Origin of the sequence: Curtobacterium sp. NPDC090217 (assembly GCF_044746705.1) — a bacterium.
GTDB lineage: Bacteria > Actinomycetota > Actinomycetes > Actinomycetales > Microbacteriaceae > Curtobacterium.
Genome location: NZ_JBIVCR010000001.1, coordinates 282269 through 395762 on the forward strand (window position 1 = coordinate 282269; position 113494 = coordinate 395762).

112 protein-coding genes (2 of these 112 cut by a window edge) are annotated in these 113494 nt (G+C 69.7%); 33 read left to right on the forward strand and 79 right to left on the reverse strand.

Annotation, left to right across the window (positions count from 1 at the left end):
- Nucleotides 1-96: the 3' portion of a type I pantothenate kinase gene (gene coaA / locus ACIPJ2_RS01365; protein WP_402727241.1), read on the forward strand. The gene continues 849 nt to the left of window position 1, outside the view; the window shows 96 of its 945 coding nt (coding positions 850-945); its start codon lies off the left edge, out of view; it ends in the stop codon at nucleotides 94-96.
- 128 nt (nucleotides 97-224) lie between these two features.
- On the opposite strand, the gene glmM is transcribed toward coaA, so the two are convergent.
- The 7 genes from glmM to ACIPJ2_RS01400 form a co-directional block, all read right to left on the reverse strand.
- Nucleotides 225-1598: a phosphoglucosamine mutase gene (glmM, locus tag ACIPJ2_RS01370; RefSeq protein ID WP_402727242.1), complete on the reverse strand. Its 1374-nt coding sequence runs from the start codon at nucleotides 1596-1598 to the stop codon at nucleotides 225-227.
- A 22-nt stretch (nucleotides 1599-1620) separates the two neighbouring features.
- Entirely contained in the window at nucleotides 1621-2106 is a 486-nt protein-coding gene (rpsI, locus tag ACIPJ2_RS01375) for a 30S ribosomal protein S9 (RefSeq protein WP_281265988.1), read from the reverse strand.
- A 37-nt stretch (nucleotides 2107-2143) separates the two neighbouring features.
- On the reverse strand, nucleotides 2144-2590 hold the full coding sequence (gene rplM / locus ACIPJ2_RS01380; RefSeq protein ID WP_022906970.1) for a 50S ribosomal protein L13: 447 nt from the start codon (nucleotides 2588-2590) through the stop codon (nucleotides 2144-2146).
- Nucleotides 2591-3013: 423 nt separating this feature from the next.
- On the reverse strand, nucleotides 3014-6088 hold the full coding sequence (locus tag ACIPJ2_RS01385) for an ExeM/NucH family extracellular endonuclease (protein WP_402727243.1): 3075 nt from the start codon (nucleotides 6086-6088) through the stop codon (nucleotides 3014-3016).
- A 106-nt stretch (nucleotides 6089-6194) separates the two neighbouring features.
- A complete protein-coding gene (locus tag ACIPJ2_RS01390) occupies nucleotides 6195-6476 on the reverse strand; it encodes a hypothetical protein (protein ID WP_402727244.1) in 282 nt (93 codons plus the stop codon).
- A gap of 29 nt (nucleotides 6477-6505) precedes the next feature.
- On the reverse strand, nucleotides 6506-7252 hold the full coding sequence (locus ACIPJ2_RS01395; RefSeq protein ID WP_402727245.1) for an MBL fold metallo-hydrolase: 747 nt from the start codon (nucleotides 7250-7252) through the stop codon (nucleotides 6506-6508).
- A complete protein-coding gene (locus ACIPJ2_RS01400) occupies nucleotides 7249-8151 on the reverse strand; it encodes a tRNA pseudouridine synthase A (protein WP_402727246.1) in 903 nt (300 codons plus the stop codon). The genes ACIPJ2_RS01395 and ACIPJ2_RS01400 overlap by 4 nt, the downstream gene beginning before the upstream one ends.
- Nucleotides 8152-8240: 89 nt before the next feature.
- Between ACIPJ2_RS01400 and ACIPJ2_RS01405 the strand changes: the two genes are divergently transcribed.
- Both ACIPJ2_RS01405 and ACIPJ2_RS01410 read left to right on the forward strand, forming a co-directional pair.
- Nucleotides 8241-9236, forward strand: a complete 996-nt coding sequence (locus ACIPJ2_RS01405; protein WP_402727247.1) for an ATP-binding cassette domain-containing protein — start codon at nucleotides 8241-8243, stop codon at nucleotides 9234-9236.
- Nucleotides 9233-10063, forward strand: a complete 831-nt coding sequence (locus ACIPJ2_RS01410) for an ABC transporter permease (RefSeq protein ID WP_281265993.1) — start codon at nucleotides 9233-9235, stop codon at nucleotides 10061-10063. The genes ACIPJ2_RS01405 and ACIPJ2_RS01410 overlap by 4 nt, the downstream gene beginning before the upstream one ends.
- Before the next feature lie 3 nt (nucleotides 10064-10066).
- Here the strand turns inward: ACIPJ2_RS01410 and ACIPJ2_RS01415 are convergent, their stop codons facing one another.
- Complete coding sequence (locus ACIPJ2_RS01415) at nucleotides 10067-13273, reverse strand: BTAD domain-containing putative transcriptional regulator (protein WP_402727248.1); 3207 nt, start codon at nucleotides 13271-13273, stop codon at nucleotides 10067-10069.
- A gap of 80 nt (nucleotides 13274-13353) precedes the next feature.
- On the opposite strand from ACIPJ2_RS01415, the gene ACIPJ2_RS01420 reads away from it, so the two are divergent.
- Nucleotides 13354-14493 carry a hypothetical protein gene (locus tag ACIPJ2_RS01420; protein ID WP_402727249.1) on the forward strand — a complete coding sequence of 380 codons (1140 nt, stop codon included), beginning with the start codon at nucleotides 13354-13356 and terminating at the stop codon, nucleotides 14491-14493.
- Here ACIPJ2_RS01420 and ACIPJ2_RS01425 read toward each other — a convergent pair.
- From ACIPJ2_RS01425 to infA, 7 genes are all read right to left on the reverse strand, one after another.
- On the reverse strand, nucleotides 14483-15610 hold the full coding sequence (locus tag ACIPJ2_RS01425) for an aromatic acid exporter family protein (protein WP_402727250.1): 1128 nt from the start codon (nucleotides 15608-15610) through the stop codon (nucleotides 14483-14485). The two genes, ACIPJ2_RS01420 and ACIPJ2_RS01425, sit on opposite strands and share 11 nt — an antisense overlap.
- A 119-nt stretch (nucleotides 15611-15729) precedes the next feature.
- Nucleotides 15730-16323: a 50S ribosomal protein L17 gene (gene rplQ / locus ACIPJ2_RS01430; RefSeq protein ID WP_402727251.1), complete on the reverse strand. Its 594-nt coding sequence runs from the start codon at nucleotides 16321-16323 to the stop codon at nucleotides 15730-15732.
- Nucleotides 16324-16389: 66 nt separating this feature from the next.
- Entirely contained in the window at nucleotides 16390-17385 is a 996-nt protein-coding gene (locus ACIPJ2_RS01435) for a DNA-directed RNA polymerase subunit alpha (RefSeq protein WP_066656999.1), read from the reverse strand.
- A gap of 205 nt (nucleotides 17386-17590) precedes the next feature.
- The gene (gene rpsK / locus ACIPJ2_RS01440) at nucleotides 17591-17989 is read right to left on the reverse strand and encodes a 30S ribosomal protein S11 (RefSeq protein WP_017885507.1); all 399 of its coding nucleotides are present in this window, start codon (nucleotides 17987-17989) and stop codon (nucleotides 17591-17593) included.
- Nucleotides 17990-17998: 9 nt separating this feature from the next.
- The gene (rpsM, locus tag ACIPJ2_RS01445; protein WP_144760579.1) at nucleotides 17999-18373 is read right to left on the reverse strand and encodes a 30S ribosomal protein S13; all 375 of its coding nucleotides are present in this window, start codon (nucleotides 18371-18373) and stop codon (nucleotides 17999-18001) included.
- Between the two features lie 181 nt (nucleotides 18374-18554).
- Nucleotides 18555-18671: a 50S ribosomal protein L36 gene (rpmJ, locus tag ACIPJ2_RS01450; RefSeq protein ID WP_022903266.1), complete on the reverse strand. Its 117-nt coding sequence runs from the start codon at nucleotides 18669-18671 to the stop codon at nucleotides 18555-18557.
- 70 nt (nucleotides 18672-18741) lie between these two features.
- Complete coding sequence (gene infA / locus ACIPJ2_RS01455; RefSeq protein ID WP_017885509.1) at nucleotides 18742-18963, reverse strand: translation initiation factor IF-1; 222 nt, start codon at nucleotides 18961-18963, stop codon at nucleotides 18742-18744.
- Between the two features lie 262 nt (nucleotides 18964-19225).
- Between infA and ACIPJ2_RS01460 the strand changes: the two genes are divergently transcribed.
- Nucleotides 19226-20464, forward strand: a complete 1239-nt coding sequence (locus ACIPJ2_RS01460; protein WP_402727252.1) for an LCP family protein — start codon at nucleotides 19226-19228, stop codon at nucleotides 20462-20464.
- A gap of 49 nt (nucleotides 20465-20513) precedes the next feature.
- Here the strand turns inward: ACIPJ2_RS01460 and map are convergent, their stop codons facing one another.
- The 45 genes from map to ACIPJ2_RS01685 form a co-directional block, all read right to left on the reverse strand.
- The gene (gene map, locus ACIPJ2_RS01465; protein WP_402727253.1) at nucleotides 20514-21347 is read right to left on the reverse strand and encodes a type I methionyl aminopeptidase; all 834 of its coding nucleotides are present in this window, start codon (nucleotides 21345-21347) and stop codon (nucleotides 20514-20516) included.
- A 7-nt stretch (nucleotides 21348-21354) separates the two neighbouring features.
- Nucleotides 21355-21945, reverse strand: coding sequence for an adenylate kinase (locus tag ACIPJ2_RS01470; protein WP_402727254.1), 591 nt, complete (start codon nucleotides 21943-21945; stop codon nucleotides 21355-21357).
- Nucleotides 21942-23264 carry a preprotein translocase subunit SecY gene (gene secY / locus ACIPJ2_RS01475; protein WP_281266001.1) on the reverse strand — a complete coding sequence of 441 codons (1323 nt, stop codon included), beginning with the start codon at nucleotides 23262-23264 and terminating at the stop codon, nucleotides 21942-21944. The genes ACIPJ2_RS01470 and secY overlap by 4 nt, the downstream gene beginning before the upstream one ends.
- Nucleotides 23265-23441: 177 nt before the next feature.
- Nucleotides 23442-23906, reverse strand: coding sequence for a 50S ribosomal protein L15 (rplO, locus tag ACIPJ2_RS01480; protein ID WP_281266002.1), 465 nt, complete (start codon nucleotides 23904-23906; stop codon nucleotides 23442-23444).
- Nucleotides 23903-24088, reverse strand: a complete 186-nt coding sequence (gene rpmD, locus ACIPJ2_RS01485; RefSeq protein ID WP_082517835.1) for a 50S ribosomal protein L30 — start codon at nucleotides 24086-24088, stop codon at nucleotides 23903-23905. The genes rplO and rpmD overlap by 4 nt, the downstream gene beginning before the upstream one ends.
- A complete protein-coding gene (rpsE, locus tag ACIPJ2_RS01490; RefSeq protein WP_281266003.1) occupies nucleotides 24088-24903 on the reverse strand; it encodes a 30S ribosomal protein S5 in 816 nt (271 codons plus the stop codon). Before rpsE ends, rpmD begins: the two co-directional genes overlap by 1 nt.
- Nucleotides 24900-25277, reverse strand: a complete 378-nt coding sequence (rplR, locus tag ACIPJ2_RS01495) for a 50S ribosomal protein L18 (protein ID WP_281266004.1) — start codon at nucleotides 25275-25277, stop codon at nucleotides 24900-24902. The genes rpsE and rplR overlap by 4 nt, the downstream gene beginning before the upstream one ends.
- 2 nt (nucleotides 25278-25279) lie before the next feature.
- Nucleotides 25280-25816: a 50S ribosomal protein L6 gene (rplF, locus tag ACIPJ2_RS01500; protein ID WP_281266005.1), complete on the reverse strand. Its 537-nt coding sequence runs from the start codon at nucleotides 25814-25816 to the stop codon at nucleotides 25280-25282.
- 6 nt (nucleotides 25817-25822) lie between these two features.
- Entirely contained in the window at nucleotides 25823-26221 is a 399-nt protein-coding gene (rpsH, locus tag ACIPJ2_RS01505; protein ID WP_281266006.1) for a 30S ribosomal protein S8, read from the reverse strand.
- Between the two features lie 153 nt (nucleotides 26222-26374).
- Nucleotides 26375-26965, reverse strand: coding sequence for a 50S ribosomal protein L5 (gene rplE / locus ACIPJ2_RS01510; protein WP_281266007.1), 591 nt, complete (start codon nucleotides 26963-26965; stop codon nucleotides 26375-26377).
- Nucleotides 26965-27324 (reverse strand): 50S ribosomal protein L24, encoded by a 360-nt coding sequence (rplX, locus tag ACIPJ2_RS01515; protein ID WP_144760603.1) that lies wholly within the window; start codon nucleotides 27322-27324, stop codon nucleotides 26965-26967. Before rplX ends, rplE begins: the two co-directional genes overlap by 1 nt.
- A 3-nt stretch (nucleotides 27325-27327) precedes the next feature.
- Nucleotides 27328-27696, reverse strand: coding sequence for a 50S ribosomal protein L14 (gene rplN, locus ACIPJ2_RS01520; protein ID WP_071299494.1), 369 nt, complete (start codon nucleotides 27694-27696; stop codon nucleotides 27328-27330).
- A 35-nt stretch (nucleotides 27697-27731) separates the two neighbouring features.
- Nucleotides 27732-28016, reverse strand: coding sequence for a 30S ribosomal protein S17 (gene rpsQ / locus ACIPJ2_RS01525; protein ID WP_071276754.1), 285 nt, complete (start codon nucleotides 28014-28016; stop codon nucleotides 27732-27734).
- Nucleotides 28016-28336 (reverse strand): 50S ribosomal protein L29, encoded by a 321-nt coding sequence (gene rpmC, locus ACIPJ2_RS01530; protein ID WP_281266008.1) that lies wholly within the window; start codon nucleotides 28334-28336, stop codon nucleotides 28016-28018. Before rpmC ends, rpsQ begins: the two co-directional genes overlap by 1 nt.
- Nucleotides 28336-28755: a 50S ribosomal protein L16 gene (gene rplP / locus ACIPJ2_RS01535; protein WP_123654821.1), complete on the reverse strand. Its 420-nt coding sequence runs from the start codon at nucleotides 28753-28755 to the stop codon at nucleotides 28336-28338. The genes rpmC and rplP overlap by 1 nt, the downstream gene beginning before the upstream one ends.
- 2 nt (nucleotides 28756-28757) lie before the next feature.
- A complete protein-coding gene (rpsC, locus tag ACIPJ2_RS01540) occupies nucleotides 28758-29582 on the reverse strand; it encodes a 30S ribosomal protein S3 (RefSeq protein WP_402727255.1) in 825 nt (274 codons plus the stop codon).
- On the reverse strand, nucleotides 29582-29977 hold the full coding sequence (gene rplV / locus ACIPJ2_RS01545; RefSeq protein ID WP_123654823.1) for a 50S ribosomal protein L22: 396 nt from the start codon (nucleotides 29975-29977) through the stop codon (nucleotides 29582-29584). The genes rpsC and rplV overlap by 1 nt, the downstream gene beginning before the upstream one ends.
- Nucleotides 29978-30002: 25 nt before the next feature.
- Nucleotides 30003-30284: a 30S ribosomal protein S19 gene (rpsS, locus tag ACIPJ2_RS01550; protein WP_017885529.1), complete on the reverse strand. Its 282-nt coding sequence runs from the start codon at nucleotides 30282-30284 to the stop codon at nucleotides 30003-30005.
- An 11-nt stretch (nucleotides 30285-30295) separates the two neighbouring features.
- Nucleotides 30296-31135 (reverse strand): 50S ribosomal protein L2, encoded by an 840-nt coding sequence (rplB, locus tag ACIPJ2_RS01555; protein WP_281266010.1) that lies wholly within the window; start codon nucleotides 31133-31135, stop codon nucleotides 30296-30298.
- Nucleotides 31136-31154: 19 nt separating this feature from the next.
- A complete protein-coding gene (gene rplW, locus ACIPJ2_RS01560) occupies nucleotides 31155-31454 on the reverse strand; it encodes a 50S ribosomal protein L23 (RefSeq protein WP_111009849.1) in 300 nt (99 codons plus the stop codon).
- On the reverse strand, nucleotides 31451-32110 hold the full coding sequence (gene rplD / locus ACIPJ2_RS01565) for a 50S ribosomal protein L4 (protein ID WP_281266011.1): 660 nt from the start codon (nucleotides 32108-32110) through the stop codon (nucleotides 31451-31453). Before rplD ends, rplW begins: the two co-directional genes overlap by 4 nt.
- Before the next feature lie 2 nt (nucleotides 32111-32112).
- Entirely contained in the window at nucleotides 32113-32769 is a 657-nt protein-coding gene (gene rplC / locus ACIPJ2_RS01570) for a 50S ribosomal protein L3 (protein WP_281266012.1), read from the reverse strand.
- 13 nt (nucleotides 32770-32782) lie between these two features.
- Entirely contained in the window at nucleotides 32783-33091 is a 309-nt protein-coding gene (rpsJ, locus tag ACIPJ2_RS01575; RefSeq protein ID WP_017885534.1) for a 30S ribosomal protein S10, read from the reverse strand.
- A gap of 600 nt (nucleotides 33092-33691) precedes the next feature.
- Nucleotides 33692-34519: a DarT ssDNA thymidine ADP-ribosyltransferase family protein gene (locus ACIPJ2_RS01580; RefSeq protein ID WP_281266013.1), complete on the reverse strand. Its 828-nt coding sequence runs from the start codon at nucleotides 34517-34519 to the stop codon at nucleotides 33692-33694.
- A 92-nt stretch (nucleotides 34520-34611) separates the two neighbouring features.
- Complete coding sequence (locus tag ACIPJ2_RS01585) at nucleotides 34612-35589, reverse strand: DNA topoisomerase IB (protein ID WP_402727256.1); 978 nt, start codon at nucleotides 35587-35589, stop codon at nucleotides 34612-34614.
- A 193-nt stretch (nucleotides 35590-35782) separates the two neighbouring features.
- Nucleotides 35783-44299: an isopeptide-forming domain-containing fimbrial protein gene (locus ACIPJ2_RS01590; RefSeq protein WP_402727257.1), complete on the reverse strand. Its 8517-nt coding sequence runs from the start codon at nucleotides 44297-44299 to the stop codon at nucleotides 35783-35785.
- 257 nt (nucleotides 44300-44556) lie between these two features.
- Nucleotides 44557-44808, reverse strand: coding sequence for an antitoxin (locus tag ACIPJ2_RS01595; protein WP_402727258.1), 252 nt, complete (start codon nucleotides 44806-44808; stop codon nucleotides 44557-44559).
- A 175-nt stretch (nucleotides 44809-44983) separates the two neighbouring features.
- The gene (tuf, locus tag ACIPJ2_RS01600) at nucleotides 44984-46171 is read right to left on the reverse strand and encodes an elongation factor Tu (protein ID WP_281266017.1); all 1188 of its coding nucleotides are present in this window, start codon (nucleotides 46169-46171) and stop codon (nucleotides 44984-44986) included.
- Nucleotides 46172-46329: 158 nt separating this feature from the next.
- On the reverse strand, nucleotides 46330-48447 hold the full coding sequence (gene fusA / locus ACIPJ2_RS01605; protein ID WP_281266018.1) for an elongation factor G: 2118 nt from the start codon (nucleotides 48445-48447) through the stop codon (nucleotides 46330-46332).
- 97 nt (nucleotides 48448-48544) lie between these two features.
- Complete coding sequence (gene rpsG / locus ACIPJ2_RS01610) at nucleotides 48545-49015, reverse strand: 30S ribosomal protein S7 (RefSeq protein WP_144760634.1); 471 nt, start codon at nucleotides 49013-49015, stop codon at nucleotides 48545-48547.
- Between the two features lie 5 nt (nucleotides 49016-49020).
- Nucleotides 49021-49389: a 30S ribosomal protein S12 gene (gene rpsL, locus ACIPJ2_RS01615; protein WP_058728453.1), complete on the reverse strand. Its 369-nt coding sequence runs from the start codon at nucleotides 49387-49389 to the stop codon at nucleotides 49021-49023.
- Between the two features lie 369 nt (nucleotides 49390-49758).
- Nucleotides 49759-50931 (reverse strand): hypothetical protein, encoded by a 1173-nt coding sequence (locus ACIPJ2_RS01620; protein ID WP_402727259.1) that lies wholly within the window; start codon nucleotides 50929-50931, stop codon nucleotides 49759-49761.
- A gap of 64 nt (nucleotides 50932-50995) precedes the next feature.
- Entirely contained in the window at nucleotides 50996-51418 is a 423-nt protein-coding gene (locus tag ACIPJ2_RS01625) for a DUF6121 family protein (RefSeq protein WP_402727260.1), read from the reverse strand.
- Nucleotides 51419-51520: 102 nt separating this feature from the next.
- A complete protein-coding gene (locus tag ACIPJ2_RS01630; protein ID WP_402727261.1) occupies nucleotides 51521-52072 on the reverse strand; it encodes a hypothetical protein in 552 nt (183 codons plus the stop codon).
- 229 nt (nucleotides 52073-52301) lie between these two features.
- Nucleotides 52302-53015: a hypothetical protein gene (locus ACIPJ2_RS01635; RefSeq protein ID WP_402727262.1), complete on the reverse strand. Its 714-nt coding sequence runs from the start codon at nucleotides 53013-53015 to the stop codon at nucleotides 52302-52304.
- Complete coding sequence (locus tag ACIPJ2_RS01640) at nucleotides 53012-53557, reverse strand: hypothetical protein (protein WP_402727263.1); 546 nt, start codon at nucleotides 53555-53557, stop codon at nucleotides 53012-53014. Before ACIPJ2_RS01640 ends, ACIPJ2_RS01635 begins: the two co-directional genes overlap by 4 nt.
- A gap of 182 nt (nucleotides 53558-53739) precedes the next feature.
- Nucleotides 53740-54792, reverse strand: coding sequence for a type IV pilus assembly protein PilM (pilM, locus tag ACIPJ2_RS01645; protein WP_281266024.1), 1053 nt, complete (start codon nucleotides 54790-54792; stop codon nucleotides 53740-53742).
- Nucleotides 54793-54827: 35 nt separating this feature from the next.
- Nucleotides 54828-55658 (reverse strand): prepilin peptidase, encoded by an 831-nt coding sequence (locus tag ACIPJ2_RS01650; RefSeq protein WP_402727264.1) that lies wholly within the window; start codon nucleotides 55656-55658, stop codon nucleotides 54828-54830.
- Nucleotides 55655-57562 carry a hypothetical protein gene (locus ACIPJ2_RS01655; protein ID WP_402727265.1) on the reverse strand — a complete coding sequence of 636 codons (1908 nt, stop codon included), beginning with the start codon at nucleotides 57560-57562 and terminating at the stop codon, nucleotides 55655-55657. The genes ACIPJ2_RS01650 and ACIPJ2_RS01655 overlap by 4 nt, the downstream gene beginning before the upstream one ends.
- Nucleotides 57559-58251: a type II secretion system protein J gene (locus ACIPJ2_RS01660; protein WP_402727266.1), complete on the reverse strand. Its 693-nt coding sequence runs from the start codon at nucleotides 58249-58251 to the stop codon at nucleotides 57559-57561. Before ACIPJ2_RS01660 ends, ACIPJ2_RS01655 begins: the two co-directional genes overlap by 4 nt.
- An 8-nt stretch (nucleotides 58252-58259) precedes the next feature.
- Nucleotides 58260-59714, reverse strand: a complete 1455-nt coding sequence (locus tag ACIPJ2_RS01665; protein ID WP_281266028.1) for a prepilin-type N-terminal cleavage/methylation domain-containing protein — start codon at nucleotides 59712-59714, stop codon at nucleotides 58260-58262.
- 79 nt (nucleotides 59715-59793) lie between these two features.
- Nucleotides 59794-60222: a type II secretion system protein gene (locus ACIPJ2_RS01670; RefSeq protein ID WP_348639033.1), complete on the reverse strand. Its 429-nt coding sequence runs from the start codon at nucleotides 60220-60222 to the stop codon at nucleotides 59794-59796.
- 193 nt (nucleotides 60223-60415) lie between these two features.
- Entirely contained in the window at nucleotides 60416-61639 is a 1224-nt protein-coding gene (locus ACIPJ2_RS01675; RefSeq protein ID WP_402727267.1) for a type II secretion system F family protein, read from the reverse strand.
- Nucleotides 61639-63249 (reverse strand): type IV pilus twitching motility protein PilT, encoded by a 1611-nt coding sequence (locus ACIPJ2_RS01680; RefSeq protein WP_402727268.1) that lies wholly within the window; start codon nucleotides 63247-63249, stop codon nucleotides 61639-61641. Before ACIPJ2_RS01680 ends, ACIPJ2_RS01675 begins: the two co-directional genes overlap by 1 nt.
- A gap of 17 nt (nucleotides 63250-63266) precedes the next feature.
- The gene (locus ACIPJ2_RS01685; protein WP_402727269.1) at nucleotides 63267-64937 is read right to left on the reverse strand and encodes a GspE/PulE family protein; all 1671 of its coding nucleotides are present in this window, start codon (nucleotides 64935-64937) and stop codon (nucleotides 63267-63269) included.
- A gap of 230 nt (nucleotides 64938-65167) precedes the next feature.
- On the opposite strand from ACIPJ2_RS01685, the gene ACIPJ2_RS01690 reads away from it, so the two are divergent.
- Nucleotides 65168-65566, forward strand: coding sequence for a VOC family protein (locus ACIPJ2_RS01690; RefSeq protein WP_402727270.1), 399 nt, complete (start codon nucleotides 65168-65170; stop codon nucleotides 65564-65566).
- Between the two features lie 149 nt (nucleotides 65567-65715).
- Nucleotides 65716-66867 carry a hypothetical protein gene (locus ACIPJ2_RS01695; protein WP_402727271.1) on the forward strand — a complete coding sequence of 384 codons (1152 nt, stop codon included), beginning with the start codon at nucleotides 65716-65718 and terminating at the stop codon, nucleotides 66865-66867.
- A 75-nt stretch (nucleotides 66868-66942) separates the two neighbouring features.
- On the opposite strand, the gene ACIPJ2_RS01700 is transcribed toward ACIPJ2_RS01695, so the two are convergent.
- From ACIPJ2_RS01700 to ACIPJ2_RS01725, 6 genes are all read right to left on the reverse strand, one after another.
- A complete protein-coding gene (locus tag ACIPJ2_RS01700) occupies nucleotides 66943-70824 on the reverse strand; it encodes a DNA-directed RNA polymerase subunit beta' (RefSeq protein WP_281266034.1) in 3882 nt (1293 codons plus the stop codon).
- A gap of 47 nt (nucleotides 70825-70871) precedes the next feature.
- The gene (gene rpoB, locus ACIPJ2_RS01705; RefSeq protein ID WP_281266035.1) at nucleotides 70872-74360 is read right to left on the reverse strand and encodes a DNA-directed RNA polymerase subunit beta; all 3489 of its coding nucleotides are present in this window, start codon (nucleotides 74358-74360) and stop codon (nucleotides 70872-70874) included.
- A gap of 368 nt (nucleotides 74361-74728) precedes the next feature.
- The gene (locus ACIPJ2_RS01710; RefSeq protein WP_402727272.1) at nucleotides 74729-75301 is read right to left on the reverse strand and encodes a hypothetical protein; all 573 of its coding nucleotides are present in this window, start codon (nucleotides 75299-75301) and stop codon (nucleotides 74729-74731) included.
- Between the two features lie 332 nt (nucleotides 75302-75633).
- The gene (locus ACIPJ2_RS01715) at nucleotides 75634-76305 is read right to left on the reverse strand and encodes a response regulator (protein WP_402727273.1); all 672 of its coding nucleotides are present in this window, start codon (nucleotides 76303-76305) and stop codon (nucleotides 75634-75636) included.
- Nucleotides 76302-77591: a sensor histidine kinase gene (locus ACIPJ2_RS01720; RefSeq protein WP_402727274.1), complete on the reverse strand. Its 1290-nt coding sequence runs from the start codon at nucleotides 77589-77591 to the stop codon at nucleotides 76302-76304. Before ACIPJ2_RS01720 ends, ACIPJ2_RS01715 begins: the two co-directional genes overlap by 4 nt.
- A complete protein-coding gene (locus tag ACIPJ2_RS01725) occupies nucleotides 77588-78088 on the reverse strand; it encodes a hypothetical protein (RefSeq protein ID WP_281266039.1) in 501 nt (166 codons plus the stop codon). The genes ACIPJ2_RS01720 and ACIPJ2_RS01725 overlap by 4 nt, the downstream gene beginning before the upstream one ends.
- A 130-nt stretch (nucleotides 78089-78218) precedes the next feature.
- On the opposite strand from ACIPJ2_RS01725, the gene ACIPJ2_RS01730 reads away from it, so the two are divergent.
- The 5 genes from ACIPJ2_RS01730 to ACIPJ2_RS01750 all read left to right on the forward strand — a co-directional run bounded on the left by ACIPJ2_RS01730 (nucleotide 78219) and on the right by ACIPJ2_RS01750 (nucleotide 82045).
- A complete protein-coding gene (locus ACIPJ2_RS01730) occupies nucleotides 78219-79061 on the forward strand; it encodes a spermidine synthase (RefSeq protein ID WP_402727275.1) in 843 nt (280 codons plus the stop codon).
- A 96-nt stretch (nucleotides 79062-79157) separates the two neighbouring features.
- Complete coding sequence (locus ACIPJ2_RS01735) at nucleotides 79158-79931, forward strand: DUF4064 domain-containing protein (protein WP_402727276.1); 774 nt, start codon at nucleotides 79158-79160, stop codon at nucleotides 79929-79931.
- A gap of 55 nt (nucleotides 79932-79986) precedes the next feature.
- Entirely contained in the window at nucleotides 79987-80829 is an 843-nt protein-coding gene (locus tag ACIPJ2_RS01740; protein WP_402727277.1) for a hypothetical protein, read from the forward strand.
- The gene (locus tag ACIPJ2_RS01745; protein WP_402727278.1) at nucleotides 80826-81332 is read left to right on the forward strand and encodes a SprT-like domain-containing protein; all 507 of its coding nucleotides are present in this window, start codon (nucleotides 80826-80828) and stop codon (nucleotides 81330-81332) included. Before ACIPJ2_RS01740 ends, ACIPJ2_RS01745 begins: the two co-directional genes overlap by 4 nt.
- A 17-nt stretch (nucleotides 81333-81349) precedes the next feature.
- The gene (locus tag ACIPJ2_RS01750; RefSeq protein ID WP_402727279.1) at nucleotides 81350-82045 is read left to right on the forward strand and encodes a CGNR zinc finger domain-containing protein; all 696 of its coding nucleotides are present in this window, start codon (nucleotides 81350-81352) and stop codon (nucleotides 82043-82045) included.
- Between the two features lie 231 nt (nucleotides 82046-82276).
- Here ACIPJ2_RS01750 and ACIPJ2_RS01755 read toward each other — a convergent pair whose 3' ends face one another.
- The 7 genes from ACIPJ2_RS01755 to ACIPJ2_RS01785 form a co-directional block, all read right to left on the reverse strand.
- Nucleotides 82277-82840 carry a hypothetical protein gene (locus tag ACIPJ2_RS01755; protein ID WP_402727280.1) on the reverse strand — a complete coding sequence of 188 codons (564 nt, stop codon included), beginning with the start codon at nucleotides 82838-82840 and terminating at the stop codon, nucleotides 82277-82279.
- 82 nt (nucleotides 82841-82922) lie between these two features.
- Nucleotides 82923-83720, reverse strand: coding sequence for a hypothetical protein (locus tag ACIPJ2_RS01760; RefSeq protein ID WP_402727281.1), 798 nt, complete (start codon nucleotides 83718-83720; stop codon nucleotides 82923-82925).
- Nucleotides 83710-84348 carry a hypothetical protein gene (locus ACIPJ2_RS01765; RefSeq protein ID WP_402727282.1) on the reverse strand — a complete coding sequence of 213 codons (639 nt, stop codon included), beginning with the start codon at nucleotides 84346-84348 and terminating at the stop codon, nucleotides 83710-83712. Before ACIPJ2_RS01765 ends, ACIPJ2_RS01760 begins: the two co-directional genes overlap by 11 nt.
- A 111-nt stretch (nucleotides 84349-84459) precedes the next feature.
- On the reverse strand, nucleotides 84460-84819 hold the full coding sequence (locus ACIPJ2_RS01770; RefSeq protein WP_281266048.1) for a hypothetical protein: 360 nt from the start codon (nucleotides 84817-84819) through the stop codon (nucleotides 84460-84462).
- An 86-nt stretch (nucleotides 84820-84905) separates the two neighbouring features.
- Nucleotides 84906-85337 carry a roadblock/LC7 domain-containing protein gene (locus ACIPJ2_RS01775; RefSeq protein WP_402727283.1) on the reverse strand — a complete coding sequence of 144 codons (432 nt, stop codon included), beginning with the start codon at nucleotides 85335-85337 and terminating at the stop codon, nucleotides 84906-84908.
- Nucleotides 85337-85927, reverse strand: coding sequence for a GTP-binding protein (locus ACIPJ2_RS01780; RefSeq protein ID WP_402727284.1), 591 nt, complete (start codon nucleotides 85925-85927; stop codon nucleotides 85337-85339). The genes ACIPJ2_RS01775 and ACIPJ2_RS01780 overlap by 1 nt, the downstream gene beginning before the upstream one ends.
- Nucleotides 85927-86628: a hypothetical protein gene (locus ACIPJ2_RS01785; RefSeq protein ID WP_402727285.1), complete on the reverse strand. Its 702-nt coding sequence runs from the start codon at nucleotides 86626-86628 to the stop codon at nucleotides 85927-85929. Before ACIPJ2_RS01785 ends, ACIPJ2_RS01780 begins: the two co-directional genes overlap by 1 nt.
- A 162-nt stretch (nucleotides 86629-86790) precedes the next feature.
- Here ACIPJ2_RS01785 and ACIPJ2_RS01790 point away from each other — a divergent pair, with 162 nt between their 5' ends.
- The 15 genes from ACIPJ2_RS01790 (at nucleotide 86791) to ACIPJ2_RS01860 (ending at nucleotide 104771) form a co-directional block, all read left to right on the forward strand.
- A complete protein-coding gene (locus ACIPJ2_RS01790; protein ID WP_402727286.1) occupies nucleotides 86791-88080 on the forward strand; it encodes an Ig-like domain-containing protein in 1290 nt (429 codons plus the stop codon).
- A complete protein-coding gene (locus ACIPJ2_RS01795; RefSeq protein WP_402727287.1) occupies nucleotides 88077-92405 on the forward strand; it encodes an FtsK/SpoIIIE domain-containing protein in 4329 nt (1442 codons plus the stop codon). The genes ACIPJ2_RS01790 and ACIPJ2_RS01795 overlap by 4 nt, the downstream gene beginning before the upstream one ends.
- A gap of 82 nt (nucleotides 92406-92487) precedes the next feature.
- Entirely contained in the window at nucleotides 92488-93057 is a 570-nt protein-coding gene (locus tag ACIPJ2_RS01800; RefSeq protein ID WP_402727288.1) for an FHA domain-containing protein, read from the forward strand.
- Entirely contained in the window at nucleotides 93054-93857 is an 804-nt protein-coding gene (locus ACIPJ2_RS01805) for a hypothetical protein (RefSeq protein WP_402727289.1), read from the forward strand. Before ACIPJ2_RS01800 ends, ACIPJ2_RS01805 begins: the two co-directional genes overlap by 4 nt.
- A 93-nt stretch (nucleotides 93858-93950) precedes the next feature.
- Nucleotides 93951-94661 carry a hypothetical protein gene (locus ACIPJ2_RS01810; protein ID WP_402727290.1) on the forward strand — a complete coding sequence of 237 codons (711 nt, stop codon included), beginning with the start codon at nucleotides 93951-93953 and terminating at the stop codon, nucleotides 94659-94661.
- A 5-nt stretch (nucleotides 94662-94666) separates the two neighbouring features.
- Nucleotides 94667-94996, forward strand: coding sequence for a hypothetical protein (locus ACIPJ2_RS01815; protein ID WP_402727291.1), 330 nt, complete (start codon nucleotides 94667-94669; stop codon nucleotides 94994-94996).
- Nucleotides 94997-95179: 183 nt separating this feature from the next.
- A complete protein-coding gene (locus ACIPJ2_RS01820; protein WP_071299535.1) occupies nucleotides 95180-95470 on the forward strand; it encodes a WXG100 family type VII secretion target in 291 nt (96 codons plus the stop codon).
- Nucleotides 95471-95567: 97 nt separating this feature from the next.
- Complete coding sequence (locus ACIPJ2_RS01825; RefSeq protein ID WP_402727292.1) at nucleotides 95568-96044, forward strand: WXG100 family type VII secretion target; 477 nt, start codon at nucleotides 95568-95570, stop codon at nucleotides 96042-96044.
- The gene (locus ACIPJ2_RS01830) at nucleotides 96037-96345 is read left to right on the forward strand and encodes a hypothetical protein (protein ID WP_402727293.1); all 309 of its coding nucleotides are present in this window, start codon (nucleotides 96037-96039) and stop codon (nucleotides 96343-96345) included. Before ACIPJ2_RS01825 ends, ACIPJ2_RS01830 begins: the two co-directional genes overlap by 8 nt.
- A gap of 31 nt (nucleotides 96346-96376) precedes the next feature.
- Nucleotides 96377-99811 (forward strand): hypothetical protein, encoded by a 3435-nt coding sequence (locus tag ACIPJ2_RS01835; RefSeq protein ID WP_402727294.1) that lies wholly within the window; start codon nucleotides 96377-96379, stop codon nucleotides 99809-99811.
- Between the two features lie 425 nt (nucleotides 99812-100236).
- A complete protein-coding gene (locus ACIPJ2_RS01840; RefSeq protein ID WP_402727295.1) occupies nucleotides 100237-100956 on the forward strand; it encodes a hypothetical protein in 720 nt (239 codons plus the stop codon).
- Nucleotides 100957-101006: 50 nt separating this feature from the next.
- On the forward strand, nucleotides 101007-101939 hold the full coding sequence (locus tag ACIPJ2_RS01845; protein ID WP_402727296.1) for a hypothetical protein: 933 nt from the start codon (nucleotides 101007-101009) through the stop codon (nucleotides 101937-101939).
- Complete coding sequence (locus tag ACIPJ2_RS01850) at nucleotides 101924-102898, forward strand: hypothetical protein (protein ID WP_402727297.1); 975 nt, start codon at nucleotides 101924-101926, stop codon at nucleotides 102896-102898. The genes ACIPJ2_RS01845 and ACIPJ2_RS01850 overlap by 16 nt, the downstream gene beginning before the upstream one ends.
- A 2-nt stretch (nucleotides 102899-102900) precedes the next feature.
- Nucleotides 102901-103371: a hypothetical protein gene (locus ACIPJ2_RS01855; protein ID WP_402727298.1), complete on the forward strand. Its 471-nt coding sequence runs from the start codon at nucleotides 102901-102903 to the stop codon at nucleotides 103369-103371.
- A gap of 143 nt (nucleotides 103372-103514) precedes the next feature.
- Nucleotides 103515-104771: an Nramp family divalent metal transporter gene (locus ACIPJ2_RS01860; RefSeq protein ID WP_402727299.1), complete on the forward strand. Its 1257-nt coding sequence runs from the start codon at nucleotides 103515-103517 to the stop codon at nucleotides 104769-104771.
- Nucleotides 104772-104810: 39 nt separating this feature from the next.
- Here ACIPJ2_RS01860 and ACIPJ2_RS01865 read toward each other — a convergent pair whose 3' ends face one another.
- Together ACIPJ2_RS01865 and ACIPJ2_RS01870 are read right to left on the reverse strand one after the other, a co-directional pair.
- Nucleotides 104811-105113 (reverse strand): DUF427 domain-containing protein, encoded by a 303-nt coding sequence (locus ACIPJ2_RS01865; protein WP_281266066.1) that lies wholly within the window; start codon nucleotides 105111-105113, stop codon nucleotides 104811-104813.
- 46 nt (nucleotides 105114-105159) lie between these two features.
- Nucleotides 105160-105774, reverse strand: coding sequence for a hypothetical protein (locus ACIPJ2_RS01870; RefSeq protein ID WP_281266067.1), 615 nt, complete (start codon nucleotides 105772-105774; stop codon nucleotides 105160-105162).
- 95 nt (nucleotides 105775-105869) lie between these two features.
- Here ACIPJ2_RS01870 and ACIPJ2_RS01875 point away from each other — a divergent pair, with 95 nt between their 5' ends.
- Nucleotides 105870-106502, forward strand: coding sequence for a GNAT family N-acetyltransferase (locus tag ACIPJ2_RS01875; RefSeq protein ID WP_402727300.1), 633 nt, complete (start codon nucleotides 105870-105872; stop codon nucleotides 106500-106502).
- Nucleotide 106503: 1 nt separating this feature from the next.
- Here the strand turns inward: ACIPJ2_RS01875 and ACIPJ2_RS01880 are convergent, their stop codons facing one another.
- Together ACIPJ2_RS01880 and ACIPJ2_RS01885 are read right to left on the reverse strand one after the other, a co-directional pair.
- Complete coding sequence (locus tag ACIPJ2_RS01880) at nucleotides 106504-107304, reverse strand: carbonic anhydrase (RefSeq protein WP_402727301.1); 801 nt, start codon at nucleotides 107302-107304, stop codon at nucleotides 106504-106506.
- 97 nt (nucleotides 107305-107401) lie between these two features.
- Nucleotides 107402-108184: a carbonic anhydrase gene (locus ACIPJ2_RS01885; protein WP_402727302.1), complete on the reverse strand. Its 783-nt coding sequence runs from the start codon at nucleotides 108182-108184 to the stop codon at nucleotides 107402-107404.
- 64 nt (nucleotides 108185-108248) lie between these two features.
- Between ACIPJ2_RS01885 and ACIPJ2_RS01890 the strand changes: the two genes are divergently transcribed.
- From ACIPJ2_RS01890 to ACIPJ2_RS01900, 3 genes are all read left to right on the forward strand, one after another.
- Nucleotides 108249-108725, forward strand: a complete 477-nt coding sequence (locus tag ACIPJ2_RS01890) for a hypothetical protein (RefSeq protein WP_402727303.1) — start codon at nucleotides 108249-108251, stop codon at nucleotides 108723-108725.
- Between the two features lie 145 nt (nucleotides 108726-108870).
- Nucleotides 108871-109440, forward strand: a complete 570-nt coding sequence (locus ACIPJ2_RS01895) for a DUF1684 domain-containing protein (protein ID WP_281267641.1) — start codon at nucleotides 108871-108873, stop codon at nucleotides 109438-109440.
- Between the two features lie 10 nt (nucleotides 109441-109450).
- Nucleotides 109451-109816 (forward strand): GntR family transcriptional regulator, encoded by a 366-nt coding sequence (locus ACIPJ2_RS01900; RefSeq protein WP_281266072.1) that lies wholly within the window; start codon nucleotides 109451-109453, stop codon nucleotides 109814-109816.
- 13 nt (nucleotides 109817-109829) lie between these two features.
- Here the strand turns inward: ACIPJ2_RS01900 and ACIPJ2_RS01905 are convergent, their stop codons facing one another.
- A complete protein-coding gene (locus ACIPJ2_RS01905; RefSeq protein WP_402727304.1) occupies nucleotides 109830-110660 on the reverse strand; it encodes an endo alpha-1,4 polygalactosaminidase in 831 nt (276 codons plus the stop codon).
- A gap of 322 nt (nucleotides 110661-110982) precedes the next feature.
- Between ACIPJ2_RS01905 and ACIPJ2_RS01910 the strand changes: the two genes are divergently transcribed.
- Nucleotides 110983-112656 (forward strand): DEAD/DEAH box helicase, encoded by a 1674-nt coding sequence (locus ACIPJ2_RS01910; RefSeq protein WP_402727305.1) that lies wholly within the window; start codon nucleotides 110983-110985, stop codon nucleotides 112654-112656.
- A gap of 123 nt (nucleotides 112657-112779) precedes the next feature.
- The gene (locus ACIPJ2_RS01915) at nucleotides 112780-112980 is read left to right on the forward strand and encodes a CsbD family protein (RefSeq protein ID WP_111105972.1); all 201 of its coding nucleotides are present in this window, start codon (nucleotides 112780-112782) and stop codon (nucleotides 112978-112980) included.
- Nucleotides 112981-113063: 83 nt separating this feature from the next.
- On the opposite strand, the gene ACIPJ2_RS01920 is transcribed toward ACIPJ2_RS01915, so the two are convergent.
- Nucleotides 113064-113494, reverse strand: partial view of an NUDIX hydrolase family protein gene (locus ACIPJ2_RS01920; protein ID WP_402727306.1) — the 3' portion only. The gene runs 112 nt beyond the window's last position; 431 of the gene's 543 nt are visible here — the last part of the coding sequence; the start codon falls outside the window, past its right edge; its stop codon occupies nucleotides 113064-113066.

The window sequence follows — 113494 nt, forward strand, 5'->3', positions numbered from 1 at the left end:
GTCGAGAACGTGCTCCCCACGCGCTCGCGGGCGACGCTCGTGCTGAAGAAGGCCGCCGACCACAAGGTCTCGTCGGTCCTCCTCCGCAAGATCTGAGGCGGAGGGGCGGCGGGGCCGCGCTGGGCTGAGTTGCGCCCAGCCACGAACATCGCGCCCCGTCCCGACGGGGCGCGATGTTCATGGTGGGGTGCGAAATGGACCGGGCCGGCCCCAGCCGGACGCTCCTACGCGGCGTCGAGCGCCAGGCGGTCGGACACGACCGCGGCGAGCTCCTCGGCGATCCGCTGGGCGTCGTCCTGCGAAGCGGCCTCGACCATGACGCGGACGACGGGCTCGGTGCCGGACGGGCGCAGCAGCACGCGGCCGGTGTCGCCGAGCGACTCGGTGGCCGATGCGACGGCGTCCTGCACACCCTGGTCCGCCAGGCCGTGCCGGTCGACGCCCTTCACGTTGAGCAGCACCTGCGGGAACACCGTCATGCACGACGCCAGCTCGCCGAGCGTCTTGCCGGTGCGCGCCATCTCGGCGACGAGGTGCAGCCCCGTGAGGATGCCGTCGCCCGTCGTGGCGTACTCCTGGAAGATGATGTGCCCGGACTGCTCGCCACCGAGCGAGAAGCCGCCGGCGTTCATCTTCTCGAGCACGTAGCGGTCTCCCACTCCGGCTTCGATCACGGTGATGCCCGCGTCCGCCATGGCGCGCTTGAGTCCGAGGTTCGACATGACCGTCGCGACGAGCGTGTCGTCCTGCAGGTGTCCGCGCTCCTGCAACGACAGCGCGAGGATCGCCATGATCTGGTCGCCGTCGATCGCGTTGCCGTCGGCGTCCACCGCGAGGCAGCGGTCCGCATCGCCGTCGTGGGCGATCCCGACGTCGGCGCCGTGCTCGAGCACCGCACGCGCGAGGTTGTCGATGTGCGTGGACCCGACGCCGTCGTTGATGTTGATGCCGTCGGGGTCGGCGCCGATCAGCGTGACCTCGGCACCCGCGTTGACGAAGACCTCCGGCGAGACGCCGGCAGCGGCACCGTTCGCACAGTCGAGCACGACGTGCAGCCCGTCGAGACGGTGCGGCAGCGTGCCGAGCAGGTGCACGACGTAGCGGTCCTCGGCATCGGCGAACCGGGTGATGCGACCGACGTCGGCGCCGGTGGGGGTCGGTGCCGAGTGGTCGTGCATCGCCGCTTCGATGCGGTCCTCGACCTCGTCGGGGAGCTTCCGGCCGCCTGCGGCGAAGAACTTGATCCCGTTGTCCGGCGCCGGGTTGTGCGACGCGGAGATCATCACGCCGAAGTCGGCGTCGATGTCCGCGACGAGGAACGCGGCAGCAGGGGTGGGGATGACCCCGGCGTCGAGCACATCGACGCCGGCGGAGGCGAGCCCGGCCGCGACAGCGGCACCGAGGAACTCGCCGGAGACGCGCGGGTCGCGCGCCAGGACCGCGCGGGGGCGCGGTCGACCGGACGCCCGGCGGGCGTCGGCATGGTGTCCGTGTGTGAGAACGGCCGCGCTCGCCTGGGCAAGACCCAGTGCGAGCGCGGCCGTCAGCTCGCCGTTGGCGAGACCACGAACCCCGTCGGTACCGAACAGACGCGGCATTGCGATCCTCAGCCGGTGACGACTAGCGCTTCGAGAACTGCGAAGCCTTGCGGGCCTTCTTGAGACCGGCCTTCTTGCGCTCGATGACGCGGGCGTCACGGGTGAGGAAGCCGGCCTTCTTGAGGGTGGCGCGGTTGTTCTCGCGGTCGATCTCGTTCAGCGTGCGTGCGATCGCGAGGCGGAGGGCACCGGCCTGACCCGAGGGGCCACCACCCGTGATGCGGGCGGTCACGTCGTAGGCGCCGAGGAGCTCGAGCACCTTGAACGGGTCGTTGATGAGCTGCTGGTGCAGCTTGTTCGGGAAGTAGTCCTCCAGCGAACGGCCGTTCACCGTGAACGAGCCGGAGCCCGGAACGAGGCGAACGCGCGCGATGGCCTCCTTGCGGCGCCCGACGGCACCGCCGGAGACGTTGAGGATCTGACGGGGAGCGGCCTCGGCAGCGGCGGGTGCGCTCTCCGTGGTGAAGCTCTCCGGGGTCTGGTCGAGGGAATCAGCGATCTGAGCCATGAGTTTCTCTATGTCCTTGAAGTCGTCGTGGCCGGAACTACTGTGCGACCTGGTCGAAGGTGTACGCCTTGGGCTGCTGCGCGGAGTGCGGGTGCTCCGCGCCGGCGTAGACCTTCAGCTTCTTGAGCTGCTCGCGACCGAGGGTGTTCTTCGGCAGCATGCCGCGGATCGCCTTCTCGACGGCGCGGGTGGGGTGCTTCTCGAGCATCTCCGGGTAGGAGGTCGCCGTGAGGCCGCCCGGGTAGCCCGAGTGGCGGTAGTAGACCTTCTTCGCGAGCTTGGAGCCGGTGAGGGCGACCTTGTCCGCGTTCACGATGATGACGTAGTCACCCATGTCCATGTGCTGGGCGAAGGTGGCCTTGTGCTTGCCGCGCAGGAGCGCAGCGGCGTGGGTGGCGAGACGGCCGAGGACGACGTCGGTCGCGTCGATGACGATCCAGTCGTGCTGGACGTCTGCCGGCTTCGGTGAGAACGTGCGAGTCACAGGAGTGCTGCTTTCGTGTCGAGGTGAGGAGTCCGTGAATCCCGCTCCGGTCGGGGTTCCCCGCGGCAGAAGCCGGCGGAACGCCCGGGTGGAGGGCTCATCTGACTGTCCGGCGCACATGGCGCGCAGACCAAGGTGAGAGCCTACCGGACCGGCCTCCCGCTGGTCAAACGCGGCCGGATCGGTCCGGGTGGCCGAATCGCGCGTAGGAGGTCGAAACGCGCGTACGTGGCCCGGACTTCCGACCACCTACGCGCGTTTCCGCTTTCCACCGCGCACGCCATGGGTTGCAACGCGCGCACACGGCGGACGGGAGGCACGGTGCCAGCTGGCACCGTGCCTCCCGTTCGGCATCTGGTCACGCCCAGGGCGAGACTCGCGCCCGGCGACGGTCCTCGCGGCCCGCACCGCGAGGGCCGTCCCTCACGCTGAGACTCGGCCCCGCACCCCACGGCGGCGGCGCGCCACCAGCACACCGGCACCAGCGGCGAGCAGCAGCAGCGCTGCGGCGATCCCACCCGTGAGGTCGGCACCCGTGAACGCCAGCGCACCCGTGACCGGATCGATCGTGATCGTCGTCCACCCGATCAGCGTCCCGTCAGCCACCGTCACCACGATCCGGTGCGGCCCCGCCGGAGCATCCGCCGGGATCGTCACCCGCACGCTCCCGTCAGCCGCGACCGTCACCGTCCCGAGCAGCGTGGGCGTGGAGAACATCCACACGCTCACCCGCTGCCCAGCGTACTGCGCCCCCACACCGATCGTGATCGTCTCCCCCGGACGCGCCGACGACGGCGCCGACACCGTTCCACGGTTCGCATCCGTCAGCGACGACTCCGACGGAGCAACCGGCGCCGAACCAGCACCAGGAGTCGGAGCCGGGGTCTGACCGGCACCCGGAACCGTGCCAGGGTCCGACGGGCCGGTCGGATCGGTGCCCGGGTCCGTGGGGTCCGTGCCCGGGTCCGTCGGGGTGGTGTCGCCGGTCAGGTCGAAGCCGACCAGGATCGGGTCGTGGTCGCTCGCCCGGTACACGTCGTCCGTGTACAGGTTCGTCGCGTTGTAGTTGTAGCGGCTGTACTCCAGCGCCACCGACTCGACCGAGTTGATGTTCCAGATGTCCACACCCGTCACCGTCGCGAGTGCCGCTGGCGAGGCGAGCACGTGGTCGAGCGACCCGCTCAGGCCGCTGTACACGTACGACCACTCCGACGAGTCGAGCGCCGGCCCGAGGTCCGTGTAGCCGGCATCGTCGAGGACGACCATCGGGTCCTCCTGGCTGTAGGCGTTGAAGTCGCCGAGCATGAACACCTTGTCGGTGCCGTACTGCGTCTGCATCTTCGTGGAGAACGCGGCGAGCGCCGTCGCCTGCTTCACGCGGTCGGCGTTCGACGCCCCCTGGCCGTCACCCTGGTCGGCGTTCTCGCCGGTGCCGGACCCCTTCGACTTGAAGTGGTTCGCGATCACGAGGAACTCGTCGTCCGCCGTGCCCCCGACCGGACGGAACGCGTCCGCGACGGGCTGACGGGCGTTCGTGAACGCCGGGTCGATGAGGATCGTCGACTCTCCCGTGGGTGCGACCCGGTCCTTCTTGTAGATCAGTGCCAGGCGGATGACGTCCTCGCTCGCGGGGAGCGTCTTCGGGGACTTGACGTACGCCCAGGTGTCGGCACCGGTCGCGGCGTTGAGCGCGCCGACGAGGGTGGCCACGGCGGCGTCGCGGTCCTGGCCGAACTCGGCGGAGTTCTCGATCTCCTCGAGCGAGACGACGTCGGCGCCGAGACCGTTGATCCCCTTGACGATCTTGACCTGCTGGCGCTCGAAGTCCTCCTGCTCGGCGGCGCCGCGGGCGTCACAGCCGGAGTTCACCGTGACGGGGTCGCCGTCGCGGTCCGTGTAGTACGAGCAGCCGGTGAGCTGGTCGCCGGTCGTCGGGAAGTAGTTGAGGACGTTGAAGCCGGCGAGCTTGAGGTCGCCGCCGACGTCCTGGGGCTTCGCCGTGCGGACGTTCGAAAAGGTCGCGGGCAGATCGGTCTTCGCGGTCGCGCCGGTGATCGGCGACGTGGGTTGGAACTTCCACGAGTCGTTGCGGTAGTCGAGGACGACGGGCTTCGTGAAGGTCGCCGCTGCTCCGACGGTCACGGGCCCCTGCGTCAACCAGGACACCGGGATCGACTTGTTCGCCTGGGTCAGGAAGTTCGTGCTGCCGCCGTCGTCGAGCGTGACCTTGCGGGCGGCGTTGTCGGCCTCGACCGCCTTGGCCGCTGCACTGCCTGGACGGGCGACCTCGGTGGGCTGGATCAGCCGCTTCGTGCCCGACGCCAGGACGATCTCGCCGTACTGGTTCGTCGTGTAGTTGTCGGCGACGGTGTAGTCGCCCTGCGGTGCGACGAGCATGCTCTCGAGGGACTCGCGCTGTGCGTCCGAGGCCGGGAAGGCAACGGTGGCGGGCTGCGGAGCCGGCACGGTCTCGGTGAGCTTCGTCATGCCGCCGGCGGCGACGTTGAGCTCGGTGAGGCCGTAGTACTCGCTCACCGAGCCGGTGAGTTCGACGTAGTCGCCCGCTGCGACCCGGGACGCGGTGGCCGAGGAGAACACGAAGACGCCGTCGGACGCGGTGTGCGTGCCGAGGTCGATCGCACCGCCGGTGCCGGGGGTCTGCACGGTGTAGCCGTTGAACCCACCGGTGGCGTACACGGCGGTGACAACGCCCTTCGTGACGACGGTCTTGCCGACGTACGGCGAGGTGTCCGTCGTGCCCTGCAGCTGCGCGATGGTGACGGCCTCGGCAGGAGCACCGGGGTCTGTCGGCTCAGTCGGGTCCGTCGGGTCCGTCGGCGTCGTCGGCGCGGTCTCGCCGGCTGCGTTCGTCGGCGTGAGCGTCGTCGTGACGGAGAAGTCCGCGGCGTTGTCGTCGCTGTCGACCGTGCCCTGGCGAACCAGGCCGTTCGGGACGGTGTTCCCACCGTCGACGGTGCGCACATGACCCTCGAAGGTGTTCGACGCACCGTAGCCGAGGAGGTCCACGACCCCGGCGGTGTCCGCCGCGAGCGCGCCGGTCGGCAGGGTGAGCGCCTGGGACTGGTCGGACAGGACCAGCGTGCCCGTGGTGCCCGAGGTGTTCAGGGTCGCGGTGTCGTCCGCGGCGGGCAGATCCGCACCCGTCGCGCCGTTGCCCGCCATCGTGACGAGGAACGTCCCGTTCGCGGGGACGGTGCCCGCGAGGCCGCTGGTGCTGAACGCGGCCGAGCCGGTCGCCGAGCGGTACTGCAGCGACCAGCCGTCGACCGAGACCGGGGCGTCGGTCGGGTTCGCGATCTCGACGAACTTCTTGTTGAAGACGGCGTTCGCGCTGCCGCCCTTCAGGTAGGCCTCGGCGATGACGAGACCCGTCCCTGCGGTGTTCGCACTGGCGACGGAGACGGAGGCGAGTGGCGCTGCGAGGAGTGTCGCGGCCACCGTGGCGCACAGCAGAGTGCGGCCGACGATCTTGGGCATGCTGACCTTCTGGTCGGAGACGTGGATGGTCAGACCGTACCGACCTGCAGAGTCCCTCAGGTTGCGCCCAGGTAAATGATTGCGATCGACAACATCGTCGTCGGCCTCACTCCCCGGCGAGGAGGCGCAGCACCATCACGCCCGCGGTCACCACGTACCAGCCCGCGAGGTTCCCACGCTTCTTCGCGAGCACCAGCGACGGTGCGGCTGTCGCGCCGGCCACGGCGAGCGCGATCCAGCGGATCACCGGATCCTGCCCGGCCACCCCGACCGTGAACAGGGCCACCGTGGCGACGACGACGAGGAACGCGACGAGGGCCTGCCTGGCACTCCACGGCGTCGGCGGCTGCGTGTCAGGGGCACGGAGGACGTCGTCGGGTTCGCGCATCGGTCCAGAATGTCACATTCCACCGGTCATCACGACCCGACGGGTACCCACTCCCGCCCGACCCGGTGCACCGCCGGCCCGTGCCCCGGCAGCACGATCTCCGGGATCGGCAGCGCGCGGGCGGACTCGAGCGCCACTGCCTGGTCCGCCGTGAAGAACGGCGTGATCATCCGCGGCCTGGGCGTCCACGACGCCGGCTGCGTGTCGTGCCGCGAGACGACCGCGTCACCCGTGACGATCGCGTCCGCGGCCGGCAGCAGGTACGCGGTGGACCCGTCGGTGTGCCCGGTCGCCGGGAACGGCGTGATCGCCCGGCCCTCGAAGTCCGCTCCAGTGAAGGCCCGGACGCTCGGTACCGTGGTCGGCCGGAGCGCGTCGGACCGGATCGCGCGGGCGAGCCACCTGAGCACCCGCGCCGACGCCAGCCGGCCGCCGATCTCCGCCGGCGTGACCTGCTGCCGCGAGGGTCCTCGGACGTTCGACAGCTCGTCCGCGTGCGCCAGGACCTCGACGTGCGGGTGCTGTTCGAGGATGCCGGGGATGCCACCGACGTGGTCGACGTGTCCGTGCGTGACGTAGATGCGGCGGAGGTCGTCGAGATCGTGTCCGGCGTAGCGAACGGTGTCCAGCACCAGGTCGGTGTCAGCTGGGTAGCCGGCGTCGATGAGGGCGACGCCGTCTTCTTCCGCGAGGACGACCCAGTTCGAGACGGGGCCCTCGACGAAGACCACCCCTGGTGCCACGGAGACGACGGACCGGGGTTCGCTGGAGCTCATCCCCCGACGCTATCCGAGCCGGACGGTGCGGAGCGCCGCGCCCGCGTCTGCGATGCCCGCGCGGCGAGCTCGTCGTCGGCCGGGTAGCCCACCTCGGTCAGGGTGAGACCGCGTGCCGGCGCGACCTTGAAGGCGCTGGTCCGCTCCCCCGCGATGCGCAACTCCTCGAGACGGTCCGGTCCGAAGCGCCCCTCGCCGACGGCGATGGTCGCCCCCACCATCGCGCGCACCATCGAGTGGCAGAAGGCATCGGCCTGGAGGCTCGCCACCAGCACGCCGTCCGGCTCACGGTCCCAGCGGAACTCCTGCAGCGTCCTGATGGTCGTCGCGCCGTCGCGCGGCTTGCAGAACGCCGCGAAGTCGTGCAGCCCGAGCAGTGTCAGCGCACCGCGCTCCATCGCTCCCGGGTCGAGATGCCCCGGGTACCAGGTCGTGTGCCCCCGACGGAGTGGATCGCGGGGTGCGTCGAGGTCCGCGACGCGGTACGTGTAGCGGCGCCAGAGCGGGGAGAACCGGGCGTCGAACCCGTCGGGCGCGATCGAGACCCGGCTGACGACGACGTCCCCGAGCGGCCCCGCGAGCCCGTTCAGGCGCTTGACGAGCCCGTCCAGCGGCGAGCGCCCGGATCCCCGCTTCGTGCTGAGCGCACCCCACTGCTCGGCGGACAGGTCGAGGTGCGCGACCTGCCCGGTGGCGTGCACTCCGGCGTCGGTGCGTCCGGCGACGGTCAGCTGCGGCGCGCTCCCCCAGCGGCTGAACACGGTGACGAGCGCGTCCTCGAGCGCGCCCTGCACCGTCCGCAGTCCCGGTTGCTTGGCCCACCCGGAGAACGCGGCGCCGTCGTACGCGACGTCGAGCCGCAGCCGCACCCCGCTCTGCAGCCCGTCGCTCTCGCTCACACCCCAACGGTACCGATGTCAGCGCCGCGTCAGTGCCGTGTGAGCGCCCGGCGGCAGCATCGTCCTCGACATCGACGAAAGGAACTGCGATGACGACGACACCACTCGCGGTGGAGGCCACCGGCCTCGTCAAGACCTTCGGGCAGAACCGCGCCGTGGACGGAGTCGACCTCCGCGTCGAGGCCGGCACCGTGTACGGCGTGCTCGGCCCGAACGGCGCCGGCAAGACGACCACGATCAGCATGCTCGCGACCCTGCTCAAGGCGGACGCCGGCGAAGCCAGGATCTTCGGCCACGACGTCAGGCGGGAGCCCCAGGAGGTCCGCCGGCTCATCGGCGTGACCGGCCAGTACGCCAGCGTCGACGAGACGCTGAGCGCGACCGAGAACCTGGTCGTGTTCTCGCGGCTGCTCGGGCTGTCCCGGGCCGAGTCGAAGCGGAAGTCCGCCGAGCTCCTCGAGCGGTTCGGCCTGACCGAGGCGGCGAAGCGTCCGCTGAAGAACTTCTCCGGCGGCATGCGTCGTCGGCTCGACCTGGCGGCGAGCCTCATCGCGCAGCCGCCGCTCATCTTCCTCGACGAGCCGACGACGGGCCTCGACCCGCGGACCCGCGCGCAGATGTGGGACACGATCCGGGAGCTCGTCACGACCGGCTCGACGGTGCTCCTGACGACGCAGTACCTCGACGAGGCCGACCAGCTCGCCGACCGCATCGCCGTGATCGACCACGGCAGGGTCGTCGCAGAGGGCACCGGCGACGAGCTCAAGGCGTCGATCGGCACCGCGTCGCTGCAGCTCCGGCTCGCCGATGCGCTCCGACTCGACGCGGCGAGGACCATCGTGCGCCAGACGCTCGGCGTCGACGCCGTCGCGAGCCCCGAGGGGTCCCGGCTGACCGCGCCGATGGCCGAGCCGGACCGTGTCACCGACCTGCTCGTGTCGTTCCGCGACGCGGGCATCTCCCTCGCCGAGATGAGCGTGCAGAAGCCGACGCTCGACGAGGTCTTCCTGACCATCACGGGCAAGCCGACCGCCGACGCGGCGGACGAGGACGCCCAGCGCGAGCTCGAAGGGAGCATCGCATGACCACGCTCACCCCGCAGGCTCCGACCACCCCACGCATCACCCCGCGACCCGGGGTCGGCGGCACGGGCATCGGTGCCACGATCCGGCAGTCCTTCACGATGGCGTACCGCGGCCTGATCAAGGTCCGTCGCACCCCGGAGCAGCTCTTCGACGTGACGCTGATGCCGATCGTCTTCACCGTGATGTTCACGTACATCTTCGGTGGCGCGATCTCCGGCAACGTGGCGTCCTACCTGCCGATCATCATCCCGGGCATCCTCGTGCAGACGAACATCACGTCGTCGATCGTCACCGGCGTCCAGCTCCGCGAGGACATGGACAAGGGCGTGTTCGATCGCTTCAAGTCGCTGCCGATCGCCCGCATCGCCCCGCTGGCCGGAGCGCTGCTCGCCGACACCGTCCGCTACGCCATCGCGACGACGATCACGTTCATCACCGGCTTCGCGATGGGACTCCGACCAGAGGGCGGCTTCGGCGCGGTGGTCCTCGCCGGTCTGCTGGTCATCGTCGTCGCGTGGGCGATCAGCTGGATCTTCGCCTACTTCGGCGTCGTCGCCCGCACCGCGTCGAGCGTCTCGGGCATCTCGAACCTCGTGCTGTTCCCGCTGACGTTCCTGTCGAACGCGTTCGTCCCCGCCGACACACTGCCGGACTGGCTGCGCTGGTTCTCCGAGGTCAACCCGATCTCGCACCTCATCACCGCGGTCCGTGAGCTCGTGAACCACGGAGCCGTCGGCGGCGACCTGGTGTTCTCGCTCGTCGGCGCAGCGGTCGTCGTCGCGGTGTTCGCCCCGCTGACGGTCCGCGCCTACATGCGGAAGGCGTGACGATCAGGCGCTGAAGCGCAGCTCCTCGAGCAGCACGCGCGCCCGCGAGACGGCCTCGGCCCGGTCCCATCCGGCCGAGGCCGTCTCGGCGTCCGCGAGGGGTCCGGCACCGACGACGGCGCCGAGGACCTCGCGCAACCGGACGTGGGCGAGGACCGCGAAGTCCTGTCGCGAACCGAGCCGTCGTGCGAGGCCCCAGCACCTGGCCGCGTGGTCCGTCGCACCCTGCCGGGCGGCGGCGACCGCCAGCCCGAGCAGCGTGGTCCCGATGACGGGCAGGTCGATCCACCACGGGTGCAGTCGGAGCATCACGAGCGCGCCGACCCGCAGGCGACGCGACACGTCCGATCCGAACGGGAGGCCCGGTTCGGCTCCTGCGGGTCGGCTCGCCGCCGCCTCGTCCTCTGCCGCGATGCGTGCCGCGCCCGCCATCAGTGTCCAGTTCGGCGTCTGCTTGCGATGCGCGGTCACGGCGTCCCAGGCCCGCGCGTACTCGGCCGCCCCTGAGGCCACGTCGCCGTCGCTCCGTGCGCACTCGGCGGCGATCGCGATCGCGAGGACGGCCATCTGCACGGCTTCCCCGTCTGGACCACCGCGGTTCGCCACCGGCTGGTTCGCGAGGTCCGCTGCGACCTGCCGCGCGCGGACGACGTCGCCCGTCGCCGCCGCGCACAGCCCGACGGTCCAGCCGATCTCGTAGAGGTCGTCCTCGGCGCCGAACACCTCGAGGCGGGTGCGCGCGACGTCGGCGACGACGAGCGCGTCCGCGTGCCGTCCGGTCTGCGCGAGCAACTGGGTCATCGTGACCGCACCCGACCCCAGTGCCCATGCGTCGTCGGTCCTGGTGGCGAGTGCCTCGGCGCGCTGGGCGTAGCGGAGCGCGTCGTCGAACTCCCCGTCGTTCTCCGCCAGCGGGGCGCTCAGCATGCACGCAAGGCAGGCCACGCCGTCGTCCGGGTCGTCACGGAGCGCGGCGAGCATCCGCAGCCCGTCGTCCGGGCGGCCGAGCGTGAGCAGCAGTGCCGCCTGCGCGTCGAGGACCGGGAAGCCGGTGGTCCCCTGCCGGACGACCCGGCGGAGCATCGCGATCGCGCGCACGGAGGTCCTGCGGTCCGAGAACGCCGTGGAACCGCCGATCAGGACGAGACCCAGGGTCGTGGCGGCTCGGTCGCCGGAGGACGGCTCCGCGGTCCTGAGCAGCGCGACGACCTCGGCGGCGACCGCGACGACCTCGCCGTGGGCACCGCGCAGGGTCCAGTACCCGCCGAGGGCCGCGAACACCTGCGCGAGCGCCGACCGGTCCTCGGCGACGAGGCTCCAGCGCAGCAGCGTCACGAGGTTGTCCGCCTCGCGGCCGATCTCGCGGAACCACCGTCGCTGCGGTTCCCCGGTCGCGGTGAAGACGTTGCGGGTGGCGGCGAAGTCCCGCCCCCAGCGGATCATCGCCGCGCGGACCTCGTCGGTGCGCCCGCGTTCGTCGAGGCGGGCGGCACCGAACTCGCGGACGGTCTCGAGCAGCCGGTACCTGATGTCGGCACCCTCGTGCTCGACGAGCTGGACGAGGGACTGCTCGACGAGCTCGGCGAGGGCGTCGAGTGCGTCGTCCGGCTGCTCGGGTGCCGCGACGGCCTCGACCGCGTCGACCGCGAGGCCGTCCGGGAAGAGCGCCAGCCGGGTCAGCAGGTCCTGGGCACCGTCGTCGAGGAGCCGCCAGCTCCACTCGATGACGGCGAGCAGGGTGCGGTGCCGCTCGGGTGCGCTCCGGTCGCCGCCACGGAGCAACGCGAAACGGTCGTCGAGCCGCCGTTCGATCTCCTCGACGCTCATCCCGCGGATCCGCGCGGCGGCGAGCTCGATCGCGAGCGGCGACCCGTCGAGCCGCGTGCAGATGCGCCGCACGGTGTCGAAGGGCAGGACGGCACCGGGGCGGGCGGCTCGTGCGCGGTCGGTGAACAGCCGGACCGCCGCGCCGTCCGCGTCGACGGGCAGCGGCGCGAGGGGCGCGACGACCTCGCCGGCGATGGCGAGCGGTGCACGCGACGTCGTGAGGATGCGGAGGGACGGGAGCTGGGCGAGCAGGTCGGCGGCGAACGCGGCGACGTCCTCGACGAGGTGCTCGCAGTTGTCGAGCACGAGCACGGTTGGTTCCTCACCGAGCGCACGGAACACGCGGCCCCGCAGGTCGGCGACGATGGCGTCCCGCAGCGCCCGGGCGGACCGTACCTCGGCGATCCCGAGCAGCGCGCCGAGGGCGGGGACGACGTCCTCGCCGGCGGCCAGTGGTGCGAGCTCGAGCACCACGACGCTGCGGTTGGCCGGGAGCGCCGCCGCGACCGCCTGCGCGAGCCGGGTCTTCCCGAGCCCACCGGCACCGAGGACGGTCACCAGCCGTTCGCGGGACAGGAGGTCCGTGACGGCGGCGAGGTCGGCCTCCCGTCCGACCAACGCGTTCGGCGCGGCACGCAGGCCGATCCGTCGGACGCCCCCGGAGGCGGACGCCGTCCGGCGGAGCAGGTCGGCGTTCAGCCGCACCAGGTCGGCGGACGGGTCGGCACCGAGCCCGTCAGCCAGCCGCTCCCGGTGGGCCGCGAAGACCGCGAGCGCTTCGCTGGTCCGGCCGGCGGCGGCGAGCGCGCGCATCGATCCCGAGACCGCGACCTCGTCGAACGGGTCGGAGGCCGCTTCCTCGTGCCACAGCCCGACGGCCGCGTCGGCGTCACCGGCGTCGAGCATCGCCGTGCCGAGCGCCCGGCGGAGCGCACGTCGCGCCGCCTCGGCTCGTTCGGCGAGCGCCGTCCCGAGGTCGCCGTCGACATCGGCGCCCGGATCACCCCGCCACAGGGCGAGCGCCGCCCGACTCGTGTCGTCGGACGTGTGCCGGGCCGCGGCGACGTGTTCGGCACGGACGAGGTCGACGTCGTCCGGCCGGACGTCGAGCGCGTACCCGGTGCTCGTCGACACCACGAGCCCCTCGGCCGTGCTCCGTCGGAGCCGGGACACCAGCGTCTGCAGGGCCGCCCGCGCGCCCTTCGGCGGTGCGTCGGTCCAGAGCTCGTCGATGAGCGCGTCGGCCGTCATCGCATGACCGCGGGCGAGCACGAGGGCCGTCAGGAACGCCCGCGGGAGCGCCCCGGGGACGGGCACCGCCGCGCCGGACGGGTCCTCGACGAGGACCGGTCCGAGGACGGCGATGCGGGGCTGCTGCGGCACGCAGCGAGTCTACGGACGGTGTTGTGCGATCGTGATGCGCGCACCGATCGGCGGGCGCCACGGCGGCCTAGCCTGTGCGTGTGCACATCTTCACGAGGGGGGTCGTGGCCGTGGCGCTCGCGACCACGGCGATCGTCACCGTCGCCGGTTGTTCCACCGCGTCGTCCGCAGGGCCGACACCGGCACCGTCACGCAGCGCCGCACCGTCGGCCACGCCGACCGAGACGGCCTCCGGCGTCGACTTCGGTCCGTCGCCGGAGTCCGACGGCGTGCCGACCTGTGCGCAGCTGCTGCCGTCGCACCTCGTCACCCGAGCGGTCCCCGGCACCACCGTGCTCGATCCGATGACGACGCAGGACCACGTCCTCGGCGCCTGGACGACCGCGACGACCAGTGGCGGTACCGACTGCTGGAGCACCAACGGTGTCTCGCTCCTCGACGACGTCAGCCCCGGCGAGCAGGGCGATCCGATGTACGAGGGCGTCGGGCTCTCGGTGCTGCCGGACGCGGCCCCCGAGCACGCCGATGCCACCGAGCACGTCGATCCGTCAACGGACCCCGCGTCGGTGTACTGCGGGGCCTCCGACGCCGCCCGGGTGAGCTGCAGCGGGCGTGCGCTCGCCGGGAACGCTTGGATCGACCTCTCCCTGACCCGCCTGCAGACCACGGCCGACGCCACCCCGGAGCAGGTGCAGCCCGCGTTCCAGGCGCTGCTCGACCACGTCGAGGAGACCGTCGCCGCGGCACCGGTCGCGGGGGTGCAGACCGAACACGATGCAGCGTCCTGGAAGCCGAGCACCTGCACGGCCGACCGGGTGAACGCCGTCACCGCCGTCGCACTGGTCGACCCGTGGTCGCTCGGCTCCGACGTCGGCGCCGAGCCGACCTACTACGCGCTGAACCGTCTGGGTGCCGCGGCGTGCTCGTTCGGTCCTGCCGAGCAGCCGTTCTCACGGACCGGAGCCTCGTACTCCTCGATGCCCGACTCGGGATGGGTCGTCAGCGCCCGCCTCGGCAACGGACTCATCGACCGGCACGACCGGCTCGAGCTCGACGGTCTCGCGGAGGACGCCGCCGCCTGGCGCACCTGCGACGAGGCCGCGTGCTCCGTCGACGTCGTGCAGGACGGCACCTGGACGCACTACGTCCTGTTCTCCTGGGCCGCTCCGAACACGAGCTCGGCGATCGAGCGCTGGGCGGAGTCGTCCCTCACCGCCTGACGTCGCGCCGGTGACCGAACGCGGACGGCCCCGTCGACGTCGCGAGGTCGGCCGTCGCCCGCCGCTCGGACTCCACGATCCCCCGGAGCGACACCAGCGCAGCCGACGTCACCGCGACGTGCGACGGGTCCTCCTTGCTCGCGTCGAGGGCCCGCTCGACCTCGGCGATCGCGTCGTCCCCGGCGCTCTCCGGGCACTCGCCGCGGATCATGCACGCGAGTTCGTGGAACGCCTTCGCGAGCGGTTCGGCGAACGCCGGGTCCGGGCGGCCGAGTCCGTCGGACACCGGACCCGAGCGGGCGACGAGCTCGGTGAGGTCCGTCGTGTACCAGGCGGCCCGCTCGAGCGCCCGGAACCGCGCGCCGTCCTGCTGCAGCCGAGCCCGTGACCCGCGGAGCGCCCCGCGGGGGTTCAGCTTCCGGCTCTCGTGCGCGATCGAGACCCGGGACCGGACGTCGGCGATGGCCCGGTCGAGCCGGTCCTGCTGCTTGTCCCATGCCTTCTCGTCGCGCTCGTCGGCCTCGAGCACCGCGGCGAGGCCGTCGAGGTGGTCGGCGAGCACCTCGTTGACCGCGTCGATCCGGTGTTCGGCGTCCCAGAAGCGCAGCGGCGGGAAGACCAGGAAGTTGACGAGCAGGCCGACCGCGACGCCGACGGCCATCTGCACGAGGTACCCGAGCGAGTACCCCTCCGCGTGCGCACCGCCGACGAGCAGGACGAACAGCGCCGCGGTGGACACCCACGAGCTGCCCTCGCCGAGGATGCGGAACCCGCCGACGAGCACCCCGATCCCCACGGCGAGGGCGATCGCGATGAACCCGGGGTCGCCGATCCACATCGTGAACCCGGCGATCACGATCCCGAGGCCGATACCCACGAGGGTCTGGATCCCGCTCCTGAGCCCCGCGAACACCGTCGTCTGCATCGCGACCACGGCCCCGAGCGGCGCGTAGTAGGGGTAGTCCGACGCGACCCCTGGCACGTGTCGAGCGATGAACCAGGCGAGACACGCGGCGAACGCGGCTTTCCCGGCGTGCAGCAGGCGCGGCTGTGTGCCCGAGGTCCGGCTCCAGCGCCAGATCCTCGTTCCCACCCCCGCGACGTGTTCGAATCCCATGGGTCCTCCGGTGTCGGCCCGCACCCGATGGGCCGACGGGTCACCCTACGATGCCGCGGCTGGGAACGACTCGGCCCCCACAGCATGCGCTGCGGGGGCCGGGTCGTGTGGTGTTGGGGTTACTTGTCGTCCGACTTCTCGTCCGACTTGGCCTCGGCGTCTGCCTCGACCTCGGCGGCAGCCTCGGTCTCGGTCTCCTCCGCGACGGGAGCCGACTCCTCGGTGGTCTCGGTCGACTCGACCGGGGCCTCCTCGGTCGTCTCCTCGGCTGCGGGCTCCTCGGCTGCGGGCTCCTCGACCGGCGCGGCGGCGGCAGGAGCCGACTTGCGCGAGACGGGGGCCGGCGTGCCCGAGACGGGCTCGAGGACGAGCTCGATCGACGCGAGGGGAGCGTTGTCGCCCTTGCGGAAGCCGAGCTTGGTGATGCGGGTGTAGCCACCCTGGCGGTCCTCGACCTGCGGAGCGATCTCGGTGAACAGCGTGTGCACGACGGTCTTGTCGCGCAGGATGCTGATCACGCGACGACGCGCGTGCAGGTCGCCACGCTTCGCGAACGTGATGAGACGCTCGGCGACCGGGCGGAGGCGCTTGGCCTTCGTCTCGGTGGTCGTGATGCGACCGTGCGTGAAGAGGGCGTTGGCGAGGTTGCTCAGGAGCAGGCGCTCGTGGGCGGGGCCGCCACCGAGGCGGGGGCCCTTGGTGGGCTTCGGCATGTCAGTTCTCCAGTGGTGAAAGTGGTGCGCGCTGCGTCAGCGGCACGCGTGCGCGTGAGCGCGAGGTCAGTTGTTGGACTCGTCCTCGTCGTACCCGCTGTAGAAGTGGGCGCCGTCGAATCCGGGGACGGTGTCCTTGAGGGACAGGCCGAGCTCGGTGAGCTTGTCCTTGACCTCGTCCACCGACTTCTGACCGAAGTTGCGGATGTTCATGAGCTGCGTCTCCGACAGGGCGACGAGCTCGGACACCGTGTTGATGCCCTCCCGCTTGAGGCAGTTGTAGCTGCGGACCGACAGGTCGAGGTCCTCGATCGGGGTCTGCAGCTCGTTCGAGAGCACTGCGTCGACCGGCGCGGGGCCGATCTCGATGCCCTCTGCCGCCGTGTTGAGCTCACGGGCGAGACCGAAGAGCTCGACGAGCGTCCGACCGGCCGACGCGATGGCGTCGCGCGGCGTGATGGCCGGCTTCGACTCGACGTCGACGACCAGACGGTCGAAGTCCGTGCGCTCACCGGCACGCGTCGCCTCGACGCGGTAGGTGACCTTGAGGACGGGCGAGTAGATCGAGTCGATCGGGATCTGACCGGCCTCGCTGAACTCCGAGCGGTTCTGCGTCGCCGAGACGTAGCCGCGGCCACGCTCGATGGTGAGCTCGAGCTCGAAGCGCGCGGTGTCGTTCAGGGTCGCGATGACGAGGTCCGGGTTGTGGATCTCGACGCCGGCCGGTGCGGAGATGTCCGCAGCGGTGACCTGACCGGCACCCTGCTTGCGCAGGTACGCCGTGATGGGCTCGTCGTGCTCGCTGGAGACGACCAGGCTCTTGATGTTGAGGATGATCTCCGTGACGTCTTCCTTCACACCGGGAACGGTGCTGAATTCGTGGAGGACGCCGTCGATACGGATGCTCGTGACCGCAGCACCGGGGATCGAGGAGAGGAGCGTGCGGCGCAGCGAGTTCCCGAGGGTGTAGCCGAAGCCAGGCTCGAGCGGCTCGATGACGAAGCGCGAGCGGTGCTCGGAGATCGACTCCTCGGTGAGGGTGGGGCGCTGTGCAATGAGCACTGTGGGATTCCTTTCGGCGAAGTGTCCGCTATATGACACTTGGCGGTACGACGGGGCCGGCGAGGCCCCGACGGGTCTGTTGAGTTGTGATCACGCGCACCGGAGTGCGCGATCGAACGACCAGGAATGGCCGTCCCCGCTCGTTCCCGTCAGACGGGTCTTCCCCGTCAGGGACCGAGCAGGGGACGGCCGGTTGCTCCTCGCGTCAGACGCGACGGCGCTTGGGCGGGCGGCACCCGTTGTGCGCCTGCGGCGTGACGTCGTTGATCGAACCGACCTCGAGGCCGGCGGCCTGGAGGGAGCGGATCGCGGTCTCGCGGCCCGAACCCGGACCCTTCACGAAGACGTCGACCTTCTTGACGCCGTGCTCCTGCGCCTGACGCGCAGCGGACTCGGCGGCGAGCTGCGCCGCGAACGGCGTCGACTTGCGCGAACCCTTGAAGCCGACGGCTCCGGAGGACGCCCAGCTGAGGACGGCACCCGACGGGTCGGTGATGCTGACGATCGTGTTGTTGAACGTGCTCTTGATGTGAGCCTGGCCCACTGCGACGTTCTTCTTCTCCTTGCGGCGCGGCTTGCGCGCGGCAGTCTTAGGGGTAGCCATCGGGGTCTCCTATCGAGCCTTCTTCTTGCCTGCCACGGTGCGCTTCGGGCCCTTGCGGGTACGAGCGTTGGTCTTGGTGCGCTGACCGCGCACCGGGAGACCACGACGGTGGCGAAGACCCTCGTAGCTACCGATCTCGACCTTGCGGCGGATGTCGGCGGCCACCTCGCGGCGGAGGTCACCCTCCACCTTGAAGTTGCCCTCGATGTAGTCGCGGAGGGCGACGAGCTGGTCGTCGGTGAGGTCCTTGACGCGGATGTCACCGGAGATACCGGTGTCCGCGAGCGTCTTGACCGCGCGAGTGCGGCCGACGCCGTAGATGTACGTGAGTGCGATCTCCACGCGCTTCTCGCGCGGGATGTCGACGCCTGCTAGACGTGCCATGTGCTGGCTGCTCCTGTTGTCGATGGAGGTGTGGCGCAGTGCCGGTGCTCGGGCCTCCGACCCGAGGTGTCCCCCTGTGCACGGCCGGAGCCGGACCAGGGTTCTGGTACTGCGTTTGCGGTGTTCAGTTGTGGATCCTGCGCAGGCCGCCTGTCGGCGTCCGGTCAGGCAGTTCCGGGGACTAGCCCTGGCGCTGCTTGTGACGCGGGTTGCTCTTGCAGATCACCATGACGCGGCCCTTGCGGCGAATCACACGGCAGTGCTCGCAGATGGGCTTGACGCTGGGGTTGACCTTCATTGCTGTTTCCTCGTGCTCGCTGGCTTCGTGCCCGGCAGGGTTGCCGAGTCGTTCCTTTCCAGCTCGCGGATCACTTGTAGCGGTAGACGATCCGGCCGCGGGTCAGGTCGTACGGGCTCAGCTCCACGATCACGCGGTCCTCGGGGAGGATGCGGATGTAGTGCTGGCGCATCTTCCCGGAGATGTGCGCGAGGACCTTGTGCCCATTGGTCAGCTCAACGCGGAACATCGCGTTGGGCAGAGCTTCGAGCACCGAGCCTTCGATCTCGATGACGCCGTCTTTCTTGGCCATAGCCTCACTGTCGCTTGGTTGGATTACCGGTGTGATCCCCGAGCCGGTCTGCGGGTCGGTCGCCACGCCGAGAGGGCATGACACACCAAAGAGCGATCTTATGGGAAAGTGGTCCGATTGCCAAGTGCAGCCGGCGCGCCCCCAGAGCTGGGGTGTTCCTGAGGGACGGGCCAGCGTTCCACAGTGGTTCCACGGCGCGTTCGAGGGGATGGACATGGGTCCAGCCCTACGGTGACGATGCAGCCACCCGAACGGAGACCACGTGCCCGACGCCTCTCGGCCCTTCGCTCGTCACGGACGACTCCCGCGACGACGAGCCTGGACGACCCTCCTGTCGATCGTCGCCTCCACCCTCGCGGTGGTGCTCATCAGCGGGACGAGCGTCGCGGCCATCGCCGGCGCGCAGCTCGCCGGCGCGCCGACGTCCGTGAAGCTCAGCACCGACGACCAGAGCGCCGCGAAGACCGCCGACATCACGGCCATCAAGGGCGGCGCGAACATCCTGCTCATCGGCAGTGACACCCGCGTCGGGCAGTTCGACGCGAACGAGGACGTCGAGGGCGCACGCAACGACGTGACGATGCTCATCCACGTCTCGCAGGACCACACCCAGCTGACCGCGGTGAGCTTCCCCCGCGACCTCATGGTGCCGATCCCCGCGTGCACCAACCCGGAGACGGGCACGAGCTACCCCGCAGCGACCTCGGCGCAGTTCAACACCGCACTCGGCAACGGCGGCGTCTCCTGCGTGGTGGACACCGTCGAGAACCTCACGGGACTGAGCATCCCGTACGCGGGCCTCATCACCTTCGATGGCGTGATCGAGATGTCGAACGCGCTCGGCGGCGTCGACGTCTGCGTCGCGAAGGACATCGACGACACCTACACGGGACTGCACCTCACCGCGGGGTCGCACTCGCTCGAGGGCTCCGACGCGCTCGCCTTCCTGCGGACCCGACACGGCGTCGGCGACGGCAGCGACCTCGCCCGCATCAGCTCGCAGCAGGTGTTCCTCTCGGCGCTGCTCCGCAAGGTCACCTCGGACGGCACCCTCTCGAACCCCATCACGCTCTACAAGCTCGCCGGCGCGGCCCTGAACAACATGGTCCTGTCCGACGGGCTCAACCAACCGAAGACGCTGGTCGGCCTCGCGAGCATGCTCCGCGGGATGAGCACGTCGAGCATGCTGTTCGTCCAGTACCCCGTCGCCGACGACCCCGACGACAGCGCACGCGTCATCGTGGACCAGACGACCGCCCACACGCTCAACGTCGCGCTGCAGACCGACGAGAAGACGACCCTGAGCGACTCGTCGACCGGTCGCGCATCAGAGGACCAGAGCGGATCCTCCGGCACCGCCCCGTCGTCGGCTGCGACGCCGTCGAGCGAACCGACCGGCACGAGCACCAGTACGAGCGCAGCGAGTCCGTCGTCGACGCCGTTGCCGTCGTCGATCACCGGACAGAGCGCGGCGGAGGAGACCTGCTCCGTCGGCAACTGACGCCGACGGGGCGGGGCCGAGCCGAGCCTCCAGGCCCTGGAGGCTCGGCCTACGGGATCGGGACCGGCGTCACTCCCAGCGGGGCCAGGGCAGCCGCCCCACCGTCGCTGGCCGTGAGGACCCAGATGCCGTCCGCGTGGACCGCGACGCTGTGCTCCCAGTGCGCCGCGTCGGCGCCGTCCAGGGTCCGGACCGTCCACTCGTCGTCGTCCGTCGTGCTGTCGATCGTGCCGGCGGTGACCATCGGCTCGATCGCGACCACCAGCCCGGGACGGACAGCGGGGCCCGCGCCACGGACGCGGTAGTTGAAGACCGGGGGTTCCTCGTGCATCGACCGGCCGATGCCGTGTCCGGTGTAGTCCTCGACGATGCCCCAGGCGCCGGTCTCGTCGATGGCGTCCTCCACCGCGTCGCCGACCTCGTTGAGGTGCTTGGCGTGGGCCAGCGCGGCGATGCCGTGCCAGAGCGACCGCTCGGTCGTGTCGCAGAGCGTCTGGCGCGCCGCGGTCACACCGGCGTCGCCACCGGGCACCACCGTGGTGAAGGCGCTGTCGCCGTTCCAGCCGTCGACCTCGGCGCCCGCGTCCACCGACACGATGTCGCCCGGTTGCAGGACACGGTCACCGGGGATGCCGTGCACGATCTCGTCGTTCACGGACACGCACAGCGTGTGGCGGTACCCGGGCACCAGCTGGAAGTTCGGGATGCCGCCGCCGTCACGGATCGTCCGCTCGGCGATGGCGTCGAGCTCACCCGTGGCGACCCCCGGTCGGATCGCCGAACGGACCGCGTTCAACGCCGCCTCGGTGAGGAGTCCAGGGCGCACCATGGCGCGGAGCTCCTCGGGCGTCTTGTAGATCGAGGGCTTGCGGAACCGGACCACGCCGGGGTCAGACGCCGGCGGTGAGCCCGCGCGACGCGAGCGCTGCCTGGATGCGGTCGCCGACCTCGTCGATGGCGCCGAGGCCGTCGACCTCGACCACGAGACCGCGCTGCTGGTACGCCGCGACGATCGGGGCGGTCTGCTCGACGTAGACCTGCTGGCGACGACGGATCGTCTCCTCGTTGTCGTCGCTGCGGCCCTGCTCCTCGGCGCGCTTCAGGAGGCGCCCGACGAGCTCGTCCTGGTCGGCGACGAGCTGCACGACGGCGTCGAGGCCGGTGCCCTGCTCGGCGAGCAGCGCGTCGAGGTACTCGACCTGCCCGACGGTGCGGGGGTAGCCGTCGAGCAGGAAGCCGCTCTCGGCGTCGGCCTCGCCGAGGCGGGACTTCACGAGCTCGTTCGTCAGCGAGTCCGGGACGTAGTCGCCCGCGTCCATGATCGCCTTCGCCTGGACCCCGAGCGGCGTGCCCTCCGAGACGTTCTTCCGGAAGATGTCACCGGTGGAGACGGCGGGGATCCCGAAGGACTCGGCGATGCGGCCGGCCTGGGTTCCCTTTCCCGCTCCGGGAGGTCCGACGATGATGAGACGTGCGCTCAACGGAGAAGCCCTTCGTAGTGACGTTGCTGCAGCTGCGAGTCGATCTGCTTCACGGTCTCGAGACCGACACCCACGATGATGAGGATGCTCGCGCCACCGAACGGGAAGTTCTGGTTCGCGCCGAACAGCGCCAGTGCTGCCAGCGGGATGAGCGCGATGAGACCGAGGTAGAGCGAGCCGGGCAACGTCACCCGGGTCAGGACGTAGTCGAGGTACTCGGCGGTGGGACGACCGGCACGGATGCCGGGGATGAACCCGCCGTACTTCTTCATGTTGTCGGCGACCTCTTCGGGGTTGAAGGTGATCGCGACGTAGAAGTAGGTGAACCCGACGATGAGCAGGAAGTACAGGACCATGTAGAACCAGTTGTCACCCGAGGTCAGGTTGTTCTGGATCCAGGTCACCCACGCGGCCGGCTCCGAGCCGTCGGAGGGCTGGTTGAACTGCGCGATGAGGGCCGGCAGGTAGAGCAGCGACGAGGCGAAGATGACGGGCACGACGCCGGCCATGTTCACCTTGATCGGGATGTACGTGTTGTTGCCGCCGTAGGTCCGGCGACCCACCATGCGCTTGGCGTACTGCACGGGGATGCGGCGCTGTGACTGCTCGACGAACACGACGGCCATCATGATCACCAGGCCGACGAGGATCACGAACAGGAAGAGCTCGAAGGACTGCGACTGCTCGATCGCCCAGAGCGCCGACGGGAACTGCGCTGCGATGGACGTGAAGATGAGGAGCGACATGCCGTTGCCGATGCCGCGCTCGGTGACGAGCTCGCCCATCCACATGATGAGGCCGGTACCGGCGGTCAGGGTGACGACCATGAGCATGATCGCGTACCAGCTGTCGTTCGAGATGATCGACGAGCAGGAGGCGCTGGCGTTCGTGCCGAAGAGCTGGCCGGAACGGGCCACCGTGATCAGCGTGGTGGACTGCAGCACACCGAGCGCGATCGTGAGGTAGCGCGTGTACTGCGTCAGCTTCGCCTGGCCGGTCTGGCCCTCCTTGTAGAGGGCGTCGAAGTGCGGGATCACGACGCGCAGGAGCTGCACGATGATCGACGACGTGATGTACGGCATGATGCCGAGCGCGAAGACCGAGAGCTTCAGCAGCGCGCCACCGGAGAACAGGTTGATCAGGTCGTAGAGACCGCCGGAGGACGATGCGCTCGCGAGGCAGGTCTGGACGGCGGCGTAGTCCACGTACGGGGCCGGGATGTACGACCCGAGCCGGAACAGCGCGATGATCGCCAGGGTGAAGCCGATCTTCTTGCGAAGATCGGGGGTGCGCATGATGCGCGCGACCGCTCTGAACACGAGAACTCTCCGAACTACTGGGACCGGTCTTGCCGATCGAGCCGGGCGAGGCCGCCCGTGGCCGGGACGCCGACCGCGCGACCCGGGACCGTCGGCACGTGGCCGACCAGCTCCGGGTCTGTCATCAAGGAAACCGTAACGGCGGCCCGTGCGCAAACGCACGGGCCGCCGACGGGACTACTGGGAGACGGTGCCGCCCGCAGCCACGATCTTGTCCTGGGCGGAGCCCGAGACCTTGTCGACCGTGACGGTGAGCTTCACGCTGATGTCACCCTGACCGAGAACCTTGACCTTCTCGTTCTTGCGGACGGCGCCCTTGGCGACCAGGTCCGCAACGGTGACGTCGCCACCGTTCGGGTAGAGCTCCGCGAGCTTGTCCAGGTTCACGACCTGGTACTCGACGCGGAACGGGTTCTTGAACCCGCGGAGCTTCGGGGTGCGCATGTGCAGCGGCATCTGCCCACCCTCGAAGCCGACGCGGACCTGGTAACGGGCCTTCGTGCCCTTGGTACCGCGGCCCGCGGTCTTGCCCTTCGAGCCCTCACCGCGACCCACACGGGTGCGGTCCTTCTTCGAGCCAGCGGCCGGACGAAGGTGGTGCACCTTCAGGATCTGGACGCGCTCGTTCTTCTCGTCGCTCATGCGTCGACCTCCTCGACCTTCACGAGGTGCGCCACCGTCGCGATGTACCCGCGGTTCTGGGAGTTGTCCTCGCGCAGGACCGTACGGCCGATGCGCTTGAGACCCAGGCTGCGGAGCGTGTCGCGCTGGTACTGCTTCTCGCTGATGACGGACTTCGTCTGCGTGATCTTCAGCATGGCCATCAGGCACCTGCCTTCTCGGTCGCTGCGGCACGTGCTGCCGCCTCGGCCTTCAGGAGGCGAGCCGGCACGACGTGGTCCACGTCGAGGCCACGACGTGCGGCGACGGCGCGGGGTTCCTCGAGCTGCTTGAGGGCCTCGACCGTGGCGTGCACGATGTTGATGGTGTTCGACGAACCGAGCGACTTGCTCAGGACGTCGTGGATGCCGGCGCACTCGAGCACGGCGCGGACCGGACCACCGGCGATGACACCGGTACCGGCAGCGGCCGGGCGCAGGAGGACGACGCCAGCGGCGGCCTCACCCTGGACCGGGTGCGGGATCGTGTTGCCGACGCGCGGGACGCGGAAGAAGTTCTTCTTCGCCTCTTCGACGCCCTTGGAGATCGCCGTGGGGACCTCCTTGGCCTTGCCGTAGCCGACGCCCACGAGGCCGTTGCCGTCACCCACGACGACGAGCGCCGTGAAGCTGAAGCGACGACCACCCTTGACGACCTTCGAGACGCGGTTGATGGTCACCACGCGCTCGAGGAACTGGCTGTCGCCACCGCGGTTGTTGCGGTCGCGGCCCTGCTGACGGTCACGACCGCCACCACGACGGCCACGGTTGTCGGCCGAGTCGCGGTTGTTGGACGCGGAGCCGGCAGCGGTCTCGACCGGACGCTCGGCGACGGGGGCAGCAGCCTCCGCCTTGGCGTCGGTGGACTTGGTCTCCTCGGCGCTGGTGGCCTCGGTGGTCTCCTCAGCGCTGGTGGCCTCGGTCGTCTCCTCGACGGCCGGGGTCTCCTCGGCGTTGCTGTTGTTCGCGATGTCGCTCACAGGTTCAGCCCTCCTTCACGGGCACCATCGGCGATCGCGGCGACGCGACCGGCGTACTTGCTACCACCGCGGTCGAACACGACGGCTTCGACACCGGCGGTCTTCGCACGCTCGGCGAGGAGCTCGCCGACGCGACGCGCCTTGGCGGTCTTGTCGCCGTCGAACGAGCGGAGGTCGGCCTCCATCGTCGACGCGCTGGCAAGGGTGTGACCCTTGGAGTCGTCGATGACCTGCACGAACACGTGACGTGCCGAGCGGGTGACGGCGAGACGCGGACGTGCCTCGGTGCCGGTGATCTTCTTGCGGAGGCGGTTGTGGCGACGGGCCTTGGCAGCCGCCTTGCTCTTGCCTCGGGTACGAGTTCCGATAGCCATGATCACTTACCTGACTTTCCGGCCTTGCGGCGCACGTTCTCGCCCGCGTAACGGACACCCTTGCCCTTGTAGGGCTCGGGCTTCCGCAGCTTGCGGATGTTCGCAGCGACCTCGCCGACGGCCTGCTTGTCGATGCCGTTGACGGTGACCTTGTTGTTGCCCTCGACGGCGAAGCTGATGCCCGCCGGCGGCTCGACCGTGATCGAGTGGGAGTAGCCGAGCGCGAACTCGAGGTTCGAGCCCTTCGCCTGGACGCGGTAACCGGTGCCGACGACCTCGAGGCCCTTGGAGTAGCCCTGGGTGACGCCGATGATCTGGTTCGCGATGAGCGTGCGGGTCAGGCCGTGGAGCGACCGGGACTCACGCTCGTCGTCCGGGCGGGTGACGAGGACCTGGTTCTCCTCGACGTTCGCCTGGATGGGCTCCGCGACGACGAGCGCGAGCTCGCCCTTCGGGCCCTTGACCGCGACGTTCTGACCGTCGATGGAGACGGTCACGCCAGCGGGGATGTCAATGGGAAGACGTCCGATTCGTGACATGTTCGATCACCAAACGTAGGCGAGGACTTCCCCACCCACGCCCTTCTGCTCGGCTTCGCGGTCGGTCAGGAGACCCGACGAGGTGGACAGGATCGCCACGCCGAGGCCACCGAGGACCTGGGGGATCTCCGTCGACTTCGCGTAGACCCGGAGACCGGGCTTCGACACGCGCTTGATGCCGGCGATCGAACGCTCGCGCTCGGGGCCGTACTTGAGCTCGATGGTGAGGGTCTTGCCCACGCGGGCGTCCTCGACCTTCCACTCGGTGATGTAACCCTCGCGCTTGAGGATGTCAGCGATGGTGGTCTTGAGCTTGCTGCTCGGAAGCGAGACGGCGTCGTGGTGCGCCGAGTTCGCGTTCCGCAATCTGGTCAGCATGTCTGCGACCGGATCGGTCATCGTCATGATGTGATTCCGTTTCTCGCCTGGTTTCGACACCCGTTCCACGAATGCCGACCTGAGCGATCGAGTGACTCCAGGGCGATTCCCCGGAGTCTGTGTTCGTGCGTGCGGGCCGGAGGACTCGAGAGTCCTTCGGCCCGCAGCGCCCGAAGTAGTTTAGACCGTCTGCTCGGCAGAGCGGAACGGGAAGCCGAGCTGCTTGAGCAGGGCGCGTCCCTCGTCGTCCGTCTTCGCGGTGGTCACGACGGTGATGTCGAAGCCGCGGACACGGTCGATGCGGTCCTGGTCGATCTCGTGGAACATGCTCTGCTCCGTGAGACCGAAGGTGTAGTTGCCGTTGCCGTCGAACTGGCGGTCGCTGAGACCACGGAAGTCGCGGATACGGGGAAGCGCCAGCGAGAGCAGGCGGTCCAGGAACTCCCACGCGCGATCGCCACGGAGGGTGACGTGCGCGCCGATGGCCTGGCCCTCACGCAGCTTGAACTGCGCGATGGACTTGCGGGCCATCGTGACCTGCGGCTTCTGACCGGTGATCGCCGTGAGGTCCTTGATGGCCCCCTCGATGATCTTCGAGTCGCGAGCTGCCTCGCCGACACCGGTGTTCACGACGACCTTGACCAGGCCGGGGACCTGGTGGACGTTCGCGTAGCCGAACTGCTCGGTCAGCGCCGCCTTGATCTCGTTCTTGTACTTCTGCTTCAGGCGCGGCTGGACCTTGTCAGCCGTCGCGGCAGTCGTGTCAGTCATCAGAGCTTCTCACCAGACTTCTTGGCGTAGCGGACTCGGACGGTCTTCTTGACACCGTCCTTCTCCACCTCTTCGGTGCGGAAGCCGACGCGGGTCGGCTTCTTCGTCTTGGGGTCGACGATCGCGACGTTCGACACGTGGATCGGGGCCTCGTGCTGCTCGATGCCGCCGGTCTTCGAACCACGCTGGGTCTGGCCGACGCGGACGTGCTTCGTGACGAAGTTCACGCCCTCGACGACGACGCGGTTCTTGTCCGTGAGGACCTCGATGACCTTGCCCTGCTTGCCACGGTCGCCGCCACGCTCCTGCGTCGCGCCCGTGATGACCTGGACCAGGTCACCCTTCTTGATGTTCGCCATGGCTTACAGCACCTCCGGCGCGAGCGAGATGATCTTCATGAACTTCTTGTCACGAAGCTCGCGACCGACCGGACCGAAGATGCGCGTGCCGCGCGGGTCGCCGTCAGCCTTGAGGATCACTGCCGCGTTCTCGTCGAACTTGATGTAGGAGCCGTCGTTGCGACGGGTCTCCTTCTTGGTGCGAACGATGACCGCCTTGACGACGTCACCCTTCTTCACGTTGCCGCCGGGGATGGCGTCCTTCACCGTGGCGACGATGACGTCACCGAGACCGGCGTAGCGACGACCCGAGCCACCGAGCACGCGGATGGTCAAGATCTCCTTGGCACCCGTGTTGTCGGCGACCTTCAGGCGGGATTCCTGCTGAATCACTGCTGTCTCCTATTTCCGCAAGCGGGCCGCGAGGCCTACTTGGCCTTCTCGAGGATCTCGACCAGGCGCCAGCGCTTGGAGGCGCTGAGGGGACGGGTCTCGCTGATCACGACGAGGTCGCCGACACCGGCCGAGCCGGCCTCGTCGTGTGCCTTCACCTTGGAGGTGCGGCGGATGACCTTGCCGTAGAGGGCGTGCTTCACGCGGTCCTCGACCTCGACGACGATGGTCTTGTCCATCTTGTCGCTCGTCACGTAACCACGGCGCGTCTTGCGGTAGCCGCGGGTGAGGGCGGCGGAGTCCTTCTCTTCGTTCGCCATCAGTTCTCCTCGGCGGTCTCGGCCTCGGTCGACTCGACCGGCTTGTCAGCCTTCTTCGTCGACTTCTTGGCCTTGGTTGCGGTCTCGACGGGCGCGGGGGTGGCACGGATGCCGAGCTCGCGCTCGCGGAGGACGGTGTAGATCCGGGCGATGTCGCGCTTGACGGCACGAAGACGACCGTGGCTCTCCAGCTGGCCGGTGGCCGACTGGAAGCGGAGGTTGAAGAGCTCCTCCTTGGCCTTCTTCAGCTCGTCAGCAAGACGCTCGTTCTCGAACGTGTCGAGCTCCGTCGGACGGAGCTCCTTGGAACCGATCGCCATTATGCGTCGCCCTCCTCGCGCTTGATGATGCGTGCCTTGAGGGGCAGCTTGTGAATTGCACGGGTCAACGCCTCGCGGGCGATGTCCTCGCTGACGCCGGAGAGCTCGAAGAGCACGCGGCCCGGCTTGACGTTCGCGATCCACCACTCGGGGGAACCCTTACCGGAACCCATTCGGGTCTCGGCAGGCTTCTTCGTGAGCGGACGGTCCGGGTAGATGTTGATCCACACCTTGCCGCCACGCTTGATGTGACGCGTCATGGCGATACGAGCGGACTCGATCTGACGGTTGGTCACGTAAGCGGGGGTCAGGGCCTGGATGCCGTAGTCACCGAAGGAGACCTTGGTGCCACCGGTCGCCTGACCCGAACGCTTCGGGTGGTGCTGCTTGCGGTGCTTGACTCGACGGGGGATAAGCATGGTTACGCCTCAACTCCTGCGCCGGCCGGCGCGTCCTGCGGGGCCTGCTGCTCGCGGCCGCCACGGTCGCCGCGGTCGCCGCGGTCGCCGCCACGACGGTCACCGCGGTCGTTGCGGTCGCCACGCGGGCCTCCACGACGCTCGGGGCGCGACGAACGCTGGTTCGCCTGCTCGCGAGCGAGCTCCTTGTTCGTGATGTCGCCCTTGTAGATCCACACCTTCACGCCGATGCGACCGAACGTCGTCCGGGCCTCGTAGAAGCCGTAGTCGATGTTGGCGCGGAGCGTGTGCAGGGGCACGCGGCCCTCGCGGTAGAACTCCGAGCGCGACATCTCGGCGCCGCCGAGACGGCCGGCGACCTGGATGCGGACACCCTTGGCACCGGCGCGCTGTGCACCCTGGAGGCCCTTGCGCATGGCGCGACGGAACGCGACACGGGCGGAGAGCTGCTCCGCGATGCCCTGCGCGACGAGCTGGGCCTCGGTCTCGGGGTTCTTGACCTCGAGGATGTTGAGCTGGATCTGCTTCTTGGTGAGCTTCTCGAGCTCGCCACGGATGCGCTCCGCCTCGGCGCCGCGGCGACCGATGACGATGCCGGGACGCGCCGTGTGGATGTCCACGCGGACACGGTCACGGGTGCGCTCGAGCTCGATGCGGGCGACGCCGGCACGGTCGAGGGTCTTCTTCAGGTACTGACGCACCTTGATGTCCTCGGCGACGTAGTCGGCGTAGCGCTGACCCGGCTTCGTGCTGTCGGTGAACCAGTGCGAGACGTGGTCCGTCGTGATCCCGAGGCGGAAGCCGTACGGGTTGACCTTCTGGCCCATTACTTGCTCGCCTTCTTGCTCGTCGCGGCAGCAGCCTCGGCCTCGTCAGGGGTCGCGAGGACCACCGTGATGTGGCTGGTGCGCTTGTTGATCCGGAAGGCCCGGCCCTGAGCACGCGGCTGGAACCGCTTGAGGGTCGTGCCTTCGTCGACGAAGACGCGGCTCACGTAGAGGTCGCGCTCGTCGAGGAAGCTGTTCGTCGAGTCCGCCTTGACACGTGCGTTGGCGATCGCCGAGGCGACCAGCTTGTACACGGGCTCCGAAGCGCCCTGGGGGGCGAACTTCAGGATGGCGAGCGCCTCGTGGGCCTGCTTGCCGCGGATCAGCTCGATGACGCGACGGGCCTTCTGAGGCGTGACGCGGATGTGTCGCACGCGTGCGATCGACTCCACCATTTCGTTCCTCCTCTGCGTCGCCGCCTTAGCGGCGACGGCCCTTCTTGTCGTCCTTCACGTGACCGCGGAAGGTACGGGTCGGCGCGAACTCGCCGAGCTTGTGACCGACCATCGATTCGGTGACGAACACCGGGATGTGCTTGCGTCCGTCGTGCACCGCGATGGTGTGCCCGAGCATGTTCGGAACGATCATCGAGCGGCGCGACCACGTCCGGATCACGTTCTTCGTGTTGGCCTCGTTCTGCGTGACGACCTTGCGAAGCAGGTGCTCGTCGACGAAGGGGCCCTTCTTCAGACTGCGTGGCATCTTCTGAACTCCTACTTGCGCTTCTTGCCGGCGTTACGGCGACGGACGATGAGCTTGTCGCTCGGCTTGTTCGGCTTGCGCGTGCGACCCTCGGCCTGGCCCCAGGGGCTGACCGGGTGACGACCACCGGACGTCTTGCCCTCACCACCACCGTGCGGGTGGTCGATCGGGTTCATCGCGACACCACGCACGGTCGGGCGGACGCCCTTCCAGCGCATGCGGCCGGCCTTGCCCCAGTTGATGTTCGACTGCTCGGCGTTGCCGACCTCGCCGATGGTGGCGCGGCAGCGGGCGTCGACGTTGCGGACCTCGCCCGACGGCAGACGGAGCTGCGCGTAGGGGCCGTCCTTGGCGACGAGACGCACCGAGGCGCCGGCCGAACGCGCGAGCTTGGCGCCGCCACCGGGGCGGAGCTCGATCGCGTGGATGACCGTACCCACGGGGATGTTGCGCAGCGGCAGGTTGTTGCCGGGCTTGATGTCGGCGCCGGGGCCCTGCTCGACGACGTCGCCCTGCTTGAGCTTGTTCGGCGCGAGGATGTAGCGCTTGGTGCCGTCCACGAAGTGCAGGAGCGCGATGCGCGCCGTGCGGTTCGGGTCGTACTCGATGTGCGCGACCTTGGCGTCGACGCCGTCCTTGTCGTGACGACGGAAGTCGATCACGCGGTACTGGCGCTTGTGGCCACCACCGATGTGACGGGTCGTGATGCGGCCCGAGCTGTTCCGGCCACCGGTCTTCGGCAGCGGACGAAGCAGGGACTTCTCCGGCGTCGAACGGGTGATCTCGGCGAAGTCGGCGACCGACGAGCCGCGACGACCCGGGGTCGTCGGCTTGTAGTTACGAATAGCCATGATGTTTTCCCTCTGGTCCTCAGCCGACAGCCGTGAAGATGTCGATCGAACCGGACTTGAGCGTCACGATGGCGCGCTTGGTGTCCTTGCGCTTGCCGATGCCGAAACGCGTGCGACGGGTCTTGCCAGGACGGTTCAGCGTGTTGATGCCGGCGACCTTGACGTCGAAGATCTTCTCGATGGCGAGCTTGATCTCGGTCTTGTTCGCGCGGGGGTCCACGAGGAACGTGTACTTGCCCTGGTCGATGAGGCCGTAGCTCTTCTCCGACACGACGGGCGCGATGATGATGTCGCGCGGGTCCTTGTTGAAGCCGCTCATGCGGAGATCTCCTTCGCGGTCTTCGACGCGATGAAGGCGTCGAGGGCGCTCTTGCTGAAGACGATGGCGTCCGAGACGAGGACGTCGTATGCGTTCAGCTGGCCGTACGAGAGCGCGTGGACGTTCGGCAGGTTGCGGATCGACTTGAGCGTGAGCTCGTCGTCCGACTCGAGCACGACGAGCACGTTCTTGACGGGCGCGACCTTCTCGAGGAGCGTGCGGGCGGTCTTGGTCGACGGCACCTCGGCCGCGACGAAGCCCTCCACAGCGGAGATACGGCCACCGCGGGCACGGTCCGAGAGCGAGCCGAGCAGCGCAGCGGCGATCATCTTCTTCGGGGTGCGCTGCGAGTAGTCGCGCGGGGTCGGTCCGTGGACGACGCCACCGCCGGTGTGCTCGGGAGCACGCACCGAACCCTGACGGGCGCGGCCGGTGCCCTTCTGCTTGAACGGCTTGCGACCAGCACCGCGGACCTCGCCGCGGTTCTTGGTCTTGTGGGTGCCCTGACGCGACGCCGCGCGCTGCGCGGTGACGACCTGGTGGATCAGCGGGACGTTGGTCTCGACGTCGAAGAGCTCGGCGGGGAGCTCGACGGAGCCGGACTTGACGCCAGAGACGTCGAGGACGTCGATCGTGGTTGCAGTCGTGGTGGCCATGATCACTTACCCTTCACGGCGGTGCGGACGAAGACGGAGCGACCGCGAGCACCGGGGACGGCGCCCTTGACGAGCAGCAGACCCTTCTCGGCGTCGACGGCGTGCACCGTGAGGTTGAGGACGGTCACGCGCTCTCCACCCATGCGACCGGCCATGCGCATGCCCTTGAAGACACGCGACGGGGTCGAGGAAGCACCGATCGAGCCGGGCTTGCGGTGGTTGCGGTGGGCACCGTGCGATGCGGAGACGCCGGCGAAGCCGTGGCGCTTCATGACACCCGCGAAGCCCTTGCCCTTGCTCGTGCCGACGACGTCGACCTTCGCGCCGGCTTCGAACGTGGCGTCGACGGTGAGCTCCTGGCCCAGCGTGTACTCGCCCGCGTCCGACGTGCGGATCTCGGTGAGGGTGCGGCGCGGGGTGACCCCGGCGGCCTCGAAGTGGCCAGCGGCCGGCTTGTTCACCTTGCGGGGGTCGATCTGGCCAGCGGCGATCTGGATCGCCTCGTAGCCGTCGCGCTCCACGTTGCGGATCTGGGTGACCACGTTCGGGCCGACCTCGATCACGGTGACGGGGATGAACTTGTTGTTCTCGTCCCACACCTGGGTCATCCCGAGCTTCTTGCCGAGGAGGCCCTTGACGGTCTTGGTTGTGTTCGCCATCAGTTCAGCCCCCTTACAGCTTGATCTCGATGTTGACGTCGGCCGGGAGGTCGAGACGCATGAGCGAGTCGACGGCCTTCGGCGTCGGGTCGACGATGTCGATGACCCGCTTGTGCGTGCGCTTCTCGAAGTGCTCGCGCGAGTCCTTGTACTTGTGGGGAGAACGGATCACTGCGATCACGTTCTTCTCGGTGGGGAGCGGCACCGGGCCGACCACGGTCGCACCGGCACGGGTCACCGTGTCGACGATCTTCCGGGCCGACGTGTCGATGACCTCGTGGTCGTACGACTTGAGCCGGATGCGGATCTTCTGTCCCGCCATGTGTTCTCTGTCCTCTCTGCGCCGCGCACCCTCGGGCCGCCTGACGCCGCCGGGTTCCGCCCTGTGCGGACCTGGCTGTTTGCGTGAATCACCGGACGCATCCGCTGGGGATGACCGCTGTTCTCCTGTCAACCGCGCGGACGGTCATGCCGTGTTGCACACGACGGCCCGCGTGGACGTATCGCCACCCCGGCTGAAGGACACGGATGTCCGTCAGGTTGTGGGGCTTCGATGTGTTCTGCTGCCTGCGGCCCAACCCAGCCCTGCTGGACAGGGGGGTTGTGCACTGCCAGTGCAGTGATCCTTCGGGGCGCGAACGCCCCCGGAATTTCGGAACCGGACAAGTCTCCCATAGCCCGGGGTTCCGTGCAACCCGGGCGTGTCGCGTTTCCCCGGGCGTGTCGAGACCAGCGTACTTCCCCGGTCCGCCGCGGATCCACCGGCCTGGAGGCCCGGCTCGCGTCCGCCCCGCAGCGCACGTCCCGAGACGCCTCGGCCGCCCCCGCCGACATGCGTCGCGCCCCCTCCCGGACATCGCGCCCCGGTGCGGCGGGGTGCGGTGTTCGTGAGGGGGCGCGATGTGCAGCCGGGGCGCTCGGGTCAGTCCTCGTCGGGGACGACCGGCGGCACGAACCACGGCGGGAAGACCGCGACGCGCGGGACGTGCCCGCCGTGCTCGGACAGGATGTCCTTCACGGCGTGGCGTGCACGGTCGTTCGGCACGCCGATGACCGCGACCGAGGAGAACGGCACGCTCGGCCCGGCGAGGACCTCCACGCCGTGCATCTCCGGGTCGGTGAGGTCCGTGCGACGCAGCAGGTTCGCCGCTGCCTCCGGACCGACGGCGAACCGGACGTCCTCGGCGTCGGCGTCCGTGTCCGCCAGGATCACCGATGCACCGAAGGCCGCGGTGGGGACGACGAGCACGACGTAGTCGACGCCACGGGCGTGCCGGGCGGCGTCGGACCAGCGCTCGGTGTCGTGCGCCCCGCGACGGACCTCGTCCCAGCGCGCGCCGTCGGGCGAGAGCGAGAACGGGACGTGGCTGGCGACGCTCGACCCGTCGGGAGCGGTCGCCGCAGCGCGCGCCGCGCGGGCAGCAGGGGCGCTGATGTCGTACGACGGTGTGACGGCGTCGGACGCGAGGATCGCCCCGTCCGCGACGATCCCGTCGAAGTTGTCGATGTGGGTCACGTGGTGTGCGCGCAGGGCGCCGAAGACCCGGGCGGCCGGCATGTCCGGCTCAGCCGTGCGCAGCGCGGTCGCCTTCGCACGGGCGGGCGAACCGCCGGGGGTCGACCGCAGCGAGGTGCTGACGCGGGTGCGCCGCGGCGCAGGGGCCTTGGGGACGTCCGGCACCTCGCGCTGTCGAGGCGCGCAGATGTCGCAGAGTTCGGTGGGGAATCCGTGGATGCACTCGTCGGTCACGACTGATGTGGGTCCTTCCGTGCCGCGTGGGGGTGGGACGGCACGAGGGTCAACGGTACGTCATCCCGGACGCGTCGCGGCACCGATGCAGGTCATTGGCGGTAGAGCAGCGCCCGGACCTCGGACTCCGCGGCGTGCTCGCGCTTCGGATCGATGGTCTCGCCGTGCTCGTACGCGTCGAGCAGGCGGGGGTCGACGTAGCTCTGCCTGGCCACCGTCGGGGTGTTGCCGAGGACCTCGCTCGCCGCCTTGACCGCGTGCGACACCGCACGCTTCCGCTTCGCCTCGCTGGACTGCGGCCCGGTCTCCGCCAGGTCGATCGCCGCCGCGACCGTGCCGTGCAGCGTCCGGAAGTCCTTCGCGGTGAACTCGTCCCCTGCACGCTCCTTGACGTAGGCGTTGATGTCCTCGGCCGACAGCGGCTCCCAGTCGGCTCCCCTGGTCGGACGGAAGGACAGCAGCCGCGCGGTGGGTCCGCGTCGCTTCATCCCGGCGATCACGCTCGACAGGTCGGCGTCGTGGATGGACGACGACCACTCCTGCCCGCTCTTGCCGGGGAAGGAGAGCTCGATGTCGTCACCGGACACGTGCGCGTGCGCGCAGAGCAACGTGGAGAGACCACGGCTGCCGTGCTCGGTCGCGTACCGTTCCGACCCCACCCGCAGCGATCCCTGGTCGAGCATCCGGAACGCCGCAGCGAGCGCGCGTCGCCGGTCCGGCTCGGGGCGTCGCAGGTCGAGGGTGACACCGCGGCGTGCGCTCGGGAGCGACTCCGCCAGGGCGAGCGCCCGGTCGTACTTGATGCGGTCCATCCGCTCGCGCCAGGACGGGTGGTACATGTACTGCCGTCGTCCGACCGCGTCGATGCCGGTGGCGAGGACGTGGCCGTTGTCGTACGGCGAGATCCAGACGTCCTCCCACGCCGGCGGCACGACGAGGTCCTCGAGGCGCTGACGGACACCGGGGTCCGTCACGGTCTGCCCGTCGGGGTCGCGGTACGAGAAGCCCTTGCCCGAGCGGACGCGGTGGTAGCCACGACCGTTGGTCGCGGATCTGCGGAGGCGTGTCACCCCTCCGAGCAAACACGACCCGCCTCAGCGGGGCAGCAGGAAGCGACGGATCGCGCACCGCGGCCCGGCGGATCCCACCGGCCGGCGGGCGGTGGCGACCGGTGGCGGACGGGAGGACCGGTGCGGGCGTGCACCGGTCCTCCCGTCCGTCAGGCGGTCACCGCCCGCCGCTCGGTCGCCGCCCGCCGCTCCGTCATCGTGCGTCGCGTCGGCGGCGGAGCAGGAGCAGCAGCAGGCCGACCGAGAGCGCGAGCAACGCGAGCGCTCCACCGAGCCCCAGGCCCGCCGCACCGGTGAACGCGAGCTCACGGGGCTGCGGGTAGGCGCGGACCGGAGCCGGGTCGCTCGCGCGGAGCGGATCCGTCGCGACCGCACCGGTCACCTGCGTCGTCGCGGACCGGACGGTCGCGACGTTGGTGATGCGGTCGGGGGCGTCCGGGGCGACCCGGACGGTCAGCTGGATCGCGATCCGGTCACCGCTGGCGAGCGGCTCGTCGAGCGTGCAGGACACCGTCGATCCCGTCGTGCAGGTGGCGGCGCGGTCGTCGACGCTCACGAAGGACAGTCCCGTCGGCAGTGCGTCGGTGACCACGACGGGGCCAGGGTCCTCGGTGGGCCCGGCGTTCCTGACCGTGATCGTGTACCCGACCGTGCTCCCCCGGACCAGCTCGCCGGTGTGCGTCTTCGTCACGGAGAGGCTCGAGAGCGGCTGGACCGCGAGCTCGTCGTCGGCGGCGTTGTCCGCCAACGTCGTCTCGGTGGTCGTCGTCGCGACCGTCGCCGTCGGCGTGACGCCGGGGTACGCCGCAGCGGTCGGCGTCTGGTGCACCGTGATCGCCGGCGCCAGCGTGCCGGCCGGCAGCGTGCCGCTCAGCGCGAACGACACCGTCGTGCTGCCGTCGGCGTTCGTGACGACCCCGGTGACCGTCCAGGCCGGATCCGCCTCGGTCGAGACGTACGTCAGGCCCTTCGGCAACGTGTAGGTCGCGGTGACGGCCGCCGCGTCGGAGAGCCCGGCGTTCCGGACCTGCACCGTCTCGGGCAGGTCCTTCCCGATGACGGCCTTCCCGCTCTGCCCGATGCTGATCTGCACGTTCGCCACGGCGGCGACGGGCAGCGGGGCCACCGCGGTCCCACCGTTCGTCCCGATCGGCTCCGGCGTGCCCTGCGCGGTGATCGCCGCGCGGTTCTCGATCGCACCGGCCGTGTAGCCAGATGCGATCGCCGTGGTCAGCCAGAGTCCCGGCGCGTCGGTACCCGCCAGGACGGTCGACCCCAGCGTGCACGTCACGACGGTGGTGTCCGTGGTGCCGTCGCACGTCCAGGCCGCACCGTCGGACTCCGCGGCCACGAACCGCATGCCCTCCGGCAGCTGGTCGGTGACGACGGTGTCCGGCTGCTCGTCGGACGGTCCCTCGTTGCGCACCTGCAGGTACCAGACCTGCTGGGCGCCGGCAGTGGTCGTCGTGGAACGGTCCGTCGACCCGGTCCGGTCGACCGGGGTCTTCGACAGCGTCAGCGCGGCGTGCGTGGTCACGTCGACGTCAGCCCCCGCGGTGTCGTCCGAGGGGTCGGGGTCGTCCGTCCCCGACGAGACCGTCGCCGTGTTCCTGAGCGTGCCGGCTGGCGTCCCCGAGGCGATCGCCGCCGTCACGTGGAACGTGGCGGATGCACCGGATGCGAGCGTGCCGGTGGACCAGGAGGTCGGGTCGGCGCCCTGTTGCCACCCGTCGTCGTCCGTGGTGACCGCGGTCACGGTCATCCCGGCCGGAGCCGAGTCGGTCCACGTGACGCGCTGGGCGTCCGAGGGGCCGGCGTTCGTCACGGTCACGTCGTACGTCACGTCCGTACCGGCGTCGGCCGTGGCCGCGCTGGTCCTGGTCTTCGTGATCGACAGGTCCGCGGAGGTGGTGACGTCGACGGTCGCGTCGTCGTGCGCGGTCTCCCCCTTCGCGGTGACCGGCGCGGCGGTGGCGGTGTTCACGATGGACGAGCCACGGAACGAGGCGGGGACGTGCACCACGACGCCGATGGTGTCCGGATCGGTGGCACCAGCGGCGATGCCGTCGGTGCTCACGAGGGTCAGGACGCCGTCGACGTTCGACTCCACGGTCCAGTGCGCGGCGGTCCCGTCGGTCAGCCCGACGTACTCGACACCGACCGGCAGCGTGTCCTGCACGCGGACGCTCGGGGTGGTCGCGTCGCCCGCCGGCAGGTCGGACGGCCCGTCCGGGTTCGCGACCTGGATCGTGTAGGTGACGTCCTCACCGGCGTCGACCGACTGGACGTCCGCGGTCTTCGTGACCCGCAGTCCGACCGTCTGCGTCGCGGCGCTCGAGGTGCTCGCGGTCTGTGTGGCCGCGTTGTCCGACCGCACCACGGCCGTGTTCGCGAGGGTGCCGGAGAGGCCGGCAGGCGTCGTCACCGTGATGGTGAACGACGACGACGTCCCGGCACGCAGGGTGCCGTCGAGCACGCAGGAGACCGTGTCGTCCGACGTGCAGGTCCAGTCGCCGTCGGTCTGGGACCCGCCCTGGAGGCTCGTCCCCGACTCGAGCGCGTCGGTCACGACGACCTTCCGCGCGTCGGCCGTGCCGGTGTTCCGGACCGTGATGGTCCAGTCCGCCGGCTCGCCCGCCACGAGGCGGTCGCTGGAGAACGCCTTCGCGATCGTCAGCGAGGTGGTGTCGTCGACCGGGGTGCTCGTGTTGCTGACGTCGTTCGACGCCTTCGGGTCGGTCGTCGACGGGTCGACGGCGACGCGGGCGGTGTTCGCGATCGTCTGCGACGCCGTCGTGTCCGGCCGCACCGTCGCCGCGACGGTGATCGGCGGTGCGGTCGTCCCGTTCGCCAGGCCGTCACGGGTGCAGGTCAGGGTGTTGCCGTCGGTGTCGCACGTCCACCCGCTGTCGTCCGCGACGGTCACCTGCTCGAGCCGCACGGTGCTCGGCAGCGTGTCGGTCACGGTGACGGTGCCGCGGGCGTCGGAGACGCTCTGCTCGGCCGGGTCACGGACGTTCTGCACCGAGAGGGTCCACGTCGCGATCCCACCGGCGGTGAACCGGTCGGCTGCTGCCGTCTTCGTGATCGCGAGGTCCGCGATCGCGACCGGGGTGGTGCTCGCCGAGTCCGAGTCGTTCGCGTCGTTCGGGTCGAAGGTCTGGCCGGTGCCCTGGTGGATCGTCGCGCTGTTGCGGATCGCCGTGAGCGGGGCGTCGGCGGGCAGCGTCAGTGCGACGTCGAGCTCCGGGAACGCCGAGCCCGACGCGACCACAGCGCCGTTGACGCAGGTCTGCTCGTCCGTACCGGTCGTCGTGCACGTCCAGCCCGAGCCGGAGAACCGCAGGGTCGCACCGTCCGGGAGCCCGGCGACGGTGTCCACCACGGTCGTGCCGTGAGCGGCGTCCCCGCCGGTGTTCGTGACCACGATCGTCCAGGCCTTCGCCGTCGTCGCGCCGGCCACGACGTCCGCGGTCGTCGCCTTCTTGGCGATCGACAGGTCGGCCGCGGCGATCGAGGCGGTCGCGGTCGCGTCGGTCCCCTTCGTGCCGTCCTGCTGCTTCGGGTAGGTGGTGAACGAGCCGGCGCCGCCGTCGTACCCGGTGCCGCCGGAGGCGTCCGTGATCGTCGCGGTGACGTGGTTCGTGTGCTTCGTCGCCGTGCCCGCCGCGGTCGCGGCGGCCGTCGTCGGGGTCGCGCGGTAGTGCAGGGTCAGGGTCTCGTTCGTCCCGAGTGCCCCGAGGTCCGCCCAGGTGAGCGTGGTCCCGGCCACCGACGGGTCGGGAGCTGCCGTGCTGGCGCCTCCGTTCCTGGCGGTCGTCGAGCTCCCGGCGTCGTAGCTCCACCCGTCGGGCAGGACGTCTCGCGCGGCGACGGAGGTCGCGGCACTGCCCGTGTTCGTGAACGTCACCGTGAAGTCGGACGGGACGCCGAGGTAGGACAGCCCGCCGGCGGTGTCGTTCGACTTCGCCACGGCGACGGACGGGAACGACGGGGTCACCGACGCGCTCGCGGTGGTCGGGCCGTACGAGCCGCCGTCACCGTCCGGGAGCGAGGTGTACGTGCCCGTCGAGGCGGTGTTCACCAGGGCGTCACCGGTCAGCTCCGCGTCCTCGGCGAGCACGGCGTGGTACGTGTACGTGGTCGTGGAACCGGTGCCGAAGGTCGTGCTCGGCCAGGTGATGACGCCGCCGCCGCACTTCGCGTCGGTGCTGAGCGTGCCGCCGCCGGAGATCCGTGCGGGGTCGACCACGATGCCGTCCGGCACGCAGTCGGTGACGCTCGTGCCGTACGCGGGCGAACCGGAGCTCGAGACCGTCACCGCGTAGGTGATGTCCTGGCCCGGCTCGGCCTTCGCGGTGGTCGTCGTCTGCCCGGCCACCGTCGCCGACTTCGCGATCGCGAGCGACGGGGTCACCGCGGTCGCGTTCGCCTGGTTCGACGTCGTCGATGCGTCGGTCGGCTCGGCGCCCTTCGCCGCCCGGTCGTAGGCGAGCTTCGCCGTGTTCGAGTACGCGGTGCCGGACGACTGACCGGCACCGACCCGCACCGGGACGTCGACCGTGATCGTCAGCGGTGCGCCGAGCCCCGACGCGATGTCGGAGATCCGCACCGTGACGGTCCCGGAGGCGACCGATGGGGTGACCGTGACCGAGGAGTCGCTCGCGGTCGCGGTCGGGGTCCCGACCGCCGTCATGCCCTTCGGCAGGGTGTCCGTGATCCGGCCGTCGTACATCGCGACGTTCGCCGGGACGGTCGCGGTGATGCGGTAGGTCGCGGTGTCGCCCCCGCGGATCGGGAGCGCGTTCTTGCTCGCGGGGTTCGTCGTCGCGGTGCCCGTGCCGGCCCCGGTCGTGGCGTTCCACGTCGGCGCGGTGAGCGTCTTCGCGATGGACGGTCCGGACACGGTCACGGTGTTCGTCGTGGTCCCGACCTGCACGAACGACGTGTTCGCCGTGGCGTAGTCGGTGTCGAGGCTGGACGCGAGGACCCTGGCGGTGTTCACGTACTGCCGTCCGGCGGGGGCGGCCGTCCCCACCGTCGCGGTGACGGTGATCGTCGCGGAGGCGCCGGCGGCCAGGGTGCCCACCGACCACGTGTGCAGCGTGGTGCCGGTCGGACAGGAGCCCAGTGCACTCCGCTGCGCGCCCGTCGGCGTGCTCTCGGCACGTGAGCTGCTCGTGAGGGTGAGGTCGTCGGGGAAGCAGTCCGCGATCACGGTCGACCGCGCGTCCGCGGTGGACGCGGTGTTCTTCGCCGTCAGCGTCCACGTCACGGTGTCCCGACCGGCGACGGTCCGGCCGCCCAGGTTGTTGGTCTTCGTGATGCCGACCTGTGGGGGCTGGACCGCGATCGTCTTCGCGGCGGTGCTCGTCGACGGGGTACCGTCGGCCGGCTTCGACGAGAACGTCGCCGTGTTCGTGACCGTGCCGGGGGCGGTACCGGACGCGTCGTACTTCCCGACCCCCTTCGTCACCACGAGCCCGGACGCGGTCACGGAGAAGATCGCGGTCGAGTCCCCGGCGTTGTCGAAGGTCGTGGGGAAGACGACGGCACCGGCACCGAGCGTGTTCCCCGTCCCGGTCAGCGTGAAGGTCTGTCCGGCGTAGGTCCCGTCGACGTCGGTCGACTGCGCCGAAGCCGGCACGGTGATCGTGCTGCCGTCCGGGAAGGTCAGGGTCCAGCTGCTCGCGGACGTCGTCGAGACGCCGGTCGGCAACGGGTCACTGAGCGCGCCGTTGCCGACGCTCGTGTGCGCCGGGACGGTGGCGGAGTAGGTGTACGTCACGCCCTGCCCGGGTGCCGCGGTGTCACCGGAGAGGTTCGTCGTGGAGTCGGCGACCGCGCTCCCGCGCTTCTCGACCGCCACGGCCGGGATCGACACGGCTCGCGAGGCATCGGCGTTCGGCGCAGTCCCCTGCCCTGCCCCAGGCGTCGCGGTGAAAGTGCTCCCAGCGGTCTTCGCCGGGATCCAGGTGGTCGTCGTGTCCGCGTTCGTCGTGGTCGTGAAGCTCGTGACCGATGCCGTGTTGGCGTACGCCGTGCCGACGTACCCCGGGGTCGGCACGGTCAGGTCGTACGTCAGCGCCGTCGTGGCAGCGGCGTCGATCGAGGGGATCGTCCAGCGGAGGTAGCGCGAGGACGCGTACTGCGACGCGGCGCCGGTCGGAGCCGGACCGCAGACTCCGTCGTCCGAGATCGCGGCGACGGCAGCACACTCGACGCCGACGGGAAGCGCGTCCCACACGGTGACGTCACCGATGGCCGTGCTGGTCCCCGTCGCGGGCTCGTTGCCGACGGTCAGGCGGTAGTGCAGCGTCGCGCCCTCCGTCGTCGTCGACGGGTTCGTGACCGCACCGTCGGGGTCGACGATGTCCTTCGCGAGGGTCGCGGTGGGCGTCCCGGCCACGGCGTAGCCGACCGAGGTGCGGAGACTCGTCACGGCGCCGGCGGTGTTCTGCTGGGCGACCTTCATGAGGTTGTCGGCGAGGTCGACCGTCGTCGCGCTCGAGCCCTGCGAGGTGATGCGCGCGGCGACGTAGAGCACGACCCGTGCACCGTCGGTGTCACCGTCCACGTACGTGCCGCTCGCGCCGGAGACAGTGTGCCCGATCGCGAACGCACCCATCGTCGACGACGAGGACTTCAGGGCGACGTCCGACTCCGGGACCGTGCTCTCCGTCCCGTAGGACCAGTCGGTGTCCTCGTCCCAGCTGCTGCCGGCCGTGGTGTGCACGGGGAGCATGTCGGTGATCGTCGCGTTGCGGCTCTGCACGCCGGCCGGGAAGTCCACCTGCAGCTTGAAGCAGACCACGTCCCCGAGCTGGAAGGCGTCGCTCGGGGTGGTCGTCACGTAGGAGCCGGGCCGGCCGTCGGCGGTGCAGTCGGCGGAGCTCGTCACGCCGTCGCTCGCGCTCCGCGGCAGGACGGACTTCGAGATCACCGGCGCCTTCGACGTGATGGACGCACGGGAGTCGTCGACCACCTTCGTGTCGCCGCTGTCGCCGTGGACACCGGTGGAGGTGCCCGTCATCGCGACCGTGTTGTCGAACGAGTCACCGGCGGACGTCGGCCCGCCGGAGCCCGTGACCGAGTAGGCGGTCCGCATGAGCGCCTGGTAGCGGACGGTCGTCACGCCGTCTGCCGCCATGTCCGCGATGTGGAACGAGATCGTGAACTTCCCCGTGGCCGCGTCGTACGCGACACGGTCGACGGTGGCGTTCGTCATCTGCTGGTCCAGCGACGCGTTCATCGAGAGCGTGCAGTCCGCGGGGAAGGTCCCCGTGGTGGGCGTACCAGTCGGGAACGCGGGGCAGAGTCCGTCGCCGAGCGTGTCGGTGAACGTGATGCCCGCCGACGACTCGTACTCGCTCGCCCGCACGTCCAGCGAGTAGGTCGCGAACTTGCCGGCCGCGAAGGAGCCATCGGCCGGCGTGGTGACCGACTTCGCCACGGCGAGGTCCATCGCCTCGACGGTGAGTGCGGCGCTCGCGGACTGTGCCGAGGTCGCCGTCCCGCCGACCTTGCCCGTGTAGGTCCCGGCGGCGACGACGGTGTTCTCCTGCCCGCGGCCGTTCGACGTGGTGTCTGCGGTGTCCTGACGGGTCGAGGGGCCGTTGTTGTTGTCGAGGTTCGCCTCGTCGTGCAGGTCGGTGGCGGCCGGTGCCGACACGGCCCCGGCGGGCTTGCCCGTGCCCTGCCCGCTGAACGACATGGTGTTCTCGAACAGCGGCACCGCGGCGAGGTACTTGATGGTGACCGGGGTGTTCGTCAACGTCGGGATCGACCAGACGACCTTCGTGAAGACCTTGCCGTTCTGTCCCGCGACGTCGTCCACCGTGGTCACGCTCTGCGGCGTCAGGCAGGCGCTCTGGTCCCACTCGCCCGTGGCGCCGGCCGCCGTGGCGGACTGCAGCGACGGCGCACCCTCGTACTCGGGCCCCGAGGTCGTGTTGTCGATCGTGCCGCAGCCGAGGAACTCCAGCCCCGCCGGCAGGAGGTCCGTCACCGTGACGTCCGTGCTCGGAGCCGTCGCGGTGTTCTGCACGGTGAGCGTGTACACCATCGGGTGGTCGTGGACGCCGCGGACGAGCTCGTTCTCGGGGCTCCCCTCCGCCTTCGTGATGCGGATCGCGGAGATCGACGTCGGGTTCGAGGTCGCCGTCGCCGAGTTCGACGTGTTCGTCGCCGGAGCCCCGGTGGCGTCGAACGTCGGGATGTTGCGTGCGTCGCTGTTGACGGCGATCTGCGCCGTGCCGGTGAACGACGTGCCCACCGGGAAGACCGTGTCGGACGCGGTGACCTGGAACGCGATCGACTTCTGGTCGCCCGAGACCAGGTCGGACACGTTCGAGAAGACGAGGAGCGTTCCGCCGTCGGCGAGGGTCGTCGTGCTCGGATCCGGGAGCGCCGTGCCGTCCGCCGTCGCCTTGCCCGCGACGTAGGTCACGCCGGCCGGCAGCGTGTACGAGTACCCGAGGTTGTAGAGGTCCGTCCCCCCGGAGGCGTCGGCGGTGTTCTTCGCCGTGAGCGTCACCGTCGCCGGCGCCCCGCTCAGGACCGAGTCGTCGGCCTTCGCGGTCACGGTGACCGTCGAGGCCGCCGATGCGGGCTGCGCGATCGCGAACACCGCGAGGAGCCCGGTCACCAGGGCGATCACCACCGCCATCGCCACGGATCGGGGGCGTGCGGGCAGGAGGGACAGTCGCATCGGAGAGTGCTCTCGAGTCGTCGTCGGATGACGCGAGGCACAGCAGACCGCGCCGTCGACCGGGCAGGGTCGAGCAGCGTTGAGGGGGTGTTCGGGTCACCGCGGGACCCAGGGCGGTCCCGCGACTCCACGGTATCGAGCACGCAGACGGACCGATGCACCCAGATCGGGGTACACCGTTGTCCGCCGTCCGAGGGACGCGAACACCCGCCCGGCGAGAGCCGGACGGGTGTGGGGTCGCAAGAGTCGGCGCGGGGCTACTCGTTGCCGACGTGCTTGTCGACGTTCGCGGCGGCGTCGTCGATCTTGTCGTCGAACTTCCCGCCGGTGACCTTCTTCAGGCCGTCCGCGAGCCCGTGGATGATCTTGTCCGAGACCTCTTCCACCTTCTCGCTCTTGACGGCCTCCTCGATCTTGTCCTTGTTCTCGTCGACGAAGGCCTTCGCCTTGTCGGTGACCTCCTGCGCCTTCGCGGAGACGTTCTTCTGGATGTCGTCGAAGCCGGCCATGGTGCCTCCCTGTCGGCCGGGGTCCCGGCCATCCGATGGCCGGGTGGTCCGGCCGCTTGCGAGACATGTTGCCCGACCGTGCGCGATCTGTCCGCAGCACGCAGCACCGTCCCGGCAACGACGAAAGCGGGGCCGGACCCGAAGGTCCGACCCCGCTGACGCAAGGAACCAGAAGTTACTTGATGATCTTCTCGACCGTGCCGGCGCCGACCGTACGACCACCCTCACGGATGGCGAAGCGGAGGCCCTCTTCCATGGCGATCGGCTGGATCAGCTCGACCGTCATCGCGACGGTGTCGCCGGGCATGACCATCTCGGTGCCCTCGGGCAGCGTGATGACGCCGGTGACGTCCGTGGTGCGGAAGTAGAACTGCGGACGGTAGTTCGCGTAGAACGGGTTGTGACGACCGCCCTCTTCCTTGTTCAGGATGTACGCGTTCGCGGTGAACTCGGTGTGCGGCGTGACCGAACCCGGCTTCACGACGACCTGGCCGCGCTCCACGTCCTCACGCTTGAGGCCACGGATGAGCAGACCGGTGTTGTCACCGGCGACTGCCTTGTCGAGCAGCTTGCGGAACATCTCGATGCCCGTGACCGTGGTCTTCTGGGTCGGCTTGATGCCGACGATCTCGACCTCGGAGTTGAGGTCCAGCTCGCCGCGCTCGACGCGACCGGTGACGACGGTGCCACGACCGGTGATCGTGAAGACGTCCTCGATCGGCATGAGGAAGGGCTGGTCGGTGGCGCGCACCGGGTCCGGCACGTGCTCGTCGACCTGGGCCATGAGGTCCTGGACGGACTTGACCCACTTCTCGTCGCCCTCGAGCGCCTTGAGCGCCGAGACCTGCACGACGGGGGCGTCCTCGTCGAACTCCTGCGAGCCGAGGAGCTCACGGACCTCGAGCTCGACGAGCTCCAGGATCTCCTCGTCGTCGACCATGTCGGACTTGTTCAGCGCGACGACGATGTACGGCACGCCGACCTGGCGAGCGAGCAGCACGTGCTCACGCGTCTGGGGCATGGGACCGTCGGTGGCGGCGACCACGAGGATCGCGCCGTCCATCTGGGCCGCACCGGTGATCATGTTCTTCACGTAGTCGGCGTGACCAGGAGCGTCGACGTGCGCGTAGTGGCGCTTGTCGGTCTGGTACTCGACGTGCGAGATGTTGATCGTGATGCCGCGCTGGCGCTCTTCGGGAGCGTTGTCGATCTGAGCGAAGTCACGGGCCTCGTTGAGGTCCGGGTACTGGTCGTGCAGAACCTTGGTGATCGCCGCCGTGAGCGTGGTCTTGCCGTGGTCGACGTGACCGATGGTTCCGATGTTGACGTGCGGCTTGGTGCGCTCGAACTTGGCCTTGGCCACTGTGGGTCCTCCTCAGGACTCGGATGCGAGACCCCCGGGAGCACCCCTGTCAGGGATGCCGAACCGTTGGCACGCGGTGTGTGTGTCTTTACTTTACTTGGTGGCGAGGGGCCCGTCGCCGGGCGCCCCCGCCTGTGGAGAGCACGCTCGGAAGAGCGTCACTCCCCCTTGGACTTCGCGACGATCTCCTCGGCGACGTTGGACGGGACCTGGTTGTAGGTCTCGAACGTCATCGAGTAGACGGCACGACCGGAGGTCTTCGAACGAAGGTCCCCGACGTAGCCGAACATCTCGGACAGCGGCACGCTCGCGCGGACCACCTTGACGCCGGAAGCGTCCTCCATCGCGGCGATGTTGCCACGACGCGAGCTCAGGTCACCGATGACGTCGCCCATGTACTCCTCGGGCGTACGGACCTCGACGGCCATGATCGGCTCGAGGATGACGGGACCGGCCTTGCGAGCCGCTTCCTTGTAGGCCATCGAGCCGGCGATCTTGAACGCCATCTCGGACGAGTCGACGTCGTGCGCCTGGCCGTCCTTGAGGATGGCCTTCACACCGACGGTCGGGTACCCGGCGAGGATACCGACCTGCATGGCGTCCTGGATACCGGCGTCGACCGACGGGATGTACTCACGAGGCACGCGACCACCGGTGACGGCGTTCTCGAACTCGTAGACCTTCTCCGCCGTGACCTCCATCGGCTCGAGCGCGATCTGCACCTTCGCGAACTGACCGGAGCCACCGGTCTGCTTCTTGTGGGTGTAGTCGTAGCGCTCGACGGTCTTGGTGAGGGTCTCGCGGTAGGCCACCTGGGGCTTGCCGACGTTCGCCTCGACCTTGAACTCGCGCTTCATGCGGTCGACCAGGATGTCGAGGTGGAGCTCGCCCATGCCCTTGATCGTCGTCTGACCGGTCTCGGCGTTGAGCTCGACGCGGAACGTCGGGTCCTCTTCGGCGAGCTTCTGGATGGCCGTGGAGAGCTTCTCCTGGTCAGCCTTGGTCTTCGGCTCGATCGCCACCTCGATGACGGGCTCCGGGAAGGTCATCGACTCGAGGACGACCTGGTCCTGCGGGTCGCACAGGGTGTCACCGGTGGTGGTGTCCTTCAGGCCGATGACCGCGTAGATGTGACCGGCGGTGACCGCGTCGACCGGGTTCTCCTTGTTGGAGTGCATCTGGAAGATCTTGCCGATGCGCTCCTTCTTGCCCTTGGTCGAGTTGATGACCTGTGCACCGGACTCGATGTGGCCGGAGTACACGCGGACGTAGGTGAGGCGACCGAAGAACGGGTGCACCGCGACCTTGAACGCGAGCGCCGAGAAGGGCTCGGAGGCATCCGGCTTGCGGATGATCTCCTTCTCCTCGTCCTTGACGTCGTGGCCGATCATCGGCGGGACGTCGAGCGGCGACGGCAGGTAGTCGATGACCGCGTCGAGCATCGGCTGGACGCCGCGGTTCTTGAACGCAGAACCGCAGAGCACCGGGTAGAGCTCGCTGTTGACGGTGAGCTTGCGGATCGCAGCCTTGATCTCGGCCACCGAGAAGTCGGTGTCGCCCTCGAGGTAGCGCTCCATGAGCTCGTCGTCCGCCTCGGCCACGCGCTCGATGAGCTTCTCGCGGTACTCGGCGGCGCGGTCGGCCAGGTCGGCCGGGATCTCTTCGATCTCGTACTTGGCGCCCATCTGGACGTCACCCTTGGCGTCGCCGCGCCAGGTGAGGGCACGCATCTCGACCAGGTCGACGACGCCCTCGAAGGAGGACTCCGCACCGATCGGGAGCTGCAGCACGAGGGGCTCGGCGCCGAGGCGCTTCACGATCGTGTCGACGGTGAAGTAGAAGTCCGCACCGAGCTTGTCCATCTTGTTGACGAAGCAGATGCGCGGGACGTTGTACTTGTCCGCCTGACGCCACACGGTCTCGGACTGGGGCTCGACGCCCTCCTTGCCGTCGAAGACGGCGACAGCACCGTCGAGGACGCGGAGCGAGCGCTCCACCTCGACCGTGAAGTCCACGTGACCGGGGGTGTCGATGATGTTGATCTGGTTGTTGTCCCAGAAGCAGGTCGTCGCGGCCGACGTGATCGTGATGCCGCGTTCCTGCTCCTGCGCCATCCAGTCCATCGTGGCGGCGCCGTCGTGGACCTCACCGATCTTGTGCGTGATGCCCGTGTAGAACAGGATGCGCTCGGTGGTCGTGGTCTTGCCGGCGTCGATGTGCGCCATGATGCCGATGTTGCGGACCTTGTTCAGGTCGGTGAGCACGTCCTGTGCCACAGGGTTCCTCCGGAAGAGTTGTAGGAGATGGTGGTCGGCCGGGCGCCGTGGGTCTTGCCCTGACGGCGCCCGAACCGATCAGCCAGGTACGCCGGGATTACCAGCGGTAGTGCGCGAAGGCCTTGTTCGACTCGGCCATCTTGTGGGTGTCCTCGCGACGCTTGACAGCGGCGCCGAGACCGTTCGACGCGTCGAGGATCTCGTTCATGAGACGCTCGGTCATCGTCTTCTCGCGGCGAGCCTTGGCGTACGAGGTCAGCCAGCGCAGGGCCAGCGTGTTCGCACGGTGCGGCTTGACCTCGACCGGGACCTGGTAGGTCGAGCCACCGACGCGGCGGCTACGGACCTCGAGGGTCGGACGGACGTTGTCGAGCGCCTTCTTCAGCGTGACGACGGCGTCCTGGCCGTTCTTCGACGAGACACCTTCGAGTGCGTCGTAGACGATGCGCTCGGCGAGGCCCTTCTTGCCGTCGAGGAGGATCTTGTTGACGAGCTGGCTGACGATCGGTGCGCCGTAGACGGGGTCTGCGACGACGGGACGCTTGGGGGCGGGACCCTTACGAGGCATCTAACTCAACCCTTCTTCGCGCCGTAGCGGCTACGCGCCTGCTTACGGTTCTTGACGGCCTGGGTGTCCAGTGCGCCACGGATGATCTTGTAGCGGACACCCGGGAGGTCCTTCACACGACCGCCGCGGACGAGCACCATCGAGTGCTCCTGCAGGTTGTGGCCCTCACCGGGGATGTAGGCCGTGACCTCGGTACCGTTCGAGAGCTTCACACGAGCGACCTTGCGCAGTGCCGAGTTCGGCTTCTTCGGGGTGGTGGTGTAGACGCGGGTGCACACACCACGCTGCTGGGGGTTCGCCTTGAGGGCCGGTGCCTTGGTCTTGACGACCTTGGGCGTACGACCCTTGCGAACCAGCTGCTGAATAGTAGGCAACTGTTCTCCTGGTTCTTCGCTCGTGTTCTCTGGCCGACGTGGTCCGTCGGCATCCTCGCCCACGCGAACGGCCGCCTGTCAGGCGGACGTGGTCAGGGGGCGGACTGTCCGGATCAGGTCGTCGACCTGCCGAACTTTTCGGGCGCGCCCGAGGGCGCACACCCGGAAGAGCCTACCTGCGTACCCTCGCGAAATCAATCCGGGCGCGTCGTCCTGGAGGCCCGTGGAATCGGCCGTCGGCGAACGCACGTCCGCCGGCCGGTCGCGCCGGGCGCGGGGCGCGCCCTGGAGCCCGCCACGTGCTCAGGCGTGCTGCCGTCGCGGAGGCGGGTCGGGCCTCCCGTCCGGGACGGAGGCGACCACCAGCGATCAGGAGCCGGTGTCCGACGAGCCGTTGCCGATCGACGACTCGAACGTCGCGCCCGCGTCGGTGAAGCCCGTGATGTAGCCGGAGGCGTTCACGTTGATCGGACCGGCCGTCGCCGTGCCGGAGCCAGCCGGCCCCGTGAAGTTCGCCGTGAACGTCGCCGAGCCGTACGACGACGTGGTGACCATCCAGCCATCCGCGAGCCAGCCGTCCACCTGCACGGTCGGGCGGGCGTCGAGCGTCCACTTCTGGTCGGTGTAGGTGTTCGCCGGGTTCTCGCCGTACGCGTAGAAGCTGCAGCCGTCCGGGGTGGTCGACGTCGAGGCGATGCAGCCGTCCACCCAGGCGTTCACGGCATCCGTCGCAGCCGCTCTGCCGTCGTCGGTGAGCGTCGTCGTGATCGAGACCGGCGCCGACTCCGCCGCGGCGAACCCGCGGACGTCCGCCGTCGTGGTGTCGGCCGTGAACCACTTGCCGCCGTCGACCGCGACGTCGTACGAACCCGGGAGCGCACGCAGGGTGAGCCCGCCGGTCTTGTCCGTGGTCACCTTCTGGCCGGCGACCGCGACCGTGGTGCCCGCCGGGGCCTGCACGACGACGTCCACCGATCCGAGGTCGGGGGCCTGGAGCTCCCACTTCGGGAACACGCCCCAGTCGGTGCCGGTCTTGTCGAGGGTGAACGTGGCGGCGACCTGGCGTCCGCTCTGCGTCAGGTACGCGCCCACCGTCGCGGTGTCTCCGTCGGTCTTCGTGGCGGCGATGCGGTACCCCGTGACGCGCGACTTCGCCTTGGCGTACGCGGCGTCGGTCAGCAGGACGTCGTCCTTCGCGTGCTCGATGCCGGCGTCGGTCAGGGCCGCGTCGACCTTGCCGGACCGGAGGTCGTCGAGGAACGCCTCGACCTGGCGTTCCGGTGCGTGGCTGTTCGAGCCGACCGAGTAGCCGACCCCGCCCGCGACGGCCAACAGCACCACGGCCGCTCCGCCCGCGATGATGCCGATGAGTGCCCCGCGGCGCATCCGCTTGCGCGGCCGCGGTGCCGGCGCTGCTGCAGCACCCGTCGGCGCCGGCGCTTCGCGCGTGGCCGGCGCCGGCGCCTCGCGCGTGCCGCTGATGTCCGCGACCCGTGGGACGGATCCCCATCCGTCCTGCGGTGCGGTGTCGTCCGTGCTCATCGGTCCCCCGTGGTCTCGCTGCCGCGCTGTTCCGGCGGCACCGATATCCTACCGGCGACCGCCGTCAGTTCGACTGCTTGGTCTGGTGCCTGGCCATCGCGATCCCGCCGATCACGCAGAGCAGCGCGATCACGACCGAGCCGACCACGAACGGGCCGAGGGCGTAGCCCGCCGGGAACACCAGGAGCTCGGTGACGTCCTGGCGGATCAGCGCGTAGCCGACCGATCCGACGCCGAGCATCACGAGGTAGCTCGTCGCGGCTGCGACCAGGCCCGTGACGCCGGGGTTGCCGTCCGGGATGCCGAACGCCGTCGCGAGGAACACCACCACCGCGCCGCCGAGGACCATCGCCGGGCCGAGGTACGGCGTCGCGTCGGTCTGGGAGATGATCGCGATGTCGGCGAGGAGGGACTCGAACCCGCTCACGGCGATGACGAGCGCGATGAAGAGGATCGACGTCATCGTCGCCACCAACCACCGGGACATGGACCGATGGTAGCGCCGGTGGCCTCGTGGGTCTCCGTCGTGGCGGGCCGGGTGGCGGTCGTGGCGGGATCCCGCACCGAACCGTTGCGTGGTTCGGTGAGGTCAGCTCGCGGGCTGCTCCTGCTGCTCGCGGTCGTGCTGCTCGTTGCGCTCGGCGCGGCGCTGCTCTTGCGCGGCGTTCACGAGGGCGATGGCGATCGCTGCGGTGATGACCGGGACGCTCTCGGTCATGGGGGCGGCGGGGGCAGTGGTGATCGCGGTGGTCGCCTGCTCGGCCGACTCGGCCATGTCGGCCACGTCGGCCACGTCGGCCACGTCGGCCACGTCGGTCTGGAGGCTCGGGGGTGCGTCCGCCGTGTCGGTCACGTCCGGCTCGTGGTGCCGGACGGCGGGGCCGATGACGGGCAGCACCGCGGTCGTTGCCGCTGGCTCCGTCGAGAGCTCGTGGTGCGTCTCGAGACCGGCCCGCTTCGCCGTGCGACGCGCTCTGGCCATGCGGACCAGGACGACGACCGCGACGACGGCCCAGATGCCGTTCACGATGGTCGACGGGACGGCGTGGTGGGCGGCGACGTTGACCGCCACCGCGAGTCCGCCGACGAGGTTGAACAGCTGGTAGACCGGGCCGTTCGGGAGCTTGCCAGTCGAGAACAAGATGTAACCAGCAAGGACGGTTACAGCTCCGAACCATCCGAGGAATTCCACGATTCCAGACAACACGCGCGACTCCGGGCACGACGAGGAACGGCCGATTCAAGCCGACCGTCCGAGGGGGTGTGACGAGCCGCAGAACGCGGCATCGGGAGCATCGTACGCACAGCGGGAGCCGCCACGGAAGAGGCTTCGGCGTGGCGGCTCCTCCCCCAGTTGGCGGGGGTGCTTGTCAGCCCTTCGCGGGGGTCGTTCCGGAGTCGGCGAGCACGTAGATCGTGCCGGTCAGCGACCACGACTGCGCCTCCATCGGCGGCTTCTCGTCCGTGCTCGTCGCAGCGATGCCGCTGACGAGGAACAACCGCGCCCCGCTCTGCGCCGCCTGCGTGAAGGCAAGCGCTTGATCGTACGAACCATCGACTGCGACGGTGACCGAGATCACGGAGAAGTTGGAGCTGGTGATCAGCGGATCGCTGTGCGGATCGGCCGCCTGCGGGGTAGCGGCAGCGGTCGGCGCCGCGGTGGACCCGGGTGCCGGTGTCGCACTCGCCGAAGCCGACGGAGAGGCCGTCGCGGTACCGGCCGCAGTGGTCGAGACGGGGACGTACTGTTCAGGGTCGCCGATCGTCACGCTCGTGATCGTCACGCCGGACGACGTGGCGAACCCGTTCAGCGACTCCACGAACGGGTCGGTGTCTGCAGTGGACGGGAGCGATGCCTGGAGCTTCGCGAGTTCCGCCTTCGTCGAGTCGAGGCTCTCGTTCGCTTTGGCAAGACGCTCCAGCTCCGTGCGGTTCCTGTCGTTGGTGGCGTCGATGGTCTCCTGTTGTGTCCCGTTGCTCGCCGCCTGTGCGAGCTGCGGCTGGACACCGAGGAACCAACCACCGGCGAGCACTGCCACGGTGACGACGAGTGCGATGACGAGGGAGAGACGGTTCTTGCTCATCGGTCTGCGTCCTTCGTGTACTTGCCGTCGTAGGCCTTGTCGTCGAGTTCGATGTCGATCACCGAGCTGTAGCGGGCCGTCTCCTTCTCGTACGAGATCGAGGAGATCGTGGACCCGACGTACCCGCGTAGCGACGAGAGCCTGCCATTCCAGTCCGAGACCGACGGGATCTCGGAAGACTTCACGGTGATAGAGACGGTGGCGACACGCGACTTCGAGAGCGCAGCGGTTGATTGCGAGAACGGTTCGACCGAGTCTGCAGAGGCGATGCGCATCGCACTGATCTCGACGCCGTCCGGGAGGACACTCTCGACCTCGGACAGCGTGTCGTGCCAATCGATCTCGGACGCGCCGCCGACGGCCTGCCCGGCCTGGAGCAGCTGCGTCTGCTGCTCCGCGGTCCGAACATCGGCGAAGCGCTGCTGCTGCGCGAGCAAGGTGGACGTCTCGGCTTGCGCGGAAGCGAGTCCTGCCGCCGTGCCCAACTGGTGCGCGACGGCAGCGCCCGTACCGAGCATGACGGCGGCTCCGGCGACCACCACGCCGAACCAAGCCCGGCGAGCGATGCCACGCTCTCGACGGTCGGCACGGACCTCTTGGGGCAGGAGGTCGACACGGGGCTCCAGGCCGACGGCCGCGGCGTTTTCCGAAGTGCGGTCACGATGCCCGCGGCGTTTCGAATCGTCCGCTTTCAGGGTGGGCGTCGGGCGAACTTCTGTGCTGGTCATGCTGCTTTGCCTCCTACCGCGAGCCCGTAGGCGACCGCGATCGTGTCGCCGTGGACGGCGATGTCTTCCTCACGGATCGAGCGGCCGACGCCGGCGGCCGCGAACGCGGAGCCGATCTCGACGGGCAGGTGCGTGTAGTCCGCAAGAGCTTCACGGAAGCCGATGAGACGCGACCCCCCGCCGACGAGCACGACACTCGCCACGGATTCGCCCGGACGCGTGTTCACGAAGTAGTTGATCGTGTTCCGGAGACTTGCCATGAGTTCGTTCACGGTGTCGAACGTCGCCGCAACCGCTCGGGCGTCGTCCGGTGTCTGTGCGACTCGGCCGATCCCCAGGTGACGCTTCACTGCTTCCGCCTGCTCGAACGAGATGTCGAGCCGCGCAGCCAACGCCTTCGTCACGTCGTTGCCGCCGGTCGGGATGATGCGGACGAACTGCGGGACGCCGTCGGTTGCGAGAACGACGCTCGTGGTGTCGGCTCCGAGTTGGACGAGCGCCGTCGTTCCCTTGCGCTGCTGCCGACCGACCACGACCCGCGTGAGGGCGAAGGGGATCAAGTCGACACCGACCGGGTTGAGCCCGGCGAGCTGGACGGCCTTCACGTTGGCGAGGACCGCGTCCTTGATCGCTGCGATCAGGAGACCGTGCAGCACCGGGCCGGACTCACTCACGCCTTCGGCCGTCGGGTAGAAGTCGAGGATGGCGTCGCCGACCGGGACCGGGAGCATGTCCTGGACCTGGAAGGGCAAGCTCTCACGGATCTGTGCGAGCGGAGCCCGCGGCACGGTCAGATCCCGCGAGAGGACGCGCTGGTTCCCCATTCCGAGCACGACGTCGCGGGAGCGGAACCTGCCGATCGACCAGAGCTGCTTGAGTGCGGCCGCGACGGTGTTCTGCTCGAGTACCTCGCCACGGCTCACCGCGCCCGCCGGGGTGGGGACCTCCGCAAACCGCACGACGGTAGGGCGAGGACGATCTGCGTCCGCTACCTCGACTGCACGGATCGATGACCCCGCGATGTCGAGGCCGACGATGCTCTTGCCCATGATGCTGCTTTCGTTGGTGGAGGTGGACAGTCGGGTCAGGCGACGCCGAGGATGGCGAGGTACGCACCCATGAGCCGGTCACCCAGGAGGATTCCGACCCAGGCGCCGACGAGCATCGACGGGCCGAACGGCAAGCCGCCGCGCCACCGCGCTCGACGGAAGATGATCAGACTGATCGCGACCGTACCTCCGACGACGAACGCCCCGAAAGCTCCCACTGCGAGGGGTCCCCATCCGAGGTACGCGAGGACGAGACCGAGCACGACGGCGAGCTTCACGTCGCCGAGCCCCATCCCACCCGGCACGGCGACGGCGAGCGCCAAGTACCCACCACCGAGGAGGACCGCACCCAGCAGCCCACGGGCGAGGGCACCCCAGTCACCTGTGAGCGCCGAGGCCACGGCGAACAGCACGAGGAGGACAACCGCCGATGGGTACACGATCGCGTTCGGGAGACGGTGGGTGTCGAGATCGATCAGGGCGAGCGCAACGCTGATCGCCATCAGGTACAGGAACGCGACGAGGAGCACCGCCCGGCCGACGGCATCGCGCGGAGCGATCGCCTCGAGCGGAGACAGCGCGATGAGCCCGACGACCGCGAAGAGGATGCCTGTGCCGAGCTCCACGATCGGGTACCGGGGCGAGATGGACACGTCGCAGTCGCGACAGCGCCCACCGAGGACGATCCACGACACCACCGGGATGTTGTCACGCCGTCGGATCGCGTGCCCACAATTCGGACACGCGCTCGCCGGAGCGACGACCGACAGACCGGCGGGCACCCGGTAGACCACGACGTTGAGGAACGACCCGGTGACCAGCCCGAAGGCGCCGGCGAGCACCGCCGTGAACATCGACGCGGTCATCGGCACACCCCTGCCGTGGTCTTCGCGCACGAACCGTCCACCTGGTACGCGGACTGCACCTCGATCTGCGTCGTCACTCCGTACGACGTCGAGACCGGTTGGAGGAACTTCGGTGGTGCGGTCGTCAGGAGTCGCTGGTCGTACACGTAGTTCTTCGAGAAACCGGTGCCGCCTGTGGTCGCCACCGGACCTCGCCAGTTCTGCGCGATCGATCCGACGACCTTCAGCACACCGAGCTGCGGACCGATGTCGTAGTTCTGGTTCCAGAACGTCCCGGCGTTGCTCGCGATCGCTGCGCTCACCGTGATGCCGGCGCCCCGTACCCGGTTGAGCAGTCCGACGCCCGCATTGTTGCAGCGCGAGTAGTCGGTCACGTACCCGGCCCACCAGGAGCCCGTCGTCGGGTACGAGGTGCACTTCGCAGGGTTGTAGATCTCGACGGCGTTCTGCCCGACGAGCCCGAGGATGTCGCTCGTGCCGTCGACGTAGGTGATGTCGCCGGTCACCCAGATCGTCCCCGACGAGGCGATGGTCATGGCTCCGGAGAACGCGCCACTGACGAAGACGTCTCCTGCCGTGCAGGAGTAGGTGTCCGACGCCGACCCGGTTTGGTAGGTGGATCCGGACCCCGAACTCCCGCCGTTGATCCACTCTCCGGACGCTGGGTACCCCTGGCCGTTGCTGAAGGTCTGGTTCCCTGCGGTGCTGGACGAGCCGTTGCCGCGCACGGTGACGGTGGTCGTGCAGTACGTGTTCGTGTACTTGGACGGGTAGCTTCCGGCGGCCCAGGTGTTCACGTTGTTCGCGGCGGACGGGATGTCTTGGACGTACATGAGGTTCGAAGGGAGGGTGGAGATCGTCGCACCTGCGGCGCTCTGGAGGTCTCCGACGGCACCGCACAGCGCCGCGGCCTTCGCCGTGTCGTTCGTTTCCGTCACCGCACCGGACACGCTGTCGACCTTGACCTGCGTCGCCTTCGACCACGGCGACCAGACCGTCATCTTGCCGTTCCCGAGGAAGCTGACCCGAGTCGGCCCTGTGTACAGGCAGCCGGGACGGGGAACGGTCGCCGGGATGTCGGTCCGCGTCTCCTGGGACATGTTGGAGTTCAGCGCTGGCAAGCCGAGGTACGGCACTGCACTCGCCGCACCTCCGTTGAACGTACCGTTGCACGTACCGCTCGACGCGCGGACCGAGGTGTCGTGCTGCTCGACCGCGCCGTTGAACGTCGTCGCGCACGCAGCGGTGAAGACGTCGTTCGTCCGGATCGGTCCGTTGAGGACGTCCGTACCCGCGAATTGGACCGCCTGGCACTTGTTGCTGACGCCTGACTGCCATTGGTAAGCGGTCGTGCATGAGCTGCCCGAGATCGCCGGGTTCGACGACTCGTAGTTCGTGAAGTACAGGTAGTTGATGAAGCCATCGCCCTTGAGGTTCGCGACGAGTGACCGGACACTGCCGCCGGACTTCCCGGTGACGCGCACGCGGAGGATGCCCTTGGACGAGTAGTTCGAGTTGTCGACCTCGTACCGGTACCACTGGTCCGACGACCCGACGACCGGCGCCCACGTCGAACCGCTGTTGGTGAACGCCGCGTTGTTGTCGTTGCCGGTGAACGTCGACCCGCTTGACTTGCTGAACTGTGCCGCCGCGTTGCCGTAGAGCGCGTAGCCGTTGTCGTTCGAGAGCTTGGCCTGGTAGTCCGCCAAGCCGGCGTACGCAGCGGTGATGGCGTTCTGGAAGTTCCTGTCGGCCGCCGACTTGATCGCGCCCGAGGTGGACACCGCCACCATCGTCGCGACCAGCAGCAGCATCACGGTGCCGAAGATGACCACGTTCGCGAGGACCATGCCGCGTTCGTCGCCGTGTTCTCTCCCGAGGCGTTCGCCGATCCACCGGATCATGGGGTCGCTCCGCTCGTCGTGCCGTACGCCACATTGAAGAGGTACAGGGTGTTCTGGATACGGGTGTTCCCGGATGCGCCGGCCGTGGTCGACCCGAGCTCGAGGTTGGTGCGCACGGCCCGGATCTTCCCGAGTTGTGCCGCCGCGAGCGAGCCGTCGGCTTGCGTCGGGAGGACGCCACCGTCGGCCCCGAGATAGGTGAACAACGGGTCACCCTCGACCGTCGGGGATGCGATGGGGCCACCGAGGACGGCTGACGTGTTCGGGGTCTGGGTCGGGGCCGGGAACGAGTAGAAACCTCCGGACGCCGTGCCGGCCCATTGGTCCTGGACGAGCTGCTTCGATGCGTTCAGCGAGTAGCGCACCTGGACCGGGTTGTCGGTGCTGCTGCCATCGAGGTTGATGTAGGCGTAGAACGTGAGCTGTGTGCCGCTCGCCTGTGTGACCGCCGATGCGTACGTCCCGTCCGACTTCGGCAAGAGGCTCGCAGCGTGGACGTACCTGGTGACGGAGTTCATCACGATCGACGCCGATCGGGCGTTCTGATCCGACGTCGTGTTCGTCGTACCGGCGCGGAGGGTCGCGGTGAAGAACCCACCGACCGCGACGAGGACGATCATCGAGATGCTCAGCGCGATGATCAGCTCGGACAGACTCACCCCGGACTGGTCGCGGTGGAACCGGGTCATCGAACGCATCATGATGTCTGCCCGCGCGGATCGAGGGTCAGCGTGTTGTCGTAGTTGATGACGACGAGGGCGGTCTTCTGGTTGACGTTGCCCGGTGTGACCGGCTTGACGTTCGACGCGTTCGACGCAATCTCGTTCTTGGTGGTTGAACCGAAACTCGTTCCGGAGTACAGCGTCCAGGTTCCGAACGGCAGGGCGATCGTCGCGGAGTCACCGGTGGTGACGGGGAACTTCATCGTCATGCCCGCGGAGCAACCAGGATCGCCTGCTCCGGGGTTCGCTGACGACACCGCTGTGATGTAGCGGTTCTTCACACCGTTGACCGTGGCCACGCCCATCATCACCGACGCGTTCGAGGGCGAGCCGGGACTGACGTTCACGGTCTGCGGGCTCACGCCGATTGCACCGGTCTGACTCGGCGTCGACCAGGACGACGGATTCGGGCTCAAGCAGCTCGTGCTGGCACTCGTGCTGTTCGAGTACGGACCGGCGTAAACGGTGTACCCGGAGGTGAACGGGAACACGGGGAGGTTGGGGGTCGACGCCGAGTTCACGACGAGCGAGCTGCTCGTGACGTCCCACGGCTTGATCGTGTCGAGGCCGCCAGCTGAACTGGAGAGCACCGTGACCATGTTCGTCGGGAGCGTCGCTCCGTAGGTCTGCGCGTACCGCAGCGTCAGCTGGCTCGCCTTGTCGTAGACGAACGGCACCGGTGAGCTTGCTCCAGCACTCACCGTGATCGGAGACTGGGTCGACGGCTGAGCCTGGTTGGTGTCGATCCCGCCGGAGACGTTCGCCGTCACGGAGTAGTCCCCCGGCACGACGTTCACGGCGTAGGAACAGCCCTGCGCGTCGGTCGGCAGCGGCGCGGTCGAGAGCGCTGCACCGCCGCTCACCGGAGTGATCGTCACCGAGACGCCCTGGAACGGGGCGCCCGATGCGTTGACGGCGGACACGATGACCGTCCCGTACCCCGGGTCGGTCACCGCGTCGCTTGGTGCGATCGCAGAGGTGACCGTTGTCGAGGACATCCCACTGCCCTGCTTGGGCCAGGACACGGTCTCGACCACGCTCTTGTACGCGAGCTTGCCGTTCGAGGTTCCGCACGCGCCGCTCGCGCCGTCGCTCTGCACCCACGTGACCGCGCGGTCGATCTGGTAGGTGACCCCACCGATCGTCTTCGTGTTGCTGGTACCGGCCTTGCTCACGACGTTGAAGATCCCGGCGGTCGACGCCGCAGCGGTCTGCCGCAGCATGTCGATGTCCTGCGACGCCAACGCGACCGCGGTCTCACGTCCTCGACTGCTCTGCGTGAGTTGGAGCGTGTTCGCGATCCCGTAGGCGATGCCCACGGACATCACGGCGAACACCATCATCGCGACCATGACCTCGATGATCGACAAGCCCGCGTCGCGGTCGGTCGGGTCGATCGGACGCAGGACGCGCTGCAGTCGTCGGAACATGGTCACCTCCTTCAGTCGGGGTGTTCGTACGAGGGGCGGTCCGTCAACAGACGGACCGCCCCTCGGAAGGTCATTCAGATCAGCAGGTGCCAGTAGCCGCAGCCGTGGTGTCGGTGATCTTGTAGTCAGTGGCGGTGGCGCCCTTCGCGGAGATGCAGAAAGACGAACCCGTCGCAGCCGGCACGTAGGTGAAGACCGTGTCGGTGCTCTTGGTCCAGCCGTACGGGGTCATCGTGGCCGAAGTACCGAACTCCGTCGTCGTCGGGAGCTTGCCGTTCTTGTCGGTCTGGAACGCGATGACCGCAGTCTTGGCGTTCGCGAGGTCGGACTTGACGGTCGCGTCCTTGGCATTGTTCTGGACGTTGAGGTACACCGGGATCGCGATGGCCGCGAGGATACCGATGATGATCACGACGACGAGGAGCTCGATGAGCGTGAAGCCCTTCTCCTCTTCGGCCAGGAGACCCTTGCGGCGAGCGTCGAGCTTGCCCATGAGAGCGAAGTACATGGTTGTTTCCATTCGTTCAGGAATGTCGGGTGGAGTTTTGTTCGGGGCTTTGCTCGCCGCCGATGGCAAGCGTATTCGGGGCGGTTTCTGGGCATAATCCCGAGAACGGGGGTCACCGACAAACAAAATGCCCCCAGTAACGGGGGCACTCGTTGACCAAACCACCCCCGAACGGAGGTCGCGGTCGGGCTCGTCAGTGGACGAGCGACGTGATCTGGAAGATCGGGAGGTAGAGGGCGATGATCATGCCACCCACCACGACGCCCAGGAAGGCGATGAGCAGCGGCTCGATGAGCGACGTCAGCGCTTCCGTCGTCGATTCGACTTCCGAGTCGTAGAAGATCGCGATCTTCTCGAGCATGACTTCCAGCGAACCCGCATCCTCGCCGACGGCGACCATCTGCGAAACCATGCTGGGGAAGACCTTTTCCTTCGCCAGTGGATCTGCAATGGATTCACCTTTTCGAACGCTTTCTGAAACGCGTTCGAGAGCACGCTGCACGACGAAGTTGTTCGAGACCTCGCCGACGATCTTCAGTGCCTGCAGAATCGGAACGCCAGCACCGATCATGTTCGAGAAGTTCCGCGCGAACCTCGCGATCACGATCTTCTTCGTCAGCCCACCGAAGACCGGCATCCTGAGGAGGAGCGGATCACGGAAACTGCGGAACCGATCGGTGTTCTTGTTCGCGCGGTACCAGACCCACCCGACGACGATGGCGACGGCGAGGATCGGCGCAACCCACCGCATGGCGTGGGACAGCGTGACGAGGATCTGGGTCGGAAGCGGGAGTTTGCCCCCCAGGCTCGAGAACATGTCCTGGAAGATCGGGACGATGAAGACGAGCATCACCACGACGGCGACGAGTGACATCACCAGCACGACGACGGGGTAGGTCATCGCCGACTTGATCGTCGAGCGGAGCTTGTGCTCCTTCTCGAAGTTCGTGGCGATGGAGTCCATGGCCTGGTCGAGGAAGCCGCCGGTCTCGCCGGCGCGGATCATGTTGATCATGATCGGCGGGAAGTCGACCGGGTACTTGGCGACGGCGTCGGAGAAGGAGACACCGCGCTCGACGTCATCGCGGACCTTGCCGATGATGTCCTTGAGCTTCTTGTTCTCGGTCTGGTCAGCGAGGATCGTCAGCGCGCGGAGCAGCGAGAGCCCCGACGACAGCATCGTGGAGGCCTGCCGCGACATGATCGCGAGGTCCTTGAGCCCCACGCCCTTCTCGAATCCCGGGATCTTGATCTCGGTCTGCAGCCCGGTGCCGGCCTTCGCCTCGGTGATGGCGATCGGCGAGACCCCCATCGTGCGGAGGCGCTGGACGACAGCACCCTCGGACGCGGCGTCGAGCCGACCCTTGACGAGCTTGCCGCCGCCGTCGCGGCCCCGGTAGTCGAACGCGAGTGACATCAGTGGCCTCCGGAGAACTTGTCGCCGAAGTCGATCCCGCTCGCGGCGATGGCCGCTGCGGACGAGTCGGACGGTGATTCGACGCGCTGCACGAGCCGGTCGAACCCTTCGTGGTCGTGGACCTTCTCCATCGCCGCGCGACGCGTGATGGTGCCGACGTTGACGAGTTCGGCGAGGTCCTGGTCCATCGTGTGCATGCCCGAGTCACGACCGGCCTGCATGGCGGAGGTGATCTGGTACGTCTTGCCCTCACGGATGAGGTTGCCGATGGCGGGGGTGGTGGTCATGATCTCGGTCGCGACGACCCGGCCGACCCCACTCGCCTTCGGCACGAGGGTCTGGCAGACGACGCCTTCGAGGGTCGAGGCGAGCTGCGTCCGGATCTGTCCCTGCTGGTGCGGCGGGAACACGTCGATGACGCGGTCGATGGTGCCGGGAGCGCTCTGCGTGTGCAGCGTCGCGAACACCAGGTGGCCGGTCTCGGCGGCGGTCAGCGCGACGGAGATCGTCTCGAGGTCGCGGAGCTCGCCGATCAGGATGACGTCGGGGTCCTGACGGAGCACGTGCTTGAGCGCCTTCGCGAAGGAGTGCGTGTCCGCACCGACCTCGCGCTGGTTGATGATCGCCTTCTTGTGGTCGTGCATGAACTCGATCGGGTCCTCGACCGTGACGATGTGGTCGGCACGGGTCTCGTTGACCAGGTCGATGAGCGCGGCGAGGGTGGTCGACTTGCCGGACCCGGTGGGGCCGGTGACGAGCACGAGCCCACGCGGCAGCTTGGCGAAGTCGCCGACGTGCTCCGGGATCCCGAGCTGCTTGAGCGTCTTGATCTTGGTGGGGATGATGCGGAAGGCCGCTCCCCAGTTGCCGCGCTGCTGGTAGTAGTTCACGCGGAAGCGGTATTCCGGCGACAGCGAGTACGCGAAGTCGAGCTCCTGCTCGTGGTCGAACTGCCCGGCCTGCTCGACGGTCATCAGGGTCTTCAGCGCCGCGATGACCTTGTTCCGCGCCCAAGGCCCGCCGGGAACGGCGGGGCGGAGTCCGCCGTCGACACGGACGGTCGGCGGGGCGTCGGCGGTGACGTGGAGGTCGGATGCGCCCTGGTAGACGACCTGGGCGAGCGCGGTGATGAGGTCGGGGTCCGCGACTTCACGAGCGTGGCGCGTGAAGCCGATCTCCGGCAGCGGCTCGGCACCCGGTGCGACGGCGGGCGTCGCGAACACGGTGGGTGCGTGCACGGCCGGGAGGACCGTGGTCGGTTCAGCAGGGACGACCGGCAGGTGCTGGGTCGCCTGGTCCGCGTACCCGTAGGACGCCATCGAGGGCGGGACCGCCGCCGGCGGCGTGGCCGGACGCGCCTGCGGCTGCGCGACCGGCACGGCGACGGGCGAACCGGACGGTGCGGGCCACCCGGCGAGGTCGTCGGACAGGTCGTAGACGGGCACGGCTGGCGCGGGCGCAGCGGCAGGGGCCGGCGCAGCGGCGGGCGCCTCCGACTGCGACGCCAGGCGCGCGGCACGTCGGCCGCCGACCTCGGTCCCGGGACGGCCGGGGTGCCAGCCGTCGATGGGGTCGTTGACGTCGGGGATGTCGTACACGGAGTCGGTCATCGGTTCGTGCCCTTCGCCTACGCCACCACGCGCAGGATCTCGTCGACGCTCGTCAGCCCGAGCTTCACCTTTTCCCAGCCGTCCTGGCGGAGCGTGAGCATGCCCTGCTCCTGTGCGACGCGGCTGATCTCGGCGCTGGACGCCCGTGCGACGGCGAGGCGCTCGATCTCCTCGGAGACGGTCATGACCTCGTGCAGGGCGATGCGACCGCGGTACCCGGTGTTCGAGCAGACGGCACAGCCCACCGGTGCGAAGAACGGCGGAATCGTGGCGTCGTCGTCACCGACGAAGCCCATCACCCGGAGCTGGTCGAACGTGTACTCGGCCGGGGCCTTGCAGCGGTCGCAGAGCTTGCGGGCGAGACGCTGGGCGACGACGCAGTCGAGCGCCGACCCGACCAGGAACGGCTCGATGTCCATCTCGGTGAGACGGGTGATCGCCGAGGGGGCGTCGTTCGTGTGCAGCGTGGAGAGCACGAGGTGGCCGGTGAGCGATGCCTCGATCGCGATCTGGGCGGTTTCGTGGTCGCGGATCTCACCGAGGAGCACGACGTCGGGGTCGGAACGCAGGATCGACCGGAGCGCGGACGCGAAGGTCAGGCCGGCCTTCGGGTTGACCTGGACCTGGTTGATGCCCGCCATCCGGTACTCGACCGGGTCCTCGACCGTGATCACGTTGATCTCGGGTCGGGCGACGGCGTTGAGCGTCGTGTAGAGGGTGGTCGACTTGCCCGAGCCGGTGGGGCCGGTGACGAGGATCATGCCGTACGGCTTGGAGTAGGACCGCTGGTACGCGTCGAAGTTCTGCTCGAGCAGGTTGAGGTCCTTGAGGGACATCGACGTGTTCGTGTTGTCGAGGATTCGCATGACGACCTTCTCGCCCCACACGGTGGGCAGGGTCGCCACGCGGAGGTCGATCTGGCGGCCACCGTGGCGGACGGACATGCGGCCGTCCTGCGGCTTGCGACGCTCGGCGATGTCGATGTCGCTCATGATCTTCAGACGGCTGATGACGCCGTTCTGGATGTTCTTGGGCGCAGGCGCCATCTCGTGCAGCACGCCGTCGATGCGGTAGCGCACCCGGACCTCGTGCTCGCCGGGCTCGATGTGGATGTCGGACGCGTGGTCCTGGATCGCCTGCGAGACGAGCAGGTTCACGAAGCGGACGATCGGGACGTCGTCGAGCGAGCCCTCACCGATGTCGACCTGCTGCTGCGCGTTCGCCGTCGCCTCTTCTTCGAGGGAGGACGTCAGGTCGTTGAGCTCGTCGTCGGCACGCAGGTAGCGGTCGAGCGCTGCGGCGAGGTCGCGTTCCTCGACCTGGAGCGGCTTGATCGCACGGCCGGAGGCGGCACGGGCGTCGTCGACCGCGAGCACGTTCGTCGGGTTCACCATCGCGAGCACGAGCACGTCACCCTCGAAGCCGATGCCGAGCACCTGGTGCCGCCGACAGAGCGCCGCCGGGAGCATCGACACCGCGGTGCCGTCGACCGGGTAGTCGGTCAGGGGGACGGTCTTGGAGTTGTTCGACGCCGCACGTGCGGTGATGAACTGCGCCTCGCTGACGACGCCACGGTCGACGAGGGAGCGGATCGAGCGTTCGTCGATCTCCTCGTCGCCGGTGAGCGAGTCGAGGTGCTCGATCGGGAGTGCTCCGTTGAGGATCAGGATCTCGGAGAGCGTCGCCATGAGTCTCGCTGCCTCCTTCGGGTTGCGTGAGGACGTCCTGGTGCGTCGACAGGGTTCGACGCCTGTCCACGCTATGGGGACGACGCGACGGTGCCGAGTCCCAGAATGAGGGGGCGAGCGGGGTCAGCGCGCACCCAGAACAGGGGACGGTGGACGGGCGCGGAATCGATCGCGCTGTGGAGGAGAGGAAATCCCTCGACGTGCGCGGCACTCGCAGGACATGATGAGTCATGGACATCACGAGCGTGACCGTGGGGCTGCCCGTCACCGACATCGAAGCGTCCTGCCTCTGGTACGGCGCGGTGTTCGAGCGCGTCGAGCCGGACCTCGAGCCGGACGAGGGCATCGCCGAGTACGAGATCGGCGGTATCTGGATCCAGCTCTTCGAGGACGACCAGGCCGAGGAGAACGCGGTCATCGTCCGCTTCGGCGTCGACGACGTCGCCGCGCAGCACACCAGGATCGGCGCGCTCGGCATCGACGTCGGGCCCATCGAGCGCGTCGACGGCGCCGTCGACTGGTTCGACGTCCGTGACCCCGACGGCAACGTGCTCAGCCTCTACTCGCTCGCGGACGAGACGGGGCGCGGATCAGGCGGTCGCGACAGCGACGCCGGCCGCACGATCTAGACGCGACCGAACGGCGGACGGGAGGCTCGGTGCCAGCTGGCACCGAGCCTCCTGACGGTCTGTGGTGCCGCGTTCCGCGGTGCAGCACCCGTGTGAACGTTGCGTTTCGACCCTGGACAGGCGTCCGTCGCAGTGCCAGCATGGCCGCCATGCAGAACACACGTATTTCAGATGTGGTACAGCGGCGATGCGCAGCGGCGGTCGTCGCTGCAGCGCTGGTCCTCGGATCGACGCTCGTCGCGTCCCCTGCGCAGGCGGCACAGTTCACCGCGAGGGTCGGCGCGATCGCGCACAACGCGGGTGACGTGACCCTAGCGGGCACGGGTGACGCCGGCGATCTCGTCTCGATCACCCCCTCGGACGGTGCGCCCGTCGAGACCCGAGTCAAGCCGAACGGCTCGTGGCGGACCACGGCGCACGTCGACGGGTTCGGGGACCACACCTTCCGCGTCGCCGACTCGATCGGCTCCCCCGTGGCGACCCTCCGCGCGAGCACCCACGAGGTGAGCTTCGAGCGGATCGTGGTCGCCCGCGAGAACTGGAACCGCTCCCTGAAGATCGACGGCACCGGCTTCGAGCCCCGCAGCCGCATCGAGCTCACCCTCGACGGCGTCCCGACCGCGACCACCACGACCGACCGCGACGGCGCCTTCGCCCACCGGATCTCCGGCGTGCGCTTCGGCGACCACACCCTCACGACCGTGGAGCGCTTCGACGGGACGGAGCAGCTCCGCGTGAACTCCTCGGCGAAGCTCGAACCCTCCCCCTTCGTGGACACGGTCCGGGTCGACCCCGTCGCACGCACCGTGCACCTCGAGGGGCGCGGCCCGGCAGGAACCGACATGCGGTTCGTCGACGAATCAGGAGCCCCGTGGCCACTGACCGACGGGCAGGACTGGACGGCGAACACCGACGGCACGTGGAGCGCCGACCTGGCGTACCCGCCCGCCGGGACCCGGTTCATGGGCATCGTCGCCGAGGTGTACGACGACGGCAAGCTCATCGGCTCGACGACGAGCGGGGCGACGATCCCGTTCCCGGTGACGGCGGACGTGACGAAGGCCACCGCCACGAAGCTCGTCCTCAGCGGATCCGCCGAGCCCGGCGCCCGCCTGTCGTTCACCGACGCCGACGGCACACCGGTGACCGACGCCGACGGCAACCGCGTCGAGCTGCCGGTGCCCGGGTCGTCGCAGTGGACCGTGACGCTCGACCCACGTCGCATGGCCGGCGGCACCGTGACCGTCTCGGCCACGGGCGACGACGGTCCCCTCGGCAGCGTCACGCGGACGTACCGCTGACCACATCCAGTCCGGCAACGAGCGAGGGCCCCGCATCCTGGTGGATGCGGGGCCCTCGTCAGTGGATCACTCGGCTCAGTTGTACGTGCCCGGCGTGAAGTCGTCCGACGAGAAGCTGTCGAAGTCGACGAAGCTCAGGTCGGCGTCCGAGAACGACGAGTCGTCCGCGAAGATGCGGTTCGGGTACCGCTCCGCCTTCGCTTCCTCCGTCGCGTTCACGTCCACGTCGCGGTACCGGCTGAGGCCCGTCCCGGCGGGGATGAGCTTCCCGATGATGACGTTCTCCTTGAGGCCGACGAGGTGGTCCTGCTTGCCCTCCATGGCCGCCTGCGTGAGCACGCGGGTGGTCTCCTGGAAGGACGCGGCGGACAGCCACGACTCGGTCGCGAGGGACGCCTTGGTGATGCCCATGACCTCCTGGCGAGCGGAAGCGGTCTTGCGACCCTCCTGCAGCGCCGCACGGTTGATCTCGTTGTACCGCGAGCGGTCGACGAGCTCACCCGGGAGCAGGTCCGTGTCGGCGTGGTCGACGACCGTCACCTTGCGGAGCATCTGGCGGACGATGACCTCGATGTGCTTGTCGTGGATCGGCACACCCTGCGAGCCGTACACGTCCTGCACACCGTTGACCAGGTGCTTCTGGACCTCACGGACGCCCTTTACGCGGAGGACCTCCTTCGGGTCCACCGTGCCGGCGATGAACTGCTCGCCGAGCTCGACGTGCTGGCCGTCCTCGATGAGGAGGGTCGCACGCTTGAGCACCGGGTAGATGAACGGCTCGTCACCGTTGTCCGGCGTGAGGATGATCCGACGACCCTTGTCCGTGTCCTCGACGACGACGCGGCCGGGGGCCTCGGCGATCGGGGACGCGCCCTTCGGGGTACGGGCCTCGAAGAGCTCGGTGACACGGGGCAGACCCTGGGTGATGTCGTCAGCGGACGCCGAACCACCCGTGTGGAAGGTACGCATCGTCAGCTGGGTACCGGGCTCACCGATGGACTGCGCGGCGATGATGCCGACGGCCTCGCCGATGTCGACCAGGTTGCCCGTGGCGAGCGACCGGCCGTAGCACTTCGCGCAGACACCGACGGCCGACTCGCAGGTCAGCACCGAGCGCACCTTGATGCTCTCGACACCGGCCGCGACCAGCTTGTCGATGAGGACGTCACCGACGTCCTCGCCTGCCTCAGCGACGACCGTGCCCTTCGCGTCCGTCGCCGGGGTGGCGAGGGTGCGCGAGTACACGGTGTTCTCGACGCGGGCGTCGCGGACGAGCTTGCCGTCGGCGTCGACCGTGGCGATCGGCAGCTCGAGGCCGCGCGTGGTGCCGCAGTCGTCCTCGCGGATGATGACGTCCTGCGAGACGTCCACGAGACGACGGGTGAGGTACCCGGAGTCCGCGGTCCGGAGCGCGGTGTCGGCAAGACCCTTCCGAGCACCGTGGGTGGCGATGAAGTACTCCGCCACGGTCAGGCCCTCGCGGTACGAGTTGATGATCGGGCGGGCGATGATCTCGCCCTTCGGGTTGTTCACCAGACCACGCATACCGGCGATGTTGCGGACCTGCAGCCAGTTACCACGGGCGCCGGAGGACACCATGCGGTTGATCGTGTTGTCGATGGGGAAGTTGTCCCGCATCTCCTGCGCGATCTCGTTGGTGGCCTCGGTCCAGATCTTGATCAGGTCGGCGCGACGTTCCGCGTCGGTGATCAGACCCTTGTCGAACTCGCCCTGGACCTTGGCGGCCTGCGCCTCGTAGCCCGCGATGATCTCCTTCTTGCGAGGAGGCGTCACGACGTCGGAGAGCGCGACGGTCACACCGGAGCGCGTGCCCCAGTAGAAGCCGGCGTCCTTGATCCGGTCGAGCGCAGCGGCCGTCTCGGTCTTGGAGTAGCGCTCGGCGAGGTCGTTGACGATCGCGGAGAGCGTGCCCTTGTCGGTGACCCGCTGGACGAACGGGTAGTCCGCCGGCAGAGTCTCGTTGAAGAGCGCGCGACCCAGGGTCGTCTCGAGGAGGATCGGCTGACCGACCTCGTAGCCCTCGGGGGCTTCACCCTCGGCGAAGTGGACACCCGACATGCGGATCTTCACCTTGGCGTTCAGGTGCAGCGTGTTCTGGTCCTTCGCGAGGATCGCCTCGGCGACGGAGGAGAACGCACGGCCCTCACCGACGGCGCCCTCGCGGACGGTCGTCAGGTGGTGCAGACCGATGATCATGTCCTGCGCGGGCAGGGTGACCGGACGGCCGTCCGACGGCTTGAGGATGTTGTTCGAGGCGAGCATCAGGATGCGTGCCTCGGCCTGGGCCTCGACCGACAGCGGCAGGTGCACGGCCATCTGGTCACCGTCGAAGTCCGCGTTGAACGCAGCACACACGAGCGGGTGGAGCTGGATGGCCTTGCCCTCGACGAGCTGCGGCTCGAACGCCTGGATGCCCAGACGGTGCAGCGTCGGCGCACGGTTCAGCAGGACGGGGCGCTCGCGGATGATCTCCTCGAGGACGTCCCACACCTGCGGACGCGAACGCTCGACCATGCGCTTGGCCGACTTGATGTTCTGCGCGTGCGACAGGTCGATGAGGCGCTTGATGACGAACGGCTTGAACAGCTCGAGGGCCATCTGCTTGGGCAGACCGCACTGGTGGAGCTTGAGCTGCGGGCCGACGATGATGACCGAACGACCCGAGTAGTCGACGCGCTTGCCGAGCAGGTTCTGGCGGAAACGACCCTGCTTGCCCTTGAGCATGTCGCTCAGGGACTTCAGGGCGCGGTTGCCGGTTCCCGTGACGGGGCGACCACGACGACCGTTGTCGAACAGCGCGTCGACCGCTTCCTGCAGCATGCGCTTCTCGTTGTTCACGATGATCTCGGGGGCACCGAGGTCGAGCAGGCGGCGGAGACGGTTGTTGCGGTTGATCACACGACGGTAGAGGTCGTTGAGGTCCGAGGTGGCGAAGCGGCCACCGTCGAGCTGCACCATCGGGCGGAGCTCCGGCGGGATGACCGGGACGACGTCGAGGACCATCGCTGCCGGCGAGTTGCCGGTGGCGAGGAAGGAGGAGACGACGCGCAGACGCTTGATCGCGCGGATCTTCTTCTGGCCCTTGCCCTCGGCGATCTGCAGACGGAGCGACTCGGCCTCTGCGGCCAGGTCGAACGCCTCGAGACGGAGCTTGATCGCCTCGGCGCCCATGTAGGCGTCGAAGTAGATCCCGAACCGGTCCTGCAGCTCGTGGAAGACGGCGTCCTCGGGCTTGAGGTCGCCCACCTTGAGGTTGCGGAAGTCCTCCCACACGCGCTCCAGGCGGGTGATGTCCTCGTCGAACGACTTGCGGACCTGGGACATCTCCTTCTCGGCGGTGTCCTTGGTGCGGCGCTTGATGTCGGCCTTGGCGCCCTCTTCCTCGAGCGCTGCGAGGTCGTCCTCGAGCTTCTTGAGGCGGTCGGCGATGATCGAGTCGCGCTGGTTCTCGAGGTTCTTGATCTCGAGGCGCATCTCGTTCTCGAGACCCGGCATGTCAGCGTGCCGGCCCTCTTCGTCGATGCTGATGATCATGTACGCGGCGAAGTAGATGACCTTCTCGAGGTCCTTCGGCGCCATGTCCAGCAGGTAGCCCAGGCGCGAAGGGACGCCCTTGAAGTACCAGATGTGCGTGACGGGTGCGGCGAGCTCGATGTGGCCCATGCGCTCACGACGGACCGAGGACTTGGTGACCTCGACGCCGCAGCGCTCGCAGACGATGCCCTTGAAGCGGACACGCTTGTACTTGCCGCAGGCGCACTCCCAGTCCCGGGAAGGACCGAAGATCTGTTCGCCGAACAGACCGTCCTTCTCGGGCTTCAGGGTGCGGTAGTTGATGGTCTCCGGCTTCTTGACCTCGCCGTACGACCACTGGCGGATGTCCTCGGCCGTGGCGAGGCCGATCCGCAGTGCGTCAAAGGAAGTTGCTTCGAGCAATGTTCTTCTCTCTTGCTGAATTCGAAACGTTGTCGGGCGGGGCGGGATCAGATGTCGTCGACGGAGGACGACTCGAACCGCGAGGAGATGTTGATGCCGAGCTCTTCAGCGGCACGGAAGACCTCGTCGTCCGTGTCGCGGAGGCTGACCGCCTGGCCGTCGGCCGAGAGGACCTCGACGTTCAGGCAGAGCGACTGCATCTCCTTCATGAGGACCTTGAAGCTCTCCGGGATGCCGGGCTCCTGGATGTTCTCGCCCTTGACGATCGCCTCGTAGACCTTCACGCGGCCGAGGATGTCGTCGGACTTGATCGTCAGGAGCTCCTGGAGGGCGTAGGCGGCGCCGTACGCCTCGAGCGCCCACACCTCCATCTCGCCGAAACGCTGTCCACCGAACTGCGCCTTACCACCCAGCGGCTGCTGCGTGATCATCGAGTACGGGCCGGTCGAACGGGCGTGGATCTTGTCGTCGACCAGGTGGTGGAGCTTCAGGATGTACATGTACCCGACCGAGACCGGCTCCGGGAACGGTTCGCCGGAGCGACCGTCGAAGAGCTGGGCCTTGCCGGAGGAACCGATCAGGCGCTCGCCGTCGCGGTTCGGGAGCGTCGAGTCGAGGAGGCCCTCGATCTCACGCTCGTAGGCACCGTCGAACACCGGGGTGGCGACCTTCGTGCCGGGTGCCGCGCTGCGCGCCGCCTCCGGGAGGGCCGATGCCCACTCCTGGACGCCCTCGACGTTCCAGCCCTGCTTCGCGAGCCACCCGAGGTGGATCTCGAGGACCTGGCCGAAGTTCATGCGGCCGGGGACGCCGAGCGGGTTGAGCACGATGTCGACCGGGGTGCCGTCCGCGAGGAACGGCATGTCCTCGACCGGCAGGATCGTCGAGATGACGCCCTTGTTGCCGTGACGACCGGCGAGCTTGTCACCGGCGGTGATCTTGCGCTTCTGGGCGATGTAGACGACCACGCGCTGGTTGACGCCCGAGCCGAGCTCGTCATCGCCGTCCTGCGCGTCGAACACCTTGACGCCGATGATCGTGCCCTCTTCACCGTGGGGCACCTTCAGCGAGGTGTCGCGGACTTCGCGCGACTTCTCGTTGAAGATGGCGCGGAGGAGGCGCTCTTCGGCGCTGAGCTCGGTCTCGCCCTTCGGCGTGACCTTGCCGACGAGGATGTCGCCGGGGCGGACCTCGGCACCGATGCGGATGATGCCGCGCTCGTCGAGGTCGGCCAGGAGGTCCGGGCTGACGTTCGGGAGGTCGCGGGTGATCTCTTCCTTGCCGAGCTTCGTGTCGCGGGCGTCGACCTCGTACTCCTCGATGTGGATCGAGGAGAGGGTGTCGTCCTTGATGAGGTTCTGCGACAGGATCATCGCGTCCTCGTAGTTGTAGCCCTCCCACGGCATGAACGCGACGAGGAGGTTCTTGCCGAGCGCGAGCTCGCCGTTCTCCGTCGCGGGTCCGTCGGCGATGACCTCGCCCTGCTCCACACGCTCACCGGCCGAGACGACGACGCGGTGGTTGTAGCTCGTGCCCTGGTTCGAGCGGTCGAACTTGCGCAGGTAGTACGTCTGCGTGCCGCCCTCGTCGAGCTGCAGGGTCACGGCGTCGGCCGAGACCTCGGAGACGACACCGGCCTTGTCGGCGGTGACGACGTCGCCGGCGTCGATGGCGGTGTAGCCCTCCATGCCGGTGCCGACGAGCGGCGACTCGGAGCGGAGGAGCGGCACTGCCTGGCGCTGCATGTTCGCACCCATGAGGGCGCGGTTCGCGTCGTCGTGCTCGAGGAACGGGATGAGCGACGTCGCGACCGACACCATCTGGCGCGGGGAGACGTCCATGTAGTCGACCTCGTCCTTGGCGACGAGTTCGACCTCGCCGCCCTTCTTGCGGACGAGCACCTTGTCGTCGGCGAAGTGGAACGAGTCGGTCAGCGGGGCGTTGGCCTGCGCGACGACGAACTCGTCCTCTTCCGAGGCGGTGAGGTAGTCGATGGTCTTCGTGACCTCGCCGTTGACGACGCGACGGTACGGGGTCTCGATGAAGCCGAACGAGTTGATCCGACCGAACGACGCGAGCGAGCCGATCAGACCGATGTTCGGGCCTTCAGGGGTCTCGATCGGGCACATGCGGCCGTAGTGCGACGGGTGGACGTCGCGGACCTCGACGCCGGCACGCTCACGAGACAGACCACCCGGGCCGAGGGCCGAGAGACGACGCTTGTGCGTCAGGCCCGCGAGCGGGTTGTTCTGGTCCATGAACTGCGACAGCTGGGACGTTCCGAAGAACTCCTTGATCGCGGCGACGACGGGACGCACGTTGATGAGCGTCTGCGGCGTGATCGCCTCGATGTCCTGCGTGGTCATGCGCTCGCGGACGACGCGCTCCATGCGGGACAGACCCGTGCGGACCTGGTTCTGGATGAGCTCGCCCACCGCGCGGATGCGACGGTTGCCGAAGTGGTCGATGTCGTCCACGTCGAGGCGGAGCTGCACCGGCTCGCCGTCGCGGACGCCGTCGATCGTGGTGCGCTCGGCGTGCAGCGAGACCAGGTACTTGATGGTCGCGACGATGTCCTGCACGGACAGCACGGAGTCGGACAGCGGCGCGTCGATGCCGAGCTTGCGGTCCAGCTTGTAGCGGCCGACCTTCGCGAGGTCGTAGCGCTTCGGGTTGAAGTAGAAGTTGTCGAGGAGCGCACGCGCAGCCTCGGCAGCGACCTGCTCGCCCGGACGGAGCTTGCGGTAGATGTCCTTGAGCGCCTCTTCCTTGGTGAGGATGGCGTCCTTCTCGAGGGTCGACTCGATCGAGGCGAAGCCCTGGAACTCGTCGAGGATCTCCTCGCTCGTCAGGCCGAGGGCCTTGAGGAAGACCGTGACCGACTGCTTGCGCTTGCGGTCGATGCGCACGCCCACCTGGTCGCGCTTGTCGATCTCGAACTCGAGCCATGCGCCACGCGACGGGATGATGCGAGCGGAGTAGATGTCCTTGTCGGACGTCTTCTCCTGCTGACGCTCGAAGTACACGCCGGGGGAGCGGACGAGCTGCGAGACGACGACACGCTCGGTGCCGTTGATGATGAAGGTGCCGCGCTCGGTCATGAGCGGGAAGTCGCCCATGAAGACCGTCTGCGTCTTGATCTCACCGGTCATGTGGTTCATGAACTCGGCGTTGACGTACAGCGGGGCGGCGTAGGTCTTGCCGCGTTCCTTGCAGTCGTCGATGGAGTACTTCGGGTCCTCGAGCTCCGGGGACGTGAACGAGAGCTGCATGGTCTCGCCGAGGTCCTCGATCGGGGAGATCTCCTCGAAGATCTCCTCGAGGCCGGAGTGCAGCGCGAGGTCGGTACGACCCTGCTCCTGCCCCTCGGCCAGTCGGGCCTTCCAGACGTCGTTGCCGACGAGCCAGTCGAAGCTCTCCGTCTGGAGAGCGAGCAGATCGGGAACCGTGAGGGTGTCCGTGATCTTGGCGAACGAGAGTCGCGAGTGGTTGCGACCGTTCTTGGGGTTGGTGGATGCGTTGGGCGCAGCAGCCAAGGGTGTGACCTCCGTAGGCCCCGTCGGGCCGGTACTGACGAGCAGCATGTAGGTGAGTGGATTGAACGCTCGGCGCAACCCTCGAAGACACGCGATCATGGGCCAGCCGCGTGAGCGGGAACACATGTGCGATGATCTGGGTGAGCGGTGCCCGCCGACATATACGGGACCGAACTCACCAGGGCCTGCTCTTGAAGGACTCTGCCTCGAAGAACTCTGCGTCGACCGCAATATGACGACACGGATGCCAGGGAGCGCGAACTGCCATCATAGGCAGCGCTCGCGCACGATGTCCAGTCCTGGCTTGACCAAGATCAGGACTGCCGTGTATAAGCAGCGGCGACCAGCAGCCATTCCCGGCCGTGCGCTCAGCCCAGGCGTTCGCGCTCAGCTGCAGCCGAGCCTCCAGTCAGGCCCGCCAGCGCACGGAACGCGTCTTCCGGACGCCGCGTCCGCACGAACGTGACGCGACCACGCTCGTCCGTGAGCTCGATGCCGAGCCCCGGGGTGAGCAGCAGCGCCCGGACGCCGCGGCCGAGCCGCAGGCCGATGCCGCCGTACGTCGCCGCGTCGGCCTCGACGAGACGGGCGTCCACGATCCGGTGCCGCGCGATCCGCCGGGGCGGGAGGGGGCGGAAGTGCAGGGTGACGTGCGTGTCGGTCACCGTGAACCCGGACCGCGCCAGCAGCAGGAGCAGTCCGACGACGACGCCGACGAGACCCGGGACGAGGAGCGCCGCCTCCGGCGCCTCCCCCGGCCAGCCGAGCACGGCCGCGGTCAGCCCGACACCCGCCGTGAGGAGCGCGCCACCGATCACGCGCATCCAGACGGGGGCCGTCTCGCGGTCCGCGTGGAACGGACGGGAGGCACGGGTCGCCTCCGCGGGCACGCTCGGCGTGGCGGGACGGTGCGTCTGGATACTCATGGTGTCGGCGGACATGTCGGGTCTCCTGCGGTTCGTGGCCGGCGGATGCTGCATCCGTATTTTACATAACGAACGCAATGTACTCAATGGTCGGTGCGCGCGAGCACGCCGAGGAGCCGCAGGCGGACTGCGGGTGACGGCGCGGAGTGCACTGCACAGCGACGCGCGTCACGGTCGGCCGGCGTGCGGACCCGCAGGGAGGTGGGGGCTCCAGGGGGTCGACGCACCCGGCACGACGACGGTCGTCGACGATACGTCAGGACGCTTGGCGTTCACTGGCCGTTCATGTGTACGCATTCATCTGGGCGGCGGTGCGCGCGCATCAGCCGGCCGGCCGCGCTCGCGCGTCAGCGCAGGGCGAGGGCGACGGCCTCCGCGCGGGTGCGGACACCGAGCTTCTGGAACAGCTGGTTCACGTACGACTTCACGGTCGGCACGGTGAGGAACAGCTCGGCGGCGATCTCCGGGTTCGTCCGGCCGTCGGCGATGCGCTCGAGCACGTCGGCCTCACGCGGGGTGAGCTCGGGAAAGCGCTCCCGGAGGGACGCAGGGGGCGTGGACACGTCCGTCCGGGTCGGCGGCGTTCCGGTCAGCGGCGTTCCGGTCAACTGTGCGACGAGTCGTGCTCCGACCGCGGCGTCGAACGTGGACTGTCCCGAGGCGACGGCGCGGATGGCGGTGGCGATCTCCACGCGACCGGCGTCCTTCGTCAGGTAGCCGCGGGCACCTGCTCGGAGCGCGGTGGTGATGGACTCGTCGTCGGCGAAGGTCGTCAGCACGAGCACGGCCACGTCGGGGTGCTCGGCCGTGATGCGTGCGGTGGCGGTCGGACCGTCGACGCCCGGCATCCGCAGGTCCATCAGCACGACATCAGGGGACCACCGTTCCACCGCGGCGAGCGCCTCGGCCCCGTCGGCTGCTTCTCCGACGACCTCGAGGTCCGGCACCATAGACAGCACCGTCACCAGGCCGTCGCGCACGATCGCCTGGTCGTCGACGACGAGCACGCGGATGGTCATGCGTCCGTCACGTCCTGCGCGTTCCGCACGTCCTGCGCGTCTGGTTCGTCGACGCGGGCGCCGGCGACGGGGACGTGCATCGCGACGACGAACTCGTCCTCGGAGCGTTCGGCCTCGACGGTGGCGCCGGCGTCCAGCTCCGCGAAGCGCTCGTGGATGCCGATCAACCCGTGCCCGCCGCCGGAGAGCGGGTTGGCGACGACCACGTCGACGGCGTCGCCGTCCCGGATCACCGAGAGGGACACCGGTCGGCCGGGGGCGTGGCGGCGGGCGTTGCTCAGGGCCTCCCGGGTGCTCGCGACGACGACGGCGCGGTGGGCGTCGTCCAGGTCGGCGAGGGCGAGGTCGCCGGTGACGACGAGTTCCCCGCCGAAGTCACGGTGGGCGGCGACGAGGGGGTGCAGGCTGGCGTCGGGTGCTGCGGCTGGGGCTGTGTCCGTGGTCGCGGCTGGGTCTGTGTCTGCGGCGGCGTGCGTGTCCGCGGCTGCGGCTGCGTGCGTGTCCGCGGCTGCGGCTGCGTGCGTGTCCGTTTCTGCGTCGTCGCGGAGGGCGTGCACCGCACGGCGGGCCTCGGCGAGACCGTCGGCCGCGAGGGTGCGCGCGGCACCGGCACGCTGCGTGGCCTCGTCGACCCGGCCGGCCTCGAGCAGGGCCTCCACCGCGTCGAGCTGCAGCACCAGGCCGCCGAGGGAGTGCGCGAGGACGTCGTGGATGTCCCGAGCGGCCCGCGACCGGTCGGCCAGGAGCCGGGCGCGCTGCTGGTCGCGTTCGGCCTGGCGCGCCTGCTGCTCGGCGACGCGGTACTGCCGCCGGCTGAACCCGACGAGGATCCCGAGGACGAGACCGGCGCACGACCCGAGGACGAACTGCACGGTGGCGCCCTCGAGACTCGCGGAGACGGCGATCTCGACGAGGGCGACCAGCGCGGCGACGACTCCGGTCCACACCGGGACCGCTGCGCTCGCCTGCAGCACGACGATGCCGACGATCACCGCCGCGATCATCAGCGCGTCGGTCGGAGCGACCACCGCGGAGCCCGCGACGACCATGACCGCGCCGGCTGCCGCCATCGTGCGGGGCGTCCTGACGAACTCCCGGAACGTCCACGCCGCGATCGTCACGCCACCGACGACCCAGACCCACGGTGGGAGCTCCTCGGCGATGCCGTTCCTGATGAACCAGAACGTGACGGCGACGATGCCGACGGCGCTCAGCACCCACCCGAGACGCGAACGCGACCGGCCCGCGGACGGGTCGGTCGGCTCGGGGACGGACAGCAAGGTCACCTGACCATCATGCCGCGGGTCCGTCCGGGGATGCGCTGGTCGATGACGAGCGCGCGGGCGGCACGGTTGATCGCGAGCATCAGCAGGATCGCGCCGGTGGAGGTGAGGAGGTGTGCGCCCATGTTCCCGCCGACGACGTCCAGCCCGACTCGCACGGCGATGAGCACGAACCAGAGTCCGGCGCCGTACCAGCCGGTGCGGGACTGGATCGTGCGGCCCTTGTCATCAGGGGTCGACACCGTCCGGAAGCGGGTCATGGTGCCCATCGCCAGACCCACGCCGACCGAGATGAGCGCCTCGATGCCGAGGAAGACGATGTCCGTCGTGGTGATCGTGGCCTTCGTCTGCGCCAGGACGACGACGCCGATGACCGCCATCACGAGCGGGGTGCGCCAGATCCGGGCCGGGTCGAGGTAGCGCCAGGTCGCCTGCCGGTACGCCAGGAACCCGACGAGCGCGAGCCCGATGACGATGTTCGCGATGAGCTGGACCGACATGATGTGTGCCTTTCGGTGGGGTCCGGCGGGGGTTCCCGACCGGTGATCCCATCGTGGTTCGGACGCTCAGCGGGCCACACCAACCACGGGTGGGGACGTGGGTGGTGATCGCGTGGTGTTCCATGGACCCATGGCTGATGCGTTCGACGGGTTCAAGCTCGGTGCCGGGTTCTCGGTGATCGAGCCCGACCGGCACCGGCCGGGCTCGTTCACGCTCGTCGTCGACGGCACGCCGCAGTCGCACGTCGACCTCGAGGACCCGACCCACCTGGCGTTCGAGTACATCCGTCGGATCGGCCACGCCATCGACCTGCTGCCGCCCGGACCGATCACGGCACTGCACCTCGGCGCCGGTGCCCTGACGCTCCCGCGCTACGTCGCGGTGACCCGACCGGGTTCCCGGCAGCAGGTGATCGAGCTCGAGCGCGACCTGGTCGACCAGGTGCGTGAGGCCCTGCCGTTCCCCCGGGGCGCCTCGATCCGGGTCCGGTACGGCGATGCGCGCGAGGTCCTCGGCAAGCTCCCCCACGGGCTCCGCGGCACCGTCGACCTGGCCGTGGTGGACGTGTTCGGCGGCGCACGGATCCCGGCACACGTGACGAGCGTCGAGTTCTACCGCGAGGTCGCCGAGTTCCTGTCCCCGACGGGCATCGTCGCAGTGAACGTCGCCGACGGTGCCGGCCTCGCCTTCGCCAGGGGCCAGGCGTCGACGCTGCAGTCGGTGCTGCCGTCCGTCGCGGCCGTCGCGGACACCGGCATGCTCAAGGGCCGTCGGTTCGGCAACATCGTGCTGCTCGGCTCCCCCACGGACCTCCCGGTCGCGGACATGCCCCGCCGGTACTCGTCCGACCCGATGCCCGCGAAGGTCGTGCACGGCGCGGAGCTCCGGTCGTTCATCGCCGGTGCGCCCATCGTCACCGACGCGACGGCCGTCGCGTCTCCCGAACCGAACCGGTCCGTCTTCGGCGCCTGACCCGGACCTGCTTGCGGGCAACCTGGTGGTGCCGCTGCCAGGATGGGTGCTGAACGACCGCGCAGGTGCGTGGACGAACGAGACGGGGAAGCGCTCATGACGAACGACGACCGGAGCAACGAGGACCGGCCGGGCGACGGCCAGGCACCGACCTGGGGCGAGCCCGCTCCGCAGCAGCCGGCGGCTCCGCAGGACGATGCACCGCGATACGGCGAGCGCATCACCCCGGCCTCCGCACCGCAGTACGGCGAGCAGGCCGCACCGCAGCAGCCGCAGTACGGCGAGCAGGCCGCACCGCAGCAGCCGCAGTACGGCCAGCAGCAGTACGGCCAGCAGCAGCCGCAGTACGGCCAGCAGCAGTACGGCCAGCAGCAGTACGACCAGCAGCAGGGCGCTCCGACGTGGGGCGGTCAGCAGCACGCAGCAGCGGCACCCGCGTCCGCCGGCGCCCCCGGGTGGCAGAGCTACGAGGAACCGAAGGCGAAGAAGAAGACCGTCGGTGTCATCGCGTTCGTCCTCGGGCTCGTCGCACTCGTGGTCGGCGTCATCACCGGCTACCTCTTCGGCACCGCGATCGTTCACAGCAGCGCGTTCGACCAGCTCCTGCAGAACGGCGGGAGCACGACCCCGGACCCGTCGCAGTTCCAGGACATGGAGAACGACCCGGCGCTCGCGGGTGCTGGCGTGCTGTTCCTCCTGGGGACGGTGATCGGTCTCTGGGCCCTGGTGCAGGGCATCATCGCGATCGCGACGAAGCGCGGACGCGGCTGGGGTGTGTTCGCCGTCGTGCTCGCGATCGTCGCGGTGATCGCGGTGCTCGTCACGTACGCGGCGGTCGCCGCGGTCGCGGTCTCGAACGGCGTCTCCTGAGCAACCGCGTGTGGCACCGGCCGCTCCCGGGCACGCACGGTTACCCTCGACCCTGATGTCCCCCGACGACCGCCAGCACCTCGACGACCTGGACGACCGCGCCCGGGAACCGCGCCACGCGGCTCCCGTCACCGCCGGTGTCAGCCCGGGCAGCACCTTCGCGCCCATCAGCCTCCGTCCGGCCGTGGACGTGCAGGTGGTCCAGGACCGCCTCCGTGCCCTCGGGCAGAGCCGCAGCACCGAGGCCCTCGCCGAGCGCGCGGAACTCCTGCGCCTGCTCGGCCGCCTCGACGAGGCCCTCGTCGTCGCGGAAGAGGTCTTCCGGCTGACCATGTTCACGGGGGAACGCGCCGACAAGGTCGCCGCACGGATCCGGCGTGCGCACGTCCTGCACGACCTCGGCCGGTACGAGCGGGCCGCGACCGAATCGGCCCTCGCCCGCGACACGGCGGCGACGGAGGAATGGCCTGAGCTCGAGGGCGCTGCCGCCGAGCTCGAGGGCTGGTCGCTGTTCGAGCTGAACCGCTTCGAGGAGGCGCGCGAAATCCTCGGTCGCTCGTACGAGGCGTTCCGCGCCGCCGGGGCCCCGTCCGAACGCACCGACGCGCTCCGCTCGGCCGTCGAGGCGGCGATGCGCGCGTCCATCGCCCAGCCGGCGGCAGCTCCCGAGCGCCCGACCGCCGACCGTCCCCGCACCGCACGAGAGGCAGCGGTCCGTCGCGAGACCGACCCGGTCACGCGCGTCGCCGAGCCCGTGAAGGAGGTCCCGCCGGTCCGCCGCCGGGTCCTCGGGGCACCGGATGCCGCCCGCACCGAGGCGGACAGCCTCTGGGGCAAGCTCTCCGATCGCGCCGACCGCACCGACCGCTCCCAGCGGCAGGGCCCAGCCGACCGGTGACGTCGCTCGACCAGGTCCGCTCCCGCGCCGCGGAGCTCATCGCGGCGCACCTGGGCACCGGGTCGTGGTCGTTCGGCTTCGACAACGCCAAGACCCGTGCGGGCCAGTGCGACTTCGCCAAGCGCCGGATCACCGTGAGCAAGCACCTCGCCGTGCGGTTCTCGGACGACGACGTCGAGCAGGTCCTGCTGCACGAGGTCGCGCACGCCCTGAGCGGCGCCCGCGCCGGGCACGGGCCGAAGTGGCGGCGCACGGCTGCCTCGATCGGGTACACCGGGTCCCGCCTGCACGACGGCCCGATCGCCAGCGAACTGGCCCCGTGGGTCGGCGAGTGCCCGGCGGGACACGAGCACTTCCGCTACCGCACGCCGACCAGACCGTTGGCGTGCGCGAAGTGCTCCCGCCGGTTCGACGAGCGCCACCTCATCACGTGGACCCGCCGGGCGGACGTCGCCCGGACCGAGCCCGCGCGTTCCGAACTCGGCACCGAGGCGCGCCGGTAACCCGTTAGCCTGGGCGGATGCAGACGGGGCAGCACATCCGCACGGACTCGGGGTCGTCGTGGTTCTTCGACGCCGGACGGATCGCCCTCGACTTCGCGCACACCGGCGGGTTCGCCGACGACCCCGACGGCCGACGCCCCCGCGCCCAGCTCGGTGAACTCCTCGTCACGCCGGCCGACCTCGACGAGTGGTTGAGCGACCACACCGAACCGATCGACGTCGGCGCGAGCGCCCGCGAGCTGCAGGACGCCCGTGAACTCCGCGCCGCCATCGGCCGTCTCGCGGTCGCGGCGGCGCCCGCGCCGGCGTCCACGGCTGCCGAGCGCACCGCGGTCGCCGCCAGCCTGCGTGCCGGGACCGGCCGCACGCGCCCCGCGCCAGACGACATCGACACCGTCAACCTGTTCGCCGCCCTGCCGGACGTGCCCCCGAGCCTCCCGGGTGGCCGTCGCCGGGCCGGAGCGAACCGTGTGCGGCTCGCACAGGCGCTCTCGAGCGTCGCTCGCGACGCCGTCGCCCTGTTCACCGAGGTCGGGTTCGACGACGTGGAGGCCGACGGCCGACCGACCCGCCTCAGCCGCTGCTCGGCGCCGGACTGCGGGCTCGTGTTCTACGACTCGTCCCGCGGCGGCACGCGCCGGTGGTGCGCGATGCAGCGCTGCGGGAACCGCGCGAAGGTGCGCGCGCACCGCGCTCGGCGCGCCGCCGCCTGACCTGCGGGTCGGCGAGCGCGTCGAACGTCACCGACCCCGAACGACAGGACCGTCGTCGTACGACAGCGATGCTGTCGCAGTCCCGCGCGTGCAACTGTTGCGGGCGCGTGGGAGCGACATGACCGGTGTCGTACGACAGCGACTCTGTCGTTCCGAGTCGACAACCGGAACGGGCGCGGGCAACCGGAACCGGCGCGGGCAGCCGGAGCCGACCCGCACGCAAGCGCGCGCCTACTCCGCGCGCCAGGTGATCGTCGAGTCGCCCTCGGGGGCCTCGTCCACGGGCGCCGCACGCATGTAGCTCACCGCGTCGACGGTGGAGTCCTTCGGCGCCAGCAGCACGGCGCAGACGTCCGCGGTGCCGGTACCCGTCAGCGCCGACGTGATCGCCTTCCGGTCGAACGGGCACGCCTCCTGCAGCACGTCGTTCCGGTCGCTCGCGGCGAGCTCCGGCCCGGCCTGCAGCTTGTCGGCCGCACGGAGCCCCCACGCGTCGTTCGTCAGGTCTCCGACCGCGTCCGGGTCGAACGCACCGGACACCCGCTTGACGGTGAAGTGCGCGAGGTACGCGTCGTCGCCCTTCGGGTTCAACCCGAACTGGTCCATCGCGGCCGCGGTGACCCGCTCGACCTTCGTGGCGCGGATGTCGAGCTGCCCGTGGAACGCGGAGCCGTTGAGCTTCGTCGTCACGGAGTCACCCATGTCGTGGCCGCCCTGCGCGCACCCGCTGAGCATCGCGGCGGCGGCGATGGCGAGCACGCTCGCCGTGGTCAGTCGTCGTCTGGTCCCCTGCATGGTCGCCACGGTACGGACCCGGGAGGCTCGGGGCACGTCGTCGAATCAACCTCGCGTCCGGCGCGGGTCGGGACAGGCGCCGTCAGCAGTCGGTGACGACGTGGTCGGGATCGCCGAGGTCCTGGGACTTCCCCCAGTCGGCGAAGGAGAGCTCGACGGTTCCGGTGGTGTCCGATGCCCGGAACGAGTACGGCACGGGCTCCCCCACGGCGGAGACCACGAGCGACCCGATCGGGGAGGACCCGTTCGCGACGACGATCTGCACGCGGGCGTCGTCGCCGGTGCCGGTGACCGCCCCGGGGTGCAGCGTGACGTCGGACCCGGTGCCGAGCATGCTCCGCAGCAGGTCGTCGGGCTCGGTGAACGGCGCCAGGTCCCGCACGGTGGCGGAGGTCGCTGGCACGCACACACGGCCGCTGGTCACCTTCGCGAGACCGGACTGCGCGGCGAACGCGGCGTTGCCGGACACCCACACGTCGTCGGCCCGGCGACGGGCATCGAGGGACACGTCGCCGACGGACAGTCGCAGCGCGGAGTCCTCGGTCGTGCCGCGGTAGTCGATCCGCACGGCCCGGCCGGGCACCGTGTCACCGGACCCCTTCGCGGCGGCGGGGTCCGGCACGAGTTCGGTGACGGTGCCCGTCGCGACGACGGGCTCGGAGCGCATCGCCGCGAGGACGTCCTGCAGCGCGGTCGTCCCGTCGACGGTCTCGATGCCGTTCCTCGTACCGTCCACCGGGGCCTGCCCGCCGAACCCGGTGGCGGTCGGGGTGACCGCGATGTCCGTCGGAGCCTGCCCGGAGCACGCGGTCAGCACGAGCATCGTCGCGACGACCCCGGCTGCGACCGACCAGCGGCGCACGCGTGCGTCAGCCCGCATCGCCCACGCAGACCTGCTTCGCACCCTGGTCGGAGAGCGCACCCGCGTCCGTCGGCACGCTCTTGCCCTGGTTGTCGGCGGTCGCGCGGACGACGAAGCACGAGTCGGCGTCGTACAGGCCGGACGACTTCGGGATCCAGACCTCGGTGCCACGGACCAGCCGGCTGACGTCGATGGGCTTCGTGCCGGGTTCGACGACGAACACCGACCACGCGACGTCGTCGCCCTTCCAGGACACCCGGACGTTCCCGGAGCCGGACTGCACCGCGAGGCCGGACGGGGACGGCGGTCCCTCTGCGGTGACGGCGCGGACGACGAGCACGGCACCGATCACGACGGCGATCAGGGCGAGGGCCGCGGAGACGAGGAACGCCGGGTGCCGCCAGAGCGGGCGGCGGGTGGTCTCGGTGCGCTCGAGCTCGGGCAGGACGCCGATGTCCGACCCCATCGCGCGCTTCGGGGTCTGGCTCTGGACGCCCCACTGCTCGTAGAGCGCCGGCTGCCCCGGGTCCCAGCCGAGCCGGGTGCCCTGTCGCTGCTGGGACGGCGCGGCCGAGGTCGACGGTGACGGAGCGGACGGCACCGGGACGGAGGGGATCGGCGGGACGACGGGTGGTGACTCGCTCAACGGACCGGTTCCTCCCCAAGACGGTGATGCGGACCCCACGGTGCGGATCGCACGGCAAGCATACGGACGACGACGGCCCCCGCGAGCACGCGCGGGGGCCGTCGGGACGGATCAGAAGGTGAGCGAGCCCTCGATGTCCTTGGCCTTCATGCGGGCCAGCGCGAGGTTCGCCTTCGCGCGGTCCAGCACGAAGTAGATGAAGACCTCGGGGTGGCTCGCCAGCGGGCGGATGATGTGGAACTGCGAGGACAGCGTGATGAGGATGTCGTCGATCGAGTCGGCGAGACCGAGGGACTTCGCGGTCTTGAGCTTCGCGCGGACGACCTCGGTGTTGCCGGCGGCAGCGAGCTCCAGGTCGATGCCGCTGCCGGCGCCGCCGAGCAGCATGCCGGAGCCGCTGTCGACCACGGCCGCGGCCATGGCGCCGTCGACGGAGACGAGTTCGTTGAGGGAGTCGGTGATGGTGGCCATTCGGGTTTCCTTGTCGTTCGGTACCGACGCGCAGGGACGCGCCGGGCCCCGCCGCGGTGGCGAGGAGCTTCGGTGCCGGGCTCGGATCAGGAGCCGGCGGGGACGGGAGCGGGGACCGCGAGCGCCTCGGCGATGCGGGAGGCACAGCGGCGGGACACGGTCAGCGCCTTGCCGAGCATCTCGTCGGTGTCGAACAGGGCGGCGAGCACGATCGTCTGCCCCGGGATGCGCATCTGCACCACGTGCCCGCGCTCGGCGGCGATGATGACGTACTCGCTGGTGCCCATCGTGAGCTCGCGGGCGACGGCCTCGCTGAGCGCCTGGATGGAGCTCGCCATGCTGGCGAACCGGGCCCCGTCGGTCGGTGCGGAGGCGCTGTCGGACAGGCGGACGATCTCGAAGCCGTCGTCGCTGAGGAGCGACGCGGTGATCAGCGACGTGGTCATGTCGCGCATCGCGGTGAGCTCGACGCGACCGAGGTCGATGACGACGGGGTCCTGGTGGGGGGCGAGTGACATCAGTGCACTTCCTGCGCGGGAGCGGCAGCGGGAGCGGGAGCCACTGGCGCCATGGCCGCGCGCATCTCGATGTTGGCGACGAGCGTCAGCAGGACGGTGGTCATCTGCTCCGGCTCGCGGGGGTCGACGGTGAAGACGGGCACGAGCATCTCGGGGTGCGCCGCGGACAGGGCGTCGGAGAACGCGGCGGTGGAGGTCCCGCCGACGACGTCCGCACGGGTCACCCCGACCACGACACCGCCGCGGTCGTGCAGGTCGCGGAACTCCTCGATGAACTCGAGCATGCTCGCGACGGGGTCGGGCGCATCGGCGTTCACGAGCACGACGAGCCCGCGCGCGCGGTCCTTCAGGATCTGCCACATGAAGTCGAACCGGCGCTGTCCCGGGATGCCGTACAGCCGCACCTTGTCGACGTCGCCGACGGTGATCTCGCCGTAGTCGAGCGCCACCGTCGTGGTCGCCTTGTCCGCCGTCTCGCGGTCGGTGTTCGCGGCCTCGGTCCGGACGACGGGGACCTCGCTGAGCGCCTCGATCGCGGTGGTCTTGCCGGCGCCCATCGGGCCGGCGAACAGGATGACGTGCTCGGCCATCAGCGTGCCAGCCGGTCGAGCAGACGGCGGAACAGCCCGCCGCGGGCGGGTGCGGCGGTGGCCGTGGCGGTGACGACGGGGCGGTCGAACGCCGGACGGGCCATCGCGACGTCGGGGGCCGTCGACCGGAGGATCCGCATCAGGCTGAAGGCGTTGACCACGCGACGGGCCTCGGCGGGCGCGACGTTCGCCTGCTCGGCGAGCTCGTCGACCGTGAGCGACGCGTACCCGAGCATGGACGTCATCCGCACGTGGTCGGGGGTGTGCGCGAGCGTGGTGAAGTTCGGCCAGCGCTGCAGCCGGTAGGTGTCGTCGCGCTGCAGCCACCAGGCGAGCTCACCGGGGAAGGAGTTGAGGCCGATGTGCCAGAGGAGCGACTGGAGCTCGTTGCCCGGCGTCGTCGTGACGGCGGAGTCCTGTTCGCGGGACTCGCGGCCGACCCGGAGCTCGAGCGGCTCGATCGGCATGTCGGCGAGGTCGGTGGACCACCAGTAGGCGTTCGCGGTGACGTCGATGAGCAGTGGCTCGTGTCCGGCGATCTCGACGCGCAGCACGTCGTCCTGCGCGTCCCACATCGGCCGGAGCGCCATGGCGACCCGGGTCCAGCCGAAGCGCGGCATCGCTCCCGTGTCGTCGGACATGACGGGCACGCGGCCGACGGCCCCGTCCGGCAGTACGGGCTCCATCGGTGCTGGCTCCATCGGTGGTGTCTCCTCCTGGGGCCGGTACCCCCGGCCGTCTCCCCTCGGGAGCCGGTGCGCACCCGTTCGGACCCTCCGATCCAAGCGGTCGGGCGGAGGTCCCCGGAAGCCCCCGTCTGGGCGGCACCTGTCGGGGAGGTGCGCGCCGCCTATCATGAGGTCGTGCTCCGGGGGCGTGCGACGACGGCTGGACGAGGGCGGCTGGGTGCCGTGCTCGCGTCCGTCGCGCTCGCTGCGGTCGGCCTCGTCGCACTGACGGGAGGCCCGGCTCCGGCCGCGCAGGCGGCGAACGGCCCACAGCGGCTGGACACAGCGCGGGTCGACACAGCGCAGGTCGACACAGCGGCGGCCGACTCGACCGGCTCGACCGGCTCGACCGACGGGGCGGCAGCGGCGTCGGACCCCGTGCGGGTCGCCGTCCCGTACACCGGCAAGGCCGACGTGGCGCTCGGCGACGGGTGGACGGTCGCCGACTGCGGGCGCGTGAACGTGCCGACGGGCGTCGCGATGGCGTGCTCAGGCGACTCGCTCTCGCTCACGTCGAAGGGCTACCGGACGGACTTCGGGACGGTGCTCATGACCGTGCCGCTGCGTTCCGCGTCGTTCGACCTCGACGTCACGTACCTCGTGTCGCTGGCACCGCCGACCCCTCCGACCCTGGACGGGCAGACCTACGACTACCCCTTCGCCGCGGGGACGACCGCGTCGATCCCGTGGTCGGACCTCGGCGTCCGCTGCGACGGCTGCGCGGCAGGGCCCCGGATGACCGTCGTGTCCACGAAGCCCGCCGGGTTCGTCGCCACGGTGACGAGCACCGGTCTGCTGGTCCGCGGGCCCGAGGACCGGACGGGCACCGCGACCGTGCGGCTCCGTGCGACCGACGACCAGGGACACTCCGGCACCGCGAAGGTGAAGGCGGTGTTCGTGGACCAGGGGGAGTCCGGCATCGCCGCTGACGACGTCGTGCGCCGACTCGGTGCCGACGGCTCCGTGACGATCGACCTGCACGACCTGGCCGACGCGCAGCAGGGCACCGTGACGATCGACGGGTGCGGCACCCCGGTCGCGGGCACCGTCACCTGCGCCGACGACGGCACCGCCACGTATCGTCCGGACGGCACAGCCCGTCCCGACGGGGCGATGCGCGCCGCCGACCAGTTCTCCTTCCACGTCCGCACCGCCTCCGGCGACCAGGCGACCGGTACCGTGACCGTGCTCCCACGCGAGGGCGCGCGGACGGTCGCCACCGCGTCCGGGACGGTGGCGACGGACGACGACCGCGGCGTGCGGTACCCGGCCACGGGCCTCCAGGCCGACACCGGGGCGACGACCGCGCACAGCGTCGTCCGCACCCTGCCGTCCGAGGACGACACCGCCGCAGGCGGCGGGTCCACCGGACTCCTCACCCCGCTCACGGCACCACTCGACCGCATCACGAACGGAAACCGATGACGCTCCGGCTCAGCCTGCAGGACGCGACCTTCGTGGTCGACGCGACCGACGTCACGAGCGTCGCCGAGGTGGCGGCCGGACTCGGGGTCGACCCGGCCACCATCGCGCCTGGTGCCGCTCCGGAGACGTCGTTGGCCGACGCCGGGATCCTGAACGGGTCGACGCTCCCCGCCCGGGCACCGAGCGAACTGCCCCCGGGGCGACCGCGGCTCGAGGTCGTCGGCGGACCGTTCTCCGGCGAGACCGTGCCGCTGCCCCTCGACGGACCGCTGCGCATCGGCAGCTCCGGCGCCATGGAGCTCTGCGTCGCCGACCCGTTCCTGCGGCCGCACCACGCGACCATCGCGCTCGACCACGGTTCGCCGGAGAGCACCCCCACTCCCGCGATGCCCGGTCCGCTGCGCGCCGTGCTCAGCGTGATGGACGGAGCCGACGGCGTCGTCGTGAACGGCCGGGCCGTCACGGGGACCGCGGACATCGTCCCCGCCGACGTCGTGCAGATCGGCAGCTCGGTGTTCCGCATCGGCATCGAACCGTACGTCGACGCTGACCTGGCCCCCGACGAGGTCGGCATGCGCGGCTTCAACCGGAGCTCGCGGATCATGCCACCGGCGACCCCGCCGACCGTGGTGCTGCCGGGTGACCAGCCCGACGACGTCGACAAGACCCCGATGCCGTGGCTGTCCGCCGTGATCCCGGTGGTGCTCGGCGTGACGATGGCATTCGTGTTCGCGCGGCCGATCATGCTCATGATGGCGGCGGCCTCGCCCGTGATGGTCGTCGGCACGTTCCTGACCCAGCGCTCGCGGGCGAAGAAGAAGGGCGTGAAGACGTTCGAGGAGTGGCGGCAGGACATCGCCGACACCCGGGTCCGCATCGCGCAGCTCGTCCGCGAACAGCGCCTCGACTCCTGGTACCGGAGCGTCGACCCCGTGGTGATCCGCGACATCGCCACCCGGCCGCTCGCGCGCCTGTGGGAGCGCCGGAAGCGCGACGCGGACGCCCTGCACGTGCGCGTCGGCGTCGCCGAGGTCCCGCTGCAGGCGAACTTCCAGGGCGGCAAGGCGAAGAACGCCTCGCCGCACCACGTCGGCGTCGCGCCGGCTCCGGTGGACGTCGACCTGTCAGCAGGGGTCGTCGGCATCGCGGGGCCGGGCGACGTGACCCGCGCGCTCGTCCGGTCGATGCTCGCCGCCGTCGCCACCCTCCGCTCCCCCCGTGACACCCGCATCGTCGTGGTCTGCGGGGACGAGGACGCCAGCAGGTGGGAGTGGACCCAGTGGCTCCCCCACACGCAGCAGGCCGAGGACGGCGCCTTCGCGCTCATCGGCAACACCGACGACGCCCGACGGGAGCGCATCCGCGAGCTCGCCGCGCTCGTGCAGACCCGCTCGCGTGCGGGTTCCGCCGTCAGCGCGCGGGACTTCGACACCGACGTGGTGCTCGTCGTCGACGGCGCCCGCGAGTACCGCACGCTCCCCGGCATGGTGCAGGTGCTCGAGCAGGGCGCACTCGTCGGTGTGCACGTCGTCGCACTCGACAGCGACCGCGCTCGGCTCCCCGAGGAGTCCCGCACCGTCGTGGCCGTCGACGCCGACGACCGCTCGCTCGCCCGGCTGGAATCGGACGCCGAGTACCACGCGTCCGTGCTCCTCGACGGGCTGTCGGTGCCCACCGCCGAGCGCATCGCCCGCAGCCTGTGCTCGATCCGCCACGTCTCCGGCGTCGGCGACGAGGGCATGCTGCCGACGAGCGTCCGCTACGTGGACCTGCTCGGCGTCGACCTCGACGACCCGGCGCCGATCGTCGCCAGGTGGCAGCGCTCGCCGCGTCGGACGCACGTCGTCGTCGGAGCAGGAGCGGACGGCGAGTTCGCGATCGACATCGCCGCGGACGGCCCGCACGCCCTCGTCGCCGGCACGACGGGCTCCGGCAAGTCGGAGTTCCTGCAGGCGCTCGTGGTCTCGCTCGCGATGGCGAACCGCCCGGACGCGCTCAACTTCGTGCTCGTCGACTACAAGGGCGCCTCGGCGTTCGCGGACTGCTCCCGCCTGCCGCACACCGTCGGCATGGTGACGAACCTCGACGCCCGTGAGACCGAGCGCGCCCTGACCTCGCTCGACGCCGAGCTGAAGCGCCGCGAGACGGTGCTGCGCCTGCCGGAGCTCGGCGTGAAGGACGTCGACGCCGCCTGGTCGAAGGACCCGGACGCCGCCGCCCGCAACGGACTCGCGCGACTGATGATCGTCATCGACGAGTTCGCCGAGCTGAAGACCGAGCACCCGGACTTCATCGACGGACTCGTGCGCATCGCCCGTGTCGGCCGGTCCCTCGGCGTGCACCTCGTCCTCGCGACGCAGCGTCCGTCCGGGGTGATCACGCCCGAGATGCAGTCGAACATCAACCTCCGCGTGGCGCTCCGCGTGACCGACCGCGCCGACTCCACCGACGTGCTCGGCTCCCCCGAGGCGGCGCTCATCAGCCAGGCCACCCCCGGCCGCGGCTTCGTGCGGGCCGGTCTCGGGGCCATGCCCAGCGGGTTCCAGACCGCCCGCGTCGCCGGCATCCGCCAGGGTGTGCAGCGGGTCCAGCGGCAGCTGCCGAAGATCGCCCCCGTGGACTGGGAGGGCGTCGGCTACGCCCCGCGCTTCCCCGTCCGGCGTCACGCGGCAGCGCCCGTCGACCACGACGACACCGACCTCCGCGCGCTCGTCGACGTCGTCACCCGGGCGACCGAGTCGCTCGGCATCCCGAAGAACTCCTCGCCGTGGCTGATGCCGCTGCCGTCGCTCCTGCCCCTGTCGCAGGTCGCGGGCGGAGCGGGTGCCCCGACGACCGTCACGCTCGGCATCGAGGACGTCCCCGGCCAGCAGACCCAGCGCCCGCTGACGTGGGACCTCGAGGCGGGGACGCACCTGATGTTCCTCGGCGGGGCATTGTCCGGCCGGACCACCGCGCTCCGGACCGTCCTCGCGCAGGCCGTCGAGCGGATGAGCCCAAACGACCTGCACCTGTACGTGATCGACCACGGCAACGGCGGGATGCTGCCCCTCGCGCAGGCCCCGCACACCGGTGCCGTCGTCACCCCGCTCGAACCGGCTCGGCTCCCGCGCCTGATGGACCGGCTGATCGAGGAGCTCGCCCGCCGCCAGGGCGTGCTCTCCCGCGCCGCCGTGGGCACCATCGTCGAGCAGCGCCGCGCGCACCCTACGGACGCGCTGCCGTACATCGTCGTCGCCGTGGACGGGTGGGACCGCGCCACGAGCTCGATGCAGCCCGAGGACCTGCTGCCGATCCGCGAGCAGATGACCCGGGTCCTCCGCGAAGGACCCGCCGCCGGCATCCGCGTCGTCGTCACCGGCGACAAGACCGTCGCCGCCGACCGCATCGCCGGGTTCATCAGCGACCAGTACGTGCTCCCGATGCGCGACGTGAACGACTACCGCGGCACCGGGGTGATGGTGCGGGAGCTCCCCGAGACCGTCCCGGCCGGGCGCGTGTTCTTCGGCGCGACCGTCCGCGAGGCCCAGCTCGCCGTCCTCGGCCAGGACGCCTCCGCCGAGGCCCAGGCGGCAGCCCTCCGCGGCACGGTCTCCGCCGCCGTCGAACGGTGGACGGACACCGTCGGGCAGGACCCGTTCCGCGTCGACGCGCTGCCCTCCCGGGTGTCCCTCGCCGAGGCGCAGGACCTCCCCGTCGCGACCGGCCACCCCGCCGACGGCCCCACCGCCGGCGTCGGCGGCGACGAACTCGCCCGCATCACCCTGGACTGGCCGGCCGCCGGCGGGTTCCAGGTCGTCGGCGAGCGCGGCACCGGCCGGTCCACCGCGCTCACGTCGATCGCGCACCAGCTCGTCTGGGCAGGACGCCCCGTCATCGCCGTCGCGACGAAGCCCTCCGTCTTCCAGACCTGGGCACGCGAGGCGGACGTACCGCTCCTCACCGACCCGATGGGCTTCATGGACCTCGGACCCGCGATCGGTCGCTACGAGGACCCCGCGGAACTCATCACCGTGCTCATCGACGACGCCGAACTCGTGTCGAACACCCCGCTCGAGAACTCCCTGATGGGCGACCGCGCACGCTTCGTGTTCGTCGTCGCGACCAACCCGGACGCGGCCGCGAAGACCTTCAGCGGCCCCTACGGCGAGGTCCGGCGCACCCAGGAGGGCATGATCCTCTCGCCGTCCAGCGCTCTGCAGGGGACCCAGCTGTTCGGGCAGAAGGTGCCGAAGTGGATGGTCGGGCGCCAGCCCGCCGGAGGCGGCGCGATCCACCGCCGCGGCGAGTGGACGCAGGTGCAGGTGCCCGACCCGGCCGCCTGACGGACGTGCGGTGCCCGTGCCGGGTGATCGGAGCCTCCCGTAGGCTGTGACGCTGGAAGCGCGAGACGGGGGATGACGACGGATGGCTGCACGCTGCTCGTACTGCGGAGCCGAGCTCCGGCCGAACAGCATGTTCTGCCTGTCGTGCGGCCAGCTCGCCACCGGTGGACGGCGCTCGACGCCCGCCCCGGTGAGCGACACGTCCGAGGTGCCGCCGCAGCCGTCGGCGTCCGTCCCGCCGCCACCCGCTGCTCCGTCCCGTCCGTCGCCGGGTCCCGCCGACGGACTGGAGGCCCGGATCACCGCCGCCCCGCCGGTCGCCGCACCCGGTCTGCCGCAGCTGGTCTTCACCACCGGACAGACGCTCGTGGTGCGGGAGGGCACCGTGCTGCTCGGTCGGCGGCCGGAGGACATCGCGGCTGCTGAAGGCGCTGCCGCGTTCGCGCTGGACGACCCGGACCGGTCGATGTCGCGGGTGCACGCAGCGGTGGTGTTCGGGGCGTCGGGGTTGCGCGTGGTCGATCGTGGGTCGGGCAACGGCACCGTGCTCCGGCGAGGAGACCGGGAGGACCGGTGCCCGGAGGGGCTGCCCGTGGAGCTCGTCCCGGGGGACGAGCTGTGGTTCGGGTCGGTGGGGGCGCGGGTCCGGTGACGGTGCTCGACGACGCCACCCGCCAGAGCTGGCAGCGGTTCTTCGCGCAGGACGGACGGTTCGACGTCCACTACGACGCAGAACGCTTCCGGAGGATCGCGAGCAGGAACCTCCGCGACGCGGTCCTGCTCATCGTGTCCGTCGTCGTTGTGCTCGCGCTCGTGCTGCTGTGGGGGCGACTCGGTCCGATCGTCCTCGGCTTGCTCCTCTTCGTCGTCGGTGGGATCCTCGCGATCGTCCTGCTGCGGCGTCGACTCTCGCTGCTCCGCCCGGCCGGGGGCGAACCCGGGCTCCTGCTCGGGGTCTCCAACAGCGGGCTGCACACACCGCTCGTCCCGCTCATCGACTGGAGCAGCGTGCGAGCGGTGTTCGCGGTCGACGAGTCCACGCGGCTCGCGCAGAAGCGTGGCCAGCGCAACGTCGCGGGCACGGCGGAGGTGTGGGCGGCCGGCAACGGCAAGGCGACCAGGCAGCTCTGGTTCCTGCTCGAGGACGCACCCGCCCTGCGGTCGCAGGTGGTCGACCAGCGCTGGGCGAAGGGTTTCGAGACCTTCACGAACGTGAACGGTCCGGCGTTCGCGCAGTACATCCTCGACCTCGACACGGTGCTGTCGTTCGACGACACGAGGAAGATCACGGCCGCTGTGCTCGTCCAGGCACAGGCACGTGGCATCCACGCCGTGGAGTCGCTCGGCGCGTCCGACTTCGCCGAGTACGCGAGCCTGCTGAGCGGCGTCACCGTCGACGGGGTCGTCCCCCCGAAGCCAGCGGACGTCCCCGGCAACCCGTTCCGGCACTAGGCTTTCGCGGGAACCCGGCGGGCGGCGCCGGGCCGACAGACGACGAGGGGCGAAGTGTCGATGATGCCTGACGTGCCGGCGGGTCCGAGGCCCGTGACCATCACGCCGGATCCGGAGCGGTACGCCGCTGTGGTCCGACGCGAGCGGGCGACGCTGATCGGGACCGTCGTGGTGGTCGTCGCCGCAGAGGTCGTGACGAGCGTTCTCGGGCTGCTCGGCCCCATCATCGTCGCGCACGGGCTGACGCTCGTCGCCGCGTTCTACTTCTTCTCGGTCCTGCGCTTCCGCCGCAACCGGATGGCGCAGACGCTCGGCGACACCTCGCGCGGGATCACCGTGTCGGACGCCGGGGTGGACATCCCGGTCCTCGGCACCGTGGCCTGGCAGGAGATCGTCGCCGTCTTCACCGTTGTGGACCAGGACCGCGCCGACCGGTACGCCCGGTCCCGCGGGATCCGCGGCGTCGCCGAGCGCTGGACGCAGTCGGTCGGCTCCGCCAACCACTACCTGACGATCGCCGTCGCCGACGGGCCCGCGCTCCGCCAGCGCGTGGATCCGCCCCGCTACCGCCGGTGGATCAAGCTCTGGGCCCGCTCCGGTGCGCCCGACTTCGGCGCGGTCCAGCTCATCGGCGACTCGTACTACACCGATGCGGACGCCGACCTGCTCGATCGCACGCTCCGCGCGTTCGCCGCGGCCCGTGGGCTGCCGGCCTCGCGAACGGCGAACATGCTCGAACAGGGTGAGTTCTTCCGGACGAACTCCGGCATCGCGGTCTTCGACGGCCGCTCGGAAGCGAAGTGAACAGGATGTCCGACGACGCAACGGCTGCGCTCTGCAGCAGGTTCCGCGGCCCGGTGATGGACGTCGTCGCCGCCGCGATCGGCGCGCAAGGCGCTGACGGCTTCCTCCCGGTGTCACAGGCGGTCGAGCGGCTCCGCGCCGTGACGAACGACGCCACGGCACTGTCGGTCGACGCGAGTCTGGCCAGGTGGACCGCATCAGCGCCGGTCTTCTTCGCCGAGGTCGACCGAGCGCTCGAGCACCGCGACGGCCCGGCGCTCTGGGCTGCGGTCACGCACCACGAGCACGGCGTCGACCTGCTCGGGAAGGCCTGCGCGGGGCACCCCGGCTGGTGACCCGGTCGATGCGTCGGCATGGACAGTCGACGGATCGCCACAGTCCTGAGTAACCTTCGTTGCAGTGCGCAGCATCGGCTATGCTGCTGCACGGTCCACCGCCCCCGAACGGGGGTCGGACCGAATTGGGGGGTAGGTCAGCGGATCGACCCCAGGACACACCAGTGTTTCTTGGAGGGAACCATGGCGGACATCCGCGTCACTTCCGAATCGCTCTCGGGCGTCTCGAACCAGCTGCAGTCCGGCTCGCAGTCGATCGAGTCGCAGCTGCAGAACCTGAAGTCGCTCGTCGACGGTCTCGTCGGTGGCGACTGGTCGGGCGCAGCGTCCGGCTCGTTCCAGGACCTGTACCAGCAGTGGGACCAGTCGGCCGTGCAGCTGAAGGAGTCCCTCGCGGGCATCAGCCAGCTGCTCTCGCGCGCAGCCCTGTCGTACGAGGAGTCCGAGAACTCGATCTCCGGCACCTTCCGCTGATCGGTCGGCCCGGAGCAGACCGCTCCGGGCCACCCAGCAGCAGCAGTGATCGACCGAAGGGGCGATCACGGGAGTCGGCCGATCCGCGGGGGTACCAATGGCGCAGTACAGAGTCAGGACCGAGACACTCGGTCAGGTGGCACAGACGTTGCAGTCCGTCGTCACGACGTTCGAGTCGCAGGTCGGCTCGACGAACTCGCACGTGCAGAGCGTCGTCGACGTCATCTGGAAGGGCGAGGACGCTGCGACGTTCCAGCGCTCCTGGACCGACTTCCAGGCGGGCTCGGCCGCTCTCGCAGCCACGCTCCGCGACCTCGCCGAACGCCTCCGTCAAGCGGGCGCGTCGTACGAGCTCAACGAGACCGGACTCTCCGGCAACTTCCTCGAGAACAAGCACGTCGTCCCGGTCCGCAAGATCGACGGCGCTGCCGGGGAGACGACGGCGCCCGCGGCCTCGGGCGCGACGATCATCAGCGCGGGTGGCGTGACCGGCGGCAACGGCGTCGACGACCGAGAGAAGTCGGCACGACGGGTCGTCGCTGCCCAGGCCGACACGGCGGGCACCGATGAGTGAGCAGCAGGCGGACATCGCCACCCTCACCCAGCTCGTGCAGTCGATGACGCAGCTCCACGAGTACTGCCTCCTGCTCCAGCAGGGTGCGCAGTCGTTCGCCGCAGTCCTGCCGGCCGAGTGGCAGGGCGCCGCGATGACGTCGTTCCAGGCGACGTTCCAGCAGTGGTCCGCCCAGGCGACCACGCTGGCCAGCGCAGCCGAGGGGCTCACGCAGCACTCGACGCTCGTGCTCCAGGCGTACCAGCAGACCATCGACGCGCTCAACACCGCCTGGAACGACTTCCAGGCACAGCTCGCGTGACCCGCGGCCACGGACAAGGGGATCCCACCGCATGACGAACGTTCGCCTCGACGCCTTCGGCATCGCCCGCGACGGCAACGACATGGCCTCGGCGTCGCACGACCTCGCGACCGCGTGGCGCTCGCTGCACTCGGTCCTGTCGTCGTCCGGCGGCATGGCCGGCCCCGACGAGGCGTCGAAGGAGTGGATCGACTCCTACGACTCCATCGCGGCTCAGGCCGGGGAAGCGAGCGAGGGCGTCGCGCAGACCCTGGCCGCGTTCGACTCGATCATGGGCGCCACCGGCGCGGCGTACAAGCGCGCCGAGCTCGCGGGCGCCTTCCAGGACAGCGACGGCGGGATCTCCATCCCGACGCACGACGTCAGCCTGCCGACCTCGGTACCGACCGCGATGGGTGAGGGCTGGCCGGGCGCGCTCGGGGAGTTCCAGGGCTGGGTCGAAGAGGCACTCGCCTCAATGGGCCTCCACCTGCCGCTGGCGGACACCGACAAGATGGGCAAGGCAGTCGGTGCCTGGGAGGCGTACCGCGACCAGCTCGCGACCGTCCGCGGCAACATCACTGGCGCGCTCGCGGTCGCCGCAGCGTCCGAGATCCCGCAGTGGAACGCGATGGACGGCGCTCGCAACTCCATCGCCACGGTCGTGCAGTCCATGGGCGACGCGTCCGACCAGGCCATCCAGGCGCTGCACGGCCTGATCCAGCAGACCGTCGACGCCCGCAACGAGATCATGGACATCATCAAGGAGCTGGCGATCGCCGTCGGCGTCGAGGTCGGTGTCAGCATCGCGCTGAGCTTCTTCACCTTCGGCGCCTCGGCAGTGGTCGGCGCTGCCGCGACGTCCGCGACGGTCATGCGCTTCGTGGTGCGCATTGCCGAGGTCATCAACCGCCTGATCAGCCTGTCGCGCATCCCGCGCGAGGCGATCGAGAACGGCGTCCGCCTCTTCCAGGCCGTCGGCCGCGGATCGAAGTTCGCGAAGATCGCCGGCGAGACCTTCAAGGGGATGGCGACCGGTGTCATCTCGCAGGGGTTCACGAACACCCTCGTCGAGGGGAAGTCCTTCACCGACGGCTGGACCGGCGCACTGCTCGGCGGTGCGGTCGGTGGCAGCATCGGCGGCGGCCTGGGGCTCATCGGCCGCACGGGCGCCGGCGCCGCGACGAGGACCACTGCGACGCACGTCGTGCTCTCCACGGGGCGCGGCGCCGCCACCGGAGCGGCATCAGGGGTCGCGGGTGACTACGTGACCGCCAAGACCAACGGGCAGGACTTCAACGTCATCCAGTCGCTCGTCTTCGGCACCGTCGGCGGCGGGGCGGCGGACGGTATCCACGGGGGCATCGAGGCGCGTGGCGCCCACGCGAGCGGGGGGTCCGACGCGGGCGGGTCAGGCGCGGGCGGGTCAGACGCGCACGGTGGCACCGGGATGCACGGCGCGACCGGAACGCACGGCGCGGACGTCGACCTGGACACCACTCACGTCACGACGACCGAGGTCGACGTCGACCTCGGTACCTCGGTCGGCGCCGGTTCGGGTGCCGGTGCGCACACGACGGCAGCAGGTTCCGGGACGACGGTGCACACCGACGGCCCGGTCGTCTCCGGCGCGGGACACACGTCGTCGGCGTCGTCGACGCACTCGGGCGAACGACCGCACATCGACGGGTCGCAGACCCCGGTGGTGACGGGTGCTGCGCACGGTGGCGGCACGACCGCCCACGCCGGCGGAGAGAACGTCGTCACGCACGTGGACCACGTCGACGCCTCGTCGCACGACGTCGGTGCCGGGCACGCCGAGGGCGCCGGGCACGCGGACACGCCGACACACACCGAGTCGACCACGCACGCCGACGCTCCGGCGCACGCGGAGACTCCTGCACACGCGGATGCCCCCGCACACGCGGACACGCCGACACACACCGAGTCGACCACGCACGCCGACGCTCCGGCGCACGCGGGGACTCCTGCACACGCGGATGCCCCCGCGGACACGGACACCCCGGCCCACGCTGAAGCGCCTGCGCACGCGGACACCCCCGCACACGCGGAGGCACCTGCGCACGCGGACGCATCCGCCCACACGGACGCTCCTGCGCACGCTGAGGCGCCTGAGCACGCGGATGCTGCGGTCGGCTCCTCCCACGACGCCGCAACGCGCGGCACCGCTGCTGACTCGGTGCCGTCCCAGCACGGGTCTGACCACGTGGACACGACGTCGACCACATCCGAGCACATCGCCGGCGGCGACGTCCGTGATGCGGTCTCGCACGCCGAGTCCCCGTCCCACGCGGACATCGTCTCCACCGAGTCGAAGATCACGAGCGCAGGGACACACGAACAGCCCGCCTCGCTCCACGGCCACGACTCCACCGATGCACCCGCTCCTGCGGACCACACGGACCAGGTCGACGCGGGGCACGCGGCCGCAGCAGGGTCGAGCGCCACGGCCGCGACTGCCGTCGCTGCACACCCGACCGCCACGCGCACAGTCGGTCCGACCTCGCGGTTCGACACCGGCGGCGAGGCGCTCAGCGACAACGGCGGTGGCTCAGATGCCTCCAGCGGGACTCGTCCGCCGCTCCGACCCGAATTCCCGGAATCGGCCGTCGCACGCGATTCCGCTTCCTACCGCCAAGAGCTCGACGCCAAGCTGCACGACCACGGACTCAGCCGTCGCGAATTCCGACGGCTCGTGAGCAAGCCGATTCACCGTCTGACTCCCGATCAGATGGACACCTTGCTCGACATCCGCAAGGGACTCGACCCCATCGAGACCGGAGACGTCGTCCAGAAGGTGATCCCGGAAACCCACGTCACCGGAATCCGCGAGGCGATCGATTCGGACACCCCCGGGTACTTCGGCGACCACGGCTTCGGCGGGTTCATCGCGAAGTTCTCGCACCTCACCGGGATCTCGAACCATGCGCCGATCACCCCACTCCGGGTGTTCCAGAAGCTCGGGCTCGGCTACAACACGACGTCTTTCCCCAATCCGAGCAATTCGCCCATCCACGGGATCCGTATGCGCATCGAAACCGAGTTCGACAGCTCGGGGCGGTCCGACTCCGACGTCTTCGACCGGATGAAACCGCTCCAGACGATACGGAAGTGGCTCGACGACGGAACGATCGATCAGCGTGAATGGGCAGCGATGTCCAACGGAGAGCGCCACAGTCGGCTGAACCAACTCGCCGATGCCCTCCCAGACGGCTCCGACGCGCAGGCAGACTTCCGCACCAAGATGCTTGCAGCGCTCAAGACGAACACCTCGAAGTCCTTTGACAAGGAGAGCTTTGACCCGTTCCGTGGCAACGGCTGGGCCGGCCACTACGAGCACTACACACCCGAGGTCGAGCTCCGCAACAATCTCCGGCTGACCGACGGCGCTGAACTCTGGCGCTACAACCCAGACGGCACTCAGGAATTGGTCGCGAAGTGGGACGGCGCGCGTTGGCGGACGTGATTGGAGTCCGTGGCTCCATGACGACTGCGTACTCCGGCGACGAAGTACTCGCGACCGGTCGAATGGGCCGAATCACCCCGAACGGCCATCACGTGATCATCCACGATGCCGTGGAGGTACGCGTCCCCCGCGATGGCGTGCGCCTCGTTCGGCGTCGGACCAGTGCGTGGTGGAACGGTCTTGCCGTCGAGGTCGTGGAATCCCCGGACGGCGCGCTCTCCGTGTTCGGCTCGCGAGCCGACGACGATCCGCCCCTCCCGGCAGAGGCGATGGGAGAGCGGGGCCGCTTCCAGGCGCACGACATCGACGGCGCGTCACTCTCCGAACTCCGGGTCATCACCGATGAACTCTCGTTCGACCGGAAGTTCGCCGACTCCGCGATCGGCCTCGTCTCGGCGGCGAAGCGCCTCCGCGGGCTCGATCCAGTGCCGCTGACGTTCGAGCAGCCACTCGTGGCGGGCATGGTGGATGCGGTCGGGAACCGCGTCGACCCCGGATCGGACCTGCGATGGCAGTTCAGGCTCGGCGAGTTTCGGGAAGCCACCGCCGAGCAGCTCAACGTCAGCGAAGAACTGGCGCTCACGACGGTGCTCGATGAAGACCACCTCGACGGCGCAGCGATTGCCGACACCGGGGTCTGGATCGGTGATGAGGTGCAGCTCGGCTGGTACAGGTCACGGGAATTCTTGCCAATTGCTGATGTCACGCGACGATGGGAAGCCCTCCCGTCGCCGTCAGCGATCCTGGCCGGGACCTACCTCAGGACCGAAGACGGCTGGTACCGCGGCGAGTCCGACGCGGACGACACGTACTTGCTCAGCCAACCGCTCTCGTCGCCGTCCCCGTCGTTCGTGCTCGCGAACGGAACCGCACGACGACGGATTCGGCGGGACGAGGTCCAGGAGTCGACGCAGATCCGGACGACAGCTGAAGTGGAAGGACGACGAGTCGTGATCGACGCGCCCTGGAGCGCTCTCCTGCAACAGTCCGTCGAGGTCCGCGCCGAGGACCCGGAGCCGGGCACCGTGTTCGCGGGCGACGGTCATCCGATCCGTTTCCGGAAGCGCGAGCAGGGCGTGACCGCTTTCGTCCGCCCGTCCGATCTCCACAACCTGACGAGCGAGGTCGTCGCAACGTCCGAGTGAGTTCCTAGGATGGGTGCAGCAACAACGCTGACGACCGCAGGGGGAAGTACTTGAGCGCCACGATCATGCAGAAGGCCATCACGCCGCAGCTGAGCGACGGGTACTTCACAGGCTTGATCGAACGGGTGGCCGGGTACGTGATCCCGCTCGACGCAGCGGCGGGGCTTCTGCGGATCCCTGACCTCATCGCCGTGCATGGCCTCGAGTTCCCGGCGACGCCGTTCTCCGCGGACATGCCGTACCTCGACGTCCTGCGCTTCGAGGCGGCTCCCGAGCTCTTCATCACACCGGCGATGGGCGGAACCGACGAACGCACCGCAGCCTTGCTCGGCGCGACGTGGGTCGACCACGAACCCTTCACCGGTACAGGGTTCGTCCCGAACGACCTCGACCGGACGGTGCCGCTCTCGTGGATGCCGTCCCACCGCATCCCGTACGGCGCCGAGATCTGGCGCTACGACGGCAGCGGCCCGTCGACGTTCGTCGCCCGGTATGCCGGCGTCCACATCGGGTGGGTCTACCGAGACGACCTGCAAGCCCGACGCACCCTCCGAGGCCGGATGATCTCGCGGTACAGCGGGGGAATCGCGACGGTCGACGGCGAGCGCTACATCGGCGACATCCTCGAAGAGACCCACGTTGCGATCGTCCGGCCCGATCCGGCTGCCGAGCAGGACGGCTTCGTCCAGACGAGCCCCGGTGCCTGGGGCAAGGTCGTTCCGATCGAGGACGTCTCTGAGTTCTGCGAGCTCGACATCAGGATCCGCTGGAACGGACTCGACCTCCGTGTCTCCGACGAGGTGCCGACCGGTCCGGGTGAGATCGGACTCGCTGCGACGTCGCTCCAGCACGACTACCGCCTGAACGAAGGGCTCGAGCTGACCAAGCTCGACGCCGACTGGTACGAGGCGACGCTGCCGCTCGACGTCTTGTCGGGGGCCGAGGTCCGCCAGACGCAGCGCCCCGGATGGCCAGGCGCGTGACTCGCGAACCAGCTGGCCCCGCTCGCTCGGCCGAACTGCACGACCAGCTCGCGACCGCACTCCTTGACAGCGTGGACGAGCCTTCGTCCACGACGATCCACCTGTTCTACGGACAGGTGGCCACCCAGATCATCGCGGCAATGAGCGCGGAGCGCGCAGACGGCACCCGAGAGGCACGGCGCACTCCGGACGCCGTCATCGACGTCTTGGAAAGCCTGCGCACGGCCGAGGCAGCTCCTGGTCGTGGCGCATGGATCTCCACAACGGTCACCATGCAGGACGGTAGGCTCCACGCCGATGTCAACTGGGATCGGCGCATCTTTCAGAATCCCGCTGACCCGTTCGTTCCCGGAACCGAGCCATGGATGCAATTCCCGGACGACGATGACTGGCGGATTGAGTTCCGAGTGCATCCGCGCTCCGCCGAAGCCGTCCCGGTCTGGGCTCGTGCCCTCGTTCCCGACGCCGAAGACGACGAGCGCGCTCGGGTGTCGGCGGAGCGCACTCGTGCGGCGTTGCTCGCCGCGAAGGGCACCTTCCCGGGGGCGCTCGCCCCGCTCGAGTCGGCATGGGGGTGGCCGGACATCTGGGAAGCAGTGCAGGACCACGTCGATACGTCAGTGGCTGCCGCGCGCACATCCGTCATCACGCGCTTGTCCGCGCACCACGAGCGGGAGCGCGAGACGGCGCTCACCGCACTTGCCCAGGACACCTGGGATCTCCTGTACGCCGAGCTCTTCGACGGGCGCGACAATCAGTTCCTCCTCGACGTCTTCGAGGCGATGCCGCTCGTGCGTCCGCAGGCAGCGGCCTTCGACAGCAGTCGTATCGACCCGCAGGCGACGTTCGCACTCGAGGGCGACGAGGACGTGTACCAGGCATTCGAGATCGTGGACTCCGTGCTCGGCGAGATGATCGACGTCGAGCTCGACCAACGCCTCGCGCAGATCCGAGGTTGACCGTGTCCGAACACATCGACGATCAGCCCGACCTGCACCGTGCGATCGCGCGGATCGCCAGAGACGCGTTCGCGGATCACGACTGGGACGCGATCCGGATCCACTTCCGCGAGACCGGGAGAGCGAGTTCCGCCCGAGTCGAACTCCTGCACGGGCAGAGCTGGCACCACGAGCGCATCCGCTCGGTTCCCCTCATGGACGCCTTCCACGAGCTGCGCCGTGCAATGAGCGCCCCAGAACAGGGCGCCTGGATGTCCTACGACTGGCATCTCGATCGCGCCGGAACCGTACGGGGAACGGCGAACTGGGACCGCCGCGTGTGGAACACCTCGGGCGACCCGTTCACCCAGCCCGACGTGGCCAACCCCATGCCCTCGGACGAGATGTGGGCGCTCGACCTTGAGCAGTACCCCCGGAGCCCCGCCTACATGCCCGAGTGGTTGGCGAGCATCGTGTCCCGTCGCGGCCACTGACACGAGCACTGGTGCCCGGCTCACGAGCCGGGCCGACGCGCTGGACCCGCACCGAGCCTCCCGTCCGACTCCCACTCGACCATCCGCGCAACGTACCGAATCCCTGAATTCGGCACGCCGAATTCTCTGGCATGCTGGTCCCCATGACCGACACCGTCGCCGCACGCCGAGCCGCCACGGGTGACGCACCACGGAAGCGCGCTGCCAGCCTGACGCTCCTCGGTCCCGCCTTCGTCGCCGCCATCGCGTACGTGGACCCCGGCAACGTCGCCGCGAACCTCACGGCAGGGGCGAAGTACGGCTACCTGCTGCTCTGGGTCCTCGTGGCGGCGAACGCGAGCGCCGTGGTGGTCCAGTACCTGTCGGCGAAGCTCGGGGTCGTCACGGGGAAGTCGCTGCCGGAGCTCCTCGGCATGCGGATGAAGCGGACACCCCGGCTGCTGTTCTGGGCGCAGGCGGAGATCGTGGCTGCGGCGACCGACATCGCCGAGGTGATCGGCGGCGCGCTCGCCCTGCACCTGCTGTTCGGCCTGCCGCTCGTCGCTGGAGGGGTGATCACCGGTGTGGTGTCGATGGCGATCCTCGTGCTGCAGAACCGGCGGGGCGCCCGCACGTTCGAGGTCGTCGTCACCGCGATGCTCGCGATCCTGACGATCGGGTTCTGCGCGGGGCTGCTGTTCGCGCAGGTCTCCCCCGGCGAGCTCGTGTCAGGGCTGGTGCCGCGGTTCGAGGGTTCCGAGTCGGTGATGCTCGCGGCCTCGATGCTCGGTGCGACGGTGATGCCACACGCGGTGTACCTGCACTCGGCGCTGGCCAGGGACCGGCACGGGGACACTCCTGCTGGGCCCGAGCGCCGTCGGGTGCTCGTGATGACGCGGTGGGACGTGGCGCTCGCGCTCGTCGTGGCCGGCGGGGTGAACCTCTGCATGCTCGTGCTGGCCGCGGCGACGTTGCCTGGCGTGCCGGGGACGGACTCGATCCCGGGTGCGCAGGCGGCGATCGCGACGCACGTGGGGCCGGTCGTGGGTGTGCTCTTCGCGGTGGGGCTGCTGGCGTCGGGACTCGCCTCGACGTCGGTGGGCTGCATGGCCGGCGCGGAGATCATGCACGGGCTGCTGCACGTGCGGGTGCCGCTGCTGGTGCGGCGGATCGTGACGCTGGTGCCGGCGATCGTGCTGCTCGCGCTGAACGCCGACGCGACGATGCTGCTCGTGGTCAGCCAGGTCGTGCTGAGCTTCGGGATCGCGTTCGCGATCGTCCCGCTGGTGGCCTACACGTCCAAGCGGAGCGTGATGGGTGCCGACGTCAACGCCGTCGGCACGCGGGTGGTGGCGTGGGTGATCGCCGCGGTGATCGTCGCGCTGAACGTCGCGCTGGTGGCTCTGACGCTGGCCGGGTGAGCCGCGCCGCGGGGCGGCGGCGCGGCGCACCCACCCGGGCTACTCGACGACCTCGACGCCCTTCCAGAACGCCACGTAGCCGCTGTAGTCCTTGCCGACCCGGTCGAACGACGAGGGGATCGGCGTCGGGTACGACCACGCGGCATCAGGCAGCGTCTGGTCCCCGGCGTGCACGGTGTAGTACTGCGTGTCGCCCTTCCACGGGCAGTGGTACTGCGTGTCGCTCTCGGTGAAGAGCTCGGTGTTCACGCTCGACGGCGGGAAGTACCAGTTGCCCTCGATCTTGATGAGGTCGTCCTCGGATGCCTCTGCGATGACGGTGTCGCCGGCGACTGCCTTCATGGTGCGCTCCTTCGTTGATGAGCGGTGTGCTCACCCGTCCGGAACGCTACGCGCGCGCCTTGTGTTCCCCCGGGCGGATCGTCACGAGCTCCGGCCCGGCGGCGAGCGCCGCGTGCACCCGCTCCGGCCCGATGCCGCGAGCCGCTTCCGAGGCACTGACGAGGTGTTTCACGGCCCGCCGCAGCCCCGTGTACGCGGCGCATGCGGCAGCAGCCTCCGGCGAGGAGTGGTCGATCCCGACGACGGACAGCGCGTCGATCACGGCGCCGGCGCCGAGCATGTCCTCGACGGCGAAGTCCGGCGCATCGGGCACGTCGACCGACTCGCCTGCGGCTTCGGCGGCGTCGCCACCGGAGGGCGCGTGGTCCAGCCCGGCGGCGATCACCGCGACGACACACCGGTCACCACGCTCGGCCTGGAGGCTCGTCACCCGTTCCGCGATCGCCGCCGCGTTGCCGAGGTGGCCGGCCACCACCTCGGGCCCCGCCGGCAGGAGGCGGCGCACCGCCCGGTGGTCGGCACGATCCGGTCCGGCGGTGCCCGGACCGGCGGGGAGGACGTCCACCCAGACGATCAGGTGCGCTCCCACGGCGACGCGGTGGGCACCCGAGACACCCCATCCGAAGCGGACCTGGTACTGCTGCTGGCCTCGTTCACGCACCCCGTCACGATAACGGCTGTGGAGCGCCTGTCCCTTTCCACAGGGCGCCCACTCGGAGCCGTTCACGAAGATGCCCGACGGTACGATCGAGTCCCATGGAGATCGCCCCCGCACCCACCCTGACCGGCGACCGCGTCACGCTCGAACCCATCGCACACGAGCACGCGGACGACCTCCGGGCGGCGGTCGCCGACGGCGATCTGTGGCGCACGTGGTACTCCGCGATCCCGGCGCCGGCGCAGGTCGACGACGAGATCGACCGGCGTCTCGCGGAACACGCTGCTGGCCGGATGGTGCCGTTCGCGGTGCGTGACCGGCCGACCGGACGCGTGGTCGGGTCGACCACCTTCATGAACGTCGACACGGCGAACCGCCGGGTCGAGATCGGGTCGACGTTCCTGGCGAAGTCCTCGCAGCGCACCGGGATCAACACCGAGTCGAAGCTCCTGATGCTGTCCCACGCGTTCGACGTGTGGCAGTGCATCGCGGTGGAGTTCCGGACGCACTGGCACAACATGCAGTCCCGCGCGGCGATCGCGGGCCTCGGCGCCAAGCAGGACGGTGTGCTCCGGAACCACCAGATCGGCCGGGACGGCACGCTCCGCGACACCGTGGTGTTCTCCATCACGTCGTCGGAGTGGCCGACGGTACGACTCTCCCTGGCCGAGCGGCTCCGGCGTCACGACCGGGCAGAGGGCTCGCGTCGCCGTTCCGCCCGGCACGCCTGACCTACTCGGTGCTGCTGCGCACCGTGCGGCCGTCGAGCGGCTGCGTGGGGCGGTCGTTGTCGTGGTGGACGGCCGTCAGTGCGTCGATCTGGTCCTGGCCGAGCTCGATCGGCGTCGCGAGGACCACCCAGTGCACGCCTTCGGTGCAGGGCGGCGTCGTGAGCGACCCGTCGTAGGCCCAGTAGGCGCGGTTGGTGGGCAGCATCGCCGCGACGTCGACGACGTGGCTCCTGGCGGACGTCTCCCCATCGGCCGCTCCGGCGATGTAGGGGTCGAACGCGGCGTCGTGCGCGCCCGCCTCGGCGAAGACCGCGACGACCGCGAGGTGCCCCTTCGCATCGGCGTGCACGAAGTGGAACTCGACCGGGTACCGCTTGCCCTCGACGGTGTGCTCGGACGGAGCGTGGAAGTGCATCTGCTGCAGGTGGTAGGCGGTGCCGTCGATGACGGTCGTCTCGCCTGAGCCGGCGGTGAGCTGCACGGTGTGGCCGTTGTCGGCGGTGGTCTCGGTGACCTCGCCCTTCTCCACGTCGAGGTCGAGCGGGGCGTCGTGGCCGAGGGCCGGGAGGTCGATGGGCGACTGCGCCTTCCCGGCGGCGCACGTGCGGTAGTCGTCGGACAAGGAGGCCCAGTGCGCCGGGTCGTCGGTGCCGTCGTAGGCCCAGTGCGCCGGGCTGCTGGTGGTGGAGGAAACGGGCGCGCCGTTCGCCGTCGTCGTGGACGCCGCACTGCACGCGGTCAGCGTGCCGAGGACAGCGAGGGTCAGCCCGGCCGCGGCGAGGCTCCGATGTGTTGGGATCATCAGGCCATTCTGCATGTTACATATCTAAAGATCGGTCAGGTCGTCGAGCTCCTTCCTGTGCCTCGACTCAGCGGCGCGGGATCGCTCAGTGCGGGCATCACGCGAGCGAATGGTCGACCGTCCGGTCGCTGAGCGGCTGGACGGGGCGGACGTTCTCGACGTGCGCGGCCTCGAGATCGGCGAGCTGGTCGGTGCCGAGCTCGATCCGGTCCTCGAGCACGATCCAGCGGACGCCCTCGCTGCACGGCGGCGTGGTGAGGGAACCGTCGTACCGGTAGTGCGACCGCGCCTCGGGCAGCATCGCGTCGAGGTCGACCGTGCTCTCCCGCCCGGCGCCCGCCGTGGCCCCCGCGATGAAGCTGTCGTACGCGGGGTTGTGCGCTCCTCGATCGGCCAGGACCCCGACGACCGTGAGCGCCCCGTCCTCGTCCGCGTGGACGAAGTGGAACTCGGCATCGGCGGCCCCACCCTCGACGGTGTGCTCGGAACCGGCGTGGAAGTGCAGCTGCACGAGGTGCAGATCGTCGCCGCCGATCCGGGTGCGCGCGCCGTCGGCGGCCGTGAACTGCACGGTGTGCCCGTTGTCGGCCGTGATGCCCTCGACCGGGCCGGACGCCTGGAGGTCGAGTGCCGCGCCGCGCTTCGGAGCGGGCAGGTCGATCGGCGACTGCTCCTCGCCGGAGGAGCACGTGCCGTACTCCGACGCCAGAGCGCCCCAGTGCGACGGCCCCTCGTCACCGGTGTACGACCAGGACGAGCCGGGGTCCCCACCGTGGGCATCGGCGGCGTCGGGTTCGGAGGACGACGAGCACCCGGCGAGCAGGAGCAGCGCCACGGGGACGGCGACGAGGGACGGGGTGGAACGAGGGAACCTGTGCATACTCACATATTGGAATATCAAGTATCTGTAACGGCTGAGTGGTCACCTCGGTACGGTCACGCGTATGCACGTGGGTCTCCGCCTGGTCCTCGACGCCCCTGTCGACGTCGTCCGTGACGCCCTCATGGCGCCGGAGGTGATGGTCGGTGTCACCAGGCCGTTCCTGGTCTACCGCTCGCTCGATCCCGACGGGTTCCCGTCGCGGTGGACGCCGGGCCAGCCGCACCCGATCGCCGCGAGCGCCTTGGGGCTGCTGCCGAGCGGGACGAGCCACGTGGACATCGACCGGTACGAGGTGGACGGCGTCCCCGTACAGCGCGACAACGGCGGCGGGACGAGCGGCCTGTTCGCCCGCATGGACATGCGGCACCGGATGGCCGTGACGGAGCTCCCGGACGGGACGACGCTGTTCGTCGACCGGCTCGACTACCGGATGCACCCGTGGGCGCTCGGTCTCGCACTGTGGCCGGGCATGTGGGTGATCTGGCAGTGGCGGGCACTCCGGATGCGGCAGCAGGCCCCGACCTGGCCCCCTGCCTGACGCAACGCTCCGCACGGAATCGAGCCGAGCCTCCCGTCCGCCGCGGAGCGGGCGTAGCCTCGACCACGTGAGCCAGACGCGCCCCCAGGAGCCGAAGACCGACGACCGCGTGCACAGCACGCTGGCGACCGTGGACTGGCGGCGCATGACGTTCGACCTGTACCGCCGCGTGCGCGCCACCCCCGACCCCGAGACGGCGCACGCGCTGTGGCGGGAGACGCGCGACGCGATGTTCGCGGAGCACCCGGCCAGCCCGCTGCTCGACGAGGACGCCCGCGACTTCGAGGAGCTCCCGGTCCCGCCGTACGACCCGGAGTGGCGCTTCCGGGCCCGTGTCGAGCCGGCCGAGCCCCAGGTGCTCGACGTCGAGACCGGCACGGACGGCATCGTGCACTTCGACCGGCTCGGCATCGTGACCCTGCCCGGCATCGGGTCGCTCGACGTGTGGTCGCACGGCGGCTACGCGGGCGGGGTGTTCATCCCCGTGAAGGACGCCAGCGCCGGGAAGGCCCGCGGGACCTACGGGGGCGGACGCTACCTGCTCGACACGATCAAGGGCGCTGACCTCGGCGGCGACGACGGCGAACTCGTGCTCGACTTCAACTTCGCGTACAACCCCTCGTGCGCGTACGACCCGGCGTGGGCGTGCCCGCTCGCGCCTCCCGGCAACACCGTCGCGGTGGCGATCCCCGTCGGCGAGCAGTACGACTTCTAGGGTGGGCGCGATGTCTTCGACCGGGCTCGTGGCGATCGACGCCGGAGGGCGGATCCCGCCGTTCGAGCAGGTGCGGTCCCAGATCGCCGCCCAGATCACGGCCGGCTACCTGGTGGACGGGCAGCGGCTGCCGAGTGTCCGTGCGCTCGCGGACGAACTCGGGCTCGCGCCGGGGACGGTCGCGAAGGCCTACACCCTGCTCGAGGAGACCGGGCTCGTGCACACCGCACGGGGCGCGGGCACGCGGGTGATCCGACCGGCGGCCGTGCCGGAGGACGTCGTCGCAGCAGCCCGTGCGCTCGCGGCTGCCGCGCGCGGGGCCGGGTTGTCGGCGGACCAGGCGACGGCGGCGCTCCGCGACGTCTGGCCCGCGTAGGCGCGGCGGGCCCTCAGCAGCGCTCGAACACGTACGCCGGCTTCGACATCGGCACGAGGTCCCGGTCGCGCAGGATCGTCATCGCCGGGCGGTCGTCGAGGTCACAGACGGACGACCACGACCGGCCGATGTTGTCCGAGTACTCGATGTCGATGACCCGCGCGCCGTAGGTCTTCGTGTACGCGGCGCACTCCCGGTACTTCACGCACTCCTCCGCGACGACGAAGTCGAACCCGGTGTCACGCTTGCCGGAGGCCCCGAGCTGCGGGGTGTTCTTCTGCCCGGCGGCGAGCCCGTGCGCATGTGCGACGTCGACGAGCGCCGAGGCCAGCGCGAGGTTCCCCGACCGGGTCAGCGCACCGTGCGACCGGGTCCACGAGTCGAGGTTGTCGAACTCGACGGCGTCGAACCCGCGGTCGCTGCACCGGGCGATCGACTTCGTCAGCACCGACACGATCGACTCGCGCGCGGCGGCCGTCCTGGTGTCGAGGAGCATCTCGTCCGGCCACCCCGGGTCGGACACCGGATCGCCGTCGTCGTCCCGCAGCAGGGCGTCGGCGTGCGACCGCTTCCACATCGACGCGTCCTCCGGCTGGGTCTGGAACCCGTTGACGTAGCAGACGTTGTACTTGCCGGACGCGGGGTGCGCGGTGCTGTCGCGCTCGACGATCGTCACGTCCTCCGCCGGCCGGTACGCGCCACCGAGCTGGTAGTCGGGGACGCCCGAGGTCGGCAGGTTCGTGTAGTCGTGACCCCCGGATGCCGGAGACGGAGCAGTCGCGCAACCGGACACGAGCAGGGTCCCCACGACGACGGCACCGATGAGCAGGGTCCGTGACAGCATGCACGGATCATCCCACGAGCGGGTTTCCGGTCCACCCGCTATGATGGGTCGTACTCGAGGCGCCGATCGCCTCGTGCGTCGTACGGACGCCCCCGAAACCTCCCGGTCGAACTCGACCGATGCGTATCACGCACCACCGCTCCCCCGGAACCCGTCCGGGTCGGAACACCGGTGCCAGGCTCTCTGCTGCGGCGACAGTGCCCGCACCGCCGCGCCCACTCCCGAGCACGAGCTCCCGAGCGAGCACCGGCACGCGGACATGCTCCCGCCCGCGCGCTGATCCGAGCGCGCACCACGGCCGGCAACGGCCCGAAAGGTCACCATGACCAACCCCACTGCTGACGTCCGCTTCGCCGATCTCGGCGTCCCGACCCCGATGGTCGACGTGCTCGTCGCCCAGGGCAAGGAGACCGCCTTCCCGATCCAGGTGGACACCCTCCCCGACTCCCTCAACGGCAAGGACGTGCTCGGTCGTGGCCGCACCGGCTCCGGCAAGACGATCGCCTTCGCGATCCCCCTCGCCGCACGCCTCGCCGCCAACCCGCGCAAGCGCCGCGCCGGCCGCCCCCGCGCCCTCGTCCTCGCCCCGACGCGTGAGCTCGCGACGCAGATCGACGCGACGCTCGCCCCGCTCGCCAAGGCGATGGGCCTGAACACGACGACGATCTTCGGCGGCGTCTCGCAGGGCCGTCAGGTCGACGCGCTCCGCGGTGGCGTCGACGTCGTCGTCGCCTGCCCCGGTCGCCTCGCCGACCTCATGCAGCAGGGTCACGTGTCGCTCGACGCGATCGAGGTCACCGTCCTCGACGAGGCCGACCACATGGCCGACATGGGCTTCCTGCCCGGCGTGACGAAGATCATGCAGGCGACGCCCGAGCAGGGACAGCGCCTGCTGTTCTCCGCCACGCTCGACAACGGCGTGGACAAGCTCGTCAAGAAGTTCCTGCACGACCCGGTCATGCACTCCGTCGACGACGAGTCCAGCCCCGTCGAGGCGATGACCCACCACGTGTTCGAGGTCGCCGACGCCGACGCGAAGAAGGACCTCGTCCGGACCCTCGCCTCCGGCACCGGTCGCCGCATCCTCTTCATGCGCACGAAGCACCACGCCAAGCGCCTCGCGAAGCAGCTCTCGTCGCAGGGCATCCCCGCGGTCGACCTGCAGGGCAACCTGTCGCAGGGTGCTCGTGAGCGGAACCTCGCGAAGTTCTCCGCCGGCGAGGCCCTCGTGCTCGTCGCCACCGACGTCGCCGCCCGCGGTGTGCACGTCGACAACGTCGAGCTCGTCGTGCACGTCGACCCGCCGACCGAGCACAAGGCGTACCTGCACCGCTCGGGCCGTACCGCTCGTGCCGGTTCGTCCGGTGACGTCGTCACGGTCGTCATGCCGGCAGAGCGTCGCGACGTCGCGCAGATGATGCGCAAGGCCGCGATCACCGCCAAGCCGCAGCAGGTCAGCGCGAACTCCGCGCCGGTCGCCGAGCTCGTCGGTGAGATCGCCCCGATCCGCCACGTGGCCGAGGCCCCGGTCCAGCAGCAGCAGCCGCGTCGCCAGCAGTCCGCCTCGTCCGAGTCCGCCGGTCAGGGTCGCGGTCGCGGCCGTGGTCGCGGCGGTCGGACTGGGCCCACGCGGGCCGGTTCCGGCGCGTCGCGGAGCTTGCGGAGCGACGTGGCGGCCGAGCCCGTGGGGAGAGGCTCGGCCCCGGCCGCGCAGTCCGGCTCGGCTCCCAGCAGCTCGGGTGGACGCCGTGGCGGCCGTTCCGCGGACGCCGCGTCAGCTGGTCGCGGCGGTCGTTCCGCCGACACCGCGTCGGCGGGTGGGCAGCGCCGCGGCGGCGGGAGCCGTCGTGCGTCGAGCGACACCGTCCGCGGTGGCTCGGCTCCGGTCTGGTCGTCGGACGGTGGCTACGCTGCCGGTCGCTCGGGTTCGGAGTCCGGCGGCAACCGTCGTGGCGGTTCGCGTCGGGCCTCGCGTCCGGCCGGCTCCGCGCGCTGACGCCAAGGGGGACAACCTCAACGCTCCCTGCGAGCGGATGTCCCGTCAGGTGTAGCTTCTGGGTCACCGGAAGGCACGCGAGTGTCACCCGGTTGACCTGTCCACCGACGGAAGGAGCCGCCTATGGCTGGCATCGATGACATCAAGAACGCTGCCGAGAAGGCAGCAGGCAAGGCCAAGGAAGCCGTCGGGAACGTGACGGACAACGACCGTCTCAAGGCCGAAGGCCAGACCGACCAGGCGAAGGCCTCGGCGAAGCAGGGCGCGACCGACGTCAAGGACGCCGCGCACGGCGTTGCCGACAGCTTCAAGGACAACAAGTAAGACCCAAGTCGGTCGCACAGACCGCACTGCGAAGCCCCCGCATCCCATACGGATCGCGGGGGCTTCGTCGTGTTCGGGGGGCGTTACAGCAGCGCGCCGACGGAGGCGAGACCGGCGCGCATGAGTGCACCACGGCCGCCTTCCATCTCGTCGGAGACCGCGGCCGACGCCGCTTCCATCGGGCTCATCCACGTCAGCTCGAGGGCGTCCTGACGAGGCTCGCACGTGCCGGTGACGGGGACGACGTACGCCAGGGAGATCGCGTGCTGGCGCTCGTCGGTGTACACCGAGGCACCGGGCAGCGGGAAGTACTCCGCCACGGTGAACGGCGCCGGGTTCGACGGCAGCTGCGGGAAGGCCATCGGCCCGAGGTCCTTCTCGAGGTGCCGGAACAGCGCGGTGCGGATCGACTCGCCGAACATCACGCGTCCGGACACCAGGGTGCGGGCGATGGAGCCGCTCGGGGCGACGCGGAGCAGCACGCCGACCTCGGTCACGACGCCGAGGCCGTCGG

Bases quoted from the DNA above. Each gene is read 5' to 3' on its own strand.
- glmM (WP_402727242.1), bottom strand. From the start codon at position 1,598: ATGCCGCGTCTGTTCGGTACCGACGGGGTTCGTGGTCTCGCCAACGGC.
- rpsI (WP_281265988.1), bottom strand. From the start codon at position 2,106: ATGGCTCAGATCGCTGATTCCCTCGACCAGACCCCGGAGAGCTTCACC.
- ACIPJ2_RS01385 (WP_402727243.1), bottom strand. From the start codon at position 6,088: ATGCCCAAGATCGTCGGCCGCACTCTGCTGTGCGCCACGGTGGCCGCG.
- ACIPJ2_RS01390 (WP_402727244.1), bottom strand. From the start codon at position 6,476: ATGCGCGAACCCGACGACGTCCTCCGTGCCCCTGACACGCAGCCGCCG.
- ACIPJ2_RS01395 (WP_402727245.1), bottom strand. From the start codon at position 7,252: ATGAGCTCCAGCGAACCCCGGTCCGTCGTCTCCGTGGCACCAGGGGTG.
- ACIPJ2_RS01405 (WP_402727247.1), top strand. From the start codon at position 8,241: ATGACGACGACACCACTCGCGGTGGAGGCCACCGGCCTCGTCAAGACC.
- ACIPJ2_RS01410 (WP_281265993.1), top strand. From the start codon at position 9,233: ATGACCACGCTCACCCCGCAGGCTCCGACCACCCCACGCATCACCCCG.
- ACIPJ2_RS01425 (WP_402727250.1), bottom strand. From the start codon at position 15,610: ATGGGATTCGAACACGTCGCGGGGGTGGGAACGAGGATCTGGCGCTGG.
- rplQ (WP_402727251.1), bottom strand. From the start codon at position 16,323: ATGCCGAAGCCCACCAAGGGCCCCCGCCTCGGTGGCGGCCCCGCCCAC.
- rpsK (WP_017885507.1), bottom strand. From the start codon at position 17,989: ATGGCTACCCCTAAGACTGCCGCGCGCAAGCCGCGCCGCAAGGAGAAG.
- rpsM (WP_144760579.1), bottom strand. From the start codon at position 18,373: ATGGCACGTCTAGCAGGCGTCGACATCCCGCGCGAGAAGCGCGTGGAG.
- rpmJ (WP_022903266.1), bottom strand. From the start codon at position 18,671: ATGAAGGTCAACCCCAGCGTCAAGCCCATCTGCGAGCACTGCCGTGTG.
- infA (WP_017885509.1), bottom strand. From the start codon at position 18,963: ATGGCCAAGAAAGACGGCGTCATCGAGATCGAAGGCTCGGTGCTCGAA.
- rplO (WP_281266002.1), bottom strand. From the start codon at position 23,906: ATGAGCGACGAGAAGAACGAGCGCGTCCAGATCCTGAAGGTGCACCAC.
- rpmD (WP_082517835.1), bottom strand. From the start codon at position 24,088: ATGGCCATGCTGAAGATCACGCAGACGAAGTCCGTCATCAGCGAGAAG.
- rplR (WP_281266004.1), bottom strand. From the start codon at position 25,277: ATGGCTATCGGAACTCGTACCCGAGGCAAGAGCAAGGCGGCTGCCAAG.
- rplF (WP_281266005.1), bottom strand. From the start codon at position 25,816: ATGTCACGAATCGGACGTCTTCCCATTGACATCCCCGCTGGCGTGACC.
- rpsH (WP_281266006.1), bottom strand. From the start codon at position 26,221: ATGACGATGACCGATCCGGTCGCAGACATGCTGACCAGATTGCGGAAC.
- rplE (WP_281266007.1), bottom strand. From the start codon at position 26,965: ATGACTGACACGACTGCCGCGACGGCTGACAAGGTCCAGCCGCGCCTG.
- rplX (WP_144760603.1), bottom strand. From the start codon at position 27,324: ATGGCGAACATCAAGAAGGGTGACCTGGTCCAGGTCATCACGGGCGCG.
- rpsQ (WP_071276754.1), bottom strand. From the start codon at position 28,016: ATGGCGAACGAAGAGAAGGACTCCGCCGCCCTCACCCGCGGCTACCGC.
- rpmC (WP_281266008.1), bottom strand. From the start codon at position 28,336: ATGGCGATCGGTTCCAAGGAGCTCCGTCCGACGGAGCTCGACACGTTC.
- rplP (WP_123654821.1), bottom strand. From the start codon at position 28,755: ATGCTTATCCCCCGTCGAGTCAAGCACCGCAAGCAGCACCACCCGAAG.
- rpsC (WP_402727255.1), bottom strand. From the start codon at position 29,582: ATGGGCCAGAAGGTCAACCCGTACGGCTTCCGCCTCGGGATCACGACG.
- rplV (WP_123654823.1), bottom strand. From the start codon at position 29,977: ATGGTGGAGTCGATCGCACGCGTGCGACACATCCGCGTCACGCCTCAG.
- rpsS (WP_017885529.1), bottom strand. From the start codon at position 30,284: ATGCCACGCAGTCTGAAGAAGGGCCCCTTCGTCGACGAGCACCTGCTT.
- rplB (WP_281266010.1), bottom strand. From the start codon at position 31,135: ATGGCTATTCGTAACTACAAGCCGACGACCCCGGGTCGTCGCGGCTCG.
- rplW (WP_111009849.1), bottom strand. From the start codon at position 31,454: ATGAGCGGCTTCAACAAGGACCCGCGCGACATCATCATCGCGCCCGTC.
- rplD (WP_281266011.1), bottom strand. From the start codon at position 32,110: ATGGCCACCACGACTGCAACCACGATCGACGTCCTCGACGTCTCTGGC.
- rplC (WP_281266012.1), bottom strand. From the start codon at position 32,769: ATGGCGAACACAACCAAGACCGTCAAGGGCCTCCTCGGCAAGAAGCTC.
- rpsJ (WP_017885534.1), bottom strand. From the start codon at position 33,091: ATGGCGGGACAGAAGATCCGCATCCGGCTCAAGTCGTACGACCACGAG.
- ACIPJ2_RS01590 (WP_402727257.1), bottom strand. From the start codon at position 44,299: ATGCGACTGTCCCTCCTGCCCGCACGCCCCCGATCCGTGGCGATGGCG.
- ACIPJ2_RS01595 (WP_402727258.1), bottom strand. From the start codon at position 44,808: ATGGCCGGCTTCGACGACATCCAGAAGAACGTCTCCGCGAAGGCGCAG.
- rpsG (WP_144760634.1), bottom strand. From the start codon at position 49,015: ATGCCTCGTAAGGGTCCCGCCCCCAAGCGTCCCGTCGTCGCAGACCCC.
- ACIPJ2_RS01620 (WP_402727259.1), bottom strand. From the start codon at position 50,931: ATGAGCACGGACGACACCGCACCGCAGGACGGATGGGGATCCGTCCCA.
- ACIPJ2_RS01625 (WP_402727260.1), bottom strand. From the start codon at position 51,418: ATGTCCCGGTGGTTGGTGGCGACGATGACGTCGATCCTCTTCATCGCG.
- ACIPJ2_RS01635 (WP_402727262.1), bottom strand. From the start codon at position 53,015: ATGAGCAAGAACCGTCTCTCCCTCGTCATCGCACTCGTCGTCACCGTG.
- pilM (WP_281266024.1), bottom strand. From the start codon at position 54,792: ATGGGCAAGAGCATCGTCGGCCTCGACATCGCGGGGTCATCGATCCGT.
- ACIPJ2_RS01650 (WP_402727264.1), bottom strand. From the start codon at position 55,658: ATGACCGCGTCGATGTTCACGGCGGTGCTCGCCGGCGCCTTCGGGCTG.
- ACIPJ2_RS01655 (WP_402727265.1), bottom strand. From the start codon at position 57,562: ATGATCCGGTGGATCGGCGAACGCCTCGGGAGAGAACACGGCGACGAA.
- ACIPJ2_RS01660 (WP_402727266.1), bottom strand. From the start codon at position 58,251: ATGACCCGGTTCCACCGCGACCAGTCCGGGGTGAGTCTGTCCGAGCTG.
- ACIPJ2_RS01665 (WP_281266028.1), bottom strand. From the start codon at position 59,714: ATGTTCCGACGACTGCAGCGCGTCCTGCGTCCGATCGACCCGACCGAC.
- ACIPJ2_RS01670 (WP_348639033.1), bottom strand. From the start codon at position 60,222: ATGTACTTCGCTCTCATGGGCAAGCTCGACGCTCGCCGCAAGGGTCTC.
- ACIPJ2_RS01675 (WP_402727267.1), bottom strand. From the start codon at position 61,639: ATGTCACTCGCGTTCGACTACCGGGGCCGCGACGGCGGCGGCAAGCTC.
- ACIPJ2_RS01680 (WP_402727268.1), bottom strand. From the start codon at position 63,249: ATGACCGACTCCGTGTACGACATCCCCGACGTCAACGACCCCATCGAC.
- ACIPJ2_RS01685 (WP_402727269.1), bottom strand. From the start codon at position 64,937: ATGGCGACGCTCTCCGAGATCCTGATCCTCAACGGAGCACTCCCGATC.
- ACIPJ2_RS01690 (WP_402727270.1), top strand. From the start codon at position 65,168: ATGGACATCACGAGCGTGACCGTGGGGCTGCCCGTCACCGACATCGAA.
- ACIPJ2_RS01695 (WP_402727271.1), top strand. From the start codon at position 65,716: ATGCAGAACACACGTATTTCAGATGTGGTACAGCGGCGATGCGCAGCG.
- ACIPJ2_RS01710 (WP_402727272.1), bottom strand. From the start codon at position 75,301: ATGTCCGCCGACACCATGAGTATCCAGACGCACCGTCCCGCCACGCCG.
- ACIPJ2_RS01715 (WP_402727273.1), bottom strand. From the start codon at position 76,305: ATGACCATCCGCGTGCTCGTCGTCGACGACCAGGCGATCGTGCGCGAC.
- ACIPJ2_RS01725 (WP_281266039.1), bottom strand. From the start codon at position 78,088: ATGTCGGTCCAGCTCATCGCGAACATCGTCATCGGGCTCGCGCTCGTC.
- ACIPJ2_RS01730 (WP_402727275.1), top strand. From the start codon at position 78,219: ATGGCTGATGCGTTCGACGGGTTCAAGCTCGGTGCCGGGTTCTCGGTG.
- ACIPJ2_RS01735 (WP_402727276.1), top strand. From the start codon at position 79,158: ATGACGAACGACGACCGGAGCAACGAGGACCGGCCGGGCGACGGCCAG.
- ACIPJ2_RS01740 (WP_402727277.1), top strand. From the start codon at position 79,987: ATGTCCCCCGACGACCGCCAGCACCTCGACGACCTGGACGACCGCGCC.
- ACIPJ2_RS01750 (WP_402727279.1), top strand. From the start codon at position 81,350: ATGCAGACGGGGCAGCACATCCGCACGGACTCGGGGTCGTCGTGGTTC.
- ACIPJ2_RS01755 (WP_402727280.1), bottom strand. From the start codon at position 82,840: ATGCAGGGGACCAGACGACGACTGACCACGGCGAGCGTGCTCGCCATC.
- ACIPJ2_RS01760 (WP_402727281.1), bottom strand. From the start codon at position 83,720: ATGCGGGCTGACGCACGCGTGCGCCGCTGGTCGGTCGCAGCCGGGGTC.
- ACIPJ2_RS01770 (WP_281266048.1), bottom strand. From the start codon at position 84,819: ATGGCCACCATCACCGACTCCCTCAACGAACTCGTCTCCGTCGACGGC.
- ACIPJ2_RS01775 (WP_402727283.1), bottom strand. From the start codon at position 85,337: ATGTCACTCGCCCCCCACCAGGACCCCGTCGTCATCGACCTCGGTCGC.
- ACIPJ2_RS01780 (WP_402727284.1), bottom strand. From the start codon at position 85,927: ATGGCCGAGCACGTCATCCTGTTCGCCGGCCCGATGGGCGCCGGCAAG.
- ACIPJ2_RS01785 (WP_402727285.1), bottom strand. From the start codon at position 86,628: ATGGAGCCAGCACCGATGGAGCCCGTACTGCCGGACGGGGCCGTCGGC.
- ACIPJ2_RS01795 (WP_402727287.1), top strand. From the start codon at position 88,077: ATGACGCTCCGGCTCAGCCTGCAGGACGCGACCTTCGTGGTCGACGCG.
- ACIPJ2_RS01800 (WP_402727288.1), top strand. From the start codon at position 92,488: ATGGCTGCACGCTGCTCGTACTGCGGAGCCGAGCTCCGGCCGAACAGC.
- ACIPJ2_RS01815 (WP_402727291.1), top strand. From the start codon at position 94,667: ATGTCCGACGACGCAACGGCTGCGCTCTGCAGCAGGTTCCGCGGCCCG.
- ACIPJ2_RS01820 (WP_071299535.1), top strand. From the start codon at position 95,180: ATGGCGGACATCCGCGTCACTTCCGAATCGCTCTCGGGCGTCTCGAAC.
- ACIPJ2_RS01825 (WP_402727292.1), top strand. From the start codon at position 95,568: ATGGCGCAGTACAGAGTCAGGACCGAGACACTCGGTCAGGTGGCACAG.
- ACIPJ2_RS01830 (WP_402727293.1), top strand. From the start codon at position 96,037: ATGAGTGAGCAGCAGGCGGACATCGCCACCCTCACCCAGCTCGTGCAG.
- ACIPJ2_RS01835 (WP_402727294.1), top strand. From the start codon at position 96,377: ATGACGAACGTTCGCCTCGACGCCTTCGGCATCGCCCGCGACGGCAAC.
- ACIPJ2_RS01850 (WP_402727297.1), top strand. From the start codon at position 101,924: ATGGCCAGGCGCGTGACTCGCGAACCAGCTGGCCCCGCTCGCTCGGCC.
- ACIPJ2_RS01860 (WP_402727299.1), top strand. From the start codon at position 103,515: ATGACCGACACCGTCGCCGCACGCCGAGCCGCCACGGGTGACGCACCA.
- ACIPJ2_RS01865 (WP_281266066.1), bottom strand. From the start codon at position 105,113: ATGAAGGCAGTCGCCGGCGACACCGTCATCGCAGAGGCATCCGAGGAC.
- ACIPJ2_RS01875 (WP_402727300.1), top strand. From the start codon at position 105,870: ATGGAGATCGCCCCCGCACCCACCCTGACCGGCGACCGCGTCACGCTC.
- ACIPJ2_RS01880 (WP_402727301.1), bottom strand. From the start codon at position 107,304: ATGATCCCAACACATCGGAGCCTCGCCGCGGCCGGGCTGACCCTCGCT.
- ACIPJ2_RS01885 (WP_402727302.1), bottom strand. From the start codon at position 108,184: ATGCACAGGTTCCCTCGTTCCACCCCGTCCCTCGTCGCCGTCCCCGTG.
- ACIPJ2_RS01890 (WP_402727303.1), top strand. From the start codon at position 108,249: ATGCACGTGGGTCTCCGCCTGGTCCTCGACGCCCCTGTCGACGTCGTC.
- ACIPJ2_RS01895 (WP_281267641.1), top strand. From the start codon at position 108,871: ATGACGTTCGACCTGTACCGCCGCGTGCGCGCCACCCCCGACCCCGAG.
- ACIPJ2_RS01900 (WP_281266072.1), top strand. From the start codon at position 109,451: ATGTCTTCGACCGGGCTCGTGGCGATCGACGCCGGAGGGCGGATCCCG.
- ACIPJ2_RS01905 (WP_402727304.1), bottom strand. From the start codon at position 110,660: ATGCTGTCACGGACCCTGCTCATCGGTGCCGTCGTCGTGGGGACCCTG.
- ACIPJ2_RS01910 (WP_402727305.1), top strand. From the start codon at position 110,983: ATGACCAACCCCACTGCTGACGTCCGCTTCGCCGATCTCGGCGTCCCG.
- ACIPJ2_RS01915 (WP_111105972.1), top strand. From the start codon at position 112,780: ATGGCTGGCATCGATGACATCAAGAACGCTGCCGAGAAGGCAGCAGGC.